The organism is Pseudomonas sp. 29 (genome assembly GCF_002754355.1).
Taxonomy (GTDB): Bacteria; Pseudomonadota; Gammaproteobacteria; order Pseudomonadales; family Pseudomonadaceae; genus Aquipseudomonas; species Aquipseudomonas neuropathica.
This window is the reverse complement of record NZ_PEEY01000001.1, coordinates 1919450-2032590: the sequence shown is the minus strand read 5'-3', so window position 1 is coordinate 2032590 and position 113141 is coordinate 1919450. Positions and strand designations below refer to the sequence as shown.

106 protein-coding genes and 2 pseudogenes (2 of these 108 running past the window's edge) are annotated in these 113141 nt (G+C 59.3%); 61 read left to right on the top strand and 47 right to left on the bottom strand.

Going from position 1 to position 113141, the window contains the following annotated elements; genetic code table 11:
- From CLU80_RS09465 to CLU80_RS09450, 4 genes are all read left to right on the top strand, one after another.
- Nucleotides 1-516, top strand: the end of a protein-coding gene (locus CLU80_RS09465; RefSeq protein ID WP_099757259.1) for a hybrid sensor histidine kinase/response regulator. The gene continues 1839 nt to the left of window position 1, outside the view; the window shows 516 of its 2355 coding nt (coding positions 1840-2355); the start codon falls outside the window, past its left edge; it ends in the stop codon at nt 514-516.
- 96 nt (nt 517-612) lie between these two features.
- Nucleotides 613-2262 carry an acyl-CoA dehydrogenase family protein gene (locus tag CLU80_RS09460; RefSeq protein WP_099757258.1) on the top strand — a complete coding sequence of 550 codons (1650 nt, stop codon included), beginning with the start codon at nt 613-615 and terminating at the stop codon, nt 2260-2262.
- A gap of 191 nt (nt 2263-2453) precedes the next feature.
- A complete protein-coding gene (gene amn / locus CLU80_RS09455) occupies nt 2454-3953 on the top strand; it encodes an AMP nucleosidase (protein WP_016986142.1) in 1500 nt (499 codons plus the stop codon).
- A 72-nt stretch (nt 3954-4025) separates the two neighbouring features.
- A complete protein-coding gene (locus CLU80_RS09450) occupies nt 4026-4661 on the top strand; it encodes a pseudouridine synthase (RefSeq protein WP_093434639.1) in 636 nt (211 codons plus the stop codon).
- Here CLU80_RS09450 and CLU80_RS09445 read toward each other — a convergent pair.
- The gene (locus CLU80_RS09445; protein ID WP_003228500.1) at nt 4656-4865 is read right to left on the bottom strand and encodes a DUF2788 domain-containing protein; all 210 of its coding nucleotides are present in this window, start codon (nt 4863-4865) and stop codon (nt 4656-4658) included. The genes CLU80_RS09450 and CLU80_RS09445 overlap by 6 nt on opposite strands.
- 279 nt (nt 4866-5144) lie before the next feature.
- The gene (locus tag CLU80_RS09440; RefSeq protein WP_008081091.1) at nt 5145-5624 is read right to left on the bottom strand and encodes an Lrp/AsnC family transcriptional regulator; all 480 of its coding nucleotides are present in this window, start codon (nt 5622-5624) and stop codon (nt 5145-5147) included.
- Between the two features lie 451 nt (nt 5625-6075).
- On the opposite strand from CLU80_RS09440, the gene CLU80_RS09435 reads away from it, so the two are divergent.
- Nucleotides 6076-7137, top strand: coding sequence for a DUF6515 family protein (locus CLU80_RS09435; RefSeq protein ID WP_093434642.1), 1062 nt, complete (start codon nt 6076-6078; stop codon nt 7135-7137).
- Here the strand turns inward: CLU80_RS09435 and CLU80_RS09430 are convergent.
- Both CLU80_RS09430 and pmcY read right to left on the bottom strand, forming a co-directional pair.
- Nucleotides 7131-8039 (bottom strand): cation diffusion facilitator family transporter, encoded by a 909-nt coding sequence (locus CLU80_RS09430; RefSeq protein ID WP_099757257.1) that lies wholly within the window; start codon nt 8037-8039, stop codon nt 7131-7133. The genes CLU80_RS09435 and CLU80_RS09430 overlap by 7 nt on opposite strands.
- Nucleotides 8040-8051: 12 nt before the next feature.
- On the bottom strand, nt 8052-8471 hold the full coding sequence (gene pmcY / locus CLU80_RS09425) for a periplasmic Zn2+ metallochaperone PmcY (protein WP_016986146.1): 420 nt from the start codon (nt 8469-8471) through the stop codon (nt 8052-8054).
- A gap of 364 nt (nt 8472-8835) precedes the next feature.
- On the opposite strand from pmcY, the gene hrpB reads away from it, so the two are divergent.
- On the top strand, nt 8836-11355 hold the full coding sequence (gene hrpB / locus CLU80_RS09420) for an ATP-dependent helicase HrpB (RefSeq protein WP_099757256.1): 2520 nt from the start codon (nt 8836-8838) through the stop codon (nt 11353-11355).
- Nucleotides 11356-11422: 67 nt separating this feature from the next.
- Here the strand turns inward: hrpB and CLU80_RS09415 are convergent, their stop codons facing one another.
- From CLU80_RS09415 to CLU80_RS09405, 3 genes are all read right to left on the bottom strand, one after another.
- Nucleotides 11423-12343: a WaaS/CpsH family glycosyltransferase gene (locus CLU80_RS09415; RefSeq protein ID WP_099757255.1), complete on the bottom strand. Its 921-nt coding sequence runs from the start codon at nt 12341-12343 to the stop codon at nt 11423-11425.
- Between the two features lie 71 nt (nt 12344-12414).
- Complete coding sequence (locus CLU80_RS09410) at nt 12415-13494, bottom strand: endonuclease/exonuclease/phosphatase family protein (protein ID WP_099757254.1); 1080 nt, start codon at nt 13492-13494, stop codon at nt 12415-12417.
- Nucleotides 13495-13569: 75 nt separating this feature from the next.
- Nucleotides 13570-14244 carry a YciC family protein gene (locus CLU80_RS09405; protein WP_093434664.1) on the bottom strand — a complete coding sequence of 225 codons (675 nt, stop codon included), beginning with the start codon at nt 14242-14244 and terminating at the stop codon, nt 13570-13572.
- 178 nt (nt 14245-14422) lie between these two features.
- Here CLU80_RS09405 and CLU80_RS09400 point away from each other — a divergent pair, with 178 nt between their 5' ends.
- From CLU80_RS09400 to CLU80_RS09390, 3 genes are all read left to right on the top strand, one after another.
- Complete coding sequence (locus CLU80_RS09400; RefSeq protein WP_099759362.1) at nt 14423-15178, top strand: DUF2076 domain-containing protein; 756 nt, start codon at nt 14423-14425, stop codon at nt 15176-15178.
- Between the two features lie 138 nt (nt 15179-15316).
- Nucleotides 15317-15796, top strand: a complete 480-nt coding sequence (locus CLU80_RS09395; RefSeq protein WP_003228475.1) for a LabA-like NYN domain-containing protein — start codon at nt 15317-15319, stop codon at nt 15794-15796.
- Nucleotides 15797-15837: 41 nt separating this feature from the next.
- A complete protein-coding gene (locus CLU80_RS09390; protein ID WP_099757253.1) occupies nt 15838-16443 on the top strand; it encodes a 3'-5' exonuclease in 606 nt (201 codons plus the stop codon).
- Between the two features lie 128 nt (nt 16444-16571).
- On the opposite strand, the pseudogene CLU80_RS09385 reads toward CLU80_RS09390, so the two are convergent.
- Together CLU80_RS09385 and CLU80_RS09380 are read right to left on the bottom strand one after the other, a co-directional pair.
- Nucleotides 16572-16646 (bottom strand): annotated as a pseudogene (locus CLU80_RS09385) (Lrp/AsnC family transcriptional regulator); the annotation flags it as partial.
- A 33-nt stretch (nt 16647-16679) separates the two neighbouring features.
- Nucleotides 16680-17684 (bottom strand): hypothetical protein, encoded by a 1005-nt coding sequence (locus CLU80_RS09380; protein WP_099757252.1) that lies wholly within the window; start codon nt 17682-17684, stop codon nt 16680-16682.
- Between the two features lie 450 nt (nt 17685-18134).
- Between CLU80_RS09380 and CLU80_RS09375 the strand changes: the two genes are divergently transcribed.
- On the top strand, nt 18135-18647 hold the full coding sequence (locus CLU80_RS09375) for a BRO-N domain-containing protein (protein ID WP_099757251.1): 513 nt from the start codon (nt 18135-18137) through the stop codon (nt 18645-18647).
- Between the two features lie 153 nt (nt 18648-18800).
- On the opposite strand, the gene CLU80_RS09370 is transcribed toward CLU80_RS09375, so the two are convergent.
- Nucleotides 18801-19256, bottom strand: a complete 456-nt coding sequence (locus CLU80_RS09370; RefSeq protein ID WP_099757250.1) for an Lrp/AsnC family transcriptional regulator — start codon at nt 19254-19256, stop codon at nt 18801-18803.
- 163 nt (nt 19257-19419) lie between these two features.
- Between CLU80_RS09370 and yedA the strand changes: the two genes are divergently transcribed.
- Both yedA and rhlE1 read left to right on the top strand, forming a co-directional pair.
- Nucleotides 19420-20355, top strand: coding sequence for a drug/metabolite exporter YedA (yedA, locus tag CLU80_RS09365; protein WP_093434674.1), 936 nt, complete (start codon nt 19420-19422; stop codon nt 20353-20355).
- A gap of 52 nt (nt 20356-20407) precedes the next feature.
- Nucleotides 20408-21745, top strand: a complete 1338-nt coding sequence (gene rhlE1, locus CLU80_RS09360) for an RNA helicase RhlE1 (RefSeq protein WP_093434676.1) — start codon at nt 20408-20410, stop codon at nt 21743-21745.
- A gap of 234 nt (nt 21746-21979) precedes the next feature.
- Here rhlE1 and CLU80_RS09355 read toward each other — a convergent pair whose 3' ends face one another.
- The gene (locus CLU80_RS09355; protein WP_099759361.1) at nt 21980-23215 is read right to left on the bottom strand and encodes a TIGR03862 family flavoprotein; all 1236 of its coding nucleotides are present in this window, start codon (nt 23213-23215) and stop codon (nt 21980-21982) included.
- Nucleotides 23216-23496: 281 nt separating this feature from the next.
- Nucleotides 23497-24417 (bottom strand): histone deacetylase family protein, encoded by a 921-nt coding sequence (locus tag CLU80_RS09350; RefSeq protein WP_099757249.1) that lies wholly within the window; start codon nt 24415-24417, stop codon nt 23497-23499.
- Nucleotides 24418-24499: 82 nt separating this feature from the next.
- On the opposite strand from CLU80_RS09350, the gene CLU80_RS09345 reads away from it, so the two are divergent.
- The 3 genes from CLU80_RS09345 to CLU80_RS09335 all read left to right on the top strand — a co-directional run bounded on the left by CLU80_RS09345 (nt 24500) and on the right by CLU80_RS09335 (nt 26640).
- The gene (locus CLU80_RS09345; protein ID WP_093434681.1) at nt 24500-25069 is read left to right on the top strand and encodes a GNAT family N-acetyltransferase; all 570 of its coding nucleotides are present in this window, start codon (nt 24500-24502) and stop codon (nt 25067-25069) included.
- A gap of 111 nt (nt 25070-25180) precedes the next feature.
- The gene (tesB, locus tag CLU80_RS09340) at nt 25181-26050 is read left to right on the top strand and encodes an acyl-CoA thioesterase II (protein ID WP_099757248.1); all 870 of its coding nucleotides are present in this window, start codon (nt 25181-25183) and stop codon (nt 26048-26050) included.
- The gene (locus CLU80_RS09335; RefSeq protein WP_099757247.1) at nt 26047-26640 is read left to right on the top strand and encodes an HAD family hydrolase; all 594 of its coding nucleotides are present in this window, start codon (nt 26047-26049) and stop codon (nt 26638-26640) included. Before tesB ends, CLU80_RS09335 begins: the two co-directional genes overlap by 4 nt.
- Nucleotides 26641-26755: 115 nt before the next feature.
- Here the strand turns inward: CLU80_RS09335 and CLU80_RS09330 are convergent, their stop codons facing one another.
- From CLU80_RS09330 to CLU80_RS09315, 4 genes are all read right to left on the bottom strand, one after another.
- The gene (locus CLU80_RS09330; protein ID WP_099757246.1) at nt 26756-27709 is read right to left on the bottom strand and encodes an alpha/beta fold hydrolase; all 954 of its coding nucleotides are present in this window, start codon (nt 27707-27709) and stop codon (nt 26756-26758) included.
- Entirely contained in the window at nt 27710-28597 is an 888-nt protein-coding gene (gene ypfJ, locus CLU80_RS09325) for a KPN_02809 family neutral zinc metallopeptidase (protein ID WP_034153808.1), read from the bottom strand.
- A gap of 192 nt (nt 28598-28789) precedes the next feature.
- Complete coding sequence (locus tag CLU80_RS09320; protein ID WP_099757245.1) at nt 28790-29623, bottom strand: aldo/keto reductase; 834 nt, start codon at nt 29621-29623, stop codon at nt 28790-28792.
- Entirely contained in the window at nt 29607-31346 is a 1740-nt protein-coding gene (locus tag CLU80_RS09315; protein WP_099757244.1) for an FAD-dependent oxidoreductase, read from the bottom strand. Before CLU80_RS09315 ends, CLU80_RS09320 begins: the two co-directional genes overlap by 17 nt.
- Before the next feature lie 176 nt (nt 31347-31522).
- Between CLU80_RS09315 and CLU80_RS09310 the strand changes: the two genes are divergently transcribed.
- The 4 genes from CLU80_RS09310 to CLU80_RS09295 all read left to right on the top strand — a co-directional run bounded on the left by CLU80_RS09310 (nt 31523) and on the right by CLU80_RS09295 (nt 35414).
- The gene (locus CLU80_RS09310; protein ID WP_099757243.1) at nt 31523-32299 is read left to right on the top strand and encodes an IclR family transcriptional regulator; all 777 of its coding nucleotides are present in this window, start codon (nt 31523-31525) and stop codon (nt 32297-32299) included.
- Between the two features lie 243 nt (nt 32300-32542).
- Nucleotides 32543-33604 carry a Gfo/Idh/MocA family protein gene (locus CLU80_RS09305; protein ID WP_099757242.1) on the top strand — a complete coding sequence of 354 codons (1062 nt, stop codon included), beginning with the start codon at nt 32543-32545 and terminating at the stop codon, nt 33602-33604.
- A gap of 2 nt (nt 33605-33606) precedes the next feature.
- Nucleotides 33607-34422 carry a sugar phosphate isomerase/epimerase family protein gene (locus tag CLU80_RS09300; protein ID WP_099757241.1) on the top strand — a complete coding sequence of 272 codons (816 nt, stop codon included), beginning with the start codon at nt 33607-33609 and terminating at the stop codon, nt 34420-34422.
- A 113-nt stretch (nt 34423-34535) separates the two neighbouring features.
- Nucleotides 34536-35414, top strand: coding sequence for a DMT family transporter (locus tag CLU80_RS09295; RefSeq protein ID WP_034153813.1), 879 nt, complete (start codon nt 34536-34538; stop codon nt 35412-35414).
- Between the two features lie 129 nt (nt 35415-35543).
- On the opposite strand, the gene CLU80_RS09290 is transcribed toward CLU80_RS09295, so the two are convergent.
- A complete protein-coding gene (locus CLU80_RS09290; RefSeq protein ID WP_099757240.1) occupies nt 35544-36881 on the bottom strand; it encodes an MFS transporter in 1338 nt (445 codons plus the stop codon).
- Nucleotides 36882-37239: 358 nt separating this feature from the next.
- Here CLU80_RS09290 and quiC point away from each other — a divergent pair, with 358 nt between their 5' ends.
- The gene (quiC, locus tag CLU80_RS09285) at nt 37240-39141 is read left to right on the top strand and encodes a 3-dehydroshikimate dehydratase QuiC (RefSeq protein ID WP_099757239.1); all 1902 of its coding nucleotides are present in this window, start codon (nt 37240-37242) and stop codon (nt 39139-39141) included.
- Nucleotides 39142-39242: 101 nt separating this feature from the next.
- Nucleotides 39243-39920 carry a TetR/AcrR family transcriptional regulator gene (locus CLU80_RS09280; protein WP_093434710.1) on the top strand — a complete coding sequence of 226 codons (678 nt, stop codon included), beginning with the start codon at nt 39243-39245 and terminating at the stop codon, nt 39918-39920.
- Between the two features lie 99 nt (nt 39921-40019).
- On the opposite strand, the gene CLU80_RS09275 is transcribed toward CLU80_RS09280, so the two are convergent.
- The 4 genes from CLU80_RS09275 to CLU80_RS09260 all read right to left on the bottom strand — a co-directional run bounded on the left by CLU80_RS09275 (nt 40020) and on the right by CLU80_RS09260 (nt 43889).
- A complete protein-coding gene (locus CLU80_RS09275) occupies nt 40020-40874 on the bottom strand; it encodes a shikimate dehydrogenase (protein WP_093434969.1) in 855 nt (284 codons plus the stop codon).
- Nucleotides 40875-40879: 5 nt separating this feature from the next.
- Entirely contained in the window at nt 40880-41320 is a 441-nt protein-coding gene (gene aroQ, locus CLU80_RS09270; RefSeq protein ID WP_008084592.1) for a type II 3-dehydroquinate dehydratase, read from the bottom strand.
- Between the two features lie 197 nt (nt 41321-41517).
- Entirely contained in the window at nt 41518-42597 is a 1080-nt protein-coding gene (gene trmA / locus CLU80_RS09265; protein ID WP_099757238.1) for a tRNA (uridine(54)-C5)-methyltransferase TrmA, read from the bottom strand.
- A complete protein-coding gene (locus CLU80_RS09260) occupies nt 42594-43889 on the bottom strand; it encodes an NCS2 family permease (RefSeq protein WP_099757237.1) in 1296 nt (431 codons plus the stop codon). Before CLU80_RS09260 ends, trmA begins: the two co-directional genes overlap by 4 nt.
- A gap of 237 nt (nt 43890-44126) precedes the next feature.
- On the opposite strand from CLU80_RS09260, the gene CLU80_RS09255 reads away from it, so the two are divergent.
- A complete protein-coding gene (locus CLU80_RS09255; protein WP_414925457.1) occupies nt 44127-44561 on the top strand; it encodes a DUF4879 domain-containing protein in 435 nt (144 codons plus the stop codon).
- A gap of 67 nt (nt 44562-44628) precedes the next feature.
- Nucleotides 44629-45174, top strand: coding sequence for a DJ-1 family glyoxalase III (locus CLU80_RS09250; RefSeq protein WP_099757235.1), 546 nt, complete (start codon nt 44629-44631; stop codon nt 45172-45174).
- Between the two features lie 12 nt (nt 45175-45186).
- Here the strand turns inward: CLU80_RS09250 and CLU80_RS09245 are convergent, their stop codons facing one another.
- From CLU80_RS09245 to CLU80_RS09235, 3 genes and pseudogenes are all read right to left on the bottom strand, one after another.
- Entirely contained in the window at nt 45187-45474 is a 288-nt protein-coding gene (locus tag CLU80_RS09245; protein ID WP_095048728.1) for a HigA family addiction module antitoxin, read from the bottom strand.
- A 14-nt stretch (nt 45475-45488) separates the two neighbouring features.
- A pseudogene (locus CLU80_RS09240) lies at nt 45489-45767 on the bottom strand (type II toxin-antitoxin system RelE/ParE family toxin).
- 84 nt (nt 45768-45851) lie between these two features.
- Nucleotides 45852-47090 (bottom strand): MFS transporter, encoded by a 1239-nt coding sequence (locus CLU80_RS09235; protein WP_007909739.1) that lies wholly within the window; start codon nt 47088-47090, stop codon nt 45852-45854.
- 395 nt (nt 47091-47485) lie between these two features.
- Here CLU80_RS09235 and CLU80_RS09230 point away from each other — a divergent pair, with 395 nt between their 5' ends.
- The 3 genes from CLU80_RS09230 to CLU80_RS09220 all read left to right on the top strand — a co-directional run bounded on the left by CLU80_RS09230 (nt 47486) and on the right by CLU80_RS09220 (nt 50183).
- Complete coding sequence (locus CLU80_RS09230; protein ID WP_093434734.1) at nt 47486-48928, top strand: cytochrome ubiquinol oxidase subunit I; 1443 nt, start codon at nt 47486-47488, stop codon at nt 48926-48928.
- A gap of 3 nt (nt 48929-48931) precedes the next feature.
- Nucleotides 48932-49939, top strand: coding sequence for a cytochrome d ubiquinol oxidase subunit II (gene cydB, locus CLU80_RS09225; RefSeq protein WP_093434736.1), 1008 nt, complete (start codon nt 48932-48934; stop codon nt 49937-49939).
- A gap of 76 nt (nt 49940-50015) precedes the next feature.
- Nucleotides 50016-50183: a DUF2474 domain-containing protein gene (locus CLU80_RS09220; RefSeq protein WP_095048725.1), complete on the top strand. Its 168-nt coding sequence runs from the start codon at nt 50016-50018 to the stop codon at nt 50181-50183.
- 72 nt (nt 50184-50255) lie between these two features.
- Here CLU80_RS09220 and CLU80_RS09215 read toward each other — a convergent pair whose 3' ends face one another.
- Together CLU80_RS09215 and CLU80_RS30180 are read right to left on the bottom strand one after the other, a co-directional pair.
- Nucleotides 50256-51380, bottom strand: coding sequence for a methyltransferase (locus CLU80_RS09215; RefSeq protein ID WP_099757234.1), 1125 nt, complete (start codon nt 51378-51380; stop codon nt 50256-50258).
- Between the two features lie 177 nt (nt 51381-51557).
- Nucleotides 51558-52271: an autoinducer binding domain-containing protein gene (locus tag CLU80_RS30180; RefSeq protein WP_177413114.1), complete on the bottom strand. Its 714-nt coding sequence runs from the start codon at nt 52269-52271 to the stop codon at nt 51558-51560.
- 323 nt (nt 52272-52594) lie between these two features.
- On the opposite strand from CLU80_RS30180, the gene CLU80_RS09200 reads away from it, so the two are divergent.
- Nucleotides 52595-53371, top strand: a complete 777-nt coding sequence (locus CLU80_RS09200; RefSeq protein WP_099757232.1) for a ferredoxin--NADP reductase — start codon at nt 52595-52597, stop codon at nt 53369-53371.
- Nucleotides 53372-53417: 46 nt separating this feature from the next.
- On the opposite strand, the gene mscL is transcribed toward CLU80_RS09200, so the two are convergent.
- Complete coding sequence (gene mscL, locus CLU80_RS09195; RefSeq protein WP_093434751.1) at nt 53418-53831, bottom strand: large-conductance mechanosensitive channel protein MscL; 414 nt, start codon at nt 53829-53831, stop codon at nt 53418-53420.
- 286 nt (nt 53832-54117) lie between these two features.
- On the opposite strand from mscL, the gene katB reads away from it, so the two are divergent.
- Genes katB through radA form a run of 3 tightly spaced genes read left to right on the top strand, consistent with a single transcriptional unit; the run spans nt 54118 to nt 57677 of the window.
- Nucleotides 54118-55659 (top strand): catalase KatB, encoded by a 1542-nt coding sequence (gene katB / locus CLU80_RS09190; RefSeq protein ID WP_093434754.1) that lies wholly within the window; start codon nt 54118-54120, stop codon nt 55657-55659.
- Nucleotides 55660-55718: 59 nt separating this feature from the next.
- Nucleotides 55719-56264 carry an ankyrin repeat domain-containing protein gene (locus CLU80_RS09185; protein WP_093434757.1) on the top strand — a complete coding sequence of 182 codons (546 nt, stop codon included), beginning with the start codon at nt 55719-55721 and terminating at the stop codon, nt 56262-56264.
- 45 nt (nt 56265-56309) lie between these two features.
- Complete coding sequence (gene radA / locus CLU80_RS09180) at nt 56310-57677, top strand: DNA repair protein RadA (RefSeq protein ID WP_007909773.1); 1368 nt, start codon at nt 56310-56312, stop codon at nt 57675-57677.
- A gap of 118 nt (nt 57678-57795) precedes the next feature.
- On the opposite strand, the gene CLU80_RS09170 is transcribed toward radA, so the two are convergent.
- Nucleotides 57796-58164, bottom strand: coding sequence for a PilZ domain-containing protein (locus CLU80_RS09170; RefSeq protein ID WP_093434760.1), 369 nt, complete (start codon nt 58162-58164; stop codon nt 57796-57798).
- Nucleotides 58165-58323: 159 nt separating this feature from the next.
- Here CLU80_RS09170 and CLU80_RS09165 point away from each other — a divergent pair, with 159 nt between their 5' ends.
- The 3 genes from CLU80_RS09165 to yjiA all read left to right on the top strand — a co-directional run bounded on the left by CLU80_RS09165 (nt 58324) and on the right by yjiA (nt 61734).
- Entirely contained in the window at nt 58324-60390 is a 2067-nt protein-coding gene (locus CLU80_RS09165; protein ID WP_093434763.1) for a carbon starvation CstA family protein, read from the top strand.
- 15 nt (nt 60391-60405) lie between these two features.
- Nucleotides 60406-60603: a YbdD/YjiX family protein gene (locus tag CLU80_RS09160; protein WP_003228401.1), complete on the top strand. Its 198-nt coding sequence runs from the start codon at nt 60406-60408 to the stop codon at nt 60601-60603.
- Between the two features lie 159 nt (nt 60604-60762).
- On the top strand, nt 60763-61734 hold the full coding sequence (gene yjiA, locus CLU80_RS09155; RefSeq protein WP_099757231.1) for a GTPase: 972 nt from the start codon (nt 60763-60765) through the stop codon (nt 61732-61734).
- Between the two features lie 116 nt (nt 61735-61850).
- Here the strand turns inward: yjiA and CLU80_RS09150 are convergent, their stop codons facing one another.
- The 5 genes from CLU80_RS09150 to morA all read right to left on the bottom strand — a co-directional run bounded on the left by CLU80_RS09150 (nt 61851) and on the right by morA (nt 70359).
- Nucleotides 61851-62561, bottom strand: a complete 711-nt coding sequence (locus CLU80_RS09150) for a GntR family transcriptional regulator (protein WP_093434769.1) — start codon at nt 62559-62561, stop codon at nt 61851-61853.
- A gap of 18 nt (nt 62562-62579) precedes the next feature.
- Nucleotides 62580-63284, bottom strand: coding sequence for a FadR/GntR family transcriptional regulator (locus tag CLU80_RS09145; protein ID WP_034153832.1), 705 nt, complete (start codon nt 63282-63284; stop codon nt 62580-62582).
- Nucleotides 63285-63367: 83 nt separating this feature from the next.
- The gene (locus CLU80_RS09140; protein WP_064118745.1) at nt 63368-64681 is read right to left on the bottom strand and encodes a C4-dicarboxylate transporter DctA; all 1314 of its coding nucleotides are present in this window, start codon (nt 64679-64681) and stop codon (nt 63368-63370) included.
- A gap of 335 nt (nt 64682-65016) precedes the next feature.
- Entirely contained in the window at nt 65017-66270 is a 1254-nt protein-coding gene (gene glyA, locus CLU80_RS09135) for a serine hydroxymethyltransferase (RefSeq protein ID WP_093434775.1), read from the bottom strand.
- Between the two features lie 240 nt (nt 66271-66510).
- The gene (morA, locus tag CLU80_RS09130; protein ID WP_093434777.1) at nt 66511-70359 is read right to left on the bottom strand and encodes a cyclic di-GMP receptor MorA; all 3849 of its coding nucleotides are present in this window, start codon (nt 70357-70359) and stop codon (nt 66511-66513) included.
- Between the two features lie 285 nt (nt 70360-70644).
- On the opposite strand from morA, the gene ettA reads away from it, so the two are divergent.
- Together ettA and gdhA are read left to right on the top strand one after the other, a co-directional pair.
- Nucleotides 70645-72309, top strand: a complete 1665-nt coding sequence (gene ettA, locus CLU80_RS09125) for an energy-dependent translational throttle protein EttA (protein ID WP_099757230.1) — start codon at nt 70645-70647, stop codon at nt 72307-72309.
- Nucleotides 72310-72655: 346 nt separating this feature from the next.
- Nucleotides 72656-73993 (top strand): NADP-specific glutamate dehydrogenase, encoded by a 1338-nt coding sequence (gene gdhA, locus CLU80_RS09120; RefSeq protein ID WP_099757229.1) that lies wholly within the window; start codon nt 72656-72658, stop codon nt 73991-73993.
- Here the strand turns inward: gdhA and CLU80_RS09115 are convergent.
- From CLU80_RS09115 to CLU80_RS09095, 4 genes are all read right to left on the bottom strand, one after another.
- A complete protein-coding gene (locus CLU80_RS09115) occupies nt 73990-74484 on the bottom strand; it encodes a GreA/GreB family elongation factor (protein WP_099757228.1) in 495 nt (164 codons plus the stop codon). The genes gdhA and CLU80_RS09115 overlap by 4 nt on opposite strands.
- A 70-nt stretch (nt 74485-74554) precedes the next feature.
- Nucleotides 74555-74911 carry a hypothetical protein gene (locus CLU80_RS09110; protein WP_093434789.1) on the bottom strand — a complete coding sequence of 119 codons (357 nt, stop codon included), beginning with the start codon at nt 74909-74911 and terminating at the stop codon, nt 74555-74557.
- Between the two features lie 219 nt (nt 74912-75130).
- Nucleotides 75131-76984: an Lnb N-terminal periplasmic domain-containing protein gene (locus tag CLU80_RS09100; RefSeq protein ID WP_099757227.1), complete on the bottom strand. Its 1854-nt coding sequence runs from the start codon at nt 76982-76984 to the stop codon at nt 75131-75133.
- Nucleotides 76985-77078: 94 nt separating this feature from the next.
- Entirely contained in the window at nt 77079-77567 is a 489-nt protein-coding gene (locus CLU80_RS09095) for a DUF3015 domain-containing protein (protein ID WP_007909797.1), read from the bottom strand.
- Between the two features lie 301 nt (nt 77568-77868).
- On the opposite strand from CLU80_RS09095, the gene CLU80_RS09090 reads away from it, so the two are divergent.
- Both CLU80_RS09090 and CLU80_RS09080 read left to right on the top strand, forming a co-directional pair.
- Nucleotides 77869-80307, top strand: coding sequence for a Lon protease family protein (locus CLU80_RS09090; RefSeq protein ID WP_016986197.1), 2439 nt, complete (start codon nt 77869-77871; stop codon nt 80305-80307).
- A gap of 325 nt (nt 80308-80632) precedes the next feature.
- Complete coding sequence (locus tag CLU80_RS09080) at nt 80633-80947, top strand: PA4575 family protein (protein WP_007909799.1); 315 nt, start codon at nt 80633-80635, stop codon at nt 80945-80947.
- 36 nt (nt 80948-80983) lie between these two features.
- Here CLU80_RS09080 and CLU80_RS09075 read toward each other — a convergent pair whose 3' ends face one another.
- Nucleotides 80984-82813 carry a hypothetical protein gene (locus CLU80_RS09075; protein WP_099757226.1) on the bottom strand — a complete coding sequence of 610 codons (1830 nt, stop codon included), beginning with the start codon at nt 82811-82813 and terminating at the stop codon, nt 80984-80986.
- A gap of 158 nt (nt 82814-82971) precedes the next feature.
- Here CLU80_RS09075 and CLU80_RS09070 point away from each other — a divergent pair, with 158 nt between their 5' ends.
- The 3 genes from CLU80_RS09070 to bamJ all read left to right on the top strand — a co-directional run bounded on the left by CLU80_RS09070 (nt 82972) and on the right by bamJ (nt 84642).
- Nucleotides 82972-83460, top strand: a complete 489-nt coding sequence (locus tag CLU80_RS09070; protein ID WP_007909801.1) for a TIGR00645 family protein — start codon at nt 82972-82974, stop codon at nt 83458-83460.
- Nucleotides 83461-83597: 137 nt separating this feature from the next.
- Nucleotides 83598-83903 carry a DUF6482 family protein gene (locus CLU80_RS09065; RefSeq protein WP_093434795.1) on the top strand — a complete coding sequence of 102 codons (306 nt, stop codon included), beginning with the start codon at nt 83598-83600 and terminating at the stop codon, nt 83901-83903.
- Between the two features lie 121 nt (nt 83904-84024).
- Nucleotides 84025-84642, top strand: a complete 618-nt coding sequence (gene bamJ, locus CLU80_RS09060) for a BamJ family beta-barrel-assembly machinery protein (protein ID WP_008078561.1) — start codon at nt 84025-84027, stop codon at nt 84640-84642.
- A 110-nt stretch (nt 84643-84752) separates the two neighbouring features.
- Here the strand turns inward: bamJ and CLU80_RS09055 are convergent, their stop codons facing one another.
- The 3 genes from CLU80_RS09055 to CLU80_RS09045 form a co-directional block, all read right to left on the bottom strand.
- Nucleotides 84753-85010, bottom strand: a complete 258-nt coding sequence (locus tag CLU80_RS09055; protein WP_034153845.1) for a PA4570 family protein — start codon at nt 85008-85010, stop codon at nt 84753-84755.
- 205 nt (nt 85011-85215) lie between these two features.
- Entirely contained in the window at nt 85216-85557 is a 342-nt protein-coding gene (locus CLU80_RS09050; RefSeq protein ID WP_016986200.1) for a zinc ribbon domain-containing protein YjdM, read from the bottom strand.
- Between the two features lie 181 nt (nt 85558-85738).
- Nucleotides 85739-86707 (bottom strand): polyprenyl synthetase family protein, encoded by a 969-nt coding sequence (locus CLU80_RS09045; protein WP_093434797.1) that lies wholly within the window; start codon nt 86705-86707, stop codon nt 85739-85741.
- A 239-nt stretch (nt 86708-86946) separates the two neighbouring features.
- Between CLU80_RS09045 and rplU the strand changes: the two genes are divergently transcribed.
- The 5 genes from rplU (at nt 86947) to CLU80_RS09020 (ending at nt 90690) form a co-directional block, all read left to right on the top strand.
- On the top strand, nt 86947-87261 hold the full coding sequence (gene rplU / locus CLU80_RS09040; RefSeq protein ID WP_003176051.1) for a 50S ribosomal protein L21: 315 nt from the start codon (nt 86947-86949) through the stop codon (nt 87259-87261).
- Nucleotides 87262-87295: 34 nt separating this feature from the next.
- Nucleotides 87296-87553, top strand: coding sequence for a 50S ribosomal protein L27 (gene rpmA, locus CLU80_RS09035; protein ID WP_003176049.1), 258 nt, complete (start codon nt 87296-87298; stop codon nt 87551-87553).
- Between the two features lie 193 nt (nt 87554-87746).
- Entirely contained in the window at nt 87747-88970 is a 1224-nt protein-coding gene (gene cgtA / locus CLU80_RS09030) for an Obg family GTPase CgtA (protein WP_093434800.1), read from the top strand.
- Nucleotides 88971-89093: 123 nt separating this feature from the next.
- On the top strand, nt 89094-90212 hold the full coding sequence (gene proB, locus CLU80_RS09025; RefSeq protein WP_099757225.1) for a glutamate 5-kinase: 1119 nt from the start codon (nt 89094-89096) through the stop codon (nt 90210-90212).
- A gap of 10 nt (nt 90213-90222) precedes the next feature.
- The gene (locus CLU80_RS09020; protein WP_007909822.1) at nt 90223-90690 is read left to right on the top strand and encodes a CreA family protein; all 468 of its coding nucleotides are present in this window, start codon (nt 90223-90225) and stop codon (nt 90688-90690) included.
- A gap of 211 nt (nt 90691-90901) precedes the next feature.
- Here the strand turns inward: CLU80_RS09020 and rpsT are convergent, their stop codons facing one another.
- Nucleotides 90902-91174, bottom strand: a complete 273-nt coding sequence (rpsT, locus tag CLU80_RS09015; RefSeq protein WP_003228351.1) for a 30S ribosomal protein S20 — start codon at nt 91172-91174, stop codon at nt 90902-90904.
- A 252-nt stretch (nt 91175-91426) separates the two neighbouring features.
- On the opposite strand from rpsT, the gene murJ reads away from it, so the two are divergent.
- The 6 genes from murJ (at nt 91427) to ispH (ending at nt 98924) form a co-directional block, all read left to right on the top strand.
- Nucleotides 91427-92965, top strand: a complete 1539-nt coding sequence (gene murJ, locus CLU80_RS09005; protein ID WP_099757224.1) for a murein biosynthesis integral membrane protein MurJ — start codon at nt 91427-91429, stop codon at nt 92963-92965.
- A gap of 129 nt (nt 92966-93094) precedes the next feature.
- Nucleotides 93095-94033 carry a bifunctional riboflavin kinase/FAD synthetase gene (gene ribF / locus CLU80_RS09000; RefSeq protein ID WP_174244482.1) on the top strand — a complete coding sequence of 313 codons (939 nt, stop codon included), beginning with the start codon at nt 93095-93097 and terminating at the stop codon, nt 94031-94033.
- Nucleotides 94034-94046: 13 nt separating this feature from the next.
- Nucleotides 94047-96878: an isoleucine--tRNA ligase gene (ileS, locus tag CLU80_RS08995; protein WP_093434808.1), complete on the top strand. Its 2832-nt coding sequence runs from the start codon at nt 94047-94049 to the stop codon at nt 96876-96878.
- On the top strand, nt 96871-97383 hold the full coding sequence (lspA, locus tag CLU80_RS08990) for a signal peptidase II (RefSeq protein ID WP_007909836.1): 513 nt from the start codon (nt 96871-96873) through the stop codon (nt 97381-97383). Before ileS ends, lspA begins: the two co-directional genes overlap by 8 nt.
- Nucleotides 97384-97390: 7 nt before the next feature.
- Nucleotides 97391-97828 (top strand): FKBP-type peptidyl-prolyl cis-trans isomerase, encoded by a 438-nt coding sequence (gene fkpB, locus CLU80_RS08985; RefSeq protein ID WP_175559621.1) that lies wholly within the window; start codon nt 97391-97393, stop codon nt 97826-97828.
- Between the two features lie 151 nt (nt 97829-97979).
- On the top strand, nt 97980-98924 hold the full coding sequence (ispH, locus tag CLU80_RS08975; RefSeq protein ID WP_093434814.1) for a 4-hydroxy-3-methylbut-2-enyl diphosphate reductase: 945 nt from the start codon (nt 97980-97982) through the stop codon (nt 98922-98924).
- Here the strand turns inward: ispH and CLU80_RS08970 are convergent.
- A complete protein-coding gene (locus CLU80_RS08970; protein ID WP_099757223.1) occupies nt 98896-99450 on the bottom strand; it encodes a GspH/FimT family pseudopilin in 555 nt (184 codons plus the stop codon). The genes ispH and CLU80_RS08970 overlap by 29 nt on opposite strands.
- 130 nt (nt 99451-99580) lie before the next feature.
- On the opposite strand from CLU80_RS08970, the gene CLU80_RS08965 reads away from it, so the two are divergent.
- Genes CLU80_RS08965 through thiO form a run of 7 tightly spaced genes read left to right on the top strand, consistent with a single transcriptional unit; the run spans nt 99581 to nt 106352 of the window.
- Complete coding sequence (locus tag CLU80_RS08965) at nt 99581-100054, top strand: GspH/FimT family pseudopilin (RefSeq protein WP_099757222.1); 474 nt, start codon at nt 99581-99583, stop codon at nt 100052-100054.
- A complete protein-coding gene (pilV, locus tag CLU80_RS08960) occupies nt 100051-100500 on the top strand; it encodes a type IV pilus modification protein PilV (protein WP_093434821.1) in 450 nt (149 codons plus the stop codon). The genes CLU80_RS08965 and pilV overlap by 4 nt, the downstream gene beginning before the upstream one ends.
- Nucleotides 100497-101210 (top strand): PilW family protein, encoded by a 714-nt coding sequence (locus tag CLU80_RS08955; protein ID WP_099757221.1) that lies wholly within the window; start codon nt 100497-100499, stop codon nt 101208-101210. Before pilV ends, CLU80_RS08955 begins: the two co-directional genes overlap by 4 nt.
- Before the next feature lie 11 nt (nt 101211-101221).
- Nucleotides 101222-101701, top strand: a complete 480-nt coding sequence (locus CLU80_RS08950; protein ID WP_099757220.1) for a pilus assembly PilX family protein — start codon at nt 101222-101224, stop codon at nt 101699-101701.
- Nucleotides 101688-104777, top strand: coding sequence for a pilus assembly protein (locus CLU80_RS08945; RefSeq protein ID WP_099757219.1), 3090 nt, complete (start codon nt 101688-101690; stop codon nt 104775-104777). The genes CLU80_RS08950 and CLU80_RS08945 overlap by 14 nt, the downstream gene beginning before the upstream one ends.
- Before the next feature lie 15 nt (nt 104778-104792).
- Entirely contained in the window at nt 104793-105194 is a 402-nt protein-coding gene (locus CLU80_RS08940; RefSeq protein WP_034153860.1) for a type IV pilin protein, read from the top strand.
- Between the two features lie 57 nt (nt 105195-105251).
- Nucleotides 105252-106352, top strand: coding sequence for a glycine oxidase ThiO (gene thiO / locus CLU80_RS08935; RefSeq protein ID WP_099757218.1), 1101 nt, complete (start codon nt 105252-105254; stop codon nt 106350-106352).
- Between the two features lie 131 nt (nt 106353-106483).
- Here thiO and CLU80_RS08930 read toward each other — a convergent pair whose 3' ends face one another.
- The 4 genes from CLU80_RS08930 to CLU80_RS08915 all read right to left on the bottom strand — a co-directional run bounded on the left by CLU80_RS08930 (nt 106484) and on the right by CLU80_RS08915 (nt 110791).
- Nucleotides 106484-107830, bottom strand: coding sequence for a sigma-54-dependent transcriptional regulator (locus tag CLU80_RS08930; protein WP_099757217.1), 1347 nt, complete (start codon nt 107828-107830; stop codon nt 106484-106486).
- Nucleotides 107827-109416, bottom strand: coding sequence for a sensor histidine kinase (locus CLU80_RS08925; protein WP_099757216.1), 1590 nt, complete (start codon nt 109414-109416; stop codon nt 107827-107829). The genes CLU80_RS08930 and CLU80_RS08925 overlap by 4 nt, the downstream gene beginning before the upstream one ends.
- Nucleotides 109406-109648: a PP0621 family protein gene (locus CLU80_RS08920; RefSeq protein WP_093434843.1), complete on the bottom strand. Its 243-nt coding sequence runs from the start codon at nt 109646-109648 to the stop codon at nt 109406-109408. Before CLU80_RS08920 ends, CLU80_RS08925 begins: the two co-directional genes overlap by 11 nt.
- A gap of 126 nt (nt 109649-109774) precedes the next feature.
- Nucleotides 109775-110791, bottom strand: a complete 1017-nt coding sequence (locus CLU80_RS08915) for an outer membrane protein assembly factor BamD (RefSeq protein WP_093434846.1) — start codon at nt 110789-110791, stop codon at nt 109775-109777.
- Nucleotides 110792-110942: 151 nt separating this feature from the next.
- Here CLU80_RS08915 and rluD point away from each other — a divergent pair, with 151 nt between their 5' ends.
- From rluD to clpB, 3 genes are all read left to right on the top strand, one after another.
- Nucleotides 110943-111905, top strand: coding sequence for a 23S rRNA pseudouridine(1911/1915/1917) synthase RluD (gene rluD / locus CLU80_RS08910; protein WP_099757215.1), 963 nt, complete (start codon nt 110943-110945; stop codon nt 111903-111905).
- Nucleotides 111902-112624 carry a peptidoglycan editing factor PgeF gene (pgeF, locus tag CLU80_RS08905; protein ID WP_099757214.1) on the top strand — a complete coding sequence of 241 codons (723 nt, stop codon included), beginning with the start codon at nt 111902-111904 and terminating at the stop codon, nt 112622-112624. Before rluD ends, pgeF begins: the two co-directional genes overlap by 4 nt.
- A 130-nt stretch (nt 112625-112754) precedes the next feature.
- Nucleotides 112755-113141: the start of an ATP-dependent chaperone ClpB gene (gene clpB / locus CLU80_RS08900; protein ID WP_093434855.1), read on the top strand. 2178 nt of this gene lie beyond the right edge of the window; 387 of the gene's 2565 nt are visible here — the first part of the coding sequence; it begins with the start codon at nt 112755-112757; its stop codon lies beyond the right edge, outside the window.

The following is a 113141-nucleotide window of genomic DNA, read 5'->3' as shown; positions in this document are numbered from 1 at the left end:
TGCCGACAGTTGGTCGAGCTGCTTGGCGGCAAGCTTACTCATCGCTCCGAACCTGGACGTGGCAGCCGTTTTCAACTGGACGTTGAGTTTGAACTGCCGGCGGTTGAAGCTGCGCCGATCATCGCGCCTTCGCACGATTGTGTGCGTGCGCCGCAGGACTGCACGGTGTTGCTGGTGGATGACAACAGTGTCAACCAACTGGTGATGCGCGGCATGTTGCTCAAGCTCGGCTTTCGCGTGCGTACCGCCGACAACGGCGCGGCGGCATTGGATTGCTTGCAACGAGAGACTTTCGACGCAGTGCTGATCGATTGCCAGTTGCCGGCTTACGACGGCGCGTCATTGTGCTGCCAGATTCATGCGTTGCCGGGCTGCGCGAACTTGCCGGTATTCATGCTGGCGCTAACTGCCGACCGAGAGCTTTGCGCAACGGGGGCGCCGGTCGATTACCTGAACAAACCCGTAAAATTCGAAGATCTGCAATCTGCGCTGGAGCGGCGGGTGCTGTGCTGCTAGCAGGGTAAAAGCGCCGCAAATTCGGCGGATATGACACTTTGACCGGTTGCGGAGCGGTGCTTAACTGGGTTCCTTGGTTGCCCGAAGGAGCCCGTCATGAACCTGCATCAGTTCGCCGAAACCCACGAAGTCACCAACCAGCCACCGTCGCTGGACGGCACTAACCTGTACCGCATCGACCTGCCGTTGCAGGAGTGGTCGCGGCGCTTTGGTGCCGGGTGGGCGGAGTCGCGGATCGATGCCTACGGTGCACTCGCTGGTGGGCCGTTGATGGAAGCCGGGTTCCTCGCCAACCAGAACAAACCCACGTTCGCCAGCCATGACCGCTACGGTCATCGCATCGATCTGGTGGAATTTCATCCGGCCTATCACGAACTGATGCGCACGGCGATCGAGCATGGCCTGACTTCGCTGCCATGGACCCATCCACAGGACGGCGCGCATGTCGCGCGCGCCTCGATGACCTATCTGCACAGCCAGGCAGAAGCCGGCAGCGGTTGTCCGTTGACCATGACCTTCGCCAGCGTGCCGGCCCTGCGTTTGCAGGCGAACATCGCTGAGCAATGGCTACCGAAAGTCCTCGCCACCGAATACGACCCGCGCAACGTCGGCATGGCGCACAAGGCCGGCGTGACCATCGGCATGGCCATGACCGAGAAGCAGGGCGGCACTGACGTGCGCGCCAATACCACCAAGGCTTACCCGGTCGGCGCCGGTGGCCCGGGGCAGGCCTATGAACTGGTCGGGCACAAGTGGTTCTGCTCGGCGCCGATGTGCGATGCGTTTCTGACCTTGGCGCAGACCGACAAGGGTTTGAGCTGTTTCCTGCTGCCACGGCATCGCCCGGACGACACGCGTAATCAGTTCTACATCCAGCGCCTGAAAAACAAACTCGGCAACCAGTCCAACGCCTCCAGCGAAGTGGAGTTCCGTGGCGCGCTGGCGTGGATGGTCGGTGAGGAAGGGCGCGGCGTGCCGACTATTATCGAGATGGTCGCCATGACTCGGTTCGATTGCATGGTCGGTTCCAGCGCTTTGATGCGCCAGGCGCTGACCCAGGCCAGCCATCACTGCGCGCACCGCAAGGTTGGCGGCAAGCTGCTCAGCGAACAGCCGTTGATGCAAAACGTCCTGGCTGATCTGGCCCTGGAAAGCGAAGCCGCGCTGGCCCTGAGTTTGCGCATGGGCAAGGCGCTGGATCATCTGGACGATCGCCACGAAGCGCAATTTGCGCGGCTGGTGACGGCGGTGGGCAAGTATTGGATCTGCAAGCGTGCGCCGGGGATGATCAACGAAGCGGCCGAGTGCATGGGCGGCGCCGGGTATGTCGAGGACAGTATCCTGCCGCGTCTGTACCGTGAGGCACCGGTGAACTCGACGTGGGAAGGCTCGGGGAATGTGCAATGCCTCGACGTGCTGCGCGCGTTGTCGAAAGAGCCGGGGGTGCTGGATGTGTTGTTCAGCGAACTCGGTGACGGGCATGGCGACAAGCGTCTGGCGGCGCATATTCAGCAGTTGCAGGCGCAGTTCAAAGACACCAGTGATATTCAGTATCGCGCGCGGCAACTGACCGAAGACATCGCGCTCGGTTTACAGGCCAAGCTTCTGTTGGAGGCCGGAAATTCAACGGTCAGCGATGCCTTCATCGCCAGCCGCCTGAGCGGTGGCGGCCGGGTTTACGGTGCATTACCTCGCGGACTGGACGTCGAAGCCATCGTCGCCCGCTCAACTCCACAAGGTTTCTGAGCTCAATTTCCCAAGCGGCACAAAACCCTGTGGGAGCGAGCTTGCTCGCGAAAGCGGTACATCAGTCGACAGCTATGTTGAATGACAATCCGTATTCGCGAGCAAGCTCGCTCCCACGGGATCTCCCTAGATGGGAAGATTTGGGTACACCCACAACGCCACTGTTCCCGTGACGCCACGATGCAGGCAAGATGAAGCTCTGCAAGTCAGAACACAGGAAGCTGATCGTGACCGAAGCGTTTATTGTCGTTCAAACCGCCGAACAAGCCGTGGACCGTCTGGCCGAGCTGCATGAGCGGGCCACCACTGCGCTGAACTCGGCGCTCAAGCGTTACCTCAAGGATCGCGTCGAACCCGACGCTGCGCAGCGTGCTCTGTTTCGTTATCCCGAACTGCGTCTGACCTATCACTGCCAGGGCGAAGTGCCGCAGACCACCCGCGCTTATGCCAAGGTGCAACTGCCGGGCACTTACAGCGTCACCGTCACCCACCCGGCGGCGTTCCGCAAATACCTGCTCGAACAGTTGGTGCCGTTGATGCACGACTTCACCGTGACCGTGGAAGTCGGCGTCAGCCAGCAAAACATTCCGTATCCGTATGTGGTCGAGCAGGGCGATGAACTCGCCGGTTCCGGGGTCACCGCTGCCGTGCTGGCGCGGGTGTTCCCGAGTACCGACCTGTCCGCCGCCACCGATGGCATCGCCGACGGTCTCTACGACTGGGAAAACACCGATCCGCTGCCGCTGGCCTTGTTCGACGCTGCGCGCGTGGATTTCTCCCTGCGCCGTCTGGTGCACTACACCGGCAGCGATTGGCGCCATGTGCAGCCGTGGATTCTGCTGACCAACTATCACCGCTATGTCGACCAGTTCATCGTCCATGGTCTGGAACAGTTGCGCCGCGACCCGCGATTCGTGCGCATGGTCTTGCCGGGCAACGTGATCATCGAGAAGGGCATGGATCACGGCGAAGCATCGGCGATTGCGGCCGGTGTGGTCTGGCACCGATACCAGATGCCGGCTTATCACCTGATCGCCAGCGATGGCCACGGCGTGACGCTGGTCAACATCGGCGTCGGCCCGTCCAACGCCAAGAACATCACCGACCACTTGGCGGTGCTGCGTCCGCATTGCTGGCTGATGATCGGCCACTGCGGCGGCCTGCGTCAGTCGCAGACCATCGGCGACTACGTGCTGGCCCACGCTTACATGCGCCGCGACGGCATTCTCGACCGTGTGGTGCCGCCGAACATCCCGATCCCGGCCCTGGCCGAAGTGCAAATGGCCCTGCAGCAAGCAGCGGCCAACGTCACCGGCGAGAAGGGCGATGATCTGAAGAAACGCCTGCGCACTGGCACCGTGCTGACCTACGACGACCGTAACTGGGAATTGCGTTGGGCTCAGGAACGACCGTTGATCAACCTGTCCCGCGCCGTGGCCGTGGACATGGAAAGCGGCACGATTGCAGCGCAGGGTTATCGCCTGCGGGTGCCGTACGGCACGTTGCTCTGCGTTTCAGATAAACCGCTGCACAGTGAAATCAAACTGCCGGGTTCGGCCAACGCCTTCTATGAACGCGCGGTCAGCCAGCACTTGAAGATCGGCATTGAAGCGGTGGACCTGCTGCGCACTGAACTCAACTCGCTGCACTCGCGCAAACTGCGCAGCTTCGACGAGCCGCCGTTCCGTTAACGCTTAGTCGTGGTCATTTGGCGGTCGGGGCACTAGCATTGTCAGCCCTGATCGCTAAATGTCTGTTCTCTTATGTCTCGTCCCCCGCGTCCACCTTCCCGCCGCCCCGGCGCGAAGCCTCAGTCGTCCGCGCCGCGCCGTGTTGCCAAGGCACCCCCGGCCGAGCCGAAACTGATCCTGTTCAACAAACCGTTCGATGTCCTGACGCAATTCAGCGACGGTGAAGGGCGGGCGACGCTCAAGGATTTCATCGATGTACCCGGCATTTATCCGGCCGGACGCCTGGATCGCGACAGCGAAGGATTGTTGCTGCTGACCAACGACGGGCAGTTACAGGCGCGTATCGCCGATCCGAAACACAAACTGGCGAAGACCTATTGGGTGCAGGTCGAAGGTGTGCCGACGGCTGAGCAATTGCAGCGCTTGCGCGATGGCGTTGAACTGAATGACGGCATGACCTTGCCCGCCGAAGCGCGGCAACTGGATGAGCCTGAATTGTGGCCGCGTAATCCGCCGGTGCGTTTTCGCGCCACCATACCGACGTCATGGCTGGAACTGGTGATTCGCGAAGGGCGCAACCGTCAGGTACGGCGCATGACGGCGGCGGTAGGCCTGCCGACATTGCGGTTGGTGCGGGTGAAGATTGGTGACTGGACGATCGACGGACTCGATCAGGGCCAGTGGAAGGAAGTGCCGGCGCGCTTATAAAGCGCCGGACTCGATCAGGCCGATCACCACACTCTTGATGATGAACGCGGCCACGCCCAGGCCCAGTACGAAGAACAGAATGAACGAGCCAAAGCGCCCGGCTTTGGACTTCTTCGCCAGATCCCAGACGATGAAACCCATGAAAATGATCAGGATGCTGACCAGACCGGTCATCATCCACTCTTCGAATACTGCTGGATCCATTGGGGTTCTCCGGCACGGGCGCGGCTAAAAGGGCGCGGCGAGTATACGCCAAGGTGTGCGGGGTGGCATTGATCTGGGTCTGGTCCGAAGCCTTTGCCCTCACCCTAACCCTCTCCCAGAGGGAGAGGGGACTGACCGGGGATGCTCGCAAAATACGCCGACCTGAACGTTCTGTTGTGAATCCATAATCGACTCAATTTTTCAGGTCGATGTATGACAGCAGACACCTCGGTCGGCTCCCTCTCCTGGGGGAGAGGGCTGGGGTGAGGGGGCCTTTGATCAGTTGCGCAGGTGGGTCAGCGGCAGTTCCGTGCTGTTCAAAACCTGATTCAGCACAAAACTCGAGCGCACACTGGTCACGCCTTCAATCCGGGTCAGGTGTCCCAGCAATAGCTTCTGATAGTGATCCATATCCGGCACTACCACTTTCAACTGATAGTCAGCATCCACCCCCGTCACCAGGCTGCACTCCAGCACCTGCGGCAACGTGCGAATCGCCGCTTCGAAATTCTCGAAACGCTCCGGCGTATGCCGGTCCATGCCGATCAGCACATACGCGGTCAGGCTCAGCCCGAGCATCTTGCGATCGAGCAATGCGACCTGGCGTGAGATGTAGCCGTCGTCTTCCAGTTGCTTGACCCGGCGCGAGCAAGGGGAGGGCGACAGACCGATGCGCTCGGCCAGCTCCTGGTTGGAGATGCGGGCGTCGCGCTGCAATTCCGCCAAAATACTCAGGTCGTAACGGTCGAGTTTGCTCATCAATCTGTCCTTGGTTGTAACTATTGCGGCAGATTATCTATCCAGGGTTAAAAATTGCGCAAGTGGTGTTTATTTCAGCAATCTTCGCAATCCTCTGTCGCCGTCTCAGGCCTATTCTTATCACCAGAATCACTGCTCGGTAACACAGTCCACAGCGGCCCGCCCTATCAGGCCCGCCGCGGCCGCCACCCCCACCGGGGTTGTGCCGGCCCCCGAGCTGCACACTGTCCAGAAGACGGCGTGAGGTGAGCCGACGTCAAAAGCGTCGAGCCAGGACGAAGTTCTCTAAAGGGAGGCCGACGGGTCTCCCTTTTTTCTTGCCTGCGATTTCATGCCGGACGCTCAGTAAATAAGTTGCGTGACTGATAACCTGTTGCAGAACCCGGTGTGTGTATTCCCGGTCTTAGTGACAAGCCCTCTTACATTTACAGGCCCCGCAGTGAGAAAAAGCATGAATTCGCGCATCTGGCGTCTGGCCGGTGTTGGTTTGCTGTGTGTGAGTGTCAGTGCGCAAGCACTTGCCGATGAACCGCAGAATCGCGGGCCGGAGGGCGGTGGCCATGGCCAGGACCATCAGGGCAATAATCAGGGCCATGGCGGCAACAATCAGCCGCGTCCGCAGAATAATCAGCCACAGCAGAATCAGCCACGTCCGCAGAACAACGAGATCATTCGTGGCGACAACAGTCGCCAGTTCGAGCACAACGGCCAGCAGCACAACAACAATGGCCAGTGGCAAAACCACGACCAGAACCGTCCGGCGTACAACCCCAACCCGGTGCGCCAGCCGCCACCACCGCCACAACTGCCGGCCAATAGCCTGCCGATCCAGCCACGGCCCGATACCGTGCGCCAGACCCAGGAACCGCGACAGGGTTACTACCGCGACGAGCGCCCGCAAAACGGTTATCACAATCAGCAATGGCAGACCGGTAACCGGCCCAATGACAATCGCTGGCCGGGCCGTCCGGATGGTCATGGCAATGGCTGGGGGGCTGGTCCGCAATATCGACCGGGGCATGTGATCGACCGTTTCCCGGATCGTGACTACCGCGTGCCGTATCGCGGTCAGGATTACTTCTACTCCGCAGGCTACTGGTATCGCCCGCAAGGCCCGCGCTACATCGTCGTGCAGCCGCCACGCGGGATTCGCATTCAGTATTTGCCCGATTACGCCCGTGAAGTGTGGATCGGCGGTTCGCTATTGTTCCTCGCCGCCGGTGCCTACTACGCGTATCAGGAGGCGACCCAGGATTATGTAGTCGTCGAGCCGCCGGTTCAGCCGCAACCGCAGCCGCAATCCCAAGGCTATGACGTCGAAGCCTATCCGGCCAACGGCCAGTCGCCGGAGCAGGTGCAGCAGGACGGATACCAGTGCTATCAGTACGCCGTGCAGCAAAGCGGTTTCGACCCGCGCACCGCGACGTATCAACCGGCACCCGAAGTGGTGCAGGCCTACCGCCAGGCTCAAGGGAGTTGCCTGAGCAGTCGCGGTTATCAGGTCAGTTACTGAAGCCGGGTTTGCGCCCGTTCTGACTTGACCACTTCCTGCGGGTCGGCGTGCACCAGCACTTCGGCTCGCGGGTAGGCCTTGTGAATCGCATCGGCGGCTTGATCGCTGATGCCGTGGGCCACTGACAGGGTCAATTCCCGCGGCAATTCCAGGTGCAACTGCACGAACCAGTGGTTGCCGGAGATCCGCGTGCGCAAGTCATGCGCGCCCAACACCCCCGGCACGCTGCAGGCCAGTTCGAGCATGTGCTGACTGACGTCGGTTGGCAGTTCTTCATCCATTAGCACCGAAAAACTTTCCCGGGCGATCTGGATCGCACTCCACAGGATATAGGCGGCAATGCCGAGTCCGAACCAGGCATCCAGTTGATGCCAGCCGAACCCGGCCAACACCAACGCCACCAGAATACTGCCGTTGAGTAACAGGTCGGATCGGTAATGCAGTGAGTCGGCACGCACGGCGTTGGAACCGGTCTGCTTGATCACTCGATGCTGCAGCACCAGCAAGGCCACCGTCAGCAGCAATGAGAAAATGATCACGCCAATGCTGATCCACGGTGCGCCGAGCGGTTCCGGATGCTGGATGCGTTCATAGGCTTGAAACGCGATCAATACCGCGCTGCCGCCAATGAACAGCGCCTGCGCCATCCCTGCCAGCGACTCCGCCTTGCCGTGACCATAACGATGATCGTCATCGGCCGGGCGCAGCGCGTAATGCACGGCCAGCAGATTGAGCAGCGAAGCGATGCCATCCAGCGCCGAGTCGGTAAGGCCGGCGAGCATGCTCACCGAGCCGCTGAGCCACCAGGCGATGGCTTTGGCGATGATCAGCGTGCACGCCACCGCTACCGAGGCGCGGGTCGCCAGCCTGAGCAGGCGGGCGTGTTCGGGGCTGGATGTCATTGAACGTCCTTTTTAAGCGGCGGGTTGCAGGCCGAACATCGCCAGTTGTTGAGTGCTGCCCTTGTGTTGAATCAGGCGCGGATCATCCAGTGGGAAATCTCGGCCCAACTCGCTTTCGAGAATAGCCTGCAACTTGTGATTATCGACCTGACCGTCCGGGCCGATGGCTTGCTTGAGTTTGGCCGGGTCGATCTGCGCAGTGTGGCCCGGTTCGAAATAGATCGCACCGGTGGCGAAGTCGACGGCAAACGCGATCAGGCCGGGGATGATGTAGAACAGCAGGCCCACGGCGTCGAGCACGGCAATCGCCGGGTCGATCTTGCCGTCGATCTGCCCGCGCCGGTCCGGGTAGAAAATCGAACCGCACGCGGTGATTTGCGTGAGCAGGGTGGCGACCAGTACACCGCCGATCAGGCGAAAAGGTAAGCGCATGGGAAAATCTCCTGATTCATCTAAGAACGAAGCGTAGTCGTGTGAAGTTAAGACCCTGACGAACGCCTAGCAGTTCGCCGTTATACTCGGGCCTGGCAGGGCATGCCCACAGTAAATTGCGGCCTCGTCTCACCCCTACCGAAATACGTTGAGGATTGAAGTTGTTTTCTCCAGATCGACACCGCGTGAAGGCTAATGAATCCTATCGGGGTTCGGCCCTACGGGCTAAAGCTGTGAGCGCGCCGTGCTGCGTTGCGGGACTTGGCAAGGAAACGACCCTTACCTGCGTCCCGCGCCTTGCCTGGCACGCTCACAACTTTAACGCGACTCGCAATTTACTGTGGGCACGCCCTGGGGAGCCAGCATGATTTCTTTGCCAATCGATGATGTTTTACCCGCCCTGCGTGAAGCCCTTGCGACACGCCACGAAGCCGTGCTCGAAGCACCGCCGGGCGCCGGTAAAACCACCCGCGTGCCTTTGGCTTTGCTCAATGAAGCGTGGCTGGCCGGGCAAACCATTCTGATGCTTGAACCGCGCCGTCTCGCCGCGCGTGCAGCAGCGGAGCGTTTGGCCAGTGAGCTGGGCGAGAAGGTCGGGGAAACCGTCGGATATCGCATTCGCCTCGATAGCAAAGTCGGCCCCAATACGCGTATCGAAGTGGTCACCGAAGGCATTCTCACCCGCCGTTTGCAGGATGATCCGGCGCTGGAAGGCGTGGGCCTGCTGATCTTTGACGAATTTCACGAACGCAGCCTCGACGCCGATCTGGCGCTGGCCTTAAGTCTGAACGGTCGCGAGCTGTTCCGGGCTGAACAGCCGCTGAAGATTTTGCTGATGTCGGCCACGCTGGAAGGCGAGCGTCTGGCCGGGTTGCTGGATGACGCGCCGATCCTGCGCAGCGAAGGCCGCATGTACCCGGTGACGATGCGCTGGGGCCGGCCGTATCAGCCCGGCGAGTACATCGATCAGCGCGTTACGCAAACCGTGCTCGAAGCGCTGCATGACGAAACCGGCAGCCTGTTGGTGTTCCTGCCGGGGCAGGCGGAAATCCGTCGCGTCCATCAACAACTGGCCGACGCCATCGGTGAGCGCAGCGATGTTTTGCTGTGCCCATTGCACGGCGAACTGGACCTCAACGCCCAGCGTGCCGCCATCGACCCGGCGCCGACCGGCCAGCGCAAAGTGGTGCTGGCGACCAACATTGCCGAAACCAGTTTGACCATCAACGGCGTGCGCGTAGTCATTGATGCCGGGCTGGCGCGGGTGCCGCGTTTCGACCCCGGCAGCGGCATGACCCGCCTCGATACCCAGCGGATTTCCAAGGCCAGCGCCACTCAGCGTGCGGGCCGCGCCGGGCGACTGGAACCGGGGGTTTGTTATCGCTTGTGGTCGCAGGATCAGCACGAACAACTCGCCGCTTATGGCAGTGCGGAAATTCTCTCGGCGGATCTCGCCAGCCTCGCTCTGCAATTGGGGCGCTGGGGTGTCACGCCGGGTGAACTGGTCTGGCTGGATGTTCCGCCAGCGGCGGCTTATGCACAGGCGCAGGATTTGCTGCAACGGCTCGGTGCGCTGGAAGGGGAAACGCTGACCACTCACGGTCAGGCCATGGCTGAGTTGCCGGCGCATCCGCGCATCGGGCATTTGCTCCTGCGCGGTCAGGCGCTGGGGCTGGCGACCATGGCCTGCGATGTCGCCGCGCTGCTGGGCGAGCGCGATATCTTGCGCGGTGCCGGGGCGGATTTGCACAGTCGATTGGTCCTGCTATCCGGCGAAGAACGCGCCGCTCGCGGTGCGCACGGTGGTGTGCAGCGCGCCCGGCAACTGGCGCGGCAATATCGCGGTTATCTGCGCGGCAAGGCGAGCGAGCCGGTCAGCGATCCCGATCATCCGCGCTGGCTCGGCGCCTTGCTGGCGCTGGCCTACCCGGACCGCGTCGCGCAACAGCGGCGTGCCGGTGGCGCCGAATATCGTCTGGCCAACGGTCGCGCGGCGCTGTTCGCCGAAGCCGACAGCCTGATGAAAGAGCCGTGGATCGTCATCGCCGATCTCGGCAGCCGTCAGGGCCAGCGCGAAGAACGCATTTATCTGGCGGCGGATTTCGATCCGGCGCTGTTCGATTCGGTGCTCGCCGAACAGGTGCGCAACGTTGATCAACTCGACTGGGACGAGCGCGAAGGCGTGCTGCGCGCCGAGCGCCAGCGCAAGGTCGGCGAGTTGATTCTCAGCCGTGAGCCGTTGACCGGTCTTGATGAAAATGCGCGCAGTCAGGCGTTGGTCAATCTGGTGCGGCGCAAGGGGCTGGAGCTGTTGCCGTGGACGCCGGAATTGCGTCAGTGGCAGGCGCGGGTGGCGTTGTTGCGCCAGTTGGAATTGAACCATCAGGACGACAGTCAGTGGCCGGATGTCAGCGATGCGACATTACTGAACACCCTCGAAGACTGGCTGATGCCGTATCTGGGCAAGGTCTCGCGGCTCAGTCATTTTGCCAACCTCGACCTGTCGAGCATTGTGCGTAACTTGCTGCCGTGGCCGCTACCGCAGAAGCTTGATGAGCTGGCGCCACATCATCTGAGCGTGCCGTCGGGGTCGTCGATTCGTCTGGACTACAGCGAGGTACCACCGATTCTCGCGGTGCGTTTGCAGGAGTTGTTCGGGCTCGCCGATACCCCGCGCATTGCCGGCGGGCGGCAGGTGGTCAAGTTGCATCTGTTGTCGCCAGCAAGGCGACCGGTGCAGGTGACGCAGGATCTGGCCAACTTCTGGCGCAGCACCTATGCCGAGGTGAAAAAGGATTTGAAGGGTCGCTATCCGAAGCATTATTGGCCGGATGATCCGCTGGTGGCCGAGGCGACTGCACGGGCCAAACCGCGCGGCACCTGAAGAGTAAAAAATCGCAGCCTGCGCAGCTCCCACAGGGTTTCGTGGTGGGGCTGCCTGCGATGTCATTTCATGAACGCGAAAAGACCGTTTTGACCCACCCCTGCAAGGTGTACTTCTGGTAGATGTGCTCAGGCACATCGACATACGGATCAGTAATGAACCGTTCCGGAATCACCGGGTTGGCCTCATCGATCACCAGAATGTTCGCCGGGTTGTAAAAGTCATAGTCGACCACGCTCTTGTTGGTGGTGATGACTTTTTTCCGTGAGGCCATGGCTTCGAAGAACCGGAAGCTCAAACCGGCCTGACCGGGTTTGGCAATGTCCAGAATAATCCGTGAGCGCTTGACCAACTCACCCACGGATTCCAGCGACATTCTCTGTTCGAAAAAAGTGATGCCCGGATGCGTACCCGGAATCGGTTTGCTCTGAACCAGAAATTTGCAGTCGGTGATGCCGAGCCGATCAAATTCCCGTACCAGCGCTTCGAGGGCGGGAACCCTGTCCTTGCCCGCCATCACCACGCAGGCCGAGTATTTATCGGGATCGCCGTCTGCGACATAATCGTCGTAAATGAAATTGTGCAGTTTTTTCAGGCCGTGGCTCTTGGCATTTTCCGGGTCGAATGAAAACACCTGGTCATACACGGCAAGTTCTTCACGGCTCATCGGCCATCGACTGAAGCTGTCGTACAGGTAAGCGATCTTTCGATCAGAGGCTTGCAGGCCGGCTGTAACCTGTTTGGGGTCGATCTGTGCCGGATTGATGACGAGCGCCACGTCAAATCGTCCCGATGTACGAATTGTCTTTTTGAACAGCCGCAACCGATCCCAATGTTTCAGCCAGCGACGAATGATTTTCGGGCTTCGTGCAAACCTGTCGGGCATTGAAAACGTATCGATAAAGCAGACGTCATTATCGATGCTCAAATAAGCAGCCAATTTGCGGGCATAACCGCCGATGTCTTTGCAGACCAGTAAGATTTTCATAGGCGTCCATGTCGAGTTCAAGACATGGAGCTTAGTTCCCGGGTTTGTATTTGCTTTTGTTTCGGTCTCCGCTACGGCCCGGCCGGCAGCAGGAAGCGCGCAATCACCGGCAGGTGATCGGAGATGCGCAACGTGTCGTCCTGGCGCACCCTTGCTTCGACCCGCTTGATCTTCGGGCTGTAAAACAGATAGTCGACTGTACGATCCGGGCCATTCAGACCGGGGTCGTTGGGGTAGTGGGTCAGCCAGCGCGCACGGTCGATGCCGCTGGCTTCGTTGTTGGTCGGGATCATCGGGTACTTGTCCCACAGCAGATGCAGTTCGCTGTCGGCGGAGTAGGGCGTGCGCTGTTCGGCAGGCAGGCGGCGGTACTGGCCGAGCGGCAACAGGTTGAAATCGCCGCCGATCAGCCACGGCAGGCCTTGGCTCTCATACTTGTCGAGCACTTTGGCTATGGCGGTCAATTGTGCCAGCGCGATGTCACCCGGTTGGCTGGAGCGTTCAAGGTGGGTGTTGAATACGGTCAGTTGCCCGCCGTCACTCAGGGGCAGTTTGGTCGCGAGCAGGGCGTCTTTCGGCTGGAACTGGCGGTTGATGAAGTCGGCGGCAGCGACCGGCAGTTGCAGGCGTTCGGCGTGTTCGATGCGGTAGCGACTCAGGGTCGCCAGTTGCCGGCCGACGCTGCCGTAAATGTGCGGGTCGGGGACGAATTCGGCCTTCCAGTCGAAGGCACTGACACTGCACGGATACAGGTCAGCGACCCGTTCCTGCAACAGTTTGAGCTGATCCTGATAATCACTGGCCTTGGCGCCGTCATCCAGTTCCTGCAACAGCACCAGATCGGGCTGCTCGTCGCGGATCACTCGCGCCACTTCGTCGAGGCTGAAGGCCATGTCTTCCAGCGTCGGCGCTTCATCATCGCCCTGAGCCAGATCACTCCAGAACACGTAGCGTTTGCCAGCCAGGTATTGCACGTTCCAGGTCATGACTTTCAGCGCCTGGCCCGGCACCAGCGTCGGCGTTGTGGCGGTGCAACTGACCGGCAAGGTTTCGCGGGCGTCGGGGCGCCAGGTCAGGCTGAACAGCAGCCCGCCGATCAGGATGATGGCGAGCACGACAAGCAACAGGGTGTAGCGCAGTAGACGGGTCATGGCTCGGCTTATAGCGTTACAGAAAGTGGCCCCGAGCATACCTGACGGTCGTCTCGAAGCCCAAGTGCAGTGCTGTCAGATGGCTCTGTCACGTTTGTCAGGCAATTCGCTGATCAGCATGAACAGGCGAAACAGCACCACGCTGGTGAACAGTTGCAGGAAGCTGTGAGCGCTGTCGATCAGAATGGCGATCACAGGATTCTGCGGCTCGGGGTACACCGCCAGTGTCGCGCCTTTGAGCAACCACAGCGGCGTCATCACGCAGAGAATGCACAGCAGGATCCGCCAGAAATGCCCACGGGTCAGGCGCAGGCTTTCCTTCATCGCCTGCAAAGGCCCCATACCACGCAGTACCAGCAGGTATTCGCCGAACGCGAGCATCACCATCAGCATCAGGCCCGGCAGGAAATACAGCGACAGGCCCAGCAGAATCAGCAAGGTATTGAGCGCCGTGAGCAACGCGAAGCGCGGCCAAAGGGTGGCGGCCATCGCCAGCAGGTCGCGGTTGCGCGGCGCCTCGCCACGGCTGCGCGCATCGAGAAAGAGGATCAGTGCGGCGGTGTACAGCGGATACACCAACAGACCAACGACGATGCTGATCGCCGAGATGTTATCCGGCCCGCTGGCGTGATCGACCACTTGTTGCAGGAATGCTTCGAAAATCACCAGCGGCAGGCACAACCGCACGATGCTGCCCAAATGGCGTTTGAAAAAATACAGAGAGTCGCGCAGCACTTCGAGGGCATTCATCAGTCGGTATCGCAGGTCGAAAACAGTGGCTCACTTTAACCGATGATGGCTGGCGCGACACAAACGTAAACATTCGGTAAAGGTCATTGAAACGTTTTGTCGCCGTCTCCATTACAGGAGAGCACCTCGGCCAACGTGGACGAGGGCAATGTTATCCCCGGCAATCTACGAGGTCGCCATGAACAGCGAAGAGCAAACCCTGATCGATGGACTGTTTTCCCGGCTGCAACAGGCCGAAACGGAGGCAGCCCCGCGCGACGCCCAGGCCGAGGCGCGGATCAAGGAACACCTGACCCGCCAGCCGGCGGCAGGTTATTTCATGACCCAGGCGATTCTGGTGCAAGAGGCAGCGCTCAAGAGCCTTGACGAGCAGAACAAGCAACTGACCCGTCAAGTCCAGCAGTTGCAGGCCGAGTTGCAAGCGGCCAAGGCGCAGAGTGCCGCACCGGCGCCGAGCGGCGGCGGTGGTTTCCTGTCGAGCATTTTTGGTGGCAGCCCGCGTCCGGCGCCGACCCAGAGCGCCCCAGCCTCGACTGGCGGCTGGCGCGAACCGGCACCGCAACAGAATTACGCGGCCCCCGCGCCACAACAGAACTTCGGCGCAGCGCCGCCTAACTATGCGCAGCAAGCCGCTCCGGCGGCCGGCAGCAGCTTCCTCGGCGGTGCCTTGAAAACCGCCGCCGGTGTGGCCGGTGGCGTGATGCTGGCGCAGGGCATCAGCAGCCTGTTCCATCACAACCAGCAGCCGGAAGAAATCGTTGAAGTGATCAAGGAAGAGCCGGCGCAGGTCGCCGACCAGAGCAACAACGGTTGGGGCGATGACCAGCGTGTGGCCGATAACGGCTTCTCTGGCAATGACCAGAGCGGCTTCACCGACACCGACTACGGCAACGACAACTCATCGTTCTTCGATGACGACGATTCCTTCGTCTGACTCACCATTCGTCCGGAGCCCCTGAGGGCTCCGGGCCGATTATTCGCGGAACCCTCCTGATGGCTGGCATACTGAGCGCCTTTTTCGGGCCTGGCGCCTGATCCCGCTTCGTGCGCTTGCGCGCCCACAGGAACTCCGGTGAAAAAAATCGCAGTGTTCGCCGACGTGCAGAACCTCTACTACACCGTGCGTCAGGCTTATGGTTGTCACTTCAACTACGCCGCATTGTGGGCCGACATCAGCAAGGACGGGCAGATCGTCGAGGCCTACGCCTATGCGATCGACCGTGGCGACAGCAAACAGCAACAGTTCCAGCAGATCCTGCGCAACCTCGGTTTCACCGTGAAGCTCAAGCCCTACATCCAGCGCAGCGACGGCTCGGCCAAGGGCGACTGGGACGTGGGCATCACCCTCGACATCATGGACGCCGCCGACCACGTCGACGAAATCGTCCTGGCTTCCGGTGACGGCGATTTCGACATGCTGCTCGAACGCATCATCAACAAGCACGGCGTGCAAGCGGTCGCCTATGGCGTGCCGGGCCTGACCGCCAACTCGCTGATCCGCGCCGCCAGCCGTTATGTGCCGATTGAAGGCGCACTGTTGTTGAAGAATTGAGCTGTTACTGAAGAATTGATTTGTACGGAGTTGAACCCGGTTTGGAACGCATTGCAGTCATCGACTTTGAAACCACTGGCCTGTCGCCGAACAGCAACTGCCGCGCCACGGAAATCGCTGTGGTCATGCTGGAAAACGGCCGCATCGTCGAGCGTTACCAGAGCCTGATGAACGCCGGCGTGCGGGTCCCTGCGTTCATCGAACAACTGACCGGCATCAGCAACGCCATGTTGCGCACCGCGCCCTCGGCCGAGCAGGTGATGAACGAGGTCAATGAGTTTGTCGGTTGCACGCCGCTGGTCGCGCACAACGCCTCGTTCGACCAGAAGTTCTGGGACTTTGAACTGGGGCGGATCAAACGCACGCGATTGCAGAACTTTGCCTGCTCGCTGCTGCTGGCACGGCGGCTGATGCCGGCCGCGCCTAATCATAAGTTGGGTACGCTGACCACGTTTGCGCGCCTGCCGCACACGGGGCAGGCTCACCGGGCCATGGCCGATGCCGAGATGGCGGCCAATCTGATGGCGCATCTGGCGGATGAGTTGCGGCACAAGCACGGCGTCAGTGAGTTATCGCATGACCTGCTGTGCAAACTGCAAAAAGTCCCCGCCGCGAAAGTCTGCGAACACCTGCAGCGCTACCGCTGATCCCAAGCCCAACACAGAACCCCTGTGGGAGCGAGCTTGCTCGCGAATGCGGTGTGTCATTCAACTTCAATGTGACTGATCTACCGCTTTCGCGAGCAAGCTCGCTCCCACAGGGGGCATCATCGTCCTCAGGCTTTGCCGTTGCTTTCGATATGGCCGAGTGGCACGCGTTTTTCGATCGCACTCGACAACACAATCAACGTCTAGGAATTGCCGAAGGCTGCGATCTTTTCGCGTCAGGCCAGACTGGCGAATTGTTGACTATCAACCTTGTCCACCGGCATAAATCCGGTTGTTTTCTTGAAATTCATCGTGTGTACAAAGTTCTTCATCGAATCGGATGGATCGATGCTTTGCATGTTGAGTTTGAATAGCGTCTCGCGTGCAAGCGCGACGCTGAGGATCGGCTGATCTTCGAGATGGCCGGTTGCGGAGTTGAGAAGAGAGTCAACCGCCGTAACAATGACGAGTCGTTCGGGAAGAATACTCAGCAGTTCCTGGCCTACGCGCAAAACACAGCTGGATACGTAGTCCTGTAACAGCTCATTGAATTTGCTGATCGGCATTTTTTTAACTGACAGTTTTCCACTCTGTAGTAGTGACTTGATTTCTTGAGGGATCACTTTGATGCCGTGTACCGAGAGCGTGCATTCGAGAATGCCAGTTTCGGCAACCGAGAAATTAATTGACGTGCCCAAGTGCGAAATATCCGTGAACGGATCCACTCGCAGGACTGCATCAATTTTCGATTGGGCATTACCAGCGAGTATTCCCAACGCAAGCTCGTGATCTACTTTCCAATCCTGATACTGCGCTTCCCACTCGCTTAATTCTTGAGCTAACTGCTGCGTATCTTTGGCAACCGCTGCTTGGATGGCTAATTCAATTTTTTTGCGTTGCCTGGCCTCAAGTTTCAAGGTGCGCGCAAAGAAACCAGGCTTATAACTGGATTGTTTTGCCCTCGCCTGGTTTTCATGGGTATTGAGCGTTTCGGGTTTGATCGGTGGCAGTTGATTTGCGAACTCACTCCAGTCGATTATCTCGCCACAATCTTTATGCACGGAAAGCAACAAATCTATGTGGTTTTCGTAGACCTCAACTTCGTACGCGGCCTGCTCAAGAGCCTCCATTTTTGCGAATTCTTTCTGACGTACCTGCAATTCGCGTTGGCGCCGCTTCGAGTTGCGCTCAGCTCTCCTGGCTGACGCCTGCATCGAGCGTAGGGTTCCCTTCCAAGTCATTTCTGAGTTCCTCTCATTTGTAACGGGGCTTTATTTTTTTAGAAGGCCGGTTCTCGGCATAGTCAGGACATTAGCTGCTGCGTTGGGTGGCGTCCATCGACCAAAAGTCTCGTGTAATCGGGTTGTTTAGTTACGTGTATGGGTTGGCGAAGCATCCTACTGAAGTTTAGGGGGAATCCGTCTTGAGCTCAGATAACCCCGCCGATAACCTCTGTGTGTCGCTGCAAATTCAGCGATCGGGACTGCAAGCCCGCCGATAGTTTGTTAGGAGACCACTGGCAAACCTATAATCGCGTCGCTTCAATTAGCGACTATCGATTTATGGTAGCTGTGTGCGGGAGACCTTCGGGTCTGCCGAGGTCTCCTACTCGGTCTTGCAGACCCGCGCACAGCTGCCACCCATCATCTGCAAGTGATGCGGGCAGCTCCGATGTTCTAAGGAGATTTGTCATGGTCAAGGTTGTTCCCGCGCACTCAGAAAGTTTCGGTTCAGCAATCCCTGGTGAGCCGCTCATACAACCCCAATTGTTCATCCGTCATCACATTCAACTGCGAGCTATTCTGCAACATGCAGAGGCTTGGTTCTGTGCCCGAGACATCGGTCGTCTCATGGGGCTGGAAATCAATGCGCGGCAAGTGCTCAAGCTGGATGAGGATCAGCGGCGGATGATGCATCTGTCAGGTAATGATGGCGCTCAAGAGTTTTTGATGCTGAGCGAGTCAGGGGTTTACGCAATGCTGGTGTATCACTATTCCCCAGAGAACCGTCATCTGCGTCGTTGGCTGACTCACGAGATTGTGCCAATGCTTCGTCAGAACTCGAAGTCAGTTCCAGACCCACATTTGCGCTTGATCATGTGTGCCGGGGAAACGTTGAGACTTCTGCATTGGCGCAATGAGCCATGGATACGCATGCGAGACATGCCGTACATGTTGACTCAGGAAGGGGCCAGCTACAGATGAAGGCCGCTAGTTGTTTCAGGATGGAAAGTTGATTTTTGATCGAGTGAATGAGCTATGAACCTGCTCGCGATGACGGTGTGTCAGCCAAAATTTTTATCGACGGATACACCGCTTTCGCGAGCAGGCTCGCTCCCACATGGGGCATCATCGTTCTCAGGATTTGCCGTTGCCTTCGATCTGGCCTAACGGCACGCGCTTTTCGATCGCGCTCGACAACACAATCGAGGTCTTGCTGAAGCCAAACTTCGCCACCCGATTGATCAACGCCTCCAGCTCCGTCATCGACCCCACCGCGGCCTTCATCATCACGCACGGATCGCCCGTGACTCGAAAGCACTCGGTCAGTTGCGGGATTTTCACCAGTTCGTCGTAGACCTTCTGGCTGCCGTTCTGGTGCAGGCGCAATTCGATCATGCACTGGATCGGCAGGCCGATTTTCGACAGGTCGATTTTCGCTTCATACCCGGTGATTACCCCGGCAGCTTCAAGCTTGGCCACGCGCTCGGCCACCGCCGGGGCGGAGAGGTTCACTTTGCGCGCCAGGTCGGCGTAGGACGCACGGCCGTTTTCCAGCAGGGCGCTGAGCAGCATGCGGTCGTATTTGTCCAAGACCGGACTCCTGAAAATGCCAGACTTTCGAAATCCCGGTTTATTCCGACGATCTCCGTTCTTTCAAAAGTGTACCGGCCCTATAAACAGGTTTTGTAGCTTAATTTTGCTCGTCGGCCTTTCTAGAATAATTCATTCGCTACTTCTGACTTTCGAGCTGCCCATGCCTGCCTTGCGCCGTTTTTCCTTGCCGTTGATCGCCGCGTTTTTCGCGTTGTATGTGATTTGGGGATCGACCTATCTGGTGATCCGAATTGGCGTCGAATACTGGCCGCCGCTGATGCTCGGCGGGGTGCGCTTCGTGATCGCCGGCAGCCTGATGTACGCCTTCCTGCGCTGGCGCGGGGCGCCGGCGCCGACCTGGGCGCAGTGGAAGGCGGCGGGGATCATCGGGATTTTGCTGCTCAGTTTCGGTAATGGCGCGGTGAGCGTGGCCGAGCACACGGGCGTGGCTTCCGGTGTTGCAGCATTGGCGGTGGCGACGGTGCCGTTGTTCACGTTGCTCTGTGGCTATTTCTGGGGAGCGCGCAATACCCGGCTCGAGTGGGCCGGGGTGGCGTTGGGGATTGTTGGTATTGCCATGCTCAACATGGGCTCGAACCTGCAATCGAGTCCGCTGGGCGCAGCATTGCTGATTTTCGCGGCGGCAACCTGGGCGTTCGGTTCGGTGTGGAGCAGACATTTGCCGTTGCCACAGGGCGCGATGGCCAGCGCGGTGGAAATGCTGGTCGGCGGTGTGGTGCTGCTGATCGGCAGCGCCGTCAGTGGCGAGCGTCTGCAAGCAATGCCGCCAGTTGAAGGCTGGCTGGCGCTGGCGTACCTGATCTTCTTTGGATCGATCATCGCCTTCAACTCTTATATGTATTTGCTCAAGCACGTGCGTCCAGCGGCGGCGACCAGTTATGCCTACGTCAACCCGGCGGTCGCGGTGTTGCTGGGGATTGTGTTTGTCGGCGAGACCATCGGCATCGAAGAAGCGCTGGCGATGCTGGTGATCATCAGCGCGGTGGTGTTGATCGGACTGCCGCAGTGGCGCCGTCCGGCACAGCCGCCAGTCGTGGCGCCGACAGCCGTTCCCACAGAAACGCGTACGAATTAGGGTAAACTGCGCGGCATTGCATGCCTGCGTTATTTTTTCCTACGGTACTCCCATGACTTTCGCCACCCTTGGCCTGATCGAACCCTTGCTGCGCTCCCTCGAGACGCTCGGCTACCAGACCCCGACGCCGGTTCAGGCGCAAGCCATTCCGGCCGTGCTGGCCGGTCGTGACTTGATGGCAGCCGCTCAGACCGGCACTGGCAAAACCGCCGGTTTCGCCTTGCCACTGCTGCAGTTGCTGGCCATGGAAGGGCCGAAAGTCGCTGCCAACTCGGCGCGTGCACTGATTCTGGTGCCGACCCGTGAGCTGGCCGAGCAGGTTCATGAGTCTGTGCGTCAGTACGCCGAAAACCTGCCGCTGCGTACCTATGCGGTTTACGGCGGCGTCAGCATCAATCCGCAGATGATGAAACTGCGCGGCGGCGTCGATGTGCTGGTCGCCACGCCCGGTCGCCTGATCGACCTGTTCCGCCAGAACGCGCTGAAACTCGATCAGTTGCAGACTCTGGTGCTGGATGAAGCCGATCGTATGCTCGACCTGGGCTTCTCCGAAGAACTGGCGAACATTTACCGCATGCTGCCGAAAAAGCGCCAGACCCTGCTGTTTTCCGCAACCTTCTCCGATGACATCCGCCTGCTCGCCGGGCAGATGCTCAACGATCCGCTGACCGTCGAAGTCAGCCCGCGCAACGTCGCGGCCAATACGGTCAAGCAGTGGATCGTCACGGTGGACAAGAAGCGCAAGGCCGAACTGTTCGTGCACCTGATGCGCAAGAACAAGTGGAAGCAGGTGCTGGTGTTCGCCAAGACCCGTAATGGTGTCGATGCGCTGGTGGAAAAACTTCAGGGCCTGGGAGTGAATGCCGACGGTATCCATGGTGATAAACCTCAGGCGACCCGTCAGCGTGCGCTGGACCGTTTTAAACTCAGTGAAGTGCAGATTCTCGTGGCGACTGACGTTGCGGCGCGGGGCCTGGATATCGAAGATCTGCCGCTGGTGATCAACTTCGATCTGCCGATCGTGGCTGAAGACTACATTCACCGTATCGGCCGCACGGGTCGTGCTGGCGCGACGGGCGAGGCGATCTCGCTGGTGTGCGCGGATGAAGTGAACATGTTGTCGGCGATTGAAATGCTGACGCGCCAGACCTTGAAACGTCAGAACGAGCCGGATTTCGAACCGGAGCACCGCGTGCCGGACACCGATGCCAGCGGTCAGGTGATCAAGAAGCCGAAGAAACCGAAGAAACCTAAAGCTTCGGGTGGTGGCGGCAAACGCAATCTGGGCAAGTGGGTCGACAGCGGCGAGACGCAGGCGCCGGAGCCTTCGGTCAAGCCTGTGCGTAAAGTGCCGGTGTTCAATACCGGGCCGCGTAAGCGTAAGCCTTAAAGTCAAAAGCCCCTCACCCTAACCCTCTCCCAGGGGGAGAGGGGACTGATTGGGGGATATTCGGGAATTACGCCGACCTGATCCGACTGTTGTGAATCTACAATCGACAGAGTTTCGCCAGACACTTCGGTTGGCTGGCCAAAGCCATAATCGACTCGGTGTTTCAGGTCGATGTTGGCCGCCAGACACCTCGGTCGGCTCCCTCTCCCTCTGGGAGAGGGCTGGGGTGAGGGTTTAGCTTTTCAGCCACTGCACAATTCCCAACCCGGCCGCCCGGCCACTGGCAAAACACCCCGTCAGCAAATACCCGCCCGTTGGCGCTTCCCAATCAAGCATCTCCCCCGCGCAGAACACTCCCGGCAACACCTTGAGCATCAAGCGCTCATCCATCGCCTCGAACGTCACGCCCCCGGCACTGCTGATCGCCTCGTCCAATGGCCGCGTTCTGACCAGAGTCAGCGGCAACGCCTTGATCGCCCGCGCCAACAGCGCCGGATCAGCAAACGTCGCCGCATCAGTCAACTCGCGCAACAACGCCGCTTTCACCCCATCAATCCCGACCTGACTGTGCAGATGCTTGGCCATCGACCGCGAACCGCGTGGTTTGCTCAACGCCGCCTGCAATTTATCCACAGGTCGGCCGGGCAACAGATCAATGTGAACAACCGCCGCGCCATGCTGATTGATCGCCTCGCGAATCGGCGCCGACAGCGCATAAATCAGACTGCCTTCAATGCCGGTCGCGGTGATCACGCATTCGCCCAAGCGCGGAATATCGTCATTCAAACCGATGGCGATATTTTTCAGCGGTGCGCCGGCGAATTTGCTGACCATCAATTCGCTCCAGGCCTGCACCTCGAAGCCGCAATTGCTCGGTTGCAACGGCGCCAGTCCTACACCGCGCTGCTCCAGGGCGAGCATCCACGCACCGTCGGAACCGAGGCGCGACCAACTGCCGCCGCCGAGGGCAAGCAGCGTGGCATCGGGTTTGACGGTGATTTCACCTTCCGGGCTGTCGATGCGCAGCGCGCCGTGTTCATCCCAGCCGAGCCAGCGATGGCGTGTGTGGATAACGACGCCGCTGTCGCGCAGGCGTTTGAGCCAGGCACGCAGTAGCGGGGCCGCTTTCATATCAGTGGGGAACACCCGGCCGGAACTGCCGACAAAGGTTTCGATGCCCAGGTCGTGAATCCATTTACACAACGCATCGGCATCGAAACCGCGCAGCAGCGGGGCGATTTGCGGGGCGCGCTCGGCGTAGCGTGAAAGGAACGCCGGGTAGGCTTCGGAGTGGGTGATGTTCATGCCGCCGACGCCAGCGAGCAGGAACTTGCGGCCCACCGAGGGCATGCCGTCGTAGAGGTCGACGCGGATTCCGGCCTGGCTCAGCACTTCGGCGGCCATCAGGCCGGCGGGGCCACCGCCGATGATGGCGACGTGAGCGGGGGAGGAGGCGGAGTTCTGGGTCATGGTGAGCGCTGCGGTATGGCGGGATAAGGCGCGCATTCTAACAGTCGATATCTTTTGTAGGAGTGAGCCTGCTCGCGATAGCGGTGTATCAGCCAAGTTAATGTTGAAGGTGCTGACGCTATCGCGAGCAGGCTCACTCCTACAAGGGATTCGGGTGGGCTTGAAATGTTGGTTGAAAAATGATCAGTGCGCTGCAGGCCATAACCGGTATGGCCTGCAGTCCCTTTCACTCAGGTTATCCACAGGCAGTTCCACAGCCATTGTGGGTAACGCAGCACAACTCAATGACAACCGTGTGACTGCCAGACCCGTTGCGCGCTGTGATGGAGGATGCCGTGGCGGCGGGCGAGGGCGTGGCGATCCTTGCTGTAACCGCCGCCAATCACGCCCATCACCGGAATGTCGCGGCCCAGGCAATGGCGCATCACGCTTTCATCGCGGGCGGCGACGCCTTCGTCGGTCAGTTGCAGATAACCGAGGGCATCGTCCTTGTGTACATCGACGCCGGCGTCATACAGCACCAGGTCCGGTTGATACAGCGGCAGCAGATAATTGAGTGTGTCGTCGACCACTTTCAAATAATCAGCGTCGCCCATGCCCTTGGGCAGCGGAATGTCCCAGTCACTTTCCGCCTTGCGTGCAGGAAAATTCTTCTCGCAGTGCAGGGAAACGGTAATCGCCTCCGGCGTGTCATGCAGAATCCGCGCGGTGCCGTCACCCTGATGCACATCGCAATCGAAGATCAGCACGCGATTGACCCGGCCGCTTTGCAGCAGGTAATGGCTGATGATCGCCAGGTCATTGAAGATGCAGAAGCCTGCCGGGTAGTCGTAGTGCGCATGGTGGGTGCCGCCGGCCAAGTGGCAGGCCAAGCCATGTTCCAAGGCTTTTTCCGCCGCCAGAATCGAACCGCCGACCGCCCGTACCGTGCGCCGCGCCAAGGCTTCGTTCCACGGCAGACCCAGACGTCGTTGGTCTTCGCGGGACAACTCGCCGCTCATGTAGCGTTCGATATACGCACGGTCATGGGCGAGGGCGAGGATGTCGTTGGGGCAGATATCCGGGCGCAGCAGATCAGCGTCGCGGGTCAAACCGCTGTCGACCAAGTGATCGCGCAGCAGACGGAACTTGTCCATCGGGAAGCGGTGATCCGCCGGAAACTCGGGGCTGTAGTCTTCGTGGTAGATCAGCGGCAGTGGCATGGCGGTTTCATGTAGGAACGTAGGAAAGAGTGAAGGATCGTACCAGCGATGTAGACTTGCGGCATGGAAACGGAGGGGCATGATGGAGCCGATACTGGAACTTGAAAGCGCGCGCTTGCTGATGCGTCAGTGGCAGGACGAGGATTTGCCGGCATTTGCCGCGATGTGCGCCGATCCTCAAGTGATGCGCTATTTCCCGACACCATTGAGCCGACTGGAAAGCGCTTCGATGATTGGTCGCGTGCGCGGGCATTTCGCCGAGCACGGTTTCGGCTTGTGGGCGCTGGAGCGCAAGGACAGTGGCGAATTTATTGGTTTCACCGGGCTCGGCGTGGTTGGTTTCGATGCGCCGTTCACCCCGGCAGTGGAAATCGGCTGGCGCCTGGCCAAGGAACATTGGGGCCTGGGTTACGCCAGCGAAGCAGCGTGGACCGCTCTGCGTTGCGGCTTTGATCGGTTGGCATTGAAGGAAATCGTTTCCTTCACCGCGCAATCCAATTTGCCCTCAGAGAAAGTCATGCAGGCGATCGGCATGCATCACGCCCCGGAAGATGATTTTGATCACCCCAAGCTTGCGGTCGATCATCCGCTAAGACGGCATCTGCTGTACCGCATTACTCGGGAACAATGGCTGCAAACCTTGCATGGATAAGCCGACACGGACGTTTACAATGGCCGCCATATCATTGGCCCGCGCCAGAATCTGAATCGGCCGCCGCAGCCAAGACTGCGCGCCATAGTGCTTTGTGTGAGGAGAGTCTGAATGAGCCAAGTGTTGGAAGATCTGGTCGACTTGCTGACCCTGGAACCGATCGAAGAAAACCTGTTCCGTGGCCGTAGTCAGGACTTGGGTTTCCGTCAGTTGTTCGGTGGCCAGGTGCTCGGCCAGTCGCTGTCGGCGGCCAGTCAGACCGTTGAAGAGGAGCGCCATGTACATTCGATGCACGGCTATTTCCTGCGTCCGGGCGATGCCAAGTTGCCAGTGGTCTACTCGGTTGATCGCGTGCGCGATGGCGGCAGTTTCAGCACTCGCCGCGTCACGGCGATCCAGAAGGGACATCCGATCTTCACCTGCAGCGCTTCGTTTCAATACGACGAGGCAGGCTTCGAACATCAGAGCCAGATGCCGGTGGTGGTCGGCCCGGAAAATCTGCCGTCGGAGCTGGAATTGACCCAGCAACGCGCGCACCTGATTCCGGAACACATGCGTGAAAAACTGCTGTGCCCGAAACCGATCGAAGTGCGCCCGGTCACCGAAAAGGACCCGTACAACCCGCAGCCGGCCGATCCGGTCAAATATGTTTGGTTCCGTGCCGACGGCGCATTGGCCGACATCCCGGCACTGCACAAATACTTGTTGGCGTACGCCTCGGACTTCGGTTTGTTGACCACCTCAATGCTGCCCCACGGCAAATCGGTCTGGCAGAAAGACATGCAGGTCGCCAGCCTTGATCACGCGCTGTGGTTCCACAACGATCTGCGCGCCGATGACTGGTTGCTCTACGCGATGGACAGTCCGTGGGCCGGCAATTCCCGTGGATTCTCCCGTGGCAGCGTGTACAACCGCGCCGGGCAACTGGTCGCTTCGGTGACGCAGGAAGGCCTGATCCGCCATCGCAAGGACTGGGCATGAGTCTGAAAGAGGTCAAGCACTGGGTGTTCGATATGGACGGCACGTTGACCGTCGCCGTGCATGATTTTGCGGCGATTCGCGTGGCGCTGGCGATTCCGCCGGAGGACGACATCCTCACTCATCTCGCGGCATTGCCGGCGGATGAAGCGGCGGCGAAACACGCCTGGCTGCTGGAACACGAAAGGGATCTGGCGCTGGGTTCGACCCCGGCCACCGGCGCGGTGGAGCTGGTGCGTGATCTGCACGCACGCGGTTATCGCCTCGGCATCCTCACCCGCAATGCGCGGGAACTGGCGCATGTGACGCTGCAAGCGATTGGCCTCGCCGACTGTTTTGCGGTGGACGATGTGTTGGGCCGCGATGAAGCGCCGCCGAAGCCGCATCCGGGTGGCTTGCTGAAACTGGCAGACGCCTGGGAAGTACCGGCCAGCGATATGGTCATGGTCGGTGATTACCGCTTTGATCTGGATTGCGGACGAGCGGCGGGGGCGTGGACGGTGTTGGTTAATCTGCCGGAAAACCCGTGGCCCGAGTTGGCCGATTGGCATGCGAAGGATTGTGTCGAGTTGCGGCGGATGCTGCTGGCCTGAAATCTTTGCTGCCTGAGCTGGCCTCTTCGCGAGCAAGCTCGCTCCCACAGGGAAATGTATTCCAAATGTGGGAGCGAGCTTGCTCGCGAAGAGGGCATAAAATCCGCCAAACAGTTTACTGATCGAACAACGCCTTCTGCCCCTCCGGCGAGGTCAGCATCCCATCGCCGTTATGCCCGACCCCGGGCACTTCAACCAATCGTTGATTCACCCCTTCCGGATGCCGACGCAGCAAATAGCCGAAGTACAACTTCCCACGCTCCAGGCGATACGCACCTTGCGCCTCGGCTTCACAGCGCTTGTCCAACGCTGGATGCTTGGGATCGACGTCCTGCTGTCCAAGCAGATAAATCACCTCGCGTTTGATGTAACTGCTCTCAAGCTGCAACGGCGTTTGCCCACCGGCGTACACCGGCATGTCTGACAGACCGTACTTCCAGCGATTGAAACCCGCGCATTTGGCGTGATCGAACGCTACCGGCCGTTGTTCATTGAAGTAGGCATACGATGACGGGTTGGCCACCACGTAGCGCAAGCGAATGCCGTTGGCCTTCAGCGCAGGCTGATCCTTGGCCAGCAGGGCATAGCGCTGCACCACCTGGCCACCGCCGGAATGACCGAAGATCACGATCTGCTTCACGTCGGGAAACTGTTTGCGGTCGCTGATCCGTCCAACGATCTCATCGAGCGCGGCATAGGAACTCAACGGATTCGGCCCTGTGGATAAGCCGCCGCCCATCCAGTCGTTGCCTTGCCAGCGCAGCAACGTGGCGGGGAGCGAGTACAGCGCGACATCGCTTTCATTGAGGAACTGCGGCGCGATTACCAGCGTGTGGGCACTTTGTCCCGCCAGCTCGGCGGCGCTCTCGGCGCTTTTGCGATAGGTTTCCGAGTTGCGCAACCGGCCATGAATGACGATCAGCACCCGTTCGATCTTCTCCGGCGCAGGACCAATGCCGACCGCCATTTCCCCGGCCTTGAGTTGCAAACGACCGGGGCTGATCGCATCGACACCGGCGGCTTGCGCAGTGCTGCCAACGATCAGTAACGCCAAAAGCCATTTATGCATTTACAGGTTTTTCGCCGCGAAGGTGTCGCACTGGCCGACCTGGCCCTGCGCGAATCCGGTTTTGAACCAGCGCACCCTTTGCGCCGACGTACCGTGGGTAAACGAGTCCGGCACCACACGGCCCTGACCCTGTTGTTGCAGACGATCATCACCGATGGCGTTGGCCGCATTCAAGGCCTCTTCGATATCGCCCGGTTCCAGCCAGTTCAAACGCTTCTGCGCACTGTAGGCCCAGACGCCGGCGAGGCAGTCGGCCTGCAATTCCTGACGCACCAGCAAACCGCCGTCGCCTTCCATCTGCCGACCTTGCTGGCGAGCTGTCTGAATTTTCGCCGAGACGCCGAGAAGCGTCTGCACATGGTGTCCGACTTCATGCGCGATCACGTAGGCCTGGGCGAAGTCGCCGGCCGCTTTGAAGCGTTGCGACATTTCCTGGAAGAACGCCATGTCCAGGTAGACCTTCTGATCCGCCGGGCAATAGAACGGGCCAGTGGCCGAGGTCGCCAGACCGCAGGCGGAATTGACCCGATTGCTGAACAGCACCAGGGTCGGATCTTTATATTGGCGCCCGGCCTGTTGGAAAATCGCGCCCCAGGTGTCTTCGGTATCGCCGAGGATCGAGCGGACGAATTCGGCCTGTTCATCATTGGCCGGCGGTGCCTGGCGGGTTTGCGAAGTAGGTGCAGATTGTTGTGTGGATTGCCCGGCGAGCTGGCCGAGGATCTGCATTGGGTCCTGCCCGGTGATCCAGCCAATGCCGACGATCAGCAGAATCGCCCCCAGGCTCAGGCCTTTGCCGCCACCGAAGCGCATGCCGCCGCCACCGCCGGCATCATCACCACGGGCATCGACGACGTTGTCACTGCGTCGGCCTTTTTTCCATAGCATGTGGGAATCCTCTGTGTGTATCGGGTGGTGATGAGTGTTGCTGTTGTGTGAGTGTGGCGCCAGTCCGGTCGTCCGTCTATTGGCCACACGCAAACAGGCCCGGCCTCGTGCTGACGAGGTCGGGCCTGTTATTGACGGTCTGGCGCGCGGCAAATTCAATCCCGCGCAGGATTTCTATCGCTGGATTATCAATCAGCGATCAAAGGCATCCCACTCCGGGGCGAAATCCGGGCTGACCTGACGTTGGTTTTTCGGTAGTGCTGCAATCAATGCGCGGTCTTCATCATCCAGTTCAACTTTCAGCGATGCGAGGTTGGCCAGTTGATTGGCCCGGCTGCTGGCCTTGGGAATCGCCGCGACGTTGGGCTGATCCAGCAGCCATTTCAGTGCGACCTGAGTCGGCAGCACGCCGTGCTTTTCGGCGATCTGTTGCATCTGCGGGATGTCTGAGACCTTGTTGCGCGCCAGCGGGGTGTAGGCCGTCAGCGCCAGGTTGTGTTCGCGGGCGTAGTCGAGCAGGGCGTTTTGGCCGAGCAGGACGTGGTATTCGACCTGAATCGCTGACAGAGCAATCCCATAGTCTTCGACGACTTTGCGCAGCAATGGCAGCGGAAAATTCGCCACGCCGATGTTGCGTGCCAGCCCCTGTTTTTTGAACGAAGCCAATGTCTCGAGGGTGCGTGGCAGGTCCCAGTCGGTGCTCGGCCAGTGGATCATGAACAAGTCGACGTAGTCGCTGCGCAACGCGGTAAGGCTGCGGTCCATGGAATGGCGCATCGCGTCGGGTTGCAGCTGATCCCACCAGACTTTGGTGGTGACGTGAATTTGCTCGCGCGGTGTCGGGGTATTCGCCAGTGCTTGTCCGACGGCTTCCTCGTTGTTGTAGGCCGCCGCTGTGTCGATGTGTCGATATCCCAATTCCAGCGCTTGCTCCACGGCGCGAGTGCATTCGTCGCCGAGCATCGGCCAGGTGCCGAGGCCGAGTTTCGGCATGTTCAAACCTTGGGCATTAACGATGTGCTGCATGGTCGATCTCCTGTTCGAAAGCAGTCATACCGGCGATATGCCGGGCGGCGATGTAACCGAAAGTCAGCGCCGGGCCGATGTTGATACCGCCCGCCGGGTAGTGGCCGCCCATGATGCTGGCCATGTCGCCACCGGCTGCGTAGAGGCCGGCGATGGGCTGTTCGTGGGCATCCAGTACTTGCGCGTGCGGGTTGACCTTGAGCCCGGCGAAGGTGCCGAAGCAGCCCGGCTGGACTTTCACGGCGTAGAACGGGCCAGTGTCTATTGGGGCAACGCAGGGGTTGGGAAGGTTTGCCGGATCACCTTGTTTGCGGTTGTAGGGTGTTGCGCCGCGACCGAACAACGGGTCTTCGCCGTGACGGGCATGGCGGTTGTAATCGTCGAGGGTGTGGCGCAATCCGCTCGGATCGATGCCGCAGGCGCGGGCCAATTCTTCAATACTGTTGCCGCTTTTCAGATAGCCGCTGCGGATAAAATCTGACACTGGCAGCGGAAATGGCCGCGATATGCCCAGTCCATAACGCCGTTGAAAGGCGCGCGTGCAGATCAGCCATGAGGCGACTTCTTCACCTTCCGGCGCAGCAGCGACCATGGCGCTGACGTAGTCGTAATAACCGTTGGCTTCGTTGACGAACCGTTGGCCGTTACTCAGTACACCGATGACTCCGGGTTTTCCGCGCTCAATGATGTGTGGGAAATGGCCGATGCTGCCGTCGGAATGTGGCACTTGCGACACCGGCGCCCACGCCACGGGCGAAGCCACATCGGCATTGACCCGCGCTCCGACGCTTTCGCCCAGGCGCAAACCATCGCCGTCGACGGCCAGCGGCGGCAGCGCCCAATGCTCGTGACCGGTCGGCGTGCGCGGGAACAGGGCTTTGCGCCGCTCGATGTCATTGGCAAAACCACCGGCGGCGAGCACTACGGCTTTGCGTGCATGAATGCGGATCGGGCCTTTGTCTGTGTTGACCACAGCGCCCGAGACGCGAGCGCCTTCACGCAGCAACGCTGTCACGGGTGCCGATTCCCAGAGCAACACGCCGATGTCTTCGGCGGATTTTGCCAATCGTGCAATCAACGCCACGCCGTTGACCAATTGCATGGCCCGGCCATGGACCGCGAGGTCTAGCAAATGTCGGGTAAAGCGCCGGGTGACATGCCATGCGGCTTTCAGTGAACGGGTCAGATTGAGGAACGCCGACAGATCGGCGCCGGCCATGATCGGCATGCCCATGAAGGACGTTTCGCGCATCGTTGTACGAAGGCGCTTGAGCAAGCGTCCGACCTTGCGTCCATCGTAAGGCGCGGCGATGACCGAGCGGCCACCGGTGCCAGCACCCGGCGTGTCGCCATGAATGTCGGCAATGGCATTGCCATCGGCAAATTGCAGCGCAGTGTGTTGCTCGAAAAACGCGACCATGCGCGGTCCCGCTTCAAGGAAAGCGTCGATCATCGCCGGGTCGAAGTGCTCGCCCAGTTCATGGCGCAAATAGGTGCGCGGTTGTTCGATGTCTTCGATGATCCCGGCCCGACGCGCTAGTGGATTGCACGGCACCCACGCCCAGCCACCGGACCTGGCAGTGGCGCCACCGAACACCGGATCTTTCTCGACAACGATGACTTTCAAACCGTGCCACGCGGCAGTCACGGCGGCCGACAAACCGGCGGCACCGGAACCGACGACCAATACGTCGCAGTCGATATCAGGGTGTTCGGCAGACATCAAACAACGCTCCGGCAGTAAGTTTTTTTTGGAATTTGATTCCAGAAAATAACCAGTGTCGCGACGACTCTACAAGCCTTGAGCCTATAAAATGGGCGGTTATCGAACAGCCGGTTCCAGATTTCGCTTTGCCGCCAATGTCTTCTAGAATCGGCAAAATTTCTTTGGACGTCTCCATGGCCGGCAGTCAAATCGAACGGGTTTTCAGCGTGCTGGAAAGCCTCACCAGTGATCCGCGCGGGCTGCCGATGCAGACGCTCGCCGAGCAGCTGGATATCCCCAAGAGTGCAACACACCGCTTGCTCGCCGAGCTGATTCGGTTGGGCTATGTAAGGCAGAATGCGGAAACGTTGCGCTATCACTTGTCGACCAAACTGGTCGCTATGGGCTTTCAATACCTGTCGAGCTGCGGTGCCGATATCGTCCAGCCGGTGCTCGACCGACTGGCGCAGGAAACCGGCGAACTGGTGCGTTTGGGCGTGATCGATGGCGAGCGCCAGACCTGGATCGCCAAGGCACAAGGCGCGCGCACCGGTCTGCGTTACGACCCGGACATGGGCCGCGACGCGCCGCTGTTCTACACCGCGTCGGGGCATGCGTGGCTGGCGTGCATGAGCGACGCCGAGGCGTTGTCACTGGTCGAGCGGCAGGCGGCGGAGGTGCCGGTGGGTGTCGGGCCGAATGCGCCGCGTTCAAATATCGAGTTGCTGGAACGGCTGCGTCTGGCTCGTGAGCAGGGTTATGCCTGTGTCGAAGAAAGTTCGGCAGTGGGGACTTCAGCGATTGCGGCAGTGGTGAGGCATCCAACGGATGGTCGGGTGATCGGTGTACTGAGTATTGCCGGGCCAAGTGCGCGGATGCCGGGGGCGCGGTTGCATGAGCTGGCACCGCTGTTGCTGACCTTCACCGAAGAATTATCAGCAGCAAGCCTGGCCTCAGAACTGTTTATCTAATCCGAGTTCACACAGACCCCCTGTAGGAGTGAGCCTGCTCGCGATAGCGGTATGTCAGCCAACGTTAACGGCGACTGACACTCCGCTATCGCGAGCAGGCTCACTCCTACAGGGGATTTTTGTTGTTCACGAAGTTGTGCGGTGTTCGCACGGTTTTAGAATGGATGGGTGTTTGATTCTGGAACTCGGTTCTAAATTGTTGCTGGAGTGATATTCCAACAACAATCACAAAAGGACCGCACCTTGAATTCGCCCCTTCGAATCGCCCTGATCGGCGCCGGCAACATGGGCCAGCAACATTATCGGCATCTGCAAACCCTCAACGAAGCAACGCTGTGCGCGGTGGCGGATCCCGGGTCGCAAGCAGCAGGGCTTGCGGCGGAATGGGGTGTAAGGCATTTCGCTGATCATCGTCAGATGCTGGAGCAAATCCGGCCAGACGCGGTGATCGTCGCCAATCCGAATAATCAACACGTCAGCACGGCGCTCGATTGTCTGGCGGCGGGTGTGCCGGTGCTTCTGGAGAAGCCGGTCGGCGTGCACCTGGATGAAGTGCGCGAACTGGTTGCGGCGGTCAAAAGCAGCGGCGTGCCTGTGCTGGTCGGCCATCATCGGCGCCACAATCCGCTGATCGTTCGCGCTCATGAGCTGGTGCAGAGCGGGGCGCTTGGACGGCTGATCACGGTGACTGCACTGTTCCAGTTGCGCAAACCGGACAGTTATTTCGAGATCCCGTGGCGCCGTGAACCGGGCGCCGGGATGTTGCTGACCAACCTGATTCACGACCTCGATCTATTACGGCATCTGTGCGGTGAAGTACGCTCGGTGCAAGCGATCACCGACAACGCCGTGCGCGGTTTCGCCAACGAAGACAGTGCGGCGGTGTTGCTGCGATTCGAAGGCGGCACACTGGGCACATTGAGCGGTTCCGACGCGGTCGCCGCGCCGTGGAGTTGGGAGCTGGATTCCGGCGAGAACCCGGTGTATCCACGTCATGCGGATCAGCCGTGCTATCTGCTGGCCGGAACCGCCGGAGCGTTGAGCATTCCGCAGCTCAAGCGTTGGCACTATGCCGCTGAGCAGTTCGACGCCGGTTGGCATGAGCCCTTGTTGATGGTCGAAGAATCCTACGGCGGTGACGACGCTTTACGCTTGCAGTTACTGCATTTCGTACGCGTGGCGCGGCATGAAGTCGAGCCGCTGGTGAGTGCGGCCGACGCTGCGCGCACTTTGGCGCTGATCGAAGCGATTCGCGAGGCCGCCGCCACCGGCCGTGCCTGCACCCCTGCGCTGATAGAGGCTTGAACATGAACGAACGAATCCTGTCTCTGGCTAGCCTCACCGTGCTGGAGTTGTCGCCACCGCAAATGGTCGAAGTGGCGGCACATGCTGGTTACAGCCATGTCGGCCTGCGCCTGGAACCGGCGACGCCCGAGGAGCATCATTTCCCTTTGGTCGCCGATGCTGAATTGCGCCGTCAGACTTTGCAGCGGCTGCGCGACACCGGCATCCTCGTGCTCGACGTGGAAATCCTGCGTCTGAAGCCGCAAACCGACGTCGCCGATTTCGAGAAACTTCTTACGGTCGGTGCGGAATTTGGCGCTACCGAATTGCTGGTCGCCGGTAACGATCCTGACGAACAGCGGCTCACCGATAACTTTGCGGCGCTTTGCGATCTGGCCGCGCCTTACGGGCTGCACCCGCATCTGGAGTTCATGCCCTGGACTGATGCGCGCAACCTCGAACAAGCGCTGCGAATGGTCGAAAACGCTGATCGGGAAAACGCTGCGGTGCTGGTCGATGCGTTCCACTTTGATCGTTCGGCGTCACGCTTGGAGGATCTGGCTGGAGTGCCAGTGTCGCGTCTGCGTTATGCGCAATTATGTGATGTAGCGGGGCCGAGGCCGTCAGACATGGCCGAGATCTTGCGTCAGGCGCGCAACGAGCGGCGGTTTCCCGGCGAGGGTGATTGCGATCTGCTCGGGTTGCTGCGAGCGCTGCCGACTAATATTCCACTGAGTCTGGAAATTCCCACGGTAAAACTGCTCGAGCAGGGCGTGAGCGGATTGGAGCGAGCGCAGATGGCGATCGACAGGACGCGGGAATTGTTGGCGCGACTGTGAGTCTTTTTTGTGGCGAGGGAGCTTGCTCCCAGTGGACTGCGTAGCCGTCCCGAATCGGCGACCGCCGCGCGATCCCCTTCGCCACCGTATTGTTGTTCAAACAGGGATAACCAATGACTGTCAGCACCCCGCTCTCCGGTGTCAACCAACCCTTCAAGGGGATCTTGCTGATTGTCGTGGCAACCTTCCTGTTCTCCAGTCACGACGCATTGTCGAAATACCTGTCCGGTTTTTATCCGATCGTGATGGTGGTCTGGGCGCGCTATCTGGTGCACACACTGCTGATGGCAGGGATTTTTCTGCCGCAATCCGGGTTGCGTGTCCTGCGCACCAAGAAGCCGTTATGGCAATTGGTTCGGGCACTGTGCCTGCTCGGCACCAGCCTGTTCTTCACCACCGCGTTGTTGTACATCCCGTTGGCGGAAGCCACGGCGGTCAACTTTCTTGCGCCAGTGTTGGTGACCGCATTGTCGGTGCCGCTGCTCAAGGAGCGAGTGACTCGAGGTCAATGGATCGCGGTGATCTGCGGCTTTATCGGCGTGCTGATCATCGTCCACCCCGGCGGTGAGTTGTTCACTCCGGCGGTGTTGCTGCCGTTCTGCTCGGCGCTGTTTTTCTGCTTTTATCAACTGCTGACCCGCAAGCTCGCCGAGGTGGACAGCCCGACCACCAGCAACTTTTTCGCCGGGTTATGCAACACGCTGGTGATGAGTGCACTGGTGCCGTTCTTCTGGCAGGTGCCGACGTTGACCCATGCCGGGTTGATGCTGGCGCTGGGCAGTTGCGGGATGACCGCGCATTTGTTTCTGACCCAGGCGTTCCGCCATGCCGCTCCGGCACTGCTGGCGCCGTTCGGTTATTGCCAGATTGTGTTTGCCGGGTTGTTGGGCTGGCTGCTGTTCAATCACACGCCGAGTCTGCTGACGATCATTGGTATCGCGGTGATCTGTTGCAGCGGACTGGCGGCAGCGTGGCAGCAGAGCCGCCGTTGAGCTGACAACACAAGAAACTGTGGGAGCGAGCTTGCTCGCGAAAGCGGTATGTCAGTCACATTTGTTTCGACTGTCAGTCCGCATTCGCGAGCAAGCTCGCTCCCACAAGGGGCCAATCAAGTGGTCAGGTTATTCGGTGACGGTAGGAATCTTGCGCGGTGCCATGAAATACATCCACGTCAGCGCAATGAAGTACATCGCCGGAATCAGGGTGAACAACACGGTGTAGTTGTTGTTGGTGACGGTGAGGATGTGGCCGACGATCTGGGTCATGAACATCCCGCCGATCGCTGCGCACATGCCGCCGAAACCGAACACGGTGCTCATCATGTGCTTGGGCGTGTAGTCCATCACCAGGCTCCAGATGTTTGCTGTCCACGCCTGGTGTGCGCCGATGGCCAGGGAAATCGCTGCCACTGCCACCCACAGGTTGGCTGAGCCGGCGGCCATGATCACGCCGATGATGCAGCAAGCAAACAGGAACATCGACAGCAGCCGCGCCTTGATCGAGTTCATCCCGCGACCGATCAGGAACGAAGACAGAATGCCGCCACCGACGCTGCCGAAGTCAGCCGTGACGTAAATGATGATCAGCGGAATGCCCATCTGGGTGACGTTGATGCCCAGATTGTATTGCTGATTGAGGAACGGTGGCAGCCAGTACAGATAGAACCAGAACACCGGCGCGGTCAGCGAGTAGGCGAGGGCGAAGGCCCAGGTGCCGCGCATCCGCAGGATTTTCGAGAACGGCACGCGGGCCTGTTCCGGTTCGACTTCTTGCTGGATGTAGTCCAGTTCGGACTGCTTAACGCTAGGATGATCTTCCGGGTTGAAGTACTTCAAGCCCCAGAACAGCAACCAGATCCCGCCCAGTGCCGACATGCACAGGAATGCCGCTTGCCAGCCCCAGACGTGCAGCACCAGTGGCAGCAGCATCGGCGTGAACATCGCACCGACGTTGGTGCCGGCGTTGAAGATGCCGGTGGCAACCGCACGTTCGCCGGCCGGGAACCACAGGCGTGTGGTTTTCACGCAGGCCGGGTAGTTCGCCGCTTCAGTCAGGCCGAGGATAAACCGGCAGACCATGAAACCAACGGCTGACGTTGCCAGACCGTGGGCACCGGTGGCCAGACTCCAGAGCAGCACGGCGCAGAAGAACACGCGCTTGACGCCGACCCGGTCGATCAAGCGACCTTGCAGGACGAAACCGATCGCGTAGCCGACCTGAAACCAGAAGTTGATGTTGGCGTAATCCATCGCCGTCCAGCTCATTTCCTTGGCGAGGATGGGCTGCATGACGCCGAGGGCGGCGCGGTCGATGTAGTTCAGGGTAGTGGCGAAAAACACCAGCGCCAGCATGCCCCAACGGGTCTTGCCGACAGCCATGGCGCCGCGGATCTTGTCGCCGATGCCACCCGTGGCAGTGCTCATGGCCGGAGCCATGCGGGAAGTCTGTGAAGGAATCATGTGTTCCACCCGTTTTTGGATTTGTTATTTGGTGTGCTTGTTACTTGCACGCTGCGACCGGTGGTTCAGATCCGGACTCAATGTGCAGTCGATGTTGGGCAGTGGACGAAAAATCGTCAATTCGCCAAACCGCCATTGTGTTCGATAATCGCACGCAAAACTAACCGGGTAGTACACTTTAAATTGCTGCCACGATCGATGCAGCCAATAATTTCCCCCACTATAAAAATCATCCTGTGTAGGAGCTGCCGAAGGCTGCGATCTTTTGATTTTGCTTTTCAGCAATAAAGATCAAACGATTGCCGGCTGCGGCGGCTCCTACAGTAAAGATAAAGCGGCGCAGTCCGGGAGTTGAAACATGCAGCGTTCCATTGCCACCGTTTCCTTGAGCGGCACCCTGCCGGAAAAACTCGAAGCCATCGCCGCCGCCGGGTTCGACGGGGTGGAGATTTTCGAAAACGACCTCCTGTACTACGACGGCAGCCCGCGGGAAATTAAACAGATGTGCGCCGATCTCGGCATCGCCATCACTCTGTTTCAACCGTTCCGCGATTTCGAAGGCTGCCGCCGTGATCGCCTGGCGCGCAACCTTGAGCGCGCCGAACGCAAGTTCGACCTGATGCAGGAACTGGGCACCGACCTGGTGCTGGTCTGCAGTAACGCCTCGGCCGACAGCGTCGGTGATCAACAAATTCTCGTCGATGACCTGCGCCTGCTGGCCGAGCATGCCGGTGCGCGCGGCTTGCGCATTGGTTACGAAGCGCTGGCGTGGGGCCGTCACGTGAATACTTATCAACAGGTCTGGGACATCGTGCGTCAGGCCGATCACCCGAGCCTCGGTGTGTTGCTCGACAGCTTCCATACGTTGTCGCTGAAGGGCGATCCCCGCGCCATTGCCGACATTCCCGGCGACAAGATTTTCTTTGTGCAAATGGCCGACGCGCCGATTCTGCAGATGGACGTGCTGGAGTGGAGCCGGCATTTCCGTTGCTTCCCGGGACAGGGCGAATTCGATCTGCCGGGCTTCCTCGCGCCGATCATCCAGAGCGGTTACACCGGGCCACTGTCGCTGGAAATTTTCAACGATGGCTTCCGCGCCGCGCCGCCACGGGCCAATGCCGCCGACGGTTTACGTTCACTGCTGTATCTGGAAGAGAAAACCCGTCAGCGTCTTGAGCAGGAAGCGACACCTGTCGCCAATCGCGAAATCCTTTTCGAAACACCGAAGGCCAGCGAGTACAACGGCATCGAGTTTCTCGAGTTTGCCGTCGATGAAAGCCTCGGCGCCAAACTGTCGAACTGGCTGGAACGCTTGGGGTTCGTCAAGGCTGGGCAGCATCGTTCCAAGAGCGTGAGTCTGTTGCGTCAGGGCGACATCAACCTGATCCTCAACTCCGAACCGTATTCCTTTGCCCACAGCTTCTTCGAGGCTCACGGCCCGTCGCTGTGTGCCACGGCTGTGCGGGTCAAGGACAGCGCCAGTGCCTTGGCCCGTGCTGTCGCCTATAAAGGTCAGCCCTATCGTGGACTGGTCGGCCCCAACGAACTGGAACTGGCGGCGGTGCGCGCGCCGGACGGCAGCCTGATTTATCTGGTGGATGAACAGGCCGACGTCTACGGCACCGATTTCAACCTGCTGGCAGACGCGCCGGCCCGTGGCGGTCTCAAGCGTATCGATCATATGGCCATGGCGTTGCCGGCCGACAGCCTCGACAGTTGGGTGCTGTTCTACAAGAGCCTGCTGGATTTCGAAGCGGACGATGAAGTGGTGCTGCCTGATCCGTATGGTCTGGTGAAGAGCCGCGCCTTGCGTAGCCGCGACAGTTCGATCCGCTTGCCGCTGAACATCTCCGAGAACCGCAACACCGCCATCTCCCACGCGCTGTCGAGTTATCGCGGCTCCGGGGTGCACCACATCGCCTTCGATTGTGACGACATCTTCGCCGAAGTCAGTCGCGCCAAAGAAGCCGGCGTGCCGCTACTGGATATTCCGCTCAACTATTACGACGACCTTGCAGCGCGTTTCGATTTTGACGACGAGTTTCTCAGTGAACTGGCGTATTACAACGTTCTGTACGACCGTGATGCCCAGGGCGGTGAGCTGTTCCACGTCTACACCGAACCGTTTGAAGGGCGTTTCTTCTTCGAGATCATCCAGCGCAAGAATGGCTATGCCGGGTATGGCGCGGCGAACGTCGCGGTGCGCCTGGCGGCGATGGCCAAATCTCGCAGTGGTGCCGTGCGCCAGGCGAAGTTGTAGGAAATTCGTAAACGCGGGATTAAACACGGGCCGCGCGGCTTCCTTCACTGTGCTGCGCAGCCCATAATCGCCGCCTGTGCAGTGATGGCCGTGAGCCCGCAATGACGATGAATACAGAACTTTCCGCAGCTTCTGAAGTTTCCACTGTAGAGCCGCGCAAGAGTCGCAAGAACAACCCGGAAAAGACCCGCGAGAACATCTTGCAGGAGGCGATCGTCGAGTTCGTCCAGCAAGGCTTGTCTGGGGCTCGCGTCGATGCGATCGCCGAGCGAATCCACACCTCCAAACGCATGATCTATTACTACTTCGGCAGTAAGGAGCAGTTGTACGTCGAGGTGCTGGAAAAGCTTTACGGTGACATCCGCAGCACCGAAAACCGTCTGCACCTGGCCGAGCTGGCGCCGGTAGAGGCGATTCGGCGTCTGGTGGAATTTACCTTCGATCACCACGACCGCAATGTCGATTTCGTGCGCATCGTCAGCATCGAAAACATCCACAACGCCGAATACGTGAAGCGTTCCGACGCGATCAAAGCGATGAACAACACCATCCTCGATTCACTCGGCGAGATACTGCGTCGTGGTGCTGCTGAAGGTGTTTTCCGTGTGGGGCTGGATGCGCTGGATGTGCATTTGCTGATCAGTTCGTTCTGCTTCTATCGCGTGTCGAACCGGCACACATTTGGCGAGATCTTTCAGATCGATCTGCCGGATGAAAGCATCAAACAGCGGCATCGCGAGATGATTTGCGAATCGGTGCTGCGCTACCTGCAGGCCTGACACATTCCCCCTGTGGGAGCGAGCCTGCTCGCGAAAGCGGTGTGTCAGTCAACAGATGTATTGGCTGGCCGTAAGCCTTCGCGAGCAGGGGGAAAGAATTCAGCCATTCATGCTTTGAAAATGCGCGAGCATCCGCTGCGCGTCCGGCACCACGTCACTGAACAATTCAAACGCTTTCACTGCCTGAAACACCGCCATGTTGCCGCCGTCCAGCGTCCGGCAACCCAGCGCGCGGGCGTTGCGCAGCAGTTCGGTTTCCAGCGGGAAATACACAATCTCCGCCACCCACAATTCCTTGCGCAGCAGTTCGACCGGCACCGGCATGCCCGGCAGTTTGGCCATGCCCATTGGCGTGGTATTCACCAGCCCGTCGGCCTGATTCAGCGTACTCGGTAGATCTTGCCCGGCCACGGCGCGACCCGAGCCGAAATGCTGATTGAGATTGTTCGCCAGACTCTCAGCGCGTTCACGATCGACATCGAAAATAGTCAGTTGCTGTACGCCTTCGCTCAACAATGCGTGGGCCACTGCTGCGCCTGCGCCACCGGCGCCCATCTGGACTACGCGCTCGCGGGCAGCGTCCTTCAGCCCCCGGCGAAAACCCTCGGCGAATCCAAGGCAGTCAGTGTTGTGGCCGACACGTTTACCGTCCTTCAACACCACGGTGTTCACCGCGCCAATACCTTTGGCTTCCGGCGACAACTCATCAAGCAGCGGAATGATTGCCTGCTTGCACGGGAAGGTGATGTTCAGCCCGGTGTAGTTCATCCGCTCGGCCGCCAGCAGCAGGTCGGGCAGGGCGGTGCTGTCCATTTTCAGTTGATCGAGATCGATCAGTCGGTACAGATAACGCAGGCCTTGGGCATCACCTTCGTGCTCATGCAGCGCCGGCGTGCGCGAGGCCTGAATGCCGGCGCCGATCAGCCCGGCGAGTATTACGTTAGAGCGAGACATGCGCATTACCCCTTCAGCCGCTGGCTGAAATGTTCCAGCGCCAGGCGATAGCCATGACTGCCAAACCCGGCCATTACCGCCGTGGCAATCGCCGAGACAAACGAGTGATGACGAAACGGCTCGCGGGCGTGGACGTTGGACAGGTGTACCTCAATCACCGGCAATTCACTGGCCACCAGTGCGTCGCGAATCGCCACCGAAGTATGCGTCCACGCGGCCGGATTGATCACGATCCCGGCGCAACGGCCACGGGCAGCGTGAATCCAGTCGAGCAGTTCGCCTTCGTGATTGGTCTGGCGAAACTCCACGGCCAGGCCGAATTCTTCAGCCGCACGACCGCACAACGCCGAGATATCCGCCAGGGTTTCGTGACCGTAAGTCGCCGGCTCGCGGGTGCCGAGCAGGTTCAGGTTCGGGCCGTTGAGCACCAGAACGATAGGGGGCATGAGGGGTAACTCCACTTATTGTTTTTGGCTTTGGCCGAGGATTTCAGCCTGTGGAGATAAAATGTACTAGATGGTTACATTGGTCAATTGGACGTAGTTGACCTCGACATTTTATGTTCGGTGATCGCACAAACAAAAATCATCACCCACAAAAAAGCCGTCAATCACGACGGCTTTCTTGTGTCAGCTCCCCGCAATCAACGGCGAGTCAACAACACACCCGATTCCATGTGATGCGTCCACGGGAATTGGTCAAACAACGCGCACTGGGTAATGCGGTGCGTGTCGTGCAACTGGGCGATGTTGGCCGCCAGGGTTTCCGGGTTGCAGGAGATGTACAGGATGTTGTCGAAACGTCGGGTCAGCTCGCAGGTGTCCGGGTCCATGCCGGCGCGCGGCGGGTCGACGAAGACGCTGCCGAACTCGTAGCTCTTCAGGTCGATGCCTTGCAGGCGACGGAACGGGCGCACGTCGTTGAGCGCTTCGGTCAGTTCTTCGGCGGACAAACGCACCAGAGTGACGTTATCCACAGCGTTTTCGCTGAGGTTGCTCAGTGCGGCGTTGACCGAGGTCTTGCTGATTTCGGTAGCCAGCACTTTGCGCACGCGGGTCGCGAGCGGCAGGGTGAAGTTGCCGTTACCGCAATACAGCTCCAGCAAGTCGTCAGTGCGGTCACCGAGTGCTTCGTACGCCCAGTTGAGCATCTTCTGGTTCACCGTGCCGTTCGGCTGGGTGAATGCGCCTTCCGGTTGGCGATAGCTGAAGGTGCGACCGCCGACTTCGAGTTTTTCGACCACGTAATCGAGGCCAAGCACTTCGCGCTTACCCTTCGAGCGTCCAATGATGCTCACACCGAGATCCGCCGACAACCTGGTTGCTGCCGCGTGCCAGTGTTCGTCCAGCGGGCGGTGATAGCACAGGGTGATCATCGCATCGCCGGCCAGCGTGGTCAGGAATTCCACCTGAAACAGCTTGTGGCTCAGCGCCGAACTGGCCTGCCAGGCAGCCTTTAATTGCGGCATCAACTGGTTGATGCGCAGGCTGGCAATCGGGAACGCTTCGATGAGGATCGGCGTGCGTTTGTCGTCCTGAGAAAACATCGCGTAATGCCGCTCGCCACCTTCGCGCCACAGGCGGAATTCGGCGCGCAGACGGAAGTTCTGCAGCGGCGAGTCGAACACGGTCGGCTCGGGGGCATCGAACGGCGCCAGCAGATCACGCAAACGCGTGACCTTGGCTTCAAGTTGCTCGGCGTAAGCCTGGGAATCGAATGTCATGCGTTGAACCAACCCAACTTGATCACAAACAGAATCGACAGAATCACCAGCGCCGGGTTCAGCTCACGAGCGCGGCCGGACAGCAACTTGATCACGGTCCAGGCGATGAAACCGAACGCGATGCCGTTGGCGATCGAATAAGTGAACGGCATGGCTAGCGCGGTCACCACGACCGGCGCGGCGACGGTGATGTCGTCCCAGTCTATTTCCGCCAGGCCGGAAGTCATCAACACGGCGACGAACAGCAGTGCCGGCGCGGTGGCGAACGCCGGAACGCTGGCCGCCAGTGGCGAGAAGAACAGTGCCAGCAGGAACAGAATCGCCACGACGATGGCCGTCAGACCGGTACGCCCGCCCGCACTCACGCCAGCCGCGGATTCGATGTAGCTGGTGGTGGTCGACGTGCCGAGCAACGAACCGGCCATGGCCGCGGTGCTGTCGGCGATCAGCGCGCGACCCATTTTCGGCATGTGGCCGTCTTTGCCCATCAGACCGGCGCGCTTGGCGACGCCGATCAGGGTGCCGGAGTTGTCGAACAGATCAACGAACAGGAACGCGAAGATCACGCTGACCAGACCGATGTCCAGCGCACCTTTGATGTCCAGTTGCATGAAGGTCGGCGCCAGCGAAGGTGGCATCGAGGTCACGCCGTTGAACGGGGTGACGCCCATGGCGATGGAAATGATGGTCACTGCCAGAATGCCGATCAGTACTGCACCGCGCACTTTCAATGCTTCGAGGGCGACGATCAGGGCGAAACCGAGGGTGGCGAGAATCGGTGCAGGTTGTTTCAGGTCACCAAGGCCGACCATGGTCGCCGGGTTGCTGACGACGATACCTGCGTTGTGCAGGGCGATCAGTGCCAGGAACAGGCCGATACCGGCAGCAATCGCCGAGCGCAGCGGCAGCGGGATGCTGTTGATGATCCATTCACGGATGCGGAAGATCGACAGCAGGAAGAAGCACACCGCCGAGATGAACACCGCGCCCAGCGCCACTTGCCAGGTGTGGCCCATGTGCAGGACAACGGTGTAGGTGAAGAAGGCGTTCAGACCCATGCCCGGCGCAAGGGCGATCGGGTAGTTGGCGATCAGGCCCATGATCGTCGAACCGATCGCGGCGGCCAGACAGGTAGCGACGAACACTGCGCCCTTGTCCATGCCGGTCTCACCGAGAATGCTCGGGTTGACGAACAGAATGTAGGCCATGGCCAAGAAAGTCGTGATGCCCGCCAGAATCTCGGTGCGCACGTTGGTGTTGTGTGCCTTGAGTTGAAACAGCCTTTCCAGCATGTCTGCTCCCCGTGGCGCGCGTGGCGCCGTGAATGTATCGACCTCAACAGCAAAGCACAGACCATCGCAAGCGCCTGGAAAATTGTGGTGGGCCGGAAAAAGCCGCGCATCATACCAGCAGCGTGAGGAATATGGCGGTTGTTGGTGTCGATCGTCGGCGAAGTTTTGCCTAGAAGCCAACTGCGCCATACTGCGCGCTGATTTTTTCGGGACGGGAAGCGCATGAGCAGGTGCTGGATGAAGGTTTTGGGTTTGATTGCCGCACTGATGGCCGTGACGCCGGTAGCGCTGGCGGCCTCGGCGGAGCCGTTGACCCAAGTGAAAGTGATCAAGGTGCAATCGCCGGCCTGTGGCCTGGAGGACATTGCCGGTGGCCAGACGCAGACCCAATGCAATCATAGTGGGCCGAGCATCAAGGTCTATGTACTGGAAGTCGGATACGGCCAGAGCCAGCCGCATGCCACCCTCGACGGTTTCGAGGTGAACGGCACCCGAGCGCCGGTCTGTGCCTTTGATAACGGCAACCTGACCGAGTGCACTCCCGGCAAAAAAACCGTCGGTTCTCTTTATACCTTCGATCTGGCGGGCAAACAGGAAGGTACCTTCACCTTCAGCAACACCTCGATCAACGCGCCACGCAATACGATGTCGACCCAGCTTTACATCAAGTAACGGCTGTCTGCGAACAGGGCCGGACAAATCTGTCTACGCTTGGAAGATCACCCAGCGGATAACGCCCATGACCTTTAGAGCCCTGATTACCCTCGCCGAGGGCATCGATGATCTGCAAAGCGTGACCCTGATCGACGTGCTGCGCAGGGCCGGCATCGAGGTGGTGGCCGCCAGTATTGAAGGGCGACGCATGCTCACCTGCGCCCGTGGCACACGCCTGACCGCCGATGGCATGCTGGTCGACGTGCTGGCGCAAACCTTCGACCTGATCGTACTGCCCGGCGGCGCCGTCGGTTCGCAACACCTGGCTGCGCATCAACCGCTGCAACAACTGGTCAAGGATCAGGCCAGTGCCGGCCGCCTGTTCGCCGCCATCGCCGAATCCCCGGCCATCGCCCTGCAATCCTTCGGCGTGCTGCGCCAGCGGCGCATGACCTGCCTGCCCAGCGCCAGCCATCAACTCTCGGGCTGTACGTTTGTTGATCAACCGGTGGTGGTCGACGGCAACTGCGTCACCGCACAAGGCTCAGGCGCTGCGCTGGAGTTTGCCTTGACGCTGGTCGAGCAACTCGGCGGCAAGGCCTTGCGGGCAAAAGTGGCGGGGGAGTTGTAGTGGCTGGAGGTGTCAGGCGTGGACAGCGATCAGTTCGATAACCGGTTGCTCCCGATGCTCCGCTTGCCACAGATCGTAGTCGGTTTGTACGCCTAGCCACACACGCGCCTTGCCAATGCCAGCACGCTCAAGACGCACAGCCAGATCCGGGCTGATTGGCGCATGTCCGTGTAGTACACGGGAAAGATGTGGGCGCGCGAAGCCCAAGTGTCGGGCCAATTCGGTCACGCTGATGCCAAGCTCGGGCAAAACATCCATCAGCAGGGTTTCGCCGGGGTGTGGCGGGTTGTGCATGGGCATGAGCCTGCCTCCTGTCAGTGGTAATCCAGATAATCGACCAGTTCGATATCCGAACCGACAAAACGAAAGATCACTCGCCAGTTGCCTGAAACGCTCAGCGACCTTTACTCCGTCAGTTCACCTTTCAATCGATGCAGGCGCCAACCCGGAAGGTCTAGCTCTGCGGGAATCGTAGCGCGATCCATGAACTGCAGCATGCGCGACAGCCGTTTTGCGTGGTCGGCACGAATCCCGCGAGTCGAACCTGTTTCATAGAAGCCTCGAAGGCCTTTGTGCTGAAAGGATTTGATCATGGGCTGGAGTGTAAGGCGATACATTACACTCGGTGCGGTAACTATGTACCGCACCTTTTCAGTTATTTTGTGTTTTGGAGGTTGTCAGACCTTCACCTCTTCCACCGGCACATGCATCCGGTCCCGGTTAGCCAGCGTCGGAAACAACTTGATCCACGTCCCGGTCACCACCAGCGTGCCGATCCCGCCCATGACCACCGCTGGGACAGTACCGAACCAGTGAGCGGTGACACCGGACTCGAATTCGCCCAACTGATTGGAAGCACCGATGAACAACCCGTTCACCGCGCTGACCCGGCCGCGCATTTCGTCGGGGGTTTCCAATTGTACGAAAGAGGCGCGGATGACCATGCTGATCATGTCCGCCGCGCCGAGCACCACCAGCACCGCCAGCGAGAACCAGAACGAGGTCGACAGGCCGAAGGCGATGGTCGCAACGCCAAATACCCCGACCGCCGTGAACATCACTCGGCCAACGTTGCGTTCTACGGCAAATCGGGCGAGGAACAGCGACATCCCCAGTGCGCCGACCGCCGGTGCCGAACGTAGCAGGCCGAGGCCCCACGGCCCGGTCAGCAGGATGTCCTTGGCGAATACCGGCAGCAACGCCGTGGCGCCGCCGAGCAGTACCGCAAACAAATCCAGCGAAATAGCACCGAGAATGTCCGGGCGGCTGCGAATGAAGCGAATCCCGGCCAATAACGAATCCAGCGTGGCTTTGCCTTTGTTCAACGGCGTCTGTCGCGCGGGCAGGTTGAGCATCAAGGTGCAGGCAATGACGTAAAGCAGCACAGTCGGGCCATAGACCCAGACGCTGCCGAATGCATAGAGCAAGCCGCCCAGCGCCGGGGCGACGATGGTTGCCGACTGTTGCGCCGATTGTGCCGCTGCCACCGCCCGTGGGAACAGTGCGCTGGGCACAATACTCGGCAGCAGTGCCTGGGTGGTCGGCATCTCGAACGAACGCGCCGCGCCGAGCAGGAAGGCGAGGATGAAGATCATCTCGCGGGTGACGTGATCGGTGGCGCTGCCGATGGCCAGCGCCAGGGCGATCAATGCCTGCAACGACTGACAGATCGCCGCGACTTTGCGCCGGTCGTAACGATCAGCGACATGCCCGGTGTGCAGCATGAACAGCACACGCGGGGCGAATTCGACGAGCCCGACCAGACCCAGATCGAGGACGTTGCCGGTCAATTGGTAGAGGTTCCAGCCAATTGCCACAGTGAGCATCTGAAAGCCACTGGCGGTGAAGATCCGCGCGAACCAGAAAGCGAGAAACGGACGATGGTGACGTAACAGCAGGGGCTCTTGGCTGGGCATCTGAAGGCAGGTCTGGCTCGAGGGGAACCGCGAGGTTATCACCAGTCTGTAACAGGAAGTTGCTATGACAAAAAATTTAGTTAGCCAGACATCGATTTCCTCCAGCTCGCCGCAAGAAATCCATTGCAGAGCATTGCCGCGCCGATGAGGCAACTTGTCACGCGGCAAACGACCACGCAGTTGTTCGTCGGAAATGGGACTACTCTTTCAACGTTGCTTGATCCAGATCAAGACCCTCCCGGGCCATGCTCTGGTGGCCCGTTGGCCAGACTCCCTGCGTTGCGATGGTTGTTAAAAAAGAACGAATCAGAATTCGCCGCACTCCATATCCGTGGGGGCAGTAGGCGCAGGGGCCACAAGCCCCGAAGCCGGTATTACCTGACAGAGGAAGACTTATGTTCGGTTTAGAGGCACTCGATCTCGCCCGAATTCAGTTCGCGTTCACCATTTCGTTCCACATCCTGTTCCCGGCCATCACCATCGGCCTGGCGAGTTACCTCGCGGTGCTCGAAGGCTTGTGGCTGAAAACCCATAACGACACCTACCGTGACCTTTACCATTTCTGGTCGAAGATCTTTGCCGTCAACTTCGGCATGGGCGTGGTCTCGGGGCTCGTCATGGCCTACCAGTTCGGCACCAACTGGAGCCGCTTCTCGGACTTCGCCGGTGCCGTCACCGGGCCGTTGCTGACCTATGAAGTGCTCACGGCATTCTTCCTTGAGGCCGGTTTCCTCGGGGTGATGCTGTTTGGCTGGAATAAGGTAGGACGTGGGCTGCACTTCTTTTCCACCGTCATGGTGGCCATCGGCACGCTGATTTCGACGTTCTGGATTCTCGCGTCCAATAGCTGGATGCAGACTCCGCAGGGCTTCGAGATCGTCAACGGTCAGGTAATCCCCACCGACTGGCTGGCAATCATTTTCAACCCTTCGTTCCCTTATCGTCTGATGCACATGGCAACGGCTGCGTTTGTCGCCACGGCGTTCTTCGTCGGCTCTTCGGCGGCCTGGCACTTGCTGCGCGGCAAGGACAATCCGGCGATCCGCACGATGCTGTCGATGGCGATGTGGATGGCGCTGATTGTCGCGCCGATCCAGGCCGTCATCGGCGACTTCCATGGCCTGAATACGCTCGAACATCAGCCGGCGAAAATCGCCGCGATCGAAGGTCACTGGGAAAACAAGGGCGACGAAGCGACGCCGCTGATCCTGTTCGGCTGGCCGGACATGAAAGAAGAAAAAACCAGATTTGCCGTGGAAATCCCGTACCTCGGCAGCCTGATCCTCACTCACTCGCTGGACAAACAGGTGCCGGCGCTCAAGGAATTCCCGCCGGAAGACCGGCCGAATTCGACCATTGTGTTCTGGTCGTTCCGGATCATGGTCGGCCTCGGTTTCCTGATGATCTTCACCGGGCTGTGGAGCCTGTGGCTGCGTAAACGCGACACGCTCTACACCTCGCGCCCATTCCTCTATCTGGCATTGTGGATGGGGCCTTCCGGCCTGATCGCGATTCTCGCTGGCTGGTTCACCACCGAAATCGGTCGTCAGCCGTGGGTGGTCTACGGACTGATGCGCACGGCGGATGCGTCTTCAAACCACAGCTTCATGCAGATGAGCATCACCCTGATCATGTTTGTGGTGGTGTATTTCGCCCTGTTCGGCGCAGGTCTCGGTTACATGATGCGCTTGGTGCGCAAAGGGCCGAAGATCAGCGAAGGCGCCGAGACGCCGGACGGTGGTCCAGGCAAGCAGCGTACTCCGGCGCGTCCGTTGTCCGCCGCCGACGATTCGGCCGATGCCGATCACGACACCCCCAGCCTGACCAAGGAGATTTGAGCCATGGGTATTGATCTTCCGCTGATCTGGGCCGTGATCATCATCTTCGGCATCATGATGTACGTGGTCATGGACGGCTTCGATCTGGGCATCGGGATTCTCTTCCCGTTCATCCCGGGCAAAGTCGACCGTGACGTAATGATGAATACGGTCGCGCCGGTCTGGGACGGCAACGAAACCTGGCTGGTACTGGGCGGCGCGGCGTTGTTCGGCGCCTTCCCGCTGGCTTATTCGGTGGTGTTGTCGGCGCTGTACTTGCCGCTGATCTTCATGCTGATCGGATTGATCTTCCGCGGCGTGGCGTTCGAGTTCCGCTTCAAGGCCAAGGACGACAAGCGCCACTTGTGGGACAAGGCGTTTATCGGCGGCTCGGTGGCGGCGACGTTCTTCCAGGGCGTGGCGCTGGGCGCGTTCATCGACGGCTTGCCGGTGGTCAATCGGCAGTTCGCCGGCGGCTCACTGGACTGGCTGACACCGTTCACCCTGTTCTGCGGCGCCGCGCTCGTGGTGGCGTATGCCTTGCTCGGCTGCACCTGGCTGATCATGAAAACCGAAGGCAAGTTGCAAGAGCAAATGCACAATCTGGCGCGGCCACTGGCATTCGTGCTGTTGGCGGTGATCGGTGTCGTCAGCCTGTGGACACCGCTGGCACACCCGGAAATCGCTTCGCGCTGGTTCAGCATGCCGAACCTGTTCTGGTTCATGCCGGTGCCGATTCTGGTGTTGGTGACAATGTACGGCCTGATCCGCGCTGTGGCGCGCAATGCCAACTACATGCCGTTCCTGCTGACCCTGGTGCTGATCTTCCTCGGCTACAGCGGTCTGGGCATCAGCCTGTGGCCGAACATCGTGCCGCCGTCGATCTCGATCTGGGACGCCGCCGCACCGCCGCAAAGTCAGGGCTTCATGCTGGTGGGTACGCTGTTCATCATTCCGTTCATCCTGGGTTACACCTTCTGGAGCTACTACGTGTTCCGCGGCAAGGTCACCCATGAGGACGGTTATCACTAAGCGAAACCCTTAGGCAGCGAGCCTGCTCGCGATGGCGTCGGCAACGGCGCCATCGATCTTACTGAGGATCGAAACAATGACCGGCAAACATTCCCTGCACGATATTGAAGAAGCCGAAAAAAAACCGCTGTGGCAGCGGCTCGGCTGGTTGGCCTTGATCTGGGTCGGTAGCGTCGGCGTGCTGTTTATCGCCGCCAGCCTGATGCGCCTGTTCATGAACGCGGCAGGCCTGACCACGCACTGAATCATCCCGTCCCGGCGCCTTCGGGTACGGTTTTGCAACCCTCCTCACGGAGGGTTTTTTTTGCCTTGAGGTTTACTTGCGCGCTTTGAGAATGACGAACTTTGGCGTGGCGGCCACTTGCTCGACGCCGCGGAACAGCCGCGCCAGTTTGCTGTGGTAACCCAGATGACGGTTGCCGACGATGTACAGCGCGCCACCCACTACCAGCGCTTCGCGCGCCTGCTGGAACATGCGCCAGGCGAGGAAATCGCCCACCACTTGCTGCTGATGGAACGGCGGATTGCACAGCACCACGTCCAGCGACTGCGCTTCCTGTCCGGCCAGGCCGTCGCCGGCTCGCACGATCACTTCGCGGTCGCCCAGCGCTGCGCGCCAGTTTTCGCTAGCCGATTGCACCGCCATGTACGACTCGTCGACCAGCGTGTACTGCGCATCAGGGTTTTGCAGAGCACTCGCGATTGCCAGTACACCGTTGCCACAGCCCAGATCGGCGACTCGGGCGCTCCCCAGATTTTTCGGCAGATGCGGCAGGAACGCACGCGTGCCGATGTCCAGGCCTTCGCGACAGAACACGTTGGCGTGGTTGAGCAACTCGATCGGTGGCTCGTCGAGGCGATAGCGTGACGGGTAGGGCGAGACGGCCGGGGCTTTTGCTTCAGGCGTGGCGATCAACAAGCGAGCCTTTTTCACCGCCAGCGAGGCTTGCACCGGACCAATGTAGCGTTCAAGCAGATCACCGGCGGCGCGTGGCAGGTGTTTGACCATGGCCGCTGCGACGACTTCAGCGCCGGGCGCGAGTTGCCCCTGTAAACGGATCAGTTGTTCTTCCAGCAGTGCAAGGGTTTTCGGCACGCGGATCAGCACCCGATCAAACGGTCCGACCAATGGCTCGCTGGCGGGGATCCCGCGAACAGCGTCGAATGCCTGACCATTGCGCAGCAGGTTTTTTTCCAACCCCTGGAAACCGAGGAATGAGTCACCGCTGCTACTGACCCTGACCTTGCCTGACAAACTGGCAGCCAAGGCCCCGAAGCTGTCGTTGAGCACCAATACGTGCGTGTCCGCCGCCGGTTGCTGCGCCGCCAGATGGTTGAGCAGGTATTCGTCAGCGGCATCGAAGGCTTGCAGCGGTTCGTTCTGCTGTTCGGGCTGGCGGATCAGGTCGAGTTGGGCAAAGGGCGTATCAAGCAAAGGCATGGGGCGGGAACTCAGGGTAATCAACGGGGTGTTCCACAGCCCTGACATTGTGCTGCGGCACCGACCGAGTGTACTGCAACGCCGAACGTTCACGTCATCACTCAGGAGGGTCGCGAATGGTACGTTTTTTTCTTGGTTATTACCTGCACGTTTTATAGGGGACGCAAGACTGCTTGATTAGATGATGCCGGCTCTGGCGGCCGCGATGACAGCGGAAATCTTGTTGCAGACGTTGAGTTTCTCGATGACGTTCTGCACGTGGTAGTTCACGGTGCGTTCGCTCAGGCTGAGGATTTTCGAAATCTCATAAGCGGTCTTGCCGCCGGCTGATAATTGCAGAACCTCCAGTTCGCGGGGCGACAGGTGCGGTTGGCGGGGCTTGAGAGATTGGGGCGGCAGCGTCCTGGCGAACAGTTCACTCAGGTGACTGGTGGCGTAGAACATATAACCAAAATGTTCATACAACTCCAGAGGACTGATGGGGCAATGCTTGCGCGCCAAGCTGATAATGCTGCACAAACCGCTTTGCTCATGGTGGAACGACTGTGACCAGCCATATTGCAGTCCATATTGCTGCAAACCCTGCCAAAGCTGAGGCTTTTCTGAAAATACCGACTCGCTCCAGACGATGGGCATCATTGAGTGATTGCAGTGTGCTATTAGTGGGTCGATTTTACTGTAATGTTTCTGATCATATTGTGCGTTCCATTCTTTGGGGTAGTTGTTGATTTGCAAGGGATCAAGACGTAGTTCCCGATTGGGTGAAGTAACCGAAATGGCACAAAAATTAAAGCCCAGGTTTTCGGCGAATCTCAACAGAATCGTATAAGCAGCGTCTATATCTCTGGCGAAAGTCAGTTGCTTTAACTGCGACTCCTTCCACGTTTCCATTACAGAGTCTCCATTGGTATTGCTGGGGGGGGCGCAAAATGGATCCAAAAGATCCGGCACGCAACGGAGTGTAGGACGTTTCATACAAGGGGCATTAAATTTTTTCGATATTGATGGTGGGAATGTTTTTATAAAAAGTTCTTAGCGAATGACGGCGTTTAGTATTCAGGTCGTCATCCTAACTTTCAGTTTTACATTTAAGGTTTCTTGATGAGTTGAGTTTCTATTCATGTAGGTGAATAGCTGAATGCCATTACTCATCGTCGGTGTTTAAGGCGACCAATATGCGCGACACTGGCAGCAATCGTTCAATGGAGTGCCTCATGACCGCCAGTGCCGAGAAATACACCACGCAGACATTGCTTGATGTTCAACCCTTGACCCCAAGCCTGTTTACCTTGCGTACCAGTCGGGATGCAGGGTTCCGTTTCCGCGCCGGGCAGTTTGCCAGGCTCGGTGTGGCCAAAGCCGATGGCAGCATTGTGTGGCGTGCCTATTCGATGGTGTCGTCGCCTTTTGACGAGTTTCTTGAGTTCTTTTCCATTGTCGTGCCGGGCGGGGAGTTCACCAGTGAGCTGAGTCGGCTGCAGGTCGGCGACACCTTGCTGGTGGATCGCCAGGCTTTCGGCTACCTGACGCTGGACCGTTTCGTCGACGGTCGCGATCTGTGGCTGTTATCCACAGGCACCGGGGTAGCGCCGTTTCTGTCGATTTTGCAGGACTTCGAAGTCTGGGAAAAATTCGAGCGAATCATTCTGGTGTACAGCGTGCGCGAGGCGCGGGAGTTGGCCTATCAGGCGTTGATTGCCGGACTCACGCAGCGTGAATACCTCAGCGAACATGCGCACAAATTGCAGTTCATCACGACGGTGACGCGTGAAGCGCATCCTGACGCATTGCACGGGCGCATCACTACCCTGATTGAAAATGGTGAACTGGAGCGCGTCGCGGGTGTGGCGCTGTCGGCGGAGCACTCGCGCGTCATGCTGTGCGGCAATCCACAGATGATCGATGACACCCGCGCGCTGCTGAAAAAACGCCACATGAGCCTCAGCCTGACCCGCCGGCCCGGTCAGGTGGCTGTGGAAAATTACTGGTAAACAAACGGCGCCTCGAAGGCGCCGTTGTTTCTATCGTGCACAGCATTCAGGGCCGGGTGTTCTGGGCCTTGAGCAAGTCGCGGATCTCGCCCAGCAACTCTTCTTCCTTGGTCGGAACCGGTGGCAGGGTAGGGGCCACGGCTTCTTCGCGTTTGAGGCGGTTGATCGCTTTGACACCCATGAAAATGGCGAACGCGACGATCACGAAGTCCAGAATGGTCTGCAGGAATTTGCCGTAGGCCATTACCACTGCAGGCGCATTGCCCTCGGCGGCCTTGAGCGTGACGGCCAGATCACTGAAGTCCACCCCACCGATCAACAGGCCGATTGGCGGCATGATGACGTCACCGACAAATGACGAAACAATCTTGCCGAAGGCAGCACCGATGATGATACCAACGGCCATGTCGACCACATTGCCTTTGACCGCGAAGGCCTTGAACTCGCTAAGCACGCCCATAGTTATTTCCTTGTTACAGATGAGTTTGGTGTACGCAGTGTAAATCAGCAAAACGCGTCCTGCGCGAAACACCTTCTTACAATGCCCGTTTTTATCGACACATCAATTGGCGATTAGTTTGCAAAGTGCCATCAATCGCGCGCGAAATATACGGTAACTCGCTGATCGGAAAGCCAATTTTCTCAATCATGGTGTTACGTTCTTTCTATTTATGTTCAACGCCGCAGGCCTCTAGCCTTGGGTTGGCGCATCTGGATGCGCCCCAAAACAACCAGAGGATCCTGATATGAATTCCGCACTTGGACTGGGGGCTTTTCCCCGTCGCCGCACCCTCGGTGTACTCACCGCCAGCCTGTTGACCTTTTCGGTTAACGCCGCGCCCCTGACCCGCGATAACGGTGCCGCCGTCGGCGACAATCAGAACTCGCAGACCGCCGGTGCCAGCGGCCCGGTGCTGCTGCAGGATGTACAGTTGATTCAGAAGCTGCAGCGCTTCGATCGCGAGCGCATTCCCGAGCGCGTGGTTCACGCCCGCGGCACTGGCGCCCATGGCACGTTCACGGTCACCAACGATCTCAGCGACCTGAGCAAGGCCAAAGTGTTTGCTGCTGGCCAGAGCACACCGGTGTTCGTACGCTTCTCTGCGGTGGTGCACGGTAATCACTCGCCGGAAACCCTGCGCGATCCACGAGGTTTCGCCACCAAGTTCTACACGGCCGACGGCAACTGGGACCTGGTCGGCAACAATTTCCCGACCTTTTTCATCCGTGACGCGATCAAGTTTCCGGACATGGTGCATGCGTTCAAACCGGACCCTCGGACTAACCTAGATGACGATTCGCGCCGATTCGACTTCTTCTCCCATGTACCGGAAGCCACCCGTACCCTGACCGAGTTGTATTCGAACTCGGGAACGCCGGCCAGTTATCGAGAAATGGACGGTAATGGTGTTCATGCTTACAAGTTGATTAACGCCAAGGGTGAAGTCCACTACGTCAAGTTTCACTGGAAGAGCTTGCAGGGACTTAATAACCTCACGCCAAAACAAGTCGCGAACGTCCAGGGTCAAGACTACAGTCATATGACCAATGACCTGGTGAGCAACATTAATAAAGGTAACTTCCCGAAATGGGACTTGTACATTCAAGTGCTGAAACCACAAGATTTGTCCAAGTTTGAATTTGATCCATTAGACGCTACCAAGATCTGGCCAGGTATTCCTGAGCGAAAAGTTGGACAAATGGTGTTGAACCGTAATCCGGCGAATGTCTTCCAGGAAACCGAACAAGTGGCCATGGCGCCAGCCAATGTAGTTCCAGGTATCGAACCTTCCGAAGACCGTTTGTTACAAGGTCGAGTGTTCTCCTATGCCGATACGCAAATGTATCGCCTGGGTGCTAATGCCCTGCAATTGCCGATCAATGCGCCGAAAGTTGCCGTGAACAATGGCAATCAGGATGGCGCAATGAACTTCGGTGCCAGCAACAGCGGTGTGAACTACCAGCCAAGCCGACTGCAACCTCGTGACGAGACACCAAGCGCGCGTTACAGCCAATCGGCGCTATCGGGCAGCACCCAGCAGGCGAAAATCCAGCGTGAGCAGAACTTCAAGCAGGCCGGCGATCTGTATCGCTCGTTCAGCAAGCAAGAACGCCGGGACTTGATCGACAGCTTCGGCGGCTCGCTGGCAACCACCGATGATGAGAGCAAGCACATCATCCTGTCCTTCCTTTATAAGGCCGATCCGGAATATGGCACTGGCGTCACTGAAGTGGCCAAAGGCGACCTGAGTCGGGTCAAGGCGCTGGCAGCGAAACTGGTCGACTGATACCGATGCAGCGCACGCGGGGCCTGAGTCAGGCCCCGTTCCGTTAAAGGAGAATGCTGATGCGAAGCTGTCTTTTATTCTTGGCCGGTTGCCTGTCGTTCGCGGCATGGGCGGCACCGGTCGAGCAGAGTCCCGAGGCAATCCAGGCGCAACTGCGCGACTATTACTTCGATGCGGCCCGACGCGGTGATGTGCCGATGCTCGACACGTTCATCGAGTCCGGCTATTCCCTCGACACCCGCGACAGCAAGGGTTACACCGCGCTGATTCTGGCGGCCTATCACGGTCAGGCTCCGGCCGTGGAGCGTTTACTTGCAGCCGGCGCCGATGCCTGTGCCCAGGATCAACGTGGCAACACCGCGCTGATGGGGGCGATTTTCAAAGGTGAAGTACAGATCGCCCGACGCTTGATGGCCACCGATTGCAGCCCCGATCAGCGCAATGGCGCCGGGCAGACGGCAGCCATGTACGCCGGATTGTTCAAGCGTCTGGAATTGCTCGATGCGCTGAAGGCCAAGGGCGCGGACCTGAATGCCGAAGATCCGTTGGGTAATAGCGCCGCGCGTCTGGCCAGTGGCGAAATCCGTAGTGCGGCGCCGCGCTGATCGGCGGTACGTGCGTTATCATCGCGGTTTTTGTCGGGGGTTCTGATGGCCAAGGCCAAGCGCATGTACGGTTGCACCGAGTGCGGCGCAACCTTTCCCAAGTGGGCGGGCCAGTGCGGCGAGTGCGGCGCCTGGAACACCCTGACCGAGACCATGATCGAAAGCGGCGGCGCCACGGCACCGACCGGCCGCACCGGCTGGGCCGGGCAGCAGGCGCAGATCAAGACCCTGGCCGAAGTCAGCATCGAAGAAATTCCGCGCTTTTCCACAGCGTCCGGTGAGCTGGACCGGGTCCTCGGTGGCGGTCTGGTCGACGGCTCTGTGGTGCTGATCGGCGGTGATCCGGGTATCGGCAAATCGACCATTCTGTTGCAGACATTGTGCAACCTGGCCAAAAGCATGCCGGCTCTCTACGTCACCGGCGAAGAATCCCAACAGCAAGTGGCCATGCGTGCCCGGCGCCTCGGCTTACCGCAGGATCAACTGCGGGTAATGACCGAAACCTGCATCGAAACCATCATCGCCACCGCCCGTCAGGAAAAGCCCAAGGTGATGGTGATCGACTCGATCCAGACGATCTTCACCGAACAGCTGCAATCGGCCCCCGGCGGTGTTTCCCAGGTACGTGAGAGCGCGGCGCTGCTGGTGCGTTATGCAAAACAGAGCGGCACGGCGATTTTTCTCGTCGGCCACGTGACCAAGGAGGGCGCGCTGGCCGGTCCTCGCGTCTTGGAGCACATGGTAGACACTGTGCTGTATTTCGAAGGCGAGTCCGATGGGCGTTTGCGTTTGCTGCGTGCGGTGAAAAACCGTTTCGGTGCGGTCAACGAACTCGGTGTGTTCGGCATGACCGACAAGGGGTTGAAAGAAGTCTCCAACCCTTCGGCGATTTTTCTCACTCGTGCGCAGGAAGAAGTCCCCGGCAGCGTGGTCATGGCCACGTGGGAAGGCACGCGGCCGATGCTGGTGGAAGTGCAGGCGCTGGTTGATGACAGCCATCTGGCCAATCCGCGTCGGGTGACGCTGGGGCTGGATCAAAACCGTTTGGCGATGTTGCTCGCAGTTTTGCATCGCCATGGCGGCATTCCGACCCATGATCAGGACGTGTTCCTTAACGTGGTCGGTGGGGTAAAGGTGTTGGAGACAGCATCGGATCTGGCGTTGATGGCGGCGGTCATGTCGAGCTTGCGCAACCGGCCGTTGCCGCATGATCTGCTGGTGTTCGGTGAGGTCGGGTTGTCGGGTGAAGTGCGCCCGGTGCCGAGTGGGCAGGAGCGTCTGAAGGAGGCGGCCAAGCATGGCTTCAAGCGGGCGATCGTGCCGAAGGGCAATGCGCCGAAGGAATCGCCTCCGGGTTTGCAGATCATCGCCGTGACCCGCCTCGAACAGGCCCTCGACGCATTGTTTGAGTGAACTCCGAACCTGTGCGAGCGAGCCTGCTCGCGAAGGGGCCTTGTCAGTCGGCATCATTGCTCAATGACACACCGTCTTCGCGAGCACGCTCGCTGCCACAGGGGATTTGCAGTGATGGCTAGATTTCGATCAAGGCACCCAGTTCGCGTTCCAGCTCCTGCGGGTCACCCAGGTTGAACTCAATCAAGCGCCGCAGGCGTTCGATGGACTCCAGGCTGATGTGCTTGCAGACGAAGCCGAGCTGGCCATGGTCGTCGTGGGTCAGTTGCACCTCCATCTTGATGCCGACCTCATCGTTGAGATGAATATCGACCAGAAAATGCCGCTCCCGATCACCTAGCCACGGCTCGGGTTTATCGATCAACAGACCCTTGAGCGACAGATCAATCAATTTGACCGGCCAGATGTACTCGCCCTGACTCAATTCAGTCTTGGCATCGAACGCGATACGTTTGAAGCGGCGACGCTCAGCTGGGTGCTCGCTCATGGCGCAATCCTCATGAAGGTTCGCTGACTATAGACCGCGAATGCGGGCGCCAGCCAATCGCTAAAGCGTCTAGACCAACGTCGGGGTATGGCCTTTGGCGCCGTAAGCGCTAAACTCGGGGTGGCTGTCTTTCTTGTCCACCCTGGCTGGAATAATAAAATGAAAAATAATAATAGCCTGCTACGCCACTTACCCTGGCTAGTGCTGGCAATCGTAGGAGCGTGCGCCCTTGGCGTAGTGGCATTGCGCCGCGGCGAGGCAATCAACGCCTTGTGGATCGTGGTCGCCGCTGTGGCCATTTATCTGGTTGCGTACCGTTACTACAGTCTGTTCATCGCCAACAATGTGATGCAACTGGACCCGCGTCGGGCAACCCCCGCCGTGCTCAACAACGACGGTCTGGACTATGTGCCGACCAACAAACACATTCTTTTCGGTCACCACTTCGCCGCGATCGCGGGCGCCGGACCTTTGGTCGGCCCGGTGCTGGCCGCGCAGATGGGCTACTTGCCCGGCACGCTCTGGCTGATTGCCGGCGTGGTGCTGGCGGGCGCGGTGCAGGACTTCATGGTGTTGTTCATGTCGACCCGGCGCAACGGCCGTTCCCTGGGCGACATGGTGCGTGAAGAAATGGGCCGCGTGCCCGGCACCATCGCCCTGTTCGGCTGCTTCCTGATCATGATCATCATCCTCGCGGTGCTGGCGCTGATCGTGGTTAAAGCATTGGCCGAGAGCCCGTGGGGCATCTTCACCGTAATGGCGACCATCCCGATCGCGATGTTCATGGGCATTTACATGCGCTACATCCGCCCGGGCCGCATCGGCGAAATCTCCGTGGTCGGCGTGTTGCTGCTGCTCGGGTCGATCTGGCTCGGTGGGCAGATTGCCGCTGATCCGGTGTGGGCCAAGGCCTTCACCTTCACCGGCGTGCAGATTACCTGGATGCTGGTCGGTTACGGTTTCGTCGCTGCATCGCTGCCGGTTTGGCTGATTCTGGCACCGCGCGACTATCTGTCGACGTTCCTGAAAATCGGCACCATCGTCGCCCTGGCGATCGGTATTCTGATCACCATGCCCGAGCTGAAAATGCCGGCGCTGACCCAGTTCGTCGACGGCACTGGCCCGGTGTGGAAGGGCGGTCTGTTCCCGTTCCTGTTCATCACCATCGCCTGCGGCGCGGTATCGGGTTTCCACGCACTGATTTCTTCGGGCACCACGCCGAAGTTGCTGGATAACGAAACCAACGCCCGTTATATCGGCTACGGCGGCATGCTGATGGAATCGTTCGTGGCAATCATGGCCATGGTTGCCGCTTCGGTGATCGAGCCTGGCGTGTACTTCGCCATGAACAGCCCGGCTGCTGTGGTCGGCAGTGATGTCGCATCGGTTGCGCAAGTGGTTTCCAGCTGGGGCTTCGCGATCACGCCGGAAGCGCTGCAAGCCGTGGCGCATGACATTGGTGAAACCACCATTCTGGCCCGTGCCGGCGGTGCGCCGACCCTGGCGGTCGGTATCGCGCAGATCCTGCACAGTGTCCTGCCGGGTGAAAACACCATGGCGTTCTGGTACCACTTCGCGATTCTGTTCGAAGCGCTGTTCATCCTGACGGCTGTGGACGCCGGCACCCGTGCCGGGCGCTTCATGCTGCAGGATCTGCTCGGTTCTTTCGTGCCGGCGCTGAGACGCACCGAGTCGTGGACTGCCAACCTGATCGCCACCGCCGGTTGTGTGGCGATGTGGGGCTGGTTGCTGTACCAAGGCGTGATCGATCCGTTGGGCGGCATCAATACCTTGTGGCCATTGTTCGGTATCTCCAACCAGATGCTGGCCGGTATCGCGCTGATGCTCGGCACCGTGGTGCTGATCAAAATGAAGCGCCAGCGCTACATCTGGGTCACCCTGCTGCCAGCCACCTGGCTGTTGATCTGCACCACGACTGCCGGTTTCATCAAACTGTTCGATGCCAACCCGGCGATCGGTTTCCTGTCGCTGGCCAAGAAATACAGCGATGCGCTGGCCAATGGTCAGGTGCTGGCACCCGCAAAAAGCGTCGAGCAGATGCAGCACGTGATCTTCAACGCTTATACCAACGCAACGCTTACCGCGCTGTTCCTGTTCGTGGTCTTCAGCATCCTGTTCTATGCGCTGAAGGTCGGCATCGCCGCCTGGGGCAAGAAAGAGCGTACGGATAAAGAATCGCCATTCCAGGCCCTGCCGGATGCGTAACCAGAGGATTGCACCATGTTCAATGACCTGAGTCGCCTCGGTAAATACCTCGGTCAGGCCGCGCGTCTGATGGTCGGCATGCCCGACTACGACACCTACGTCGAGCATATGCAAACCAAGCACCCGGACAAACCGGTGATGAGCTACGAGATGTTCTTTCGCGAACGTCAGGAAGCCCGTTACGGTGGCAAGGGTGGGCCGAAGTGCTGTTGAGCTGACAGCGCAAGGTTGAGGTAATCCCTGTGGGAGCGAGCCTGCTCGCGAATACGGAATGTCAGTTGATGAATAATTTGACTGGCACACCGCTTTCGCGAGCAAGCTCGCTCCCACATTTGTTTTTGTGTTGTTCATTCATTTGAAGGAGATCGAGTTTTGTCCTCTCCCATCCCGGTCACGGTACTCAGCGGTTTCCTCGGCGCCGGTAAGACCACCTTGCTGCGCCATATCCTCAAAGCCGAGCACGGCCTGAAAATCGCCGTGATTGAAAACGAATTCAGCGACGCTGGCATCGACACTCAGTTGCTCGGTGACGAACCGGTGCAAGTCATGACCCTGGCCAACGGCTGCGTGTGCTGCACCATTCACACAGACCTGACCAAAGCGCTGTACCTGCTGCTTGAACGGCTGGACAGCGGTGAGATCGCGTTCGATCGTCTGGTCATCGAGTGCACCGGCCTGGCCGATCCGGCACCCGTGGCGCAGACCTTTTTCATCGATGAGGAATTGCGCGAGCGCTACCTGCTCGACGGCATCATCACCCTGGTCGATGCCGCCCACGCCGACGTACACCTGACCCAGACCATCGCCCAGGCGCAGATCGGTTTTGCCGACCGCTTGTTGGTGAGCAAGACCGATCTGGTCGACGAAGCCACGTTCAACGCGCTGAGCGAACGGCTGACACGGATCAACCGCCGGGCGCCGATTCGTGTAGTCGAGCACGGCACCATTGATCTGGCAGAACTTCTTGATGTGCGCGGCTTCAACCTCAACGCCGATCTCGGCGGCGGATTGAGCCTGCGTCCGGTGAGCAAGGCGCCGTCGATTGATCGCATTTCCAGTCTGGTATTGCGCACCGATCAGCCGCTGGATATCGATCAGCTCAGCGAGTTCATGAATGAATTGCTGGAAGAATACGGCAAGCAATTGCTGCGTTACAAAGGTGTGCTGAACATCGCGGGTGAGGATCGGCGCCTGGTGTTTCAGGGGGTGTTGAAGCTTTATGGTTTTGACTGGGATACCGAATGGGCCGAGGGTGAGGCGCGGGAAAGTGTGATTGTGTTTATTGCCGATGATTTGCCGGAAGAGAAGATTCGGGCGGGGTTTGCCAGAGTGGCTTCTGCCTGATGGATCTTGGTTGTCAGTGATGGCCTCTTCGCGAGCAAGCTCGCTCCCACAGGAGACCGTATTCTGTCCAAAGAAATGCGGTCAACTGTGGGAGCGAGCCTGCTCGCGATAGCTATCTAACCGACAGCACAATGCTCAAGGTCTGAACCGAGCAGTGCCTGTTCAAGAAGATCCAAATGCCGATTCATCAGCATCCCGGCCTTGGAAGCATCGCCTCGCTCTACTGCTTCCAGCAACGCCAAATGCTCCTTCCAAGCGCAACAGCTATGCGTCTGGCCCTCACTTCGCGCAATCGCCAGTGACGTCAGCGGCACCAGACTGCCAAGAAAATGCGCCAGTGGTGCATTCCCCGCCATTTGTGCTAATTGCAGATGAAACTCCCCGGACAAGCGAATCGCCGCACCCCGCCGATCCTGCTCGACCGCTTGACGTTCGCGCTCGATCAGCGTGCGAAGGTGCTTCAAATCGTCTGCCTGCGGACGCTGACAGGCCAGACGCACCAGCGTGCTCTCGGTCAGTCGCCGCGCATGCAGGGCCTGCCGCGTTTGTTCCCGATCAGGTGCCGCCACCCGCGGCCGGTGATTGGCGCGCAAGACAATGACGTGCTCATGGGACAGTTGGGTCAGCACCCGGCGCACATCGGCGCGACTGGCGCCGAACATCTCTTTCAAACTGTCCTCGGTAAAACGGCTGGCCGAATCGATGCGCTGTTCCAGAATCGCATCGAACAGTCGCGGATACAGATCCTCCGCCGGTGTGCGCAGGCGGGAGAAGGGCAGGGGGGCAGTAGTCGATCGGGTTGGCGACGGTGAGGCGAAACTGTTCATGACCGGTCTCCCATTGGATCAGCGACTCAAGTTGTCTTCCGGAATATTCAGCTCAATGCCCATGCGCTGGCCTTCGCGCAGAATATGCCGACGCATTTCGGCGCTGGCCTGGGCGCTGTTCTTGCTGCGGATCGCGCGGACTACGGCTTCGTTTTCTTCCAGGCGTTCCGCCAGATGTTCAGGGGAATTGCGCAGCACCTCGGCACTCTGCTTGAGTGCGTTGCTGGTTTGCTGCACCACACTCTGGAAGATCGGATTCGAGGTCAGGGTGAACAGCTCTTCGTGGAAGGCGATGTAGGCGCTGACCCCGGCCTCACTGTCGCCGGCTTCGAGGGCTTCGCGCATGTCCATCAGGGTCAGGCGCAACTGGCCGACTTCCTTGCTGCTGATCGATTGTGCGACCAGACCGACAATGAACGGCTCAAGGGTGTAGCGCAGTTGCAGCACGTCTTCGAGGCTGGCGCCGGCGACTGCACTGTCATGGCTTTGGCTGTCGCTGAGTTGCGCGTCGAGTACGACTACGCCTTTGCCTGGCATCGAGCGTACGAGGCCAAGGGTTTCCAGGACGATCACCGCTTCACGCAGGCTCGGGCGGCTGATACCCAGTTGTTCGGCCAGTTCGCGCTGACCCGGCAGCATGTCGCCGGAGCGCCACTGCCCACGGGCCAATGCGGCGCGGAGTTTTTCTACGACTGAGTTGACGACGGTTGATGTGGTAATCACTTGTCTTGCTCCATGTGCCTGCGAGGGCCGCCGCAAATTCGATCAAAAGATCGCCGCTTGCGGCAGCGCCTGCAGGGTTGAAATCAGAACTCCTGCTGGTGCGCCGGAGTTGCTGCTTTACGCGGCTGAAAGGTGTAGCCCTGCTGGCCGCTGAGTACTTTGTTGGCGCGTTGGACATCGATGTCCTTTTCCCAGCGGGCGATGGCGACAGTAGCGACGCAGTTGCCGATGAGATTGGTGAGTGCCCGGCCGATGCCCATGAACCAGTCCACCGCCAACACCAACACCAGACCGACCACCGGAATAGCCGGGATCGCGGTCAGCGTCGCTGCGAGAATCACCAGTGCCGAACCGGGAATCCCGTGGGCTCCTTTCGAGGTGATCAGCGATACCAGCAGAATCGTCAGCAAATCGGTCATGGCCAGCGGCGTGCCGGTGGCGTTGGCAATGAACACAATGGCCAAAGTCAGGTAGATCGAGAAACCGTCGAGGTTGAACGAGTAGCCGGTCGGAATCACCAGACCCACGGTCGAGCTGCCAATGCCGAGGTGTTCGAGTTTGCGCATGATCTGTGGCAGCACGGCGTCGGACGATGCCGTGCCCATGACGATCAGCAGTTCTTCACGCAGATACTTCAACAGCGGCCACATGCGCAGGCCGGAAGCACGCATCACCAGACCGAGAATCACGCTGACGAATGCGATGCAGGTCAGGTAGAACAAGCCGACCAGACTGCCCAGGTGCTGCAGCGAATCGAGGCCGTATTTGCTGGTGGTGAAGGCTATGGCGCCGAACACGCCGATCGGTGCCAGACGCACGATCATGCCCATGATGCGGAAGATCACATGGCTGAGTTCGTTGATCAGTCGGGAGATCCCGGAGGCCGCTTCACCGACCAGATTCAACGCGCTGCCGAACAGCACCGAAAACAGCAGAACTTGCAGGATGTTGTTGTCGGCGAAGGCGCCGATCACCGAGGTTGGGATCAGGTCCATCAGGAACTGCGTGGTGGTGTGCATGTGCTGGCCGCGTTCGGCGATATCGCCCATGTCGGCCGCAGACAGTTGCTCGAGATGGATATTCGCGCCGCTGCCGATGCCGGTGCTGAAGGCGAAGACCAGGCCGATCACCAGCGCGATGGTGGTCAGGACTTCGAAGTAGATCACCGATTTGAGGCCGATGCGCCCGACCTTCTTCAGATCGCCGGCACCGCTGATGCCGCTGACCACCACGCAGAACACGATGAGGCCGATGAGCATCTTGATCAGTTTGATGAAACCGTCGCCGAGCGGTTTGAGCTGGGCCGAGTATTCAGGAAGGGTCAGCCCGCAGACGATGCCGAGCATCAGTCCGAGAACCACTTGGAGGAAGATTGAACGCGAGCACCATCTGAGCATGGGAGGAATCCTGGTCGGTGTCCTGGCTGCCGTGCGCTTGAACGCATCAGATTCAGGACTTAATTATTGTGGTCTTACCGGTATGTCCAGTGCGGGTGCAGTCTACGCTCGGTTTTTTCGCGATGACAAGTGAAAATATCAAAATTGGCATGACCGGTCTGACCAGTGGCCATATCCGCGTAGGAGCTGCCGAAGGCTGCGATCTTTTGATCTTGTTTTTAAGATCCAGATCAAAGGATCGCAGCCTTCGGCAGCTCCTACACGGGAAATCAGGGGCGAAAAAAAACCGGCCAATCACTTGGCCGGTTTTTCATGCTGCGGGTTTAACGTCGCAATTAAGCGCCGTATACCGGCAGTTTCTTGCAGATGGCTTTGACTTTCTCACGAACGGCGTCGATCACCGCTTCGTTGTTCAGGTCAGCCAGGATGTCGCAGATCCAGCCAGCCAGCTCTTTGCACTCGGCTTGCTTGAAGCCACGAGTGGTCACAGCCGGAGTACCGAAGCGCAGGCCGGACGTGACGAACGGCGAGCGTGGATCGTTTGGCACGGAGTTCTTGTTCACGGTGATGAACGCTTTGCCCAGCGCGGCGTCGGCGTCTTTACCGGAGATGTCCTGCTTGATCAGCGACAGCAGGAACAGGTGGTTCTTGGTACCGCCCGACACTACGTCGAAACCGCGCTCGATGAACACTTCGGCCATGGCCTGGGCGTTCAGCACCACTTGTTCCTGGTAGGCCTTGAACTCAGGCTGCAGCGCTTCCTTGAAGCAGATCGCTTTAGCGGCGATCACGTGCTCCAGCGGGCCACCTTGGGCGCCCGGGAATACCGCGGAGTTCAGCTTCTTCTCGATCTCGGCGTTGGCGCGAGCCAGGATCAGGCCGCCACGTGGACCGCGCAGGGTCTTGTGCGTGGTGGTGGTCACGACGTCAGCGAAAGGCACCGGGTTCGGGTAAACGCCAGCGGCAACCAGACCGGCTACGTGAGCCATGTCGACGAACAGGTAAGCACCGACTTTGTCGGCGATGGCGCGGAAGCGTGGGAAGTCGAGAATCTGCGAGTAGGCAGAGAAACCGGCCACGATCATTTTCGGCTTGTGCTCAACCGCCAGACGCTCGACTTCGTCGTAGTCGATCAGGCCGTTGGCGTCGATGCCGTACTGTACGGCGTTGTACAGCTTGCCGGAGGAGGAAACGCTGGCGCCGTGGGTCAGGTGACCACCGTGGGCCAGGCTCATGCCCAGAATGGTGTCGCCACCTTGCAGCAGGGCCAGGTAAACGGCAGCGTTGGCTTGCGAACCGGCGTGCGGCTGAACGTTGGCGTAATCGGCGCCGAACAGTTCCTTGGCGCGGTCGATGGCCAGTTGCTCAACAACGTCAACGTACTCGCAACCACCGTAGTAACGCTTGCCTGGGTAGCCTTCAGCGTACTTGTTGGTCAGGACCGAGCCTTGAGCTTCCATCACCGCTGGGCTGGTGTAGTTTTCCGAAGCGATCAGCTCAATGTGTTCTTCCTGGCGCTGAGCTTCTTGCTCCATGGCGGCAAAAAGGTCGGCGTCGTACTTGGCAATAGTCAAATCACGGCTGAACATGGCGGTCCTCAAGGATCGGGGGCAGAAAAGGGGGGCATTCTAACCCAATGGGTTTTGGATGGCATATGAAACGACATCATGTCGCAGACAAGTGGCGTTCATGCGCGGATCAGTGGTGTTTCTGCCGGCCCAATCGCGAGCAGGCTCACTCCTACAGTATCCGAGGTGAGCTTAAAACTTGTGATCGACATCAATCCCTTGTGGGAGCGAGCCTGCTCGCGAAGGGCGCGCCGCAGATCTTCAGTCGAACATGAACAGTGCATCATTACTGAACTGCGCCTCAAACCGCCCCGCCGGCATCGGTCGGCCGAACAGATACCCCTGAACCTCATCGCAACCATGCTCACGCAAGAAGTCCAGTTGCTCATGGGTTTCCACGCCCTCGGCGATCACCGCCAGATTCAGGCTATGCGCCATGGCGATGATCGCCCGGGCGATCTGCGCGTCCTGCTCACCGGACGGCAAACCATCGACAAAGGTGCGGTCAATCTTCAACACGTCGATCGGGAATTGTTTTAGGTAGTTCAGCGATGAGTAACCGGTGCCGAAGTCGTCGACCGCAATGCTCAGGCCAAGGTTTTTCAGCCCGGCGAGAATCTGCATCGCTTCGCTGACTTCGCGCATCAGGATACTTTCGGTCAGCTCCAGCTCCAGACACGCCGGTGGCAGGCCGGTTTCACGCAGGATTGTGGCGATCCGCGTGCCGAGTTGGCCATCGGAAAATTGCCGCGCCGAGATGTTCACCGACACCTTCGGCACACGCACACGATTCTGGTGCCAGGTCTTCAGCTGACGGCACGCCTCGCTGATCACCCAGTCGCCGACGTCCACCACCAGACCCAGCTCTTCCAGCACCGGAATGAAATCCCCCGGCGGCACCAGGCCACGGCGCGGATGGCGCCAGCGCAACAGCGCTTCGGCGCCGGTCAGGCGTTTGCCGTCACCGCTGAATTGCGGTTGGTAATACAGGACGAATTCGTTCTGTTCCAAGGCGTGGCGCAAATCGCTTTCCAGTTCCAGACGCTCCAGCGCACTGGCGTTCATGTCGGCCTGATAGAACTGGAAGTTGTTCTTGCCGCGCTCCTTGGCGTGGTACATCGCGGTGTCGGCGTTCTTCATCAACTGGCTGAGTTCGTTGCCGTCCTGTGGACTCAGGGCGATGCCGATACTGGCGGTGACGAAGAACTCGCGGCCTTCGAGCACGAATGGCCGCACCAGGCTGCCGAGGATCTGCTCGGCCACATGAATCGCCCGGTTCAGCGCCAGTTCGCGGCTGGAGCGATGTTGCAGCAGCAGTGTGAATTCGTCGCCGCCCATGCGCGCCACGGTGTCGTCATCGTCGACGCAGGCCAACAGGCGCGTGGCCATGTCTTTCAACATGCGGTCGCCGGCGGCGTGACCGAGGGAGTCGTTGATCGGTTTGAAACGGTCGAGGTCGAGGAACATCAGCACCACCCACGACTTCTGCCGCTCGGCCGATTGCAGCGCGGTGTGCAGACGATCCTGGAACAGCGTGCGGTTCGGCAAGTGGGTCAGGGCGTCGTAGTAGGCGAGGCGGTGAATCCGCTGCTCGCTGGCCTTGCGTTCGCTGATATCGCTGAAGAAGCACACGTAACTGGCCAGATCGCCTTCGTCGTCGAGCACCGCGGTGATGCCGACCCACGCCGGGTAATGCTCGCCGTTACGGCGCTTGAGCCAGACTTCGCCTTCCCAGGTGCTGTGCTGATGCAATTGTTTGAGCACGTAGCGCAGGTGCGCGTCCTGTTGCTCATCAACGGTGAGCATGTTCGGCAATTGGTCGAGCACTTCGCTCACGGCGTAACCGCTGACGCGACTAAAGGCTTCGTTGGCTTGCACGATGTAACCGGCCGGGTCGGTGATCAGGATCGCCGAGGTCGAGTGTTCGAAAACCGTGGCGGCCATGCGCAGGTCTTTCTCGGCGCGGCGCTGCTGACTGATGTCGCGACCGACACCGAGTACGCCTTCGAACGCGCCATGTTCATCCCACACCAGCACCAGACGCAGCTCGATCGGGATCTTGCGGCCATCGGCGCGCAGGCAGTCGAACAGGAACAATTGCGTCTGTACCTGGTTGCGCAACACCGCCAGTTGCTCGGGTTTGTCCAGCGCCTTGCTGACGCGATCCATCAGCGTGTAGATGCCGCTCAGTTGTTGCGGGTTGGCGATGGTCGATTGCCAGCCATTCTGGAAAATCCACTCCGCGTCATAACCCAGCACGGCCTGCACCGACGGGCTGACGTAGTTCAGCGAGAGCTTACTGTCGGTGGAGAAAATCACGTCGCTGATGCTTTCGGCGAGCATGCGGTAGCGCTGCTCGCTGTCGCGCAGGGATTCGCTGGCTTCGATCTGTTCGGTGATGTCCTTGGCCACGCCGATGATCCGCGTGACCTGATCGTGTTTGTCCCGTGCCAGTGCCTGTTCGCGAATATCGAAACGCCGCCATTTGCCGTCGCGATGGCGGAAACGCAACTGGCACTGGAGCAACTGACTGTAACCGGCGTGGCGCTGCATCTGCCGCGAGCGATGGTAGTAGTCGGCATCTTCCGGGTGCAGCAGGATCTCCCAGAAATACTCACCCATCTGGTGCAATTCGGTGCGGTTGTAGCCGAGGGTCTGACCGAGGTGGTGGTTGCTGAAAATCATCCGCTGGCTGATCACGTCCTGCACATACAGATGATCCGGCACGGTGCGCACCACGTCCGACCAGAAGCCTTCGCGTTCGAGCAGCGACAGTTCGATCAGCTTGCGGCTGGTGATGTCGTTGATGCTGAGGATCACCGCTTTGTAGTCGTGCTGCTCGGTCGGCAGACGCAACACCATCCACAGGTGCTGGTCGCGGCCGTTGATGTCCGGCAATTTGATTTCCAGTTCCAGCTGCTTTTGTTGCTGCAACACGGCGTCGAGCACTTGATTGCCGATGGCGCACTGGCGGTGCGGATGGCCGTCGATCAACAGCTGCCAGGCGTGCTCGCAGGAGTTGACGTTAAGCAGTTGCAGCGCGACCTGGTTGACCTCGGTGACGCGCAATTCCTGCAACAGTTGCTGGCGCTGCGCCGGTTGGTCGAGCCAGGCCTTGAGCTGGTCGCTGGTCTGGATCTGCGCCTTGTCGAAGACCTGCTTCAGACCGGACAGGTCCAGCACACAGAGGGCCACGCCAGTGCCTTCGAAGATGTCCTGATAACGCCGGCGACCCTCATGCAACTGGCGCTGGCGCCGGCGCATGTTGAGCAGGGCAATCACCGGCAACATCGAGAACGCCAGGCCCAGCAGGCATTTGCCGATGAACGCCGGCAGCAGTTCTTCGAGCACGCGCTGGCGGTCAAACAGACCACGCAACTGCCAGTCGCTGCTGCTCAGCGGCACGGTCAACACCGTGTTGGCCATGTCGTCCGGACTCAAGACGCCAGCCTTGGCCGAGGGCTGCGCTTCGTCACGGCTGATGATCTGATGATTGAGGCGGTTTTCCACCAGCCACAACGGGCGGATGCCGGTTTCGCCCTGTTTGGTCAGCGAGTCGAAGAACGTCGGAGTCAGGCGCAATGCCCAATAACCGCGCGTGCTGCCGCTGGCCTGATGCAATAACAGATGCACCACAGAACCGTCGTCGGCGTTGCTGAAGTAATGCGCCTGTGCACGGCTGCGGCGTACCAGTTCGGTGAGGTAGCTGGCGTCGTGGCTGTTGTCGTCACTGTCGCTGATGATTTTGCCGGAAGGGGTGAGCAGGGCCAGGCTGCGCAGGTCAGGCAAGGATTGCTGGAGCTTGCGCAATAGCACCTGCTGTTCGTCGGCTGATTGCGGTTGTTCGACGATCGGTAGCAGATTGAGGGCGATTTGCGCGTTCAGCGCCATGTTCAGGCTGACCTGCGCGGCGAGGTCGGCGGTGTAATCGATGGTGTACTGACGCTGGTTTTTCTGGGTTTCGCGCAGTTGATCGAGCAGTTGCCAGAACAGCAACGCCAGCAATAAAAGCACGAGCGTCGCCAGCGCACCCTTTAATGTACCGCGCAGGGACGAGCCGGGCGCCGGTGGGGTGCTGCTCACAGAAGCTGGCGGAGTGACATTGGACAAGCTGTGATCCTGCGATTTGGCTGGACTGGCGCGACGTGCACTATAAGCCGGACGCCCAAAGGGCGGCTAGCATGCCTTGAGTCGTGGCGAAGTGCCAGCCCCGCGCGGCTGGACTGCCACCGGTCATTAAGGTAGCTTTGCCGGTTACGCGGGAGCGTTCCAGCTCCTAGACTCAGACTTTTTCAGCGCGCACGCATTGATAACCATCAAGTGAACGACGCGCATGGTCTGGCCGGGCTTCGCCTGCGCTGCAATCATTCATCTGTCACTGACCCAAGGTTCTCCATGGCTCAATACGTCTTCACCATGCATCGGCTGGGCAAAGTTGTTCCGCCGAAGCGGGAAATTCTCAAAAACATTTCGCTGTCGTTCTTCCCCGGCGCCAAGATCGGTGTACTCGGCCTTAACGGTTCGGGTAAGTCCACGCTGCTGAAAATCATGGCTGGCGTCGACACCGAGTTCGAGGGCGAAGCCCGTCCGATGCCGGACCTGAACATCGGTTATCTGCCGCAAGAGCCACAACTTGATCCGACCAAGACCGTGCGTGAAGTGGTCGAGGAAGCGGTCAGCGTGATCAAGGATGCGCAAGCGCGTCTGGACGAGGTCTACGCCGCTTACGCCGATCCGGATGCCGACTTCGACAAGCTGGCCGCCGAGCAAGCCAAACTCGAAGCGATCCTGCAGGCCAGCGATGGTCACAACCTTGAGCGTCAACTGGAAGTCGCCGCCGATGCGCTGCGTCTGCCGGCCTGGGACGCCAAAGTAGAACACCTGTCCGGTGGTGAAAAGCGTCGTGTGGCCCTGTGCCGTCTGCTGCTGTCCGCGCCGGACATGCTGCTGCTCGACGAACCGACCAACCACTTGGACGCCGACTCGGTGGCGTGGCTGGAGCACTTCCTCCACGACTTCCCGGGCACTGTGGTAGCGATCACGCACGACCGTTACTTCCTCGATAACGTCGCTGGCTGGATTCTCGAACTCGACCGCGGCGCGGGCATTCCATACGAAGGCAACTACTCCGGTTGGCTTGAAGCCAAGTCCGATCGTCTGGCCGCTGAATCCAAGCAGCAGTCGGCGCACGAAAAAGCCATGAAAGAAGAACTGGAGTGGGTGCGCAAAGGCGCGAAAGCCCGCCAGTCGAAATCCAAGGCGCGTCTGCAACGCTTCGAAGAAATGCAATCGCAGGAATTCCAGAAACGCAGCGAAACCAACGAGATCTACATCCCGGCCGGTCCGCGCCTGGGCGACAAGGTCATCGAATTCAAGAACGTCACCAAGGGCTACGGCGATCGCGTGCTGATCGACAACCTGTCGTTCTCGATGCCGAAAGGCGCCATTGTCGGCGTGATCGGCGGTAACGGTGCCGGTAAGTCGACCCTGTTCCGCATGCTGATGGGCAAGGAACAACCGGATTCGGGCAGCATCGAAGTCGGTGAAACCGTGCAACTGGCCTGCGTTGACCAGAGCCGTGATGACCTGGATGGCAGCAAGACTGTATTCCAGCAAATCTCCGACGGTTCCGACCAGATCCGCATCGGCAACTACGAGATCCCGTCGCGTACCTACGTCGGTCGTTTCAACTTCAAGGGCGGCGATCAGCAGAAGTTCGTCAAGGATCTGTCCGGTGGTGAGCGCGGTCGTCTGCACCTGGCGCTGACTCTGAAGGAGGGCGGCAACGTCCTGCTGCTCGACGAACCGTCCAACGACCTCGACGTGGAAACCCTGCGTTCCCTGGAAGAAGCCCTGCTGGACTTCCCGGGCGCTGCCATTGTGATCTCTCACGACCGGTGGTTCCTGGACCGTGTGGCGACGCACATCCTGGCGTACGAAGATGACTCGCAAGCGGTGTTCTTCGAAGGCAACTACACCGAGTACGAAGCGGATCGTAAAAAGCGTCTCGGCGAAGCGGCTGCTCAGCCACACCGGGTACGTCACAAGAAACTGGCCTGATATCGGGTTGGTTGCATGAAAAAACGGAGCCTTCGGGCTCCGTTTTTTTTGTGTTTTTCAGGTTTAACCGAGTCGAACCCTTCGCGAGCAAGCTCGCTCCCACAGGGGAACGCATTTCAAATGTGGGAGCGAGCTTGCTCGCGAAGGGGCTGTAACTGTTGGTGCATGACGTGAATCTAATCTCACCATTAGCGTGCAAAGCAGGTCAAAAAACCGGCCTGATTTATATCCTGTGCACCATTTAATTTCATAACTGCGACATTTTGCTCTGTTCCTGTGCGCATTTCGTTTGTTACAGTCCGGCCCAATCTCCTCCAACGACAATAAATTTGCCGAGACTTTTCCCATGATCGAATCCGTCGAATCCTTCCTCGCTCGCCTGAAAAAACGCGACCCGGATCAACCCGAATTCCACCAGGCCGTCGAAGAAGTCCTGCGCAGTTTGTGGCCGTTTCTCGAAGCCAATCCGCATTACCTGACCGCGGGGATTCTGGAGCGCATCTGCGAGCCGGAGCGCGCGGTGATGTTTCGCGTGTCGTGGGTCGACGATCAGGGCAAAGTCCGGGTCAATCGCGGGTTCCGCATCCAGATGAACAGCGCCATCGGCCCGTACAAGGGTGGCCTGCGTTTCCATCCGTCGGTGAACATGGGCGTGCTGAAATTCCTCGCCTTTGAACAGACCTTCAAAAACTCCCTGACCTCGCTGCCAATGGGCGGCGGCAAGGGCGGCTCCGACTTCGATCCGAAGGGCAAGAGCGACGCTGAAGTCATGCGTTTCTGCCAGGCGTTCATGAGCGAGTTGTACCGCCACATCGGCGCCGACGTTGACGTGCCGGCCGGTGACATCGGCGTCGGTGCGCGCGAGATCGGTTTCCTGTTTGGCCAGTACAAGCGCCTGAGCAACCAGTTCACCAGTGTGCTGACCGGCAAAGGCATGACCTACGGCGGCAGCCTGATTCGTCCGGAAGCCACCGGTTTCGGCTGCGTATATTTCGCTGAAGAAATGCTCAAGCGTCGCGGGCAGACCGTCGAAGGCAAGCGTGTGGCGATCTCCGGTTCCGGCAACGTCGCGCAATACGCGGCGCGCAAGGTGATGGACCTGGGCGGCAAGGTGATTTCCCTGTCCGACTCCGAAGGCACGTTGTATTGCGAAGCCGGGTTGAGTGAAGAGCAGTGGCTGGCGCTGCTGGAACTGAAAAACGTCAAACGTGGACGCATTAGCGAATTGGCCGCAGCGTTCGGCCTGGAATTCCGCGCCGGTCAGTTGCCCTGGTCGTTGCCGTGCGACATCGCGCTGCCGTGCGCTACACAGAACGAACTCGACGCCGAAGCCGCGCGCACACTGCTGCGCAATGGCTGCGTGTGCGTAGCTGAGGGCGCGAACATGCCGACCACGCTCGAGGCTGTGGATATCTTTATCGAGGCCGGGATTCTGTTTGCGCCGGGCAAAGCGTCCAACGCTGGCGGTGTGGCGGTGAGTGGTCTGGAGATGTCGCAGAACGCCATGCGCTTGCTGTGGACGGCAGGTGAGGTGGACAGCAAGCTGCACGCGATCATGCAGTCGATCCACCACGCTTGCGTGCATTACGGCGAAGAGAACGGGCGTATCAACTACGTCAAAGGCGCGAACATCGCCGGCTTCGTCAAAGTCGCCGACGCAATGCTCGCGCAGGGCGTGGTTTAAGCCGGTTCGATGCGGATCACTTCAATCACTTGATCGCCGGCGGGGCGCTGCCACAGCACCTCGTCATTGAGCTGCGCACCGAGCAGCGCCCGGCCCAGCGGTGAGCCCCAATTGATCAGGCCTTTGCTGGCATCGGCCTGATCCTCGCCGACCAGTTGTACCCGGCGTTCGGTATCGTGCTCGTCGGCGTAGGTCACCCAACTGCCGATCTGCACTTTGTCGGTGGAGGTCGCGGCAACCGCGACTTGTGCGCTGCTCAGGCGTTGATTGAAATACCGCAAATCCCTTTCCAGATCCGCCAGACGCTGCTTGTCAGCCTGCTCTCCTTTGGCCGATTGTTCGGCATGCAAGGTTTGCAGTTCGGCGACTTTCTCCTGCAGCTGCGCGAGCCCTTGAGCAGTGACGTAGTTGGGCTGCGTGCTGACCTGCCGTTCTACCGGCTGATCGGCTTGCGCGGCGGCGTTGTCTTCGTTGACGAATGCGCGACTCATGGTGTCCTCCTCGTATGAGGTTTGGGCCATGCTCGCAGGCATTTGGTTTCACTGGATGTCTGGAAACGACCTATTGCGAGCGATAGGCCCGCCCGGCGTCCTGATCTTTCTGTTGCTGCCAGGCGCGCTCGCGTTCGTCCCAATGTTCATTGCGATACTGTTCGCGATCCTTGTTTTCCAACATTGCCTGACACTGGCGGAAGCCGTCGGTCCAGCCTTCGGCGTATTGCTTGTCCTTCAGATAGCGCGGCACGTTCTTGCGAAACTCGCCGCTGATCGAACCCGCCGCCTGACGACCGCTGACACAACCGTCATCGAAGCCGTCGGCGAAGGCCGGTGGATAACCCTTGGCGATCAGATCTTCATGGGTGGTCTGGCAACCGCCCAGTAACAGCACAACACCCAGCAAACCCGCACACCGCCACATCGCACTCTCCCGCGCCGGTTCTCCGGCCTATGGGGAAAGTCTAGAAGCTGATTCATGAGGCGGCTGTCGAAGCGCCGTGAAAAATCCATTAACACCACAAATCCCCTGTGGGAGCGAGCTTGCTCGCGAAGGCTTCGTGTCAGGCAACTCTGATATCGACTGACCCACCGCTTTCGCGAGCAAGCTCGCTCCCACATTGGTTTTGTGCTGTGTTCGGGATCAGTAGTGATACCACTTCACTTCAAGCATGACTTCCGTTTCCGGGGTGGCGAGATGGCTGAACTCACGCTGCGCACTCAGACGTAAACCGAGGTTGCGCGACAACTCCCACTGCTGATTCAGGCTCAGGCTACGGCGCACTTCGCCATTGAAAAAGTAATCACCTTTGGCTTCGAGGCTGAGATTGCCCAGCGGGTTTTTCCACAGCACGCCGGTATTGAAACCGCCGGCCGGGGAGACGAATTCGGCGAAGTCATTGTTGTGCTCGACGCGCACGGTGCCGAGGGCAAATCCCAATACGTCATCACCCAACGCCCAAGTGCCGCCACCGCCACCATTCACGTGGCTGACCAGCGTCTCGTCATCGTGCTTGCCCGGTACGCGCTCAAGACCACCAGTGACTTGCCACGACAGCGGTTGCAACAGCTCATTACGTGGCGTCAGCGAACGAATGGTCGCCAGATCCAGCTGCTGGAACTGCCAGTGATTGCCTTCGTACTGACGCAGTTTCATCTGCAGGATCTCGATCTGCGCGCCGAGCGGGAAGCTCTCGGCGTTGTCGTTGAGATCGTGATACGCCATGCGCAAGCCGTACTCACCGAACGCACGGTCGCCACGGGTGCCGAGACCGGCCTGCCAGGTGCGCGATTCGTGGCCGTCTTCGGGCAAGCCCGGTTGTGGGATGTCCAGTTCGGGGGCGGGGTTCTTGTTGATCGCCCGCAGCAGTTCAAAGCTGCGCTGTGCCCGTTGTGGATCGCGTTCCTGGCCGTTGGCGCGGTAGCGCTCCAGACGATATGCCGCGTCGATGATCAACGCTTGACGGTCGCGGGGCAGGGCTTTGAACGCCGGATCCTGCAACTGCTGTTGATCGGCGCTGACGTTCAGCACCCATTGCTGTTCGTCACTGTTCAAAGGCTCGGCACGGCTGAGCAATTCGCGCTCGCGGGACGGGCGGTATTCGATACTTTCCACCAGCCCGGCTTCCTTCACCGCTTTGACGGTGTCGGTGGGAATTGCGGTCAACGGGAATTGTTCGGTCAGGCGCAGGCTCGGCCGCGCCACCTGCAGCAACTCAAGCAGACGATACGAGCAGTTTTCGTCGAAGAAGAAATAGTCGAACTGGATCTGCTTCAACTCCCACACATGCTCGACCATGCGCGCGGTTTCTTCCTGGGTCAGATTCAATCGGTATTCCCACAGATCGCGGTTTTCCAGGCTGCGGTATTCCGAGAGTTTTTCCTGATAGGGCACCAGCGCGAACAACCCGGGATAGCCGCCCATCAAACCTTTCCAGGCATACAGAATGCTGTTGTCCGAACCTTCGATGTAGGCACCGAAGTTGATCGCGTAACTGAGCAGCGAGGTCTTGTCGGCCTGCACATCGGCTTGATCGATGCGCAGCAGGGTGTGGCCGAACATCGATGACGGACTGTTCAAATAAGCCGCCGGGAAGATCATCACCGCGCTGTGCGGCGAGACGTCCTTGAACCACTTTTTGTATTCGGCGCATGCCGGTGTCGGCAGATCGCTGAGATTGAGTTGCGCCTTCAGCCAGCGAGTGCGCGCCGGATAAACACATTGCGCATGTTGCTCGCCAAGACTGGCCGGGGCGTACAGCGCTTGCACGGTGGCCGCCAGTTCGTGGTCGGGATGCTCATTGCCATCGGGCGCGAGAAAGAATTTCTTGTCGCTGACATAGCTGCGCCAGCCGCCAAGCTTGGCGGTTTCGTAGTGACCGAGGGAAATCCAGAAGCGGTCGTTGGCCAGTTGCTGCAAACGTTGAGGGTCGATGTGGGGCGCGGCGGACAGCGGGGCGCAGACACAGAGCGCCAGCCAGGCAAGGCGTTTGAGCATAGTCGGCAACTTGAACAGGAAAGAAATAAAGACCCAAGGAGGGCGGGCCGAAAAAACAAAACCCGCTTCCCGAAGGAAGCGGGCGAGGTCGAGCTTAAGCCTGAGTTGCGTACTTGGCCAGACGAGGATCCGATTTCAGTACGGCCAGGGTGTTGGTATGCACGTCTTCAGCGGTCACGTCAGCCTTGCTGAAGATCTGCTGGAAGTGCTCGTGAGTCACAGCCGCGAAGTGCGCACGGTCTTCCGGCGCCACGCCCAGTACCACGGCATAAGTCGTCAGCGCTTCGCCGTTGCCTTTGGCCATGTCTTCGGACAGCTCGTTCATCATGCCATTCATGGCAAACCAGGATTTGCCGCCGTAGGTCAGCGACGCGTTGGTCGAGCAACCGTTGGTGCCGGAAGTCATACCGAAGGTGGCGTTACCGGAAGTGCCGTTGGTGGTGGAAGCGAGGAAGTGCGCCGGGGTGCCACGCTGACCTTCGAACAGCATGTTGCCCCAACCGCAATCCGGGCCGCCTGGAGCTTGCGCCATTGCGTTGATGGATACAGCGGTGAAGAGAGTACCGAGAAGAATCCGTTTCATAGCTTTTTTCTCTTTGTGTGCATACCAATGGACAGGGTTCTGGCCCCCCAAGCTCTGTACGAGACAGATCCAAACGAAGCCAGTGGGCCGGTATTAGTTCCAGCCGCGCAGTTTGGAGTTTAGGCATGTTCCTGCGGTTCCGTGATTTTTTACAAAAGATTCGCTAATGACCCCGGTTTCAGGGGAGCTGCTGTGCAGAGGCGCGGTTGTCTATGCTTTGTCATGTGGCGCGCCTTGCCAGTGGGGCACAGGCAGCGCCAGAATGCCGCTATCTGCCCCGCCTGATTGTTAAGGAAGCCCGATGCCTGATCCTGTTGCTGCCAGCTTGCGTCTCGCGCCCGAAGCGCTGACCCGTCCGTTTTCCGCTGAACAGTTCAGCTTCACTACCACCAATGATCTGGAGCCCTTTCGCGGTGTGCTCGGCCAGGAACGCGCGGTCGAAGCCTTGCAGTTCGGTGTGGCCATGCCACGCCCCGGTTACAACGTATTCGTCATGGGCGAGCCCGGCACTGGTCGTTTCTCGTTCGTCAAACGCTACCTGAAGGCCGAAGGCAAGCGCCTGCAGACCCCGGCGGACTGGGTCTACGTCAATAACTTCGATGAGCCGCGCGAGCCGCGTGCGCTGGAACTGCCTTCGGGCACTGCCGGCGCGTTTATCGGTGACATCAACGGTTTGATCGACAACTTGCTGGCGACGTTTCCAGCGGTGTTCGAGCACCCGTCCTATCAGCAAAAGAAAAGTGCCATCGACCGTGCATTCAACCAGCGCTACGACAAAGCCCTCGACATCATCGAGCGCCTGGCCCTGGAAAAAGACGTTGCCCTGTATCGCGACAGCAGCAACATCGCCTTCACGCCGATGCTCGACGGCAAAGCACTGGACGAAGCGGAATTTGCCCAGTTGCCGGAAGCTGATCGTGAGCGTTTTCACGACGACATTTCCGGCCTCGAAGAGCGCCTGAACGAAGAACTCGCCAGTCTGCCGCAGTGGAAGCGTGAGTCGAACAATCAACTGCGCTCGCTCAACGAAGAAACCATCACCTTGGCCTTGCAGCCGCTACTGTCGCCGTTGTCGGAGAAGTACGCCGAGAACGCTGCGGTCTGCGGTTACCTGCAAGCCATGCAGGTCTATCTGCTGAAAACCGTGGTCGAGCAACTGGTCGACGACAGCAAGACCGACGCCGTCGCGCGCAAACTGCTGGAAGAACAATACGCACCGAGCCTGGTGGTCGGTCATCCGCTCAGCGGCGGTGCGCCAGTCGTTTTCGAGCCGCACCCGACGTACGAAAACCTCTTCGGTCGCATCGAATACACCACCGATCAGGGTGCGCTTTACACCACTTATCGCCAGTTGCGTCCGGGTGCCTTGCACCGCGCCAACGGCGGTTTCCTGATTCTTGAAGCGGAAAAAATGCTCAGCGAGCCGTTTGTGTGGGATGCGCTGAAACGCGCCCTGCAATCGCGCAAGCTGAAAATGGAATCGCCGCTGGGCGAGATGGGCCGTTTCGCCACCGTGACGCTCAACCCGCAGCACATTCCGTTGCAGGTCAAAGTCATCATCATCGGTGCGCGGTCGCTGTACTACACGCTGCAAGACCTCGATCCGGACTTCCAGGAGATGTTCCGCGTCCTCGTGGATTTCGACGAAGACATCCCGATGGTCGACGAGAGCCTGGAGCAATTTGCCCAGTTGTTGAAAACCCGGACTTCGGAAGAAGGCATGGCGCCGCTGACTGCCGATGCGGTAGCGCGCCTGGCGACTTACAGCGCACGTTTGGCCGAGCACCAAGGGCGTTTGTCGGCGCGTATTGGCGATCTGTTCCAACTGGTCAGCGAAGCGGATTTCATCCGTCACCTGGCCGGCGATGAAATGACCGATGCCGGACATATCGAACGCGCGTTGAAAGCTAAAGCTACGCGCACCGGACGTGTGTCGGCGCGGATTCTCGACGACATGCTCGCCGGGATCATCCTGATCGACACCGATGGCGCGGCGGTCGGCAAGTGCAACGGTCTGACCGTGCTCGAGGTCGGCGACTCGGCGTTCGGTGTACCGGCGCGGATTTCTGCCACGGTGTATCCGGGTGGCAGCGGCATTGTTGACATTGAGCGTGAGGTCAACCTCGGCCAGCCGATTCACTCCAAAGGTGTGATGATCCTTACCGGGTATCTGGGCAGCCGTTATGCCCAGGAATTCCCGCTGGCGATTTCCGCGAGCATCGCGCTGGAGCAGTCGTACGGTTACGTCGATGGCGACAGTGCGTCGCTGGGCGAGGCGTGCACGCTGATTTCGGCGCTGTCGAAAACCCCGCTCAAGCAGTGCTTTGCGATCACTGGTTCGATCAACCAGTTCGGCGAAGTGCAGGCGGTGGGCGGGGTCAACGAGAAGATCGAAGGCTTCTTCCGACTCTGCGAAGCGCGCGGGCTGACTGGCGAGCAGGGCGCAATCATTCCACAGGCCAACGTGGCCACGCTGATGCTTGATGAGAAAGTGTTGGCGGCGGTGCGTGCCGGGCAGTTCCACGTGTACGCGGTGCGTCAGGCCGACGAGGCGTTGAGTCTGTTGGTGGGCGAACCGGCCGGTGAACCGAATGCCGACGGCGAATTCCCGGAAGGCAGCATCAACGCACGGGTGGTCGAGCGCTTGCGCGACATCGCCGAGATGATCAGCGAAGAAGACCTCAAGGAAGCCGAGAAAGAGTTGGCCCAAGAAGCGCTGGCCGAAGCCAAACCGGCTTAACAGTCTTAAAGCGAACCCTGTGGGAGCGAGCTTGCTCGCGAAAGCGGCGTATCAGTCGACGAATCAGTTGCCTGACACCCCGTATTCGCGAGCAAGCTCGCTCCCACAGTTGTTTTTCCAGATTGATTTTTGTGGAGATCTTCGGGAGATATGCCACAACTCTGACGCCAATATTCACACAATGACCATTCGGCGCCTTCTGGTCTCATTCGGCTTGCGCAGCGGACTTTTCTTCTATTCTCAGCTCAAGGATATCGACAGTATCACTGGATCGAGCCAGTCCTCCCGTGAGGGCTGAATACCGGCTTCACCGAGGGTCGCCGCCATGTCGCGCAACCTCTGTCTCACCCGTCAATGCCTGGGTCTGGTGACCCGCATCGAATGTGCCATCAAGCCGTTGGCCGGCGATAACGGCATGTGGACGCTGCTCTTCGCCGCCGGCATGGCCGGTGAACAACCTTCCGCCATCAAGGCCCAAGGCCCGTTTCATGGGCCGGTCGCCGCCGAATCGATACTCGACACCATCGTTGAAAGCCTGACCTTGCACGGCTATGAACTGGCCGATGATCCGCAGATCTGGAGCCTGCACCTGCAAGCCCAGTTGCGGCAGATCAACGGTGGCCGTGGCCGCGCCCTTTAGGCGCTGCCGCAGGTTGCGATCTTTTGATCTGGCTCTTCAGTGGGCAGCCTCAGGCACCTGCGCCCGGTCGAGTTTGACCTCAAAGCCGTATTGCACAGTGGCGAGGTCGGTGCGCTGATAGGTTTCTACGTGCGTCGGGCGGCCATAAAAATAGTGCACGCCGAACAGCGCCGGGCCTTCTGCGCTCGCATCGTGGCTGACAGAAAGAATCTGCTTGAGGTAGTTGCCGCTGTCGTCTTTGACGAAGAAACGCCATTCGTTGGGCGGAAACAATTTCAGGTCCACCACCAGCAGGTTGTTCTTGATCTCCAGACCTTTGGGCAAGGACTTGGCGTCGTATGCCTGCTTGGCCACAGTCGCGAGAAACAGCGGCATTGAACCGACGGCGATCGCCGGGGTTTCCGGGAACAGGTTCAGGTCGTAAGTGATCGTCGCGCGCAGCGGATCGACCTGGTATGCCTCGGGCGGCAGTTCGATCGGTTCATCGAGTTTGCCACTGCGTTTTTCGGTAAAGAACGTGACAGGGCTGACCCCCGGGCTGAAGTCATCGCCCAGCAGTTCATCGTTGAACGTACGGCGATGGGAAAACTCGATGCGTGCAGCGCTCGGTTCTTCAACGTATTGATGAATGCGAATGCCTGCCTTCAGTTGCTCTTCGGTCAGGCTCGCACCCTTGAGCCAGTTGGCTGCCAGATCGTCGTAGACCGTCACTGGCAGATCCAGCGGTTGAATGGCCTTCTGCGTCGTGTGTTGATTGAACGTGCGAATCGGCAGATCCAGCGATTTGCGCGTCACCGTCGCCGAGGAGAAGTCGAGTACGCTGACTTCCAGAGTGTCGATCGGGCCATTGAAATAGACCTTGTTATAGCGACGCGGGTGCTTGTCCTCGAATGCCTGCTGCTCTTCGGTGAGTTGCTTTTCCAGCGCATCGCTCCAGCCCTTCTGCTGTTGCAGGTAGGCCAGTTGTTTTTCATAGAAGGCCACTTGCTCCGGACTCTCGTTGATCGAGCCGGCGCGTATCAGGTATTGCCCGGTCTTGTCGCGGGCCTGGACGATCAGCGGATTGAGCTGCGTCTCTGCGACTTCCGCAGCCAGTGGCAGATTGTTGCTGAATTCCACTTCGGCGTAGTTGTTCTCGAGCTTCAGCAGTTTGACGCTGAGGTTGTCGTTACTGCGGGTCTGGCCGACGTCTTTTTGCGTCAGGTCGAAGCTGTACAAGCGGCGCGGTGCGATGACTTCGATCTGGCCTTGCAGGCTGACCGGTTGCGGCAGGGACTTCTTGTCCACGTCCAGTCCGTCAATGAACGGGTAGGTCACGGTCAGGTCATCGGGGTTGGTGACGTTGGAGCTGGAGGGGCTGAGCTGAATGCCCGGATCGGTTTCCGACCATTCCGGCTGATAGGCGATCACGCGTTTGTTGCTCAACGTCACCGACTGCCATTCCACACCGTGTGGAAACAAGAAGCCGCCGGGAATGTTCAGGTTGAACGGGAACACCGGTTGCAGATCGGTGAGGTAATCGGAGCTGGCATCCTTGTGCAGCACGAACAGGCCGTTGATAAACGTATCGACCAGCGCCTGCGGGGCAGGATAGTGCTTGAGCACGGCGAGTGCGTCTTCACCGTATTCGGTGCGCGGCGGATTGTCGTTGAGCTTGAGTTGCGCGCGTTCGAGCAGCAGCAGTGAGCCGCCGAGTTCGGTGATGGCGTCCTTGAGCTTGGAGTCGGTGATGGCGTCCAGTGACTGTTCGAACTTTGCGGTTTTTTCTTCAAGGCTGGTGGCGTGTTTTTCGTCGCCGGGAGAGCAACCGCTGATCAACAGAGCAAGGCAAATTCCGGCCGTCGTTATCGGTAATCGCACATCCATTTCCACACGTCCTGTCTGCAGTCACTGGGCTGTCAATGGTTTCGACACTAGCAGAAAAAATCATCCACACGCGCAGGTGGCGGATTTTCGGGCAGTTTCTGGCTGTCACAGGGGGCTGGTATACTCGCCGCCATTTCCACCCCCTTGTGTGAGATTCAATGGAACGCTTTATCGAAAATGCAATGTACGCCTCGCGCTGGCTGCTGGCGCCAATCTATATCGGGCTCTCGCTCGGGTTGCTGGCGCTGGCACTGAAGTTTTTCCAGGAAGTGTTCCACATCCTGCCCAACGTTTTTTCGATGGCCGAGTCGGAACTGATTCTGGTGCTGCTGTCGCTGATCGACATGGCACTGGTCGGCGGCCTGCTGGTGATGGTGATGATTTCCGGCTACGAGAACTTCGTCTCTGAACTGAACATCGACGAAGGCAAGGAAAAGCTCAGCTGGCTCGGCACCATGGACTCTTCGTCGTTGAAGATGAAAGTGGCGGCTTCGATCGTGGCGATTTCATCGATCCACTTGCTGCGCATCTTCATGGACGCCAAGAACGTCGATCCCGAGCATTTGATGTGGTACGTGATCATCCACATGACCTTCGTCGTTTCGGCGTTCGCCATGGGTTACCTGGACAAAGTCACCAAGCACTGATCAACCGTTGATCGCTGCAAAAAAACACCGCCCGTCTGTTGCGAAACAGACGGGCGGTGTCGTTTGTGGCTTGTGCTTTGGTGCGCGCAAGCATATCCCTGTAGAGGTCCTGACTCGCCACTTTGTGAGGTGCGTTCATGAACCTGCAAGAGCTGAATGCGTTTGCCATCGCCAGGAAGGTCGATGAGTTGAACCTGATCTCCATGGAGGGCGGGATTTATCTGCTCGAAGCGCGGATGCACGGGGCGGCATATCCGTTGAGTGATCCCAAAGGCAAGATGCTGACCCTGCGATCAGTGGAGCATGCGCGGGATCTGCTGCATGCGTTTCCGGTGCTGCCCTTCAATCTTGTCCACACCTCGGTGCATGACGAAATGTGCGGCCTGGGCGGCAGTATCGATGAATGCCTGAAGGTGCCGCTCGCCTGGCGTTCAGCCCTGTAGGCCTTGCGCCCCATCGCCGGGCATCTGTGCTAGTCTGCTCGCCCTTTTGGTTCCGGGCGCGCCGGGACGCGCTGTGCTCGCACGGCAAGTCTTGTGGCCGTCCGCACAGCGGAGCAGTGTCATGTCCGAAGTAAATCTGTCCACCGACGAAACCCGCGTCAGCTACGGCATCGGCCGTCAACTGGGCGACCAGCTGCGCGACAACCCGCCACCGGGCGTTAGCCTGGACGCGATCCTGGCCGGTCTGACCGACGCTTTCGCCGGCAAGGAAAGCCGTGTTGGCCAGGAAGAAATGTCCGCCAGCTTCAAGGTTATCCGCGAAATCATGCAAGCCGAAGCCGCTGCCAAAGCTGAAGCCGCTGCTGGCGAAGGCCTGGCTTTCCTGGCTGAAAACGCCAAGCGTGACGGCATCACCACCCTGGCTTCCGGCCTGCAATTCGAAGTGCTGACTCAGGGCGAAGGCGCCAAGCCTACCCGTGAAGACCAGGTCCGTACTCACTACCACGGCACACTGATCGACGGCACTGTGTTCGACAGCTCCTACGAGCGTGGCCAGCCTGCAGAATTCCCGGTTGGCGGCGTGATCGCTGGCTGGACCGAAGCCCTGCAACTGATGAATGCCGGCAGCAAATGGCGTCTGTACGTGCCGAGCGAACTGGCTTACGGCGCTCAAGGCGTTGGCAGCATCCCGCCGCATAGCGTTCTGGTATTCGACGTCGAGCTGCTGGACGTTCTGTAAGACCTTTGTGGGAGCGAGCTTGCTCGCGAATGCAGGCGACTGGATCTAACTTGAGATTCGAGTTGAAGCCTTCGCGAGCAGGCTCTCTCCCACAGGTTTTGTATTACTGCTCATAGTTCTATCTTGTGATGCAGTTCACTGGTCGGGCGCAAGGCCCGGGCATAGCAGAACAGGAACAGATTGCGCACCAGCTCCTTGAGCACCAATGGTTCGCTGGAATTTAGGCTGCTGACGTCCAGATCCCCTTGATCCTGCAGTTCATGCAAGGCTTCTTCTTCAAGCACCGCACAGACTTCACCTGTCTCCCGATGGAGGATTCTGAGGTAAGGGTGTGGGCGATCCAGCCACGCGTCGATCAAATAAGTCATGGTTCTCATCTCCTTGAAGGGTTTCAATGAGAATAATTCTTATTCATCAAATAGCAAGCGTCTATTGGCGGATTCTGAAATTTTCCGGGTAAAGATTGCGTAAGGTCAAAACGGCTGGCGTTTGGCTATTGCGCGGTTTTGCTGGGGTAGAGCGGGGAGGGCGAAGCTCCATCCCACGCCTGGCGCGGGATGGATGACAACGGAATCAGACCTTTCTGACGAACTCGGATTTGAGTTTCATCGGGCCGATACCGTCGATCTTGCAGTCGATATCGTGGTCGCCATCGCACAGACGGATGTTCTTGACCTTGGTGCCGACCTTGACCACCAGCGAAGTGCCCTTGACCTTCAGATCCTTGATCACGGTGATGGTGTCGCCGTCCTGCAGGACGTTGCCGACCGAGTCTTTCTTCACGGCATCATCAGACGCCACTTCGGCTTCGCCGCTGGCGGACCACTCGTGGGCGCACTCCGGGCACACCAGTTGGGTACCGTCTTCGTAGGTGTATTCGGAATTGCATTTCGGGCAGGGTGGCAACGTGCTCACTAAGGCTCCTTGGGTATGGATCGCTAAAAGTCGCACATTGTATAGGGTTTTACGCGAGGGAGGGCATAGCGCAGAAACAACTGTGGGAGCGAGCCTGCTCGCGAAAGCGGTGTGTCAGTCAACATTGATGTCGATTGGCAGATTGCTTTCGCGAGCAGGCTCGCTCCCACAGTGGGCTGTATCAGTGCGTACGGGCGACCGCAAACTCGCTCAGTTCAACCAGCGCATCGCGGTATTCGCTGGCCGGCAGGGCATCGAGGCACTTGATCGCACGGGCCACGTAATCGCGGGCCAGTTGCGCGGTGTACTCAAGCGAACCGGAGGCTTCCACGGCAATGCGGATGCTTTCCAGGTCTTCGATCCCGCCTTTCTGGATCGCCTGACGCACCAGTGCAGCCTGTTCAGCCGTACCTTCACGCATGGTGTAGATCAGCGGCAGGGTCGGCTTGCCTTCGGCCAGATCGTCACCGACGTTCTTGCCCAGGGTTTCGGCGTCGCCCTTGTAGTCGAGCAGGTCGTCGACCAGTTGGAACGCCACGCCGAGGTGATCACCGAAGGTGCGCAGGGCTTCGCTCTGCTCAGCGGTAGCACCGGCCAATGCAGCGGCGCTGTGGGTCGAAGCTTCGAAGAGCATCGCGGTCTTGCCGCGGATGACTTCCATATAGGTTTCTTCAGTGGTGCTGGCGTCGCGCACCTTGGACAGTTGTAGTACTTCGCCTTCAGCGATGATGCGCGTGGCCTGGGACAGGATCTTCATCACCGGCATCGAGCCCAGTTCGACCATCATTTCGAACGAGCGCGAGTACAGGAAATCGCCGACCAGCACGCTCGGGGCGTTGCCCCACATGGCGTTGGCGGTAGAACGGCCACGGCGCATGCCGGACATGTCGACCACGTCGTCATGCAGCAGGGTGGCGGTGTGCAGGAATTCGATGGTGGCGGCCAAAAGGCGCATGTCGTCGCCTTCGCGACCCAGGGCCTTGCCACAGAGCAACACTAATAAAGGACGCAGACGTTTGCCGCCGGCCGAGGTAATGTAATCGCCGATTTTCGATACCAGCGGTACTCGGGAAGTCAGCTGCTTCTTGATGATGCCGTCGACGGCGCTAAAATCGTCCGCCACCGCGCGGTAGAAAGCTTGGGGTTGCATCAGCGAGAGTCGCTCCAGAAGGGTTGCGCGGCATGCTAGGACCCCCATCCAGACCTGTCAAGGCGCGATAGACGGCTACTTGCAAGCCTGCGGCACCTTGCGTACAATCGCGCACCCTGAACTTCCTGGGCAGCACCTGCCTTACGCAATTGCAACGGGCCTTCCAGCCTTATGCAGCCATGCCAGCCAATACCTCTTCTTATAAAGAGCTGGGTGAGCAGGATTATCGGAGAAATACCATGTCTTATGCAGTAATCGTTACTGGCGGCAAGCAGTACAAAGTCGCCCCGGGTGAATACCTGAAGATCGAAAAACTGGAAATCGCTACCGGCGAATCCGTTACCTTTGATCGCGTTCTGTTGGTTGCCAATGGCGACGACGTGAATATCGGCGCTCCAGTTGTTGCTGGCGCTACCGTTGTGGCTGAAGTGATCTCCCAAGGTCGTCACGATAAAGTCCGCATCATCAAGTTCCGTCGCCGTAAGCACCACATGAAGCGTATGGGCCACCGCCAGTGGTACACCGAGATCAAAATCACCGGTATTCAGGCTTAATTTCAGCCTAATTCCTCACTAGGAGAATTGACTCATGGCACACAAAAAAGCTGGTGGTAGTACCCGTAACGGTCGCGACTCAGAAGCCAAACGCCTTGGCGTTAAGATGTATGGCGGCCAGAAAATCATTCCGGGCAACATCATCGTGCGTCAGCGCGGCACCCAATTCCACGCTGGCTACGGCGTTGGCATGGGTAAGGATCACACCCTCTTCGCGAAAATCGAAGGCGTGATCAAGTTTGAAGTAAAAGGCGCGTTCAACCGCCGTTACGTGAGCGTTGTCGCAGCTTAATTGCGCGATCGCTGGAAAAGCCCTGTCTCGCGACGGGGCTTTTTCGTTTGTGGGGTGAGTCTCTTGCAAAACTGTTTGTATGGGCTGTCGGCGTGCGATGCAGGTCGTGTTTTGGGGTCGCTGCGCTCATTTTTGCAAGAGTCTTATGTCTTGATTGTTTTTCGGCTCGTCCGTACGGCGAGAGGCGTTGGTTATGAAGTTTGTTGATGAAGTATCGATTCGCGTAAAGGCTGGTGACGGCGGCAATGGCGCCATGAGTTTCCGTCGGGAAAAATTCATCGAAAACGGTGGCCCGAACGGCGGTGATGGCGGTGACGGCGGTTCCATCTACATGATGGCTGACGAAAACCTCAACACCCTGGTCGACTACCGTTACACCCGGCACTTCGATGCCGAGCGTGGCTCCAATGGCGGCAGCACCGACTGCACCGGCAAGAAGGGCGAAGACCTGATCCTGCGCGTGCCGGTCGGCACCACGGTGATCGACTCTGCTACTCAGGAAGTGATTGGCGACCTGACCAAGGCTGGCCAGAAACTGATGGTAGTGCAGGGTGGTTGGCACGGTCTGGGTAACACCCGTTTCAAATCCAGTACCAACCGGGCGCCGCGTCAGACCACACCGGGTAAGCCGGGTGAGCAGCGCGACCTGAAACTGGAAATGAAAGTACTGGCTGACGTCGGTCTGCTGGGCTTGCCGAACGCCGGTAAAAGTACCTTTATCCGTTCGGTCTCGGCCGCCAAGCCGAAAGTGGCTGACTATCCGTTCACCACGCTGGTGCCGAACCTGGGTGTGGTCAGCGTCGATCGCTGGAAGAGCTTCGTCATTGCCGATATTCCGGGTCTGATCGAAGGCGCTTCCGACGGTGCTGGCCTGGGCATTCGCTTCCTCAAGCACTTGGCGCGTACGCGTCTGTTGCTGCACCTCGTCGACATGGCGCCGCTGGATGATTCCAGCGCGCCGGATGCCGCTGAAGTGATCGTCAACGAACTGATCAAGTTCAGCCCGTCCCTGGCCGAGCGTGATCGCTGGCTGGTGCTGAACAAGTGCGACCAGATCCTTGAAGAAGAGCACGAAGAGCGCGTCAAGGAAATCGTTGATCGCCTCGAGTGGACCGGTCCGGTCTATGTGATCTCGGCGATCGCCAAGATCGGTACCGAGCGTCTGTGTCACGACATCATGCGTTACATGGAAGATCGTGCCGATCGCTTGGCCAATGACCCGGCTTACAAGGAAGAGCTGGCCGATCTCGATCAGCGCATCGAAGACGAAGCGCGCGCGCAACTGCAGGCGCTGGATGACAAGCGTGCCCTGCGTCGCAGCGGCGTGAAGTCGGTCCATGACATCGGCGACGATGATTGGGACGAAGAAGATGTGGATGACGAAGACGGTCCGGAAATCATTTACGTGCGTGACTGATTCGTTGCAGTAAACTTAAGCGCCGCTCAATCGAGCGGCGTTTTAGTATCTGGAAATCGCAAGTCACAAATAACGTCATGGGCGGCGCTGGGTCGCGTTGCCCTCAAGCTAAGGTTGAAGATGATGCGGAGCAAGGTGACAGGTGCGCAGCGTTGGGTCGTGAAGATCGGCAGCGCTTTGCTGACAGCTGATGGCAAAGGGCTGGATCGCGCGGCAATGAGTGTCTGGGTGGAGCAGATGGTGGCCTTGCATGAGGCTGGCGTCGAGTTGGTGCTGGTGTCCTCCGGGGCGGTAGCGGCCGGCATGAGTCGTTTGGGCTGGACCGCACGACCCAGTGCGATGCACGAGCTCCAGGCAGCCGCTGCGATTGGTCAGATGGGTCTGGTGCAGGCGTGGGAATCGAGTTTCGCCGAGCATGGCCGGCACACTGCGCAGATTCTCCTGACTCACGACGATTTGTCCGACCGCAAGCGCTACCTCAACGCCCGCAGCACTTTGCGCGCATTGGTCGACCTGAAAGTCATCCCGGTGATCAACGAAAACGACACCGTGGTCACCGACGAAATCCGCTTTGGCGACAACGACACCCTGGCGGCGCTGGTGGCTAACCTGGTCGAGGCGGATTTGCTGGTGATCCTGACCGACCGCGATGGCATGTTTGACGCCGATCCGCGCAATAATCCCGAGGCGCAGCTGATTTACGAAGCGCGCGCCGATGATCCGAGTCTCGATGCGGTAGCGGGTGGTACGGGCGGTGCGCTGGGGCGTGGCGGTATGCAGACCAAGTTGCGAGCGGCCCGACTGGCTGCGCGTTCCGGTGCGCACACCATCATTGTCGGTGGGCGTCTTGAGCGCGTGCTTGATCGCCTGAAGGCGGGTGAGCGCATCGGCACGTTGCTGTCGCCTGAGCGCGGCATGCTCGCGGCGCGCAAGCAATGGCTGGCCGGGCATCTGCAGACTCGTGGCACGTTGGTGTTGGATGAGGGGGCAGTGTCGGCGTTGTCCAAGGGCAATAAAAGTTTGCTGCCGGTAGGTGTGAAGTTGGTGCAGGGCAGTTTCCGTCGCGGCGAGATGGTCGTCTGCGTGGCGCCCGATGGTCGTGAGATTGCTCGTGGCCTGGCTAACTACAGTGCGCTGGAAGCACAAAAAATCATCGGTCAGTCGTCGGATGCGATTGTCGGTTTGCTCGGTTACATGGCGGAGCCTGAACTGGTTCACCGTGACAACCTGATTCTGGTCTAAGGAAAATTCGATGCGTTTAGCGAAAGGATTGTTGGGCTTGCTGATGGCGATGCCATTGCTGGCCTCGGCCGAGGAAATCGGTCAGGTGTCGACGGTGTTCAAGTTTGTCGGTCCGAACGACCGCATTGTGGTCGAGGCTTTCGATGATCCGAAAGTTGAGGGGGTGACCTGCTACCTGTCGCGCGCCAAGACGGGCGGTGTGAAGGGTGGTCTGGGTCTGGCTGAAGATCGCGCAGAAGCGTCGATCGCTTGCCGTCAGGTCGGCCCGATCAAGTTCAAAGGTGATCTGAAGGATGGCGATGAGGTGTTCAAGGAGCGCACTTCGCTGGTATTCAAGACCATGCAGGTGGTGCGATTCCTGGACAAGAAGCGCAATACGCTGGTGTATCTGGTCTACAGCGATCGCTTGATCGAAGGCAGTCCGCAGAATGCCGTGACCGCGATCCCGATCCTGCCGTGGGTACCCGTCCAGCAATAACACCGCAAAACCACTGTAGGAGTGAGCCTGCTCCGGGCGGCGTTCCGACGATAGCGGCTAGTCAGATATGTATTTGCTGACTGACACGCCGCCATCGTCGGAACGCCGCCCGGAGCAGGCTCACTCCTACATTTTTTTTTGCGCTGGATTTGCTAAATCACAGGCAATAAAAAACCGACCCTAAGGTCGGTTTTTTAATGACTACGTCGGATTAAGCAGCTTCTTTCAGCGCTTTGACGTGGCCATTCAGGCGGCTCTTATGGCGAGCCGCCTTGTTCTTGTGGATGATGCCTTTATCGGCCATACGGTCGATAACTGGCACAGCCAGAACGTATGCAGCTTGAGCTTTTTCAGCGTCTTTTGCGTCGATGGCTTTAACTACATTCTTGATGTAGGTGCGAACCATGGAACGCAGGCTGGCGTTGTGGCTGCGACGCTTCTCAGCCTGTTTTGCACGTTTTTTGGCGGAAGGTGAGTTGGCCACCGTCGAGCTCCTCGAAAGACTTTTTAGGAAATAGCAAACAAAATAGGCCGCGAATCATGCCGATGAGTTGAAGTCTTGTCAAGGGCACTTGAAACGTTCCGCTAAGTGGTAGGTATAAAGAGGCGGGATATTTATTTCCGGCGCTTGACCTGTAAACTCGCGAGCTTTGGCTCTGTGCTGCTGCGGCGCGGAGTATCGCACAAGTAGGCGCTTTGTTCGCCTGCTGTTTATCGACAGGCACAAATTCCCTCAATGAATCTGCTCAAATCGTTGGCCGCCGTCAGCTCTATCACGATGCTTTCCCGGATACTGGGCTTTGTTCGTGACACGCTGATTGCCCGTACATTCGGCGCCGGGATGGCGACGGATGCCTTCTTTATTGCCTTCAAACTGCCCAATCTGCTGCGGCGGATCTTCGCCGAGGGCGCTTTCTCGCAGGCATTCGTGCCGATTCTGGCCGAATACAAAAGCCAGCAGGGCGAAGAGGCGACGCGCACGTTCATTGCCTACGTATCGGGCTTGCTGACGTTGGTGCTGGCGGTTGTCACTGCGCTGGGCATGATCGCCGCGCCTTGGGTGATCTGGGCCACCGCGCCCGGTTTTACCGATACGCCGGAAAAATTCCAGCTCACCTCCGATCTGTTGCGGGTGACCTTCCCTTATATATTGCTGATATCCCTGTCATCGCTGGCCGGGGCGATCCTCAATACCTGGAACCGTTTCTCAGTGCCGGCCTTTGTGCCAACGTTGCTCAACGTCAGCATGATTGTGTTTTCGCTGTTCCTCACGCCGTACTTCGATCCGCCGGTCATGGCATTGGGTTGGGCGGTCTTGGTCGGCGGTCTGGCGCAGTTGCTCTATCAACTGCCGCACCTGAAAAAGATCGGCATGCTGGTGCTGCCGCGTCTGAATCTGCGTGATACCGGTGTCTGGCGCGTGATGAAGCAGATGCTGCCGGCGATTCTCGGTGTCTCGGTCAGCCAGATTTCGCTGATCATCAACACGATTTTCGCCTCATTTCTGGTCGCGGGTTCGGTGTCGTGGATGTATTACGCCGACCGCTTGATGGAATTGCCATCCGGTGTGCTTGGCGTGGCATTGGGGACAATTTTGCTGCCGACGCTGGCAAAAACCTACGCGAGCAAGGATCGCCACGAATATTCGCGGATTCTCGATTGGGGCCTGCGTCTGTGCTTTGTGCTGGTGCTGCCCTGTGCGCTGGCGCTGGGAATTCTCGCTGAGCCTCTGACTGTTTCGCTGTTCCAGTACGGTCAATTCAGTGGTTTCGACGCTGAAATGACTCAGCGCGCACTGATTGCCTATTCTGTCGGTCTGCTCGGGATTATCGTGATCAAGGTGCTGGCGCCGGGCTTCTATGCGCAGCAGAACATCCGTACCCCGGTGAAAATCGCAATATTCACTCTGGTGTGCACGCAGTTGTTCAACTTGATGTTGATCGGCCCGCTGGCTCATGCCGGTCTGGCCTTGGCGATCAGCGCCGGTGCCTGCCTGAATGCCGGGTTGCTGTTCTATCAACTGCGCAAGCAGCAGATGTATCAGCCGCAACCGGGTTGGGCCAAGTTCGCCTTCAAGCTTGTGGTCGCGGTGGCGGTGATGTCGGCGGTGTTACTGGTTGGCATGCATTTCATGCCGGCGTGGGACCAAGGGCACATGCTTGAGCGCTTCCTGCGTCTGGGCGCATTGGTCGCGGCGGGCGTGGTCGCCTATTTCGGTATGTTGCTGCTGCTTGGTTTCCGTTTGCGCGACTTCAATCGCAAGGCCTTGAGTTAAGGTTTTACCCTTTATAAACAGGCGCGGGCCGGCAGTTTTGTCGGCTCGTTCACTTTGCGTTACGGTGTTGCCTGTCGTCGACCGTCGGGTGTGGTTATAATCGACCACTTTATGAGCAAGAAGCGCGTTATGCAGCTGGTTCGAGGCCTCCACAACTTGCGCCCCCAGCATCGGGGCTGCGTCGCCACTATTGGCAACTTTGACGGTGTTCACCGTGGTCACCAGGCTATCCTGGCCCGACTGCGTGAGCGTGCGCTCGAGTTGGGCGTACCCAGCTGCGTGGTGATTTTCGAGCCGCAGCCACGGGAATTCTTTGCCCCCGAGACCGCGCCGGCGCGTCTGGCCCGCTTGCGCGACAAGCTGCAATTGCTGGCTGCCGAAGGCGTCGACCGGGTGTTGTGCCTGGCGTTCAACCAGCGCTTGAGCAAGCTCAGCGCCAGCGAGTTCGTCGACACCATCCTCGTTGATGGTCTCGGCGTGCAGCATCTGGAAGTCGGTGACGACTTCCGCTTCGGTTGCGACCGCCTCGGCGATTTCGACTTCCTGCTGCAGGCCGGGCAGATGCACGGTTTTACCGTCGAAGCCGCGCAAACCGTCGAGCTGGACGGCATTCGCGTCAGCAGTACGCAGGTGCGTAATGCATTGGCTGCCGCCGATTTTGCCCTGGCCGAACGTTTGCTCGGTCGCCCGTACCGCATTGCCGGTCGCGTGCTGCATGGCCAGAAACTGGCCCGGCAACTGGGTACGCCCACTGCCAACATTCAACTCAAACGTCGTCGCGTGCCGTTCACAGGTGTGTACCTGGTGAATGTCGATATCGACGGCAAGACCTGGCCCGGTGTCGCCAATATCGGCGTACGACCCACGGTACAAGGTGATGGCAAGGCCCACCTTGAAGTCCATCTTCTAGATTTTGCCGGCGATCTGTATGACCGGCGTTTGACGGTGGTTTTCCACCAAAAGCTGCGTGAAGAGCAGCGCTTCGCCTCCCTGGAGGCATTGAAAACGGCGATCAATGCGGATGTCGCCACCGCCCGTGCACTAGCCGCACCTAGCGCCCATCGCTAATGAAGAGCCTTAAATGACCGACTATAAAGCCACGCTTAACCTTCCGGACACCGCCTTCCCAATGAAGGCCGGCCTGCCACAGCGCGAACCGCAGATCCTGCAGCGCTGGGACAGTATTGGCCTGTACGGAAAGTTGCGCGAGATTGGCAAGGATCGTCCGAAGTTCGTTCTGCACGACGGTCCTCCGTATGCCAACGGCACGATCCACATCGGTCACGCACTGAACAAGATTCTCAAGGACATGATCATCCGCTCGAAGACCCTGTCGGGCTTCGACGCGCCGTACGTTCCGGGTTGGGACTGCCACGGCCTGCCGATCGAGCACAAGGTTGAAGTGACCCACGGCAAGAATCTGGGCGCGGACAAGACCCGCGAACTGTGCCGTGCCTACGCCACCGAGCAGATCGAAGGGCAGAAGTCCGAATTCATCCGTCTCGGCGTGCTGGGCGATTGGGCCAACCCGTACAAGACCATGGATTTCAAGAACGAGGCTGGTGAAATTCGCGCCCTCGCTGAAATCGTCAAGGGCGGTTTCGTGTTCAAGGGCCTCAAGCCTGTGAACTGGTGCTTCGACTGCGGTTCGGCCCTGGCTGAAGCGGAAGTCGAGTACGAGACCAAAAAGTCCTCGACCATCGACGTCGCCTTCCCGATCGCTGACGAAGCCCAACTGGCTGCCGCGTTCGGTCTGCCGTCGCTGGGCAAACCTGCCTCGATCGTGATCTGGACCACCACCCCGTGGACCATCCCGGCCAACCAGGCGCTCAACGTTCACCCGGAATTCAACTACGCGTTGGTCGACATCGGCGACAAGCTGCTGGTACTGGCTGAAGAGCTGGTCGAAGCCTGCCTGACGCGCTATGGCGTCGAAGGCTCGGTCATCGCCACCACCACCGGTAAACAGCTGGAACTGATCAACTTCCGTCATCCGTTCTATGACCGTCTGTCGCCGGTGTATCTGGCTGACTACGTCGAACTGGGCGCTGGTACCGGCGTGGTTCACTCCGCTCCGGCCTACGGCGTGGATGACTTCGTGACCTGCAAGAAGTACGGCATGGTTAACGACGACATCCTTAATCCAGTGCAGAGCAACGGCGTGTACGTGCCGTCGCTGGAATTCTTCGGCGGCCAGTTCATCTGGAAGGCCAACCCGGCCATCGTCGACAAACTGACCGAAGTCGGTGCGCTGCTGCATACTACTGTCATCGAACACAGCTACATGCACTGCTGGCGCCACAAGACCCCGCTGATCTACCGCGCCACCGCGCAGTGGTTCATCGGCATGGACAAAGAGCCAACCAGCGGTGACACCCTGCGTGTGCGCTCGCTCAAAGCCATCGAAGACACCAAATTCGTTCCGGCCTGGGGCCAGGCGCGTCTGCACTCGATGATCGCCAACCGTCCGGACTGGTGCATCTCGCGTCAGCGCAACTGGGGCGTGCCGATCCCGTTCTTCCTCAACAAGGAAAGCGGCGAACTGCACCCACGCACCGTCGAGCTGATGGAAGAAGTGGCCAAGCGCGTTGAAGTCGAAGGTATCGAAGCCTGGTTCAAGATGGACGCTGCCGAGTTGCTCGGCGACGAAGCGCCGCTGTACGACAAGATCAGCGACACCCTCGACGTCTGGTTCGATTCGGGCACCACGCACTGGCACGTCCTGCGCGGTTCGCACCCGATGGGTCACGAGAGCGGCCCGCGTGCCGACCTGTACCTGGAAGGTTCCGACCAACACCGTGGCTGGTTCCACTCGTCGCTGCTGACCGGTTGCGCCATCGACAACCACGCGCCGTACCGCGAACTGCTGACCCACGGTTTCACCGTCGACGAAGCCGGCCGCAAGATGTCCAAGTCGCTGGGTAACGTGATCGCGCCGCAGAAAGTCAACGACACTCTGGGCGCCGACATCATGCGTCTGTGGGTTGCTTCGACTGACTACTCCGGTGAAATGGCGGTTTCCGATCAGATCCTGCAACGCAGTGCGGACGCTTATCGTCGTATCCGAAACACCGCGCGCTTCCTGCTTTCGAACCTGAGCGGTTTCAACCCGGCTACCGACATCCTGCCGGCTGAAGAAATGCTCGCGCTGGATCGTTGGGCGGTCGACCGCACCTTGCTGCTGCAACGTGAGCTGCAAGAGCACTACGGCGAATACCGTTTCTGGAACGTTTACTCGAAGATCCACAACTTCTGCGTGCAGGAGCTGGGCGGTTTCTACCTCGACATCATCAAGGACCGTCAGTACACCACTGGCGCCAACAGCAAGGCCCGCCGCTCGGCGCAAACCGCGCTGTTCCACATCTCCGAAGCGCTGGTGCGCTGGATCGCGCCGATCCTCGCCTTCACCGCCGACGAACTGTGGGAATACCTGCCGGGCGAGCGTAACGAATCGGTCATGCTCAACACCTGGTACGAAGGTCTGACCGAACTGCCGGCCGACGTTGAACTGGGCCGCGACTACTGGGAACGCGTGATGGCGGTCAAAGTAGCGGTCAACAAAGAAATGGAGATCCAGCGCGCAGCGAAAGCTGTCGGTGGCAACCTGCAAGCCGAAGTGACGCTGTACGCCGAAGACGCCCTGAGCGCCGATCTGGCCAAGCTGAGCAACGAACTGCGCTTTGTATTGATCACTTCGACAGCCAGCGTTGCGCCGTTCGTACAGGCTCCGGCCGATGCAGTAGTGACTGAAGTCAGCGGCCTGAAGCTGAAGATCGTCAAATCGGCCTTCCCGAAATGCGCCCGTTGCTGGCACTGCCGTGAAGACGTCGGTGTGAATCCGGAGCATCCGGAAATCTGCGGTCGTTGCGTCGACAACATCAGCGGCGCTGGCGAGGTTCGTCACTATGCCTAATGCCGTTGGCCGTTTTGGACGGTTGAGCTGGCTGTGGTTGAGTTTGCTGGTTCTGGTCATCGACCAGGCCAGCAAGTTCTACTTCGAAGGCAAGCTCGAAATGTTCCAGCAGATCGTGATCATTCCTGATTACTTCAGCTGGACCCTGGCTTACAACACCGGCGCGGCGTTCAGCTTCCTGGCGGACAGCTCCGGCTGGCAGCGCTGGTTGTTCGCCCTGATCGCGATTGTGGTCAGTGCGGTGCTGGTGGTCTGGCTCAAGCGCCTGGGCCGCAACGAAACCTGGCTGGCCGTCGCTTTGGCGCTGGTGCTGGGTGGCGCGCTGGGCAATCTGTATGACCGCATTGCCTTGGGCCATGTGATCGATTTCATTCTGGTGCACTGGCAGAACCGCTGGTACTTCCCGGCGTTCAACTTCGCCGACAGCGCCATCACTGTTGGTGCGGTGATGCTGGCACTGGATATGTTCAAAAGTAAAAAGACCGGAGAAGCCGTTCATGACTGAACAGGTATTGGCTGAGCAACGCATCGGCCAGAACACGGAAGTCACCTTGCACTTTGCATTGCGCCTGGAGAACGGCGACACCGTCGACAGTACGTTCGACAAAGCCCCGGCGACCTTCAAGGTCGGCGACGGCAACCTGCTGCCGGGTTTCGAAGCGGCGCTGTTCGGCTTCAAGGCCGGCGACAAGCGCACGCTGACCGTCGAGCCGGAAAACGCCTTCGGTCAGCCGAACCCGCAGAACGTACAGATCATTCCGCGTTCGCAGTTCGTCGATATGGAGTTGTCACCGGGTTTGCTGGTGATCTTCAATGACGCGGCCAATACTGAGCTGCCGGGTGTGGTGAAAGAGTTCGACGACACGCAAGTGACCATCGACTTCAACCACCCGCTGTCGGGCAAGACGCTGACCTTTGACGTGGAAATCATCAACGTTAAAGCGCTGTAACTGACTGTATAAGGTCAAATGTGGGAGCGAGCTTGCTCGCGAAACCGGTGTGTCAGCTAACAGAGATGTTGAAGGTGACGCCCCCTTCGCGAGTAAGCTCGCTCCTACAGTGGTTTTTCATTGTTTTCGCGCGCAAGACACGAGGCACAGCATGCAAATCAAACTCGCCAACCCCCGTGGCTTCTGCGCTGGCGTGGACCGGGCGATCGAAATCGTCAACCGCGCCCTGGAAGTCTTCGGGCCGCCGATCTACGTGCGTCACGAAGTAGTGCACAACAAGTTCGTCGTGGAAGACCTGCGCAGCCGCGGGGCGATCTTCGTCGAAGAGCTGGATCAGGTGCCGGACGACGTTATCGTGATCTTCAGTGCTCACGGCGTATCCCAGGCCGTACGCACCGAAGCCGCCGGCCGTGGCCTGAAAGTGTTCGACGCCACCTGCCCTCTGGTGACCAAGGTGCACATTGAGGTGGCTAAATACAGCCGCGATGGCCGTGAGTGCATTCTGATCGGCCACGCCGGACACCCGGAAGTCGAAGGCACCATGGGTCAGTACGACGGCAGCAATGGCGGCGCGATTTACCTCGTCGAAGACGAGAATGACGTCGCCGAGTTGCAGGTGCAGAACCCGGATAAACTGGCTTTCGTGACCCAGACCACGCTGTCGATGGACGACACCAGTCGCGTCATCGATGCATTGCGCACGCGCTTCCCGGCCATCGGCGGTCCGCGCAAGGACGACATCTGCTACGCCACGCAAAACCGTCAGGACGCGGTCAAGCAACTGGCCGACGAGTGCGACGTGGTGCTGGTAGTTGGCAGCCCGAACAGCTCCAACTCCAACCGTCTGCGTGAGCTTGCTGAGCGCATGGCCACACCGGCCTACCTGATTGACGGCGCGGAAGACCTGCAAAAGAGCTGGTTCGATGGCGTTGAGCGTATCGGCATCACCGCCGGTGCCTCCGCGCCGGAAGTACTGGTGCGTGGCGTGATTCAGCAACTGCAGGCTTGGGGTGCCACCGGTGCCGATGAGCTGGCCGGTCGCGAAGAGAACATCACGTTCTCGATGCCTAAAGAGCTGCGCGTGCGTTCGATCTGACACGCTGGTTTTTGTGGCACAGCGCCTGCTCAGTCTCTTGGCCGTTCAGGCGTACACGGCCGGTCGCCGCCAGTACTATCTGACGCTGGCTGACCGGCTCGCGAGCCGAGCAGACATGTAATGTCCCTGCCTGAAATGCCCGCCCGGGCATCAGCGGTTGCCCCAGACTGCTGAAACGTACGTAACGACTCACCGACCAATTGCCGACAATTGGCACCTGCGTGTCGCTCACACTTTCTTGTAGCAGTGGATTGTTGCTGTCTTTCTGCCCCTTGCCGCTGATATCCAGAATGATCCGCCAGCCCTGACTCCAGTCGCCGTTGATGCCATGAATCACCACGCTCTGATTGCGCGTGATGGCCAGTGTGCGGGCGTTGCGAAGGCCATCGAGCAGCGATTGCGCCGCTTGATCCCGATGGTTCGATTCTTTGAGCGCGGCAAACGCCGGACTGACCAGCAGCAGAACAATTGCGCCAATCGCCAGTCCCATAAGCAGTTCTATCAGGCTGAAACCCTGTTGCGGCATGAAAAATCCCTCCGTGGAGTGTGATGAACGGCGCGCTCCGTGCGCCGGGCAGGGCAAATCAACCGACGCGGGCCGGTTGAATGTTCTAGCGTGTAGAAGCAGGTATAGCCGACGGCAACGGAGGGCATCGATGGATCTTCGTACAAAAGGTTTCACGCTGATCGAGTTGTTGGTTGCGATCGCGATCTTCGTGATTCTGATCACCCTGGCGGTGCCGGCATTCACCCGTTCGGTTCAGGGCAGCAAGGCCGACACCGAAATGGGCGACCTGCAGCGGGCGATCAATTTCGCCAGGCTCGAGGCCATCGACCGTGGTACGACGCTGCGCTTGCGTCCAACCGCTGGTGGCAGCGTCTGGACCGGTGAGTTGTCGGTTTACGACAGTACTGGCACTTCGGCCAATGTGTTGCGGGTTGTTCCCGCGATGAGCAGTGGCGCAACTCTGACGCTACCCTCAGGAGTGACCGCACTGGATTTCAATAACCTCGGTGGTCTGGCAGCGCCGTCGACGGCGGTGACCATCAGTTACACGTTGGGAACGCAAAGCAGGACGCTGAACGTGTGTTTGAACGGACGAATTCAATTGGGTGGAACTTGCGGATGAGGGTAGGGAGTCAACACGCACAGCAGGGCATGACGCTGATCGAGGTGCTGGTCGCGTTGCTGATACTGACGGTCGGGTTGCTGGGCGCGGCGGCCGTGCAACTGAATGCGCTGAAGTACACCGACAGCTCACGGATGACCAGTCAGGCCAGTTTCATCGCCTACGACATGATGGACCGCATCCGCGCCAACTCCGGCGCTGACTACACTGTCACACCGCCGACCTCGGGCAATCTGAGCGTTGCCCGCGATCAAGACCTCTACGACTTCTCCACCAATATCAGCAATTTCGGCGGGCCGACGGCCACCGGTAGCATCAGCCTCAATCAGCGCGTTTACACCATCACCATCAACTGGAGCGATGCGCGGGCAGCCAACACCGCCAGCGCTCAACGCAGTTTTGTCCTGAGCAGTCGCGCCGCAGTCGATCCGGTGGCCACACCATGAGGCGCCATCAACGTGGTTTCGGCCTGATCGAATTGCTCATCGCCCTGGCACTGGGCCTCATCGTGGTGCTGGGTGTGGTGCAGATTTTCATCGCGGCGAAAAACACCTACGTCAGCCAGAACAGCGCCGCGGCGATGCAGGAAGACGCGCGTTTTGTGCTGAGCAAAATGATTCAGGAAATTCGCATGGTCGGGATGTTCGGATGTCTCGGCACGATTACGGACTCCAGTTCGGCGGGGGATTTCAATGCGTCGCAGATAGCGCCGATCAACTGGGATAACGCCAACCTGAAACTGACGCTGGTGACCGCCGATATTGGCAGCGGCGGCGGCACGCCGACCTGGACGGTGGTTTCCGATTGCCGCAACAGCGCCACGGCGTATACGGGGTTACGAGCGGCGGCGAGCGGGCAGATCGCCTTCCCGATCCGACGTCTGATCTACAGCTTCAGCAACAACCAGATTCTCATGGGCACCGGCAGCGGCACACCGACCCAGCAGGTGCTGGTGAACAACGTTAGTGCTTTCAACGTGACGTTTGGTCTGGCCAGTTCGGCGACGGATGTGGCGGCCTCGACATACAGCGCCAACCCCAGTGACCCGGCACGCATTCGCAGTGTGCGCCTGAGCCTGACCCTCACCGACCCCAACAGCCGGGTCGCCACGCAAACCTTCAACGTGGTTGCCGCTTTGCGCAACCGCTTGCCGTGAGGACCGTGGCGATGCGGATTTCTCTTCATGACCGGCAAGCACAACGTGGCATGGCGCTGCTGGTCAGTCTGGTGTTTTTGTTGTTGCTGACGTTGATAGGCCTGTCGTCGATGCAGAGTGCCAACCTGCAGGAAAAAATGGCCGGCAGCGTGAGTCTGCGTAATCAGTCGTTTCAAACGGCCGAGGCGGCGTTGCGGGTCGGGGAGAGTGCGGTTCAGCTTGATACCTACACCTTGGCGGTGTGCAGCGGCACGACGCAATGCGCACCGCCCGCGGAATCTTCGGTGGTCAGTGCGGCGGGGCTGAATTCAACTTCGGGTGTGACTTGGATCGCTTCCGGTAATGGTTTCTATGGTGTGCAGAATATTGGCACCACGCTCACGGCAGTGAACGTACCGAGTAACACTTCGGCGACGTTGTATCGGGTCACCGCCGTTGGTATTGCCGGCACTTCGCGCAGTGTGGTGGAGAGTGTCTATGCGAAGTATTGAGCGGTGTGGATCGCTGTTGCTAGGCCTGTTGCTGAGCTTGTATCTGGCGTCGCCGGCCTACGCATTTACGCCTTCCGATTCACCGCTGTTGAGTGCGGCGGCGGTACCACCCAACGTCATGCTGCTGATCGACGATTCGGGGAGTATGAACAGCATCATTTATGCGTCCGGATTCGATCCGACGGTTGATCGCACGCCGGCCCGGCAATGTAACGCGTTTCTCGGGTTATGCACCCCTCTGAACGCGCCAACGATCACAGGCGATCCTGTGTTTTTATCAAGCCTTCCGACCTCCGGGTGTTCGGGTGGCGCGTACGCGTTTTACAACAACAGTGTCGCGCCACTGTGTCTGAAACTGCCGGACCCTGTGGGTGGCGGCAACACGCGATATACAGGCGATTACATTTCCTACGTCGTCAGTCTGGCCATCAACAATGGCACGCGCGATTTCACCACAGGGGCGATTCCCAACGACTACCGAATCAACGTCGCGCGTAACGTGTCGACGGCGCTGGTCACCAGCAATCGCACTTTGCGTATTGGCCTGTCGACTTTCAACCCAGTCACCAACAACGACTCTGGTAATGGCGGTTATATCGCCCGCTCGATCAGCGACTTGGCGCCGGTGTCCGGGAGCGTCACGCAGGCGCAGGCAGACACCAACTACAACGCGCTGATCTCATCGATCAATGGTTTGAGTGCCGTGGCCAACACCCCGTTGGCAGAAACCTACTATGAAATCACCCGCTACATGCGCGGCATGGCGCCGTACTACAACAGCACGCCCGCGACCTACACCAGTCCGATCCAGTACCGCTGCCAGAAAAATTATGGCGTGGTGATAACCGATGGCTTGCCGACCTTCGACCGAACCTTTCCGAGTAACGACCCATTGGGCGGCAGTCGGTTACCGAACTGGGACGGTGTCAGCAATGACGGCAACAACCTCTTTGGCGACAAAGAAGGGGATACGTTGTATCTGGATGACATCGCCAAGTTCGCCTTCGATATCGACATGCGCTCGACCGGTACCGACGCGGCGGGCAAGAGTTGGAACGCGGTGGATTTTCCCAAGCAGAATATGAACACCTATACCGTGGGCTTCACCGCCGACAATGACATGCTGTCGGACGCGGCCAGTTACGGGCAGGGCAGGTATTACCAGGCGACTGACAGCACCGGGCTCAACGCCGCGTTGTCGTCGGCCCTGAGTGATATCACCTCCAAGGCCGGTTCCGGCGGTAGTGGTGTCACCAGCGGCACCACACTGGCGAGCGGCACCAGTTACTTTCAGACCAGTTACGACCCCAAGGATTGGCGCGGTACGATCAAGTCCTTCGGCTTCAATGCATCCGGAGCGGTGAATACCTCTGCGGTGCTCTGGACCACTGACACCACTATCGTACCGAGTGCGACCGCACCGACCTATCAGTCGTGGAACACTACAAGCAACGCCGCCGTTGCCCTGGCCTACGGTAATTTCTCCGCGCCCCAGCAAACGACACTCAGCCAAGGCCTGCCCACCGGCATCTCCGGCAGTGATCTGCTGGAGTGGAGCAAAGGCACCAACAAGACCGGGCTCAAAGTGCGTAGCGTGTTGCTCGGCGACATCATCAACTCGCCGTTGGTGCTGGCCTCACCGACGGACAAGACAGCCTCCGATCTGTCGGGCGACACCACGTACACCGCTTACCTGACCACCAAAGCGGCAAACATGAATGCCAGTCTGGTGGTGAACGCCAACGACGGTTTCGTCAACGTCATCAACTCGGCCAACGGCACTCGACGTTACGCCTACATGCCGTCCAGCGTATTGCCGTCGCTGCGGCTGATTGCCGATCCGAACTACATCAACGGTGTCAGCCACAAGTTTCTGGTCGACGGCCAGGTCGGCGTGTATGACGCCCAGCTCAATAGCGCATGGAAAACCCTGGCCATCGGCGGAACCGGTGCCGGAGGCAAGACGTTCTACGCGCTGCAACTGTTCGACGCTTCGGCGGGTAACGTTTTGCGTGCGTTGTGGGAGGTCAGTGCGCCGGCGACTGCAAGCACCGCCAACGCTTTCAATGATCTGGGTTATGCCTACGCACGCCCGGAAGTGGCACGCTTGGCCGATGGTCGCTGGGCGGCTTTCATTGCCAATGGCTACGGCAGCAACTCCGGCGTGGCAGCGTTGTATGTGCTGGACGTACGTGATGGTTCGCTGATCAAGAAAATCGTCATCGACAGCACGGAAACCACCAATGGCTTGTCGTCGGTAAAACTCAAGGTCAATTCTTCGAACGTGGTGCAGGCCGCTTATGGCGGCGACTTGAAAGGGCGTCTGTGGAAATTCGATCTGAGCGCGACATCGACGGATAGCTGGGGCGTGGCATTTTCCGGCAAGCCGCTGTTCACGACGGCGGGTGGGGCGACTCAACCGATCACCGCGCAACCGCTGCTGGCGGACAACGCGCTTGGCGGCAAACAGATTTTCGTCGGTACCGGTAAATTCAACGAGACGGCTGACAAGACCAACAAGGATTTGCAGGCGTTCTATTCGGTGTGGGATGCCGATGGCGGTTCCGGGCAGCTCACCGTCAGCAGTTTGCAGGCGCAGGCGGTTACTGGCGTGTTCTCCGGCAGTAGCGGGCAGTTTGTGACAACGACGCAGAACGACACGACCTATCCAGGAGAGAAGGGCTGGTACTTGCCCTTGGTGTATAACAACGCGCTGATCGGTGAGCGCGTGATCAATCAGGCCAGTCTGGTGCTTGGGCGAATCGTCTTCACCACCGCCAGCGTCGATACCACCGATCCCTGTTCCAGTTTCGGAACCGGCAAAGTGGCCGAGCTCGATGCGTTCAGCGGTAAGATGCTCAGCTATGCGGTGTTCGATACCAACGGGGATGGAGTGGTTGACAGCAGCGACACGATTTCCAGTGGTGTGATATTTACCGGTGGCATTCCGACCCTGAACGCCATCGTCAACGGCGCAACACGCAAAATTTTTAACGATTCCAGCGGTAACATCACTACCTTGGTGGAAAAGGGCGGCGGTGGCAGCCGTCGTATCATGTGGCGACAAATACAGTAAGTGAGAGTTTGAGGCATGCGCAGATTCAACCGAGGTTTCACCCTGATCGAAATCATGATCGTGATTGCGATCATCGGGATCGTCATCACCATCGCCGCACCGAGCTATACCGAGTACCTGAAAAAGGGCCGTCGCGCAGAAGTGGTGTCTTTGCTCTCCGAACAGGCGCAGACCCTCGAGCGCTTCTACACCCGAAACAATACCTACACCAATGTCACCGGACTCAGCACGGGCAATGATTTCTACACCATCACCCCGACCATCGCTGACCAGACCTTCCTGCTGACCGCTACCCGCAAAACGGGTACGTCCATGGCCACCGACAAGTGCGGGGATTTCACCCTGACCAACACCGGTGTCCGCAGTATGAACAACGCGACCACCGGGCTGACCACCAAGGATTGCTGGGGCCGCTGAGGCGCTTTCTTTCGGGTGCCTTTTGCGCCCACTGTCTTTTTTACGGTTGGATCAAACATGACCAGGCAACAGCAAGTGGTGATTGTCGGTGGCGGGGTGATTGGCCTGCTGACCGCCTACAACCTCGCCTCCGAAGTAAGCAGCGTGGTGCTGCTCGATCGCTCGAACCTCGGCCAGGAATCGTCCTGGGCGGGCGGCGGTATCGTTTCGCCGTTGTATCCGTGGCGCTATAGCCCGGCGGTTACCGCACTGGCGCACTGGTCGCAGGACTTTTATCCACAGCTCGGCGAGCGTTTGTTTGCCGACACTGGCGTTGATCCTGAAGTGCACACCACCGGCCTGTACTGGCTGGATCTGGACGATGAAGCCGAAGCACTGGCTTGGGCCGAGCGGGAAAACCGTCCGCTGCGGGCTGTGGATATCTCGGCGGCACATGATGCGGTGCCGGTGCTCGGTGGCGGGTTCGCGCGGGCGATCTACATGGCTGATGTCGCCAACGTGCGCAATCCGCGTCTGGTGAAGTCGCTGAAAGCGGCGTTGCAGGCACTGCCGAACGTGACGATTCACGAACAGTGCGAGGTCAGCGGATTCGTCCGTGAGGGCGCGCAGGTCGTCGGCGTCGAAACCTCCAACGGCGTGATCAAAGGTGATCAGGTCGTGCTGACGGCCGGTGCGTGGAGCGGTGATTTGCTCAAGACGCTGGACCTGACGCTGCCGGTCGAACCGGTCAAAGGGCAGATGATTCTCTACAAGTGCGCGGCGGATTTTCTGCCGAGCATGGTCTTGGCCAAGGGCCGTTATGCGATCCCGCGTCGCGACGGCCACATTCTGATTGGCAGCACGCTGGAGCACGAAGGCTACGACAAGACGCCGACCGATGTGGCGCTGGAAAGTCTCAAGGCTTCGGCAGTGGAGTTATTGCCAGCGTTGGCCGATGCCGAAGTGATCGGGCACTGGGCAGGGCTGCGTCCGGGCTCGCCGGAGGGCATTCCCTACATTGGCCGGGTGCCGGGGTTTGACGGGTTGTGGTTGAACTGCGGGCATTACCGCAATGGACTGGTGCTGGCGCCGGCGTCGTGTCAGTTGTTTGCCGATGTGATGCTGGGAAGGACGCCGATTATTGATCCGGCGCCGTATGCGCCCGAGGGCCGGATCTAGTCTGATATTTCTTCAGCGATCGGATGGCCGTCATCGCGAGCAGGCTCACTCCTACAATGGATCTCCGGTTAACTCACATTTTGTGAACACCCTAGATCCCTGTAGGAGCGAGCCTGCTCGCGAAGGGGCCCTCAATCCAGGCCCAGTTTCTTCAGCCGATAGCGCATCGAACGAAACGAAAGACTCAACCGCTGCGCCGCCGCCGTGCGATTCCAGCGTGTTTCTTCCAGCGCCTGCAAGATCAGCTTCCTCTCGACGTTCTCCAGATAATCTTCCAGATTGTCGATCTGCGTCAGATCGGCAATCCCGCCGTCCGCCGCGCAGTTGCCTTCGCTCAGACGTAAATCTTCAGCCTCGATCGTGCGGTTTTCACACAAGGTGTGTGCCCGCTCAAGCACGTTTTCCAACTCCCGCACATTCCCCGGAAACCGGTAATTCTTCAGCGCTGCCAACGCCTGTGGATGCAAGCGTGCTGCCGGCTGGCCGGTGTCCTTGGCCAAACGCTTGAGCATACTGGCCGCCAGCACTTCAATATCATCACGTCTTTCGCGCAGGGACGGCACGCGCAGTTCGATCACGTTCAAGCGGTAATAAAGGTCCTGACGAAAGCGTTCGGCCGCGACCTCTGCATCGAGATCCTTGTGCGTGGCGCAGAGAATCCGCACATCGACCACGCTTTCCTGCTGGCCGCCGACACTGCGCACGGCTTTTTCCTGGATCGCCCGCAGCAGTTTTACCTGCATCGACAGCGGCAAGTCCGCCACCTCATCAAGAAACAACGTGCCGCCATGGGCGGCTTGAAACAGTCCGGGTTTGTCCTCGACGGCGCCGGTAAAACTGCCTTTGCGATGGCCAAAAAACTCGCTTTCCATCAGCTCTGACGGAATCGCCCCGCAGTTCACCGGCACGAACGGCTGGCCGGCGCGCGGCCCTTGTTCATGGATCAGCCGCGCAACCAGTTCCTTGCCACTGCCCGATTCGCCACTGATGTACACCGGCGCCTGACTGCGAGCGAGTTTGTCGATTTGCTTGCGCAGAATGCGCATCGGTGGCGAATCGCCGAGCAAGCGCCGATCGATGGAGGTAAAGCTGCCTCCCGCCGCCGGCATGCGCAGGGCTGTACCGACCAGTTCGCGCAAACGAGTGAGGTCCACCGGTTTGGTGAGAAAGTCGAAAGCACCTGCTTTCAAAGCGTTGATGGCCGTTTCCAGGCTGCCATAGGCGGTGATCATCGCCACCGGCAGTTGTGGATAGCGTTGCTGAATGTGCTGCACCAGCTCCAGCCCCGTACCGTCGGGCAGGCGCATGTCGGTCAGGCACAGATCGAAACTCTCGCGGTTCAGCAGCGCCTGGGCTTCAGCCAGATTGCGTGCGCTGTAGGTGTCGAGCTTCATCCGTCCCAGGGTGATTTCCAGGAGTTCGCGGATATCCGGTTCGTCGTCGACGATGAGGATTTTTTGCCGTGGGCTCGTATTCAACTTTGTTTCCGTCCGTGAGCAAAGGTGATGCGAAAGCAGCCGCCGCCTTGGCGTGATTGAAAGTCTAGGCGCGCTTGGTTGCTTTCGCACAGCTCACGGGACAGATAAAGCCCAAGGCCGGTGCCCTGGCTGCTGGTGGTGAAGAACGGTTCGAACAGATGCGTCTGTTGATCGAGCGGGACGCCGGGGCCGTTGTCCTGCACTTCGAGGACCGCCAACTGGCTGTCGGGATCACTGAACAACGACAGCCAGACTTCGGCCTGATCATGCAGCAGGGCGCTGTGGCGCCAGCCGTTGCGTAACAGATTGTCGAGAATTTGCGTGAGCTGGTTCGGGTCCATCAGCGTGGTGAAGTCTCCCGAATTGATCCGCAGGTGAATCTGCTGGCGTTCGCTGGCCTGTTCACGACTCTCGACAACGAAGTTTTCCAGCCATGGCTTGAGATCCAGGCGTTGCGGCGCGCTTTGCTGGCGGCGGGACAGTTGCAAGACGTTTTCGATGACTCGGTTCATGCGCTGGGAGTGGTCTTGAATGATCTGCGTCAGACGCCGATCCGCGCTATCGAGTTCCTCGGACTCAGCCAATAGCTGCGCGGCGTGACTGATGGCGCCCAACGGATTGCGAATCTCGTGGGCGATGCCGGCGGTCAAGCGCCCGAGTGCGGCGAGCTTAAGTTGCTGGGCTTGCTGGGCGATTTGCGCGAGGTCTTCGAGAAATACCAGGGTTTGTTGGTGGGGGCTTTGTTCGAGGGCAATGAAGCTCGGTTGCAGTTCCAGGCCGTTGCCGGGGATTTTCAGGCTCTGCGGGCGCAAGGTCGGGTTGTTCAGCCACAGTTGCAGGCGATCGACCAGCGCCGTGGAATAGTCATCGATCAAATGCCCCTGAAGGTGCGACTGCGCGAGCAGGGTTTGCGCGCTGTGATTGGCCAGTTGCACTCGCCGCGCCTCGTCGAGCACCAGAATGCCGGTGCGCATGCGTTGCAGGATCAGCGCGTTGAGGGCTTCGAGGCTGACCACTTCACTGGCACGTTGCTCGGCAAGGGTTTCGCTGACTTCGAGGCGGCGGATCAGTCCCTGCACCAGCAACGACGCGGCAAAGCACAGCGCACCGAGGGTGCCGGCCTGCAAGTATTCATTGGCGCTAAGGGGATGGTTGAAGCCGAGCAGGAAGCTCGAGCCGACGATGCCCAGCGCACCGATGGCGGCGATCAATAGCCCGATGCGCCGCCGTAGCAGGGTGTTGCTGATCGCCACCGAGACAATCAGCAAATTGCCCAGCGCACTACCGACGCCGCCCGCAGCAAAGAACAAACCGCATAAAAGCAGGACATCGACGAGGGCCAGACTGAACAGCTGCGCTGGCCGTCGGGTGTTCTCAAGGAACACCACCAACAGAATGTTGAGGATCAGATACAGCCAACTGCCAGCGCGCAGCAATTCGTCGTTGGCCGACGTCAGCAGGCGGTTGTCCATGTTGCTGGAGATCAGCAGCACCAGCGTGATGCCGATACTCAAGCGGTAGAGATGATAAAGGCGCAGCAGGCGCTGCGCCTGTTTGCTGTCGGCGTGGGTGGCCTCAGCGATCACGGGTACCCGGGCCTTGCTCAAGGTGAGCCTGGCTGCAATACCACTGTTGTTGCACGCTCAGCGCGCGGTCGCGCGGCAGATGCACGCCGCAATGGGCGCAACGCACCATCGGTGGGGCGTCCTGTTCGCGAGGGGCACGGTTGGATTGATTGGACGCGGCAGGCGCCTTGAATTTACGCCACAACCATATCGCGGCAAAAATCACGACGATCCAGAACAATAAACGAAGCATGATGAGCGGCTTTCCGACTGATGATCCGGCAGTTTAGCCAAGCTCCCGACAAGCGCACAGCCTATTAACGCGCGGCAATAAAAAAGGGAGATCCGCAGATCTCCCTTTTCGGTGCAAACGGTGTGATCAGTCGAACACGCCGAAAGTCATGTAGCTGAACCACGAGCGGTCGGTGTTGCTCGACTCAGGCTCTGGCTCTTCGATCACGTCGCCGTTTTCGTCTTTAGGCTTGAGCTCGTTCGGAATCGCGTCTTTCGCGTCCTGGAACTGCTTCTGCACGTCCTGGTTGGCGCGGGTTTCTCCCGGCGGCAGCGGTGGACGCGACTCGATCAGACCCAAAGTCGCCTTGCTCAGGAACGAACGGTTGTCGGCTTCGGCAACCCGTGGCACGAACTGGCCGTCTTGCAGGCTCGGGTGGTTCGGGTAGTTGAGCTTCAGGGTTTCCAGACTGGTGGCTGCCAGGTCGTCCAGGTGCAGACGCTGGTAGGCTTCAGTCATCACCGCCAGGCCGTCGCCGACCGATGGGGTTTCCTGGAAGTTTTCCACTACATAGCGACCACGGTTGGCAGCGGCTACGTAAGCCTGACGGGTCAGGTAGTAGTCAGCCACGTGGATTTCGTAGGCGGCCAGCAGGTTGCGCAGATAAATCATGCGCTGCTTGGCGTCCGGCGCGTAGCGGCTGTTCGGGTAGCGGCTGGTCAGCTGGGCGAACTCGTTGTACGAGTCGCGCGCGGCGCCCGGGTCACGCTTGGTCATGTCCAGCGGCAGGAAGCGCGCCAGCAGGCCGACGTCCTGGTCGAAAGACGTCAGACCTTTCAAGTAGTACGCGTAATCCACGTTCGGATGCTGCGGGTGCAAACGAATGAAACGCTCGGCGGCAGACTTTGCAGCTTCCGGCTCGGCGTTCTTATAGTTGGCGTAGATCAGCTCCAGCTGTGCCTGATCGGCGTAGCGACCGAACGGATAACGCGACTCCAGAGCCTTCAGCTTGGCTGTGGCGCTGGTGTAGCTGTTGTTGTCCAGGTCAGTCTGAGCCTGCTGATACAGCTCGGCTTCGCTGAGGTTTTCGTCTACGACTTCCTTCGATGAGCAAGCAGCGGTCAATGCGAGGATGGCGATCAGCAGCAGGTGTTTCACTTGCATGGCGGCTTGCGTCCCTATGACGGCCGCTGTCTTGGGCGGGGCCGTCCTGTTATGATGAGCGCCCCGTTGAAAAGCCTCGGGGCAAAAGACGCCGTATTTAACCACAAGCGCGCAGCCGAAACCAAAAGCTGTGCCGACGCACAGTCAGAGCATGTCCGATAAAATTGAACTTCGCGCAGAGGTGTCGTCCGAATTGGGCGGCCAACGCCTCGATCAAGTCGCTGCCCAACTCTTCGCTGAGCACTCTCGCTCGCGCCTTTCCGCCTGGATCAAAGAAGGTCGCCTGACTGTGGACGGGGCGGTCATCCGCCCTCGCGACATCGTGCACGGCGGTGCCATCCTTGAGCTGACTGCCGAGCAGGAAGCCCAGGGCGAATGGATCGCCCAGGACATCGAACTCGACATCGTCTATGAAGACGACGACATTCTGGTGATCAACAAGCCTGCGGGCCTGGTGGTGCACCCGGCTGCCGGTCACGCCGATGGCACCTTGCTCAACGCCTTGCTGCACCACGTGCCGGACATCATCAATGTCCCGCGCGCCGGTATCGTGCATCGTCTGGACAAGGACACCACCGGTCTGATGGTGGTGGCCAAGACCATTCAGGCGCAGACCAAGCTGGTGACGCAACTGCAGAGTCGCAGCGTCAGCCGCATCTACGAGTGCATCGTGATCGGTGTGGTCACTGCCGGGGGCAAGATCAACGCCCCGATCGGTCGCCACGGCCAGCAGCGCCAGCGCATGGCGGTGATGGAAGGCGGCAAGCCTGCCGTCAGCCACTATCGCGTGCTGGAGCGCTTCCGCTCGCACACCCACGTACGGGTGAAGCTGGAAACCGGTCGTACTCACCAGATTCGCGTACACATGTCGCACATCAACTTCCCGTTGGTCGGCGATCCTGCGTATGGCGGCCGTTTCCGCATTCCGCCAGCCGCGAACCCGACGATGGTTGAATCCCTCAAGCATTTCCCGCGTCAGGCCCTGCACGCGCGCTTCCTTGAGCTGGATCATCCGACGACCGGTGAGCGCATGAGCTGGGAGTCACCGCTGCCGGAAGATTTCGTCTGGCTGCTGACCTTGCTCAAGCAGGATCGCGAGGCCTTCATCGGATGAACTGGCTGACGCCGGACTGGCCTGCGCCGGCCAGCGTCAAAGCCTGCGTCACCACCCGCGAGGGTGGTGTCAGCGAGGCGCCGTTCGACAGCCTCAATCTGGGCGATCATGTTGATGATCGTCCTGAGGCCGTTGCCGAGAACCGTCGACGCCTGACCGATCACTTCTCTATACAGCCTGCCTGGTTGCAGCAAGTGCACGGAATTGCCGTGGCGCATGCGGATCCGGGCATTGTTGCGACCGCAGACGCCAGCTGGACAGCAACGCCGGGCATCGCCTGCGCGGCGATGACGGCGGACTGTCTGCCGGCATTGTTCTGCGATCGCGCCGGCACCCGTGTCGCGGCGGCTCACGCCGGTTGGCGCGGTCTGGCGGCGGGCGTGCTTGAAGCAACTCTCGACAGCCTCGATGTTCCGGCTGAAGAGGTGCTGGTCTGGCTCGGTCCTGCTATTGGCCCGAAAGCCTTTGAAGTTGGCCCGGAAGTGCGGGAAGTCTTCATCAATCAATTGCCGGAAGCGGCACAAGCCTTCGTGCCGAGCGACAATGCCGGCAAATTCATGGCTGACATCTATTTGCTGGCGCGCCTGCGTCTGGCTGAACGTGGTGTCACCGCTGTTTATGGTGGCGGTTTCTGCACCGTGACTGATCCGCGCTTCTTCTCCTACCGTCGCGCTTCGCGCACTGGTCGCTTTGCCTCCCTTATCTGGCTCACCCGCTAGACTTGCCTGACCTGAATCAACGCTCTGACGCTTGAATCTTGCAGAATCGACCGCATCTACAGTGGTATCTGGCAGGTTTCTTTATTCAGGATGGTTTTTAGGTCCGGCCTGCTCAAAAGGAAGGTGACTTATGCGAATAGACCGTTTAACCAGCAAATTACAGTTGGCCTTGTCCGACGCCCAGTCGTTGGCTGTCGGCCACGATCATCCGGCGATTGAGCCGGCGCACTTGATGCAAGCCATGCTTGAACAGCAGGGTGGTTCGATCAAACCTCTGCTGATGCAGGTGGGCTTCGACGTCAACAGCTTGCGCAAAGAGCTGACCAAAGAGCTCGACCAATTACCGAAAATCCAGAACCCGACCGGCGACGTCAACATGTCGCAGGATCTGGCGCGCCTGCTCAATCAGGCTGACCGTCTGGCCCAGCAGAAGGGCGACCAGTTCATCTCCAGCGAACTGGTGCTGCTCGCGGCGATGGACGAGAACAGCAAGCTCGGCAAGTTGCTGCTCGGCCAA

What these genes read in the sequence shown, in the direction of transcription:
- CLU80_RS09250 (WP_099757235.1), top strand. Translation starts at nt 44,629, where the DNA reads ATGACCTTTAGAGCCCTGATTACCCTCGCCGAGGGCATCGATGATCTG.
- pgeF (WP_099757214.1), top strand. Translation starts at nt 111,902, where the DNA reads ATGAACTGGCTGACGCCGGACTGGCCTGCGCCGGCCAGCGTCAAAGCC.
- CLU80_RS09280 (WP_093434710.1), top strand. Translation starts at nt 39,243, where the DNA reads ATGACGATGAATACAGAACTTTCCGCAGCTTCTGAAGTTTCCACTGTA.
- CLU80_RS08945 (WP_099757219.1), top strand. Translation starts at nt 101,688, where the DNA reads ATGCGAAGTATTGAGCGGTGTGGATCGCTGTTGCTAGGCCTGTTGCTG.
- CLU80_RS09345 (WP_093434681.1), top strand. Translation starts at nt 24,500, where the DNA reads ATGGAGCCGATACTGGAACTTGAAAGCGCGCGCTTGCTGATGCGTCAG.
- CLU80_RS08955 (WP_099757221.1), top strand. Translation starts at nt 100,497, where the DNA reads ATGAGGCGCCATCAACGTGGTTTCGGCCTGATCGAATTGCTCATCGCC.
- CLU80_RS09260 (WP_099757237.1), bottom strand. Translation starts at nt 43,889, where the DNA reads ATGCTGGAAAGGCTGTTTCAACTCAAGGCACACAACACCAACGTGCGC.
- rhlE1 (WP_093434676.1), top strand. Translation starts at nt 20,408, where the DNA reads ATGACTTTCGCCACCCTTGGCCTGATCGAACCCTTGCTGCGCTCCCTC.
- aroQ (WP_008084592.1), bottom strand. Translation starts at nt 41,320, where the DNA reads ATGCCCCCTATCGTTCTGGTGCTCAACGGCCCGAACCTGAACCTGCTC.
- CLU80_RS09255 (WP_414925457.1), top strand. Translation starts at nt 44,127, where the DNA reads ATGAAGGTTTTGGGTTTGATTGCCGCACTGATGGCCGTGACGCCGGTA.
- CLU80_RS09110 (WP_093434789.1), bottom strand. Translation starts at nt 74,911, where the DNA reads ATGTGGCGGTGTGCGGGTTTGCTGGGTGTTGTGCTGTTACTGGGCGGT.
- murJ (WP_099757224.1), top strand. Translation starts at nt 91,427, where the DNA reads ATGAATCTGCTCAAATCGTTGGCCGCCGTCAGCTCTATCACGATGCTT.
- tesB (WP_099757248.1), top strand. Translation starts at nt 25,181, where the DNA reads ATGAGCCAAGTGTTGGAAGATCTGGTCGACTTGCTGACCCTGGAACCG.
- CLU80_RS09290 (WP_099757240.1), bottom strand. Translation starts at nt 36,881, where the DNA reads ATGATTCCTTCACAGACTTCCCGCATGGCTCCGGCCATGAGCACTGCC.
- katB (WP_093434754.1), top strand. Translation starts at nt 54,118, where the DNA reads ATGAATTCCGCACTTGGACTGGGGGCTTTTCCCCGTCGCCGCACCCTC.
- rpmA (WP_003176049.1), top strand. Translation starts at nt 87,296, where the DNA reads ATGGCACACAAAAAAGCTGGTGGTAGTACCCGTAACGGTCGCGACTCA.
- CLU80_RS08940 (WP_034153860.1), top strand. Translation starts at nt 104,793, where the DNA reads ATGCGCAGATTCAACCGAGGTTTCACCCTGATCGAAATCATGATCGTG.
- CLU80_RS09320 (WP_099757245.1), bottom strand. Translation starts at nt 29,623, where the DNA reads ATGCAGCACATCGTTAATGCCCAAGGTTTGAACATGCCGAAACTCGGC.
- glyA (WP_093434775.1), bottom strand. Translation starts at nt 66,270, where the DNA reads ATGTTCAGCCGTGATTTGACTATTGCCAAGTACGACGCCGACCTTTTT.
- CLU80_RS08965 (WP_099757222.1), top strand. Translation starts at nt 99,581, where the DNA reads ATGGATCTTCGTACAAAAGGTTTCACGCTGATCGAGTTGTTGGTTGCG.
- CLU80_RS08970 (WP_099757223.1), bottom strand. Translation starts at nt 99,450, where the DNA reads ATGCCGCAACAGGGTTTCAGCCTGATAGAACTGCTTATGGGACTGGCG.
- ispH (WP_093434814.1), top strand. Translation starts at nt 97,980, where the DNA reads ATGCAAATCAAACTCGCCAACCCCCGTGGCTTCTGCGCTGGCGTGGAC.
- CLU80_RS08950 (WP_099757220.1), top strand. Translation starts at nt 101,222, where the DNA reads ATGCGGATTTCTCTTCATGACCGGCAAGCACAACGTGGCATGGCGCTG.
- CLU80_RS09410 (WP_099757254.1), bottom strand. Translation starts at nt 13,494, where the DNA reads ATGACCCGTCTACTGCGCTACACCCTGTTGCTTGTCGTGCTCGCCATC.
- gdhA (WP_099757229.1), top strand. Translation starts at nt 72,656, where the DNA reads ATGATCGAATCCGTCGAATCCTTCCTCGCTCGCCTGAAAAAACGCGAC.
- CLU80_RS08920 (WP_093434843.1), bottom strand. Translation starts at nt 109,648, where the DNA reads ATGCTTCGTTTATTGTTCTGGATCGTCGTGATTTTTGCCGCGATATGG.
- CLU80_RS09460 (WP_099757258.1), top strand. Translation starts at nt 613, where the DNA reads ATGAACCTGCATCAGTTCGCCGAAACCCACGAAGTCACCAACCAGCCA.
- CLU80_RS09115 (WP_099757228.1), bottom strand. Translation starts at nt 74,484, where the DNA reads ATGAGTCGCGCATTCGTCAACGAAGACAACGCCGCCGCGCAAGCCGAT.
- CLU80_RS09295 (WP_034153813.1), top strand. Translation starts at nt 34,536, where the DNA reads ATGACTGTCAGCACCCCGCTCTCCGGTGTCAACCAACCCTTCAAGGGG.
- bamJ (WP_008078561.1), top strand. Translation starts at nt 84,025, where the DNA reads ATGTCCGAAGTAAATCTGTCCACCGACGAAACCCGCGTCAGCTACGGC.
- CLU80_RS08915 (WP_093434846.1), bottom strand. Translation starts at nt 110,791, where the DNA reads ATGCAAGTGAAACACCTGCTGCTGATCGCCATCCTCGCATTGACCGCT.
- CLU80_RS09245 (WP_095048728.1), bottom strand. Translation starts at nt 45,474, where the DNA reads ATGCCCATGCACAACCCGCCACACCCCGGCGAAACCCTGCTGATGGAT.
- CLU80_RS09450 (WP_093434639.1), top strand. Translation starts at nt 4,026, where the DNA reads ATGTCTCGTCCCCCGCGTCCACCTTCCCGCCGCCCCGGCGCGAAGCCT.
- CLU80_RS09230 (WP_093434734.1), top strand. Translation starts at nt 47,486, where the DNA reads ATGTTCGGTTTAGAGGCACTCGATCTCGCCCGAATTCAGTTCGCGTTC.
- pmcY (WP_016986146.1), bottom strand. Translation starts at nt 8,471, where the DNA reads ATGCGCTTACCTTTTCGCCTGATCGGCGGTGTACTGGTCGCCACCCTG.
- yedA (WP_093434674.1), top strand. Translation starts at nt 19,420, where the DNA reads ATGCCTGCCTTGCGCCGTTTTTCCTTGCCGTTGATCGCCGCGTTTTTC.
- CLU80_RS09070 (WP_007909801.1), top strand. Translation starts at nt 82,972, where the DNA reads ATGGAACGCTTTATCGAAAATGCAATGTACGCCTCGCGCTGGCTGCTG.
- CLU80_RS09415 (WP_099757255.1), bottom strand. Translation starts at nt 12,343, where the DNA reads ATGAAAATCTTACTGGTCTGCAAAGACATCGGCGGTTATGCCCGCAAA.
- CLU80_RS09075 (WP_099757226.1), bottom strand. Translation starts at nt 82,813, where the DNA reads ATGGATGTGCGATTACCGATAACGACGGCCGGAATTTGCCTTGCTCTG.
- CLU80_RS09215 (WP_099757234.1), bottom strand. Translation starts at nt 51,380, where the DNA reads ATGCCTTTGCTTGATACGCCCTTTGCCCAACTCGACCTGATCCGCCAG.
- CLU80_RS09375 (WP_099757251.1), top strand. Translation starts at nt 18,135, where the DNA reads ATGGTCAAGGTTGTTCCCGCGCACTCAGAAAGTTTCGGTTCAGCAATC.
- thiO (WP_099757218.1), top strand. Translation starts at nt 105,252, where the DNA reads ATGACCAGGCAACAGCAAGTGGTGATTGTCGGTGGCGGGGTGATTGGC.
- ileS (WP_093434808.1), top strand. Translation starts at nt 94,047, where the DNA reads ATGACCGACTATAAAGCCACGCTTAACCTTCCGGACACCGCCTTCCCA.
- ypfJ (WP_034153808.1), bottom strand. Translation starts at nt 28,597, where the DNA reads ATGCTATGGAAAAAAGGCCGACGCAGTGACAACGTCGTCGATGCCCGT.
- CLU80_RS09350 (WP_099757249.1), bottom strand. Translation starts at nt 24,417, where the DNA reads ATGCCACTGCCGCTGATCTACCACGAAGACTACAGCCCCGAGTTTCCG.
- amn (WP_016986142.1), top strand. Translation starts at nt 2,454, where the DNA reads ATGAAGCTCTGCAAGTCAGAACACAGGAAGCTGATCGTGACCGAAGCG.
- rluD (WP_099757215.1), top strand. Translation starts at nt 110,943, where the DNA reads ATGTCCGATAAAATTGAACTTCGCGCAGAGGTGTCGTCCGAATTGGGC.
- CLU80_RS09330 (WP_099757246.1), bottom strand. Translation starts at nt 27,709, where the DNA reads ATGCATAAATGGCTTTTGGCGTTACTGATCGTTGGCAGCACTGCGCAA.
- CLU80_RS09080 (WP_007909799.1), top strand. Translation starts at nt 80,633, where the DNA reads ATGTCGCGCAACCTCTGTCTCACCCGTCAATGCCTGGGTCTGGTGACC.
- hrpB (WP_099757256.1), top strand. Translation starts at nt 8,836, where the DNA reads ATGATTTCTTTGCCAATCGATGATGTTTTACCCGCCCTGCGTGAAGCC.
- CLU80_RS09160 (WP_003228401.1), top strand. Translation starts at nt 60,406, where the DNA reads ATGTTCAATGACCTGAGTCGCCTCGGTAAATACCTCGGTCAGGCCGCG.
- mscL (WP_093434751.1), bottom strand. Translation starts at nt 53,831, where the DNA reads ATGGGCGTGCTTAGCGAGTTCAAGGCCTTCGCGGTCAAAGGCAATGTG.
- CLU80_RS09170 (WP_093434760.1), bottom strand. Translation starts at nt 58,164, where the DNA reads ATGAGCGAGCACCCAGCTGAGCGTCGCCGCTTCAAACGTATCGCGTTC.
- CLU80_RS09100 (WP_099757227.1), bottom strand. Translation starts at nt 76,984, where the DNA reads ATGCTCAAACGCCTTGCCTGGCTGGCGCTCTGTGTCTGCGCCCCGCTG.
- CLU80_RS09430 (WP_099757257.1), bottom strand. Translation starts at nt 8,039, where the DNA reads ATGACATCCAGCCCCGAACACGCCCGCCTGCTCAGGCTGGCGACCCGC.
- quiC (WP_099757239.1), top strand. Translation starts at nt 37,240, where the DNA reads ATGCAGCGTTCCATTGCCACCGTTTCCTTGAGCGGCACCCTGCCGGAA.
- CLU80_RS09275 (WP_093434969.1), bottom strand. Translation starts at nt 40,874, where the DNA reads ATGTCTCGCTCTAACGTAATACTCGCCGGGCTGATCGGCGCCGGCATT.
- CLU80_RS30180 (WP_177413114.1), bottom strand. Translation starts at nt 52,271, where the DNA reads ATGGAAACGTGGAAGGAGTCGCAGTTAAAGCAACTGACTTTCGCCAGA.
- proB (WP_099757225.1), top strand. Translation starts at nt 89,094, where the DNA reads ATGCGGAGCAAGGTGACAGGTGCGCAGCGTTGGGTCGTGAAGATCGGC.
- CLU80_RS09355 (WP_099759361.1), bottom strand. Translation starts at nt 23,215, where the DNA reads ATGACCCAGAACTCCGCCTCCTCCCCCGCTCACGTCGCCATCATCGGC.
- CLU80_RS09405 (WP_093434664.1), bottom strand. Translation starts at nt 14,244, where the DNA reads ATGAATGCCCTCGAAGTGCTGCGCGACTCTCTGTATTTTTTCAAACGC.
- CLU80_RS09300 (WP_099757241.1), top strand. Translation starts at nt 33,607, where the DNA reads ATGAACGAACGAATCCTGTCTCTGGCTAGCCTCACCGTGCTGGAGTTG.
- ribF (WP_174244482.1), top strand. Translation starts at nt 93,095, where the DNA reads ATGCAGCTGGTTCGAGGCCTCCACAACTTGCGCCCCCAGCATCGGGGC.
- CLU80_RS09185 (WP_093434757.1), top strand. Translation starts at nt 55,719, where the DNA reads ATGCGAAGCTGTCTTTTATTCTTGGCCGGTTGCCTGTCGTTCGCGGCA.
- CLU80_RS09220 (WP_095048725.1), top strand. Translation starts at nt 50,016, where the DNA reads ATGACCGGCAAACATTCCCTGCACGATATTGAAGAAGCCGAAAAAAAA.
- CLU80_RS09380 (WP_099757252.1), bottom strand. Translation starts at nt 17,684, where the DNA reads ATGACTTGGAAGGGAACCCTACGCTCGATGCAGGCGTCAGCCAGGAGA.
- CLU80_RS09165 (WP_093434763.1), top strand. Translation starts at nt 58,324, where the DNA reads ATGAAAAATAATAATAGCCTGCTACGCCACTTACCCTGGCTAGTGCTG.
- CLU80_RS09200 (WP_099757232.1), top strand. Translation starts at nt 52,595, where the DNA reads ATGACCGCCAGTGCCGAGAAATACACCACGCAGACATTGCTTGATGTT.
- CLU80_RS09090 (WP_016986197.1), top strand. Translation starts at nt 77,869, where the DNA reads ATGCCTGATCCTGTTGCTGCCAGCTTGCGTCTCGCGCCCGAAGCGCTG.
- cydB (WP_093434736.1), top strand. Translation starts at nt 48,932, where the DNA reads ATGGGTATTGATCTTCCGCTGATCTGGGCCGTGATCATCATCTTCGGC.
- CLU80_RS09045 (WP_093434797.1), bottom strand. Translation starts at nt 86,707, where the DNA reads ATGCAACCCCAAGCTTTCTACCGCGCGGTGGCGGACGATTTTAGCGCC.
- CLU80_RS09020 (WP_007909822.1), top strand. Translation starts at nt 90,223, where the DNA reads ATGCGTTTAGCGAAAGGATTGTTGGGCTTGCTGATGGCGATGCCATTG.
- lspA (WP_007909836.1), top strand. Translation starts at nt 96,871, where the DNA reads ATGCCTAATGCCGTTGGCCGTTTTGGACGGTTGAGCTGGCTGTGGTTG.
- pilV (WP_093434821.1), top strand. Translation starts at nt 100,051, where the DNA reads ATGAGGGTAGGGAGTCAACACGCACAGCAGGGCATGACGCTGATCGAG.
- CLU80_RS09235 (WP_007909739.1), bottom strand. Translation starts at nt 47,090, where the DNA reads ATGCCCAGCCAAGAGCCCCTGCTGTTACGTCACCATCGTCCGTTTCTC.
- CLU80_RS09440 (WP_008081091.1), bottom strand. Translation starts at nt 5,624, where the DNA reads ATGAGCAAACTCGACCGTTACGACCTGAGTATTTTGGCGGAATTGCAG.
- rplU (WP_003176051.1), top strand. Translation starts at nt 86,947, where the DNA reads ATGTCTTATGCAGTAATCGTTACTGGCGGCAAGCAGTACAAAGTCGCC.
- CLU80_RS09065 (WP_093434795.1), top strand. Translation starts at nt 83,598, where the DNA reads ATGAACCTGCAAGAGCTGAATGCGTTTGCCATCGCCAGGAAGGTCGAT.
- trmA (WP_099757238.1), bottom strand. Translation starts at nt 42,597, where the DNA reads ATGACATTCGATTCCCAGGCTTACGCCGAGCAACTTGAAGCCAAGGTC.
- CLU80_RS09055 (WP_034153845.1), bottom strand. Translation starts at nt 85,010, where the DNA reads ATGACTTATTTGATCGACGCGTGGCTGGATCGCCCACACCCTTACCTC.
- CLU80_RS09400 (WP_099759362.1), top strand. Translation starts at nt 14,423, where the DNA reads ATGAACAGCGAAGAGCAAACCCTGATCGATGGACTGTTTTCCCGGCTG.
- CLU80_RS09435 (WP_093434642.1), top strand. Translation starts at nt 6,076, where the DNA reads ATGAATTCGCGCATCTGGCGTCTGGCCGGTGTTGGTTTGCTGTGTGTG.
- CLU80_RS09310 (WP_099757243.1), top strand. Translation starts at nt 31,523, where the DNA reads ATGGCCGGCAGTCAAATCGAACGGGTTTTCAGCGTGCTGGAAAGCCTC.
- CLU80_RS09445 (WP_003228500.1), bottom strand. Translation starts at nt 4,865, where the DNA reads ATGGATCCAGCAGTATTCGAAGAGTGGATGATGACCGGTCTGGTCAGC.
- cgtA (WP_093434800.1), top strand. Translation starts at nt 87,747, where the DNA reads ATGAAGTTTGTTGATGAAGTATCGATTCGCGTAAAGGCTGGTGACGGC.
- CLU80_RS09315 (WP_099757244.1), bottom strand. Translation starts at nt 31,346, where the DNA reads ATGTCTGCCGAACACCCTGATATCGACTGCGACGTATTGGTCGTCGGT.
- CLU80_RS09150 (WP_093434769.1), bottom strand. Translation starts at nt 62,561, where the DNA reads ATGAACAGTTTCGCCTCACCGTCGCCAACCCGATCGACTACTGCCCCC.
- CLU80_RS09335 (WP_099757247.1), top strand. Translation starts at nt 26,047, where the DNA reads ATGAGTCTGAAAGAGGTCAAGCACTGGGTGTTCGATATGGACGGCACG.
- CLU80_RS09095 (WP_007909797.1), bottom strand. Translation starts at nt 77,567, where the DNA reads ATGAAACGGATTCTTCTCGGTACTCTCTTCACCGCTGTATCCATCAAC.
- radA (WP_007909773.1), top strand. Translation starts at nt 56,310, where the DNA reads ATGGCCAAGGCCAAGCGCATGTACGGTTGCACCGAGTGCGGCGCAACC.
- CLU80_RS09140 (WP_064118745.1), bottom strand. Translation starts at nt 64,681, where the DNA reads ATGCTCAGATGGTGCTCGCGTTCAATCTTCCTCCAAGTGGTTCTCGGA.
- ettA (WP_099757230.1), top strand. Translation starts at nt 70,645, where the DNA reads ATGGCTCAATACGTCTTCACCATGCATCGGCTGGGCAAAGTTGTTCCG.